This is a genomic window from Streptomyces sp. NPDC050549, from assembly GCF_040655035.1.
Classification (GTDB): domain Bacteria; phylum Actinomycetota; class Actinomycetes; order Streptomycetales; family Streptomycetaceae; genus Streptomyces.
In genome coordinates this window covers 1-112,179 of record NZ_JBFAJD010000011.1, presented here as the reverse complement: position 1 = coordinate 112,179, position 112,179 = coordinate 1, and the positions used below count along the sequence as shown (strand labels likewise).

The window sequence follows — 112,179 nt, the reverse complement described above, 5'->3', positions numbered from 1 at the left end:
CAGCGCGGCCGTCAGCGCATCCGGGGCGGCGGACGCGGCACCGCCTCCGAGGTCGACGACGGTCGCGGCACGCTCCCGGTCCGTCAACGAGCCCACGGCGAGGGCCCGTTGGTAGGCGGGATGGTGGACGAGGTCCGCCTCGGCCCGGCTGAGTTCGACGATGCGCTGCGGGGTGGGCCGCGCGGCGGGATCGCTGCGCACGCAGGCCTCGATCAGCTCGGCAACGCCGGGGTCCACACCCCGCAGGTCGATCTCCCCGTGCACCGACCGGTAGGACACGGCCGCGAACGGCCCGTCCCCGTAGGGCGGTCGGCCGGTGACGGCGAACGCCAGAGTGGCCCCGAGGGCGAACACATCCGCTTCCGGACCGGTAAGGCCGCCGGTGAAGGTCTCCGGCGCGATGAATCCGGGACTGCCCATCGCACTGCCGGCCTGCGTGAGGTTGGACGCCTCGGTGGACCTGGCGATGCCGAAGTCGATCAGTTGCGGGCCGGTGGCGGAGAGGATGACGTTGTGCGGCTTGAGGTCCCGGTGCCACACACCGCGGACATGGATGGCCTCCAGCCCCTCGGCCAGGGCGGCCAGCATGACCCGGGCCAGGTCCGCGGGGAGCGGTCCGCCGTTCACGACGGCGGCGTGCAGCGTGGGCCCCGGCACGTACTCGGTGGCCAGCCAGTACGGCGGTGTGTCCAGCTCCGCGTCGATGAGCGAGGCCGTGTACGCGCTGCGGACCGTGCCCAGGGTCTCCACCTCGCGGCGGAACCGGCTCAGGGCGTGCTCGTCGTGCCGGAGGTGGTCGTTGATCACTTTCACGGCGGCGGGACGGCCACCGGGCGACCTGGCGAGGTACACCTTCCCCATCCCGCCCTCGCCGAGTCTGCCGACCAGACGGTAGCGGCCTATGTGCGAGGGGTCGGAGCCATCGAGCGAAAGCACGGAACATGTCCTCCTTGAGCGGGCCCGACGATCACCGGGTCCACCGTGAGGTCGACCCGGCCGGGCTCCGATCCGACATACTAGGGGTGCGATCGCCGACGTCAGGCCAACTAGCCGCCATCGGCGGCCAGTTGCCCGTGGATGTCCTCGTGCAGGTGCACGACGAGCCAGTGGCCGTCGGGGCGGGCCCGCCGCAGGACCGCCGTGTTGCGAGCGAGTTCGGGCGGGGCCGCACGGAAGTCGACCCGCAGCCAGTAGCGGGCCACCGCCAAGTCCCCGAAGACGTCTACGACTTGGTCGTAGGCCGTGAGGCCGGTCTCGGCGGGGCCGCCGTCGGAGGTGGGGCGGGTGTCCCGGACGCGGTTCAACTCCGCTCTGCCGCGGATGAGTTCGCGGGTCGCCGAGTCCCAGATGGTGGCTTCGGGGTCGAGGAAGGAGTCGATGCGCTCCCGGTCGCCCGCGGTGTAGCCCTCGTACATTCCCGTGATCACCTTCCACACCTCGGCCAGTTCGGCGGGCGCGCCACCCGGGCGGGCACCGCCGTCTGCTGTGGGACGGGCGGAGGGGGGCGGTGGAGCGGGCATGGCGGATCCTTGGGGTGGGTGGCTGGTGGTGCGGGGCGGCCGGCTGGGTGCCAGGGGGCGATCAGGGGAGGACGACCAGGTCCCGCGGCCTGCGGTTGAGGCGTTCGCCGCCCGTGTCGGCGCAGATCACGATGTCCTCGATCCGCGCTCCGTACCGGCCGGGCAGATAGATGCCGGGTTCCACGGAGAAGGCCATGCCGGGCGCGAGCGGGAGCGGGTTGCCCGCCACGATGTACGGCTCCTCGTGGCTCTCCAGTCCGATGCCGTGTCCGGTGCGGTGGATGAAGTGCGGCCCGTATCCGGCGTCGGTGATGATGTCCCGTCCCACGGAGTCGAGTTGACCCGCCGTCAGACCCGGTCGTACGGCGTCGGTCTGGGCGCGCTGGGCGCGCAGCAGCACGTCGTGGAGGCGGCGGAACTCGGCGGGCGGCTCGCCGACCGCGTACACGCGCGTCGAGTCGGAGCAGTAGCCGTCCCGGGTCGTACCGCCGATGTCGACCACCACCGGATCACCGGGGCGGATCACGCGGTCGGAGAGTTCGTGGTGCGGGCTGGCGCTGTTGGGTCCGGAGCCGACGATGACGAAGTCGACCCGGACGTGCCCCTCGGCGACGATGGCGTCCGCGATGTCCCGGCCGACCTCGCGTTCGGTCCGTCCGGCCCGCAGCCACTCCCCCATGCGGGCGTGCACCCGGTCGACGGCCGCACCGGCCCGGCGCAGGGCGTCCGCCTCCCGCGGGCTCTTGCGCATCCGCAACCCGTTGAGCACCCCTCCGGCCAACTCCTGCTCCGCGCCCGGCAGTACGGCCCGGAAGGCGAGGGTCTTCTCCGCCCACATGCGGTTGTCGACGCCGACACTGGACGTCCTGTCGGGCAGCCGGGCCGCGACGAGCGCGTACGGGTCGTCGGTCTCGCGCCAGCCGGCGATCTCGACCCCCAGGCCGCCGGCCGGGGAGGCCCGCGCGGCGGGTTCCTCCAGGGCCGGGACGAGCAGGAAGGGGTCGTCGTCGGCCGGCAGGACCAGACAGGTCAGCCGCTCCAGCGGCATGGCGTCGTAGCCGGTCAGGTAGCGCAGGTCGGCGCCGGGCGAGATGAGCAGCGCGTCCAGACCGGCACGGGCCGTGGCCTCCCGGGCGCGGTGGAGGCGGTCGGCCGGGTACAGGGGCGCAAGCGCGGGGTCGGCGGGGTGGTAGTCGTCGGACATCGGTTCTCCGTGAGGTGTCGTGGGAGTCGGCGGGGGGGGGTGCCCAGCTACAGGGGACCGCCGTCCGGCGCGGCACGGCTCAGGCGGCGTACAGCCGGCAGGCCACGCCTCCGGCGATCAGCTGCGGTTCCTCTCGGTCGCAGCCGTCGAAGGCCTGGGAGCAGCGCGGGTGGAAGCGGCAGCCGGTCGGCGGTTCGGCGGGGTCGGGGACGTCGCCGGGGAGTTCGGCGGGCAGCACGCCCGCTCCGTCCGGTTTCGGTACGGCGGCCAACAGCGCCCGGGTGTAGGGGTGCCGCGGGTCGGCCCAGACCTCGGCGGTGGGGCCGGTCTCCACGATCCGCCCGAGGTACATGACCGCGATCCGGTCGGCGATCAGCCGTACGACGGACAGGTCGTGGCTGATGAACAGCAGACCGGCACCCGACTCGACGGCCAGCGACCGCATCAGCGTGGCCACTTGGAGCTGGGCGGAGGCGTCGAGCGCGGAGATCGGTTCGTCGCCGACGAGCAGTCGGGGGCGGGCGGCGAGTGCCCGGGCGATGGCGATGCGCTGCCGCTGGCCGCCGGAGAACTCCTGCGGATAGCGCTCGGCGGCCTGCGCCGGCAGCCCGACCCGGGTCAGCAGGTCCTCCGGGGTGGTCCCGTCGGCCGGTTCGCCCCGCCCGCTCGCCGTACGGATGCCGTCGGCGATCTGCGCGCCCACCCGGCGCCGGGGGTTGAGGGAGCCGTAGGGGTCCTGGAAGACCATCTGGACGCCGGTGAGGGCCGGGTCGCGGCGGCGGACACGCAGCGGGCGTACCGGCGTGCCGTCGTAGGTGATCCGGCCTTCCGCGGCCGGGGTGAGACCGCAGACCGCGCGGGCCAGGGTGGACTTGCCGCAGCCCGACTCGCCCACCAGGCCCACGACTTCACCGGCCCGCACCTGGAGGCTGACCCCGGCGACGGCGCGGGTGGGCGAGGCGCCCGGCCGGTGGTACTGGACCACGAGGTCGTCGACCGAGAGGAGAGGGGCCGTCGGGTCGGAGGTCATACGGTGCTCCTTCCGGGGAGCGCGTCCAGGAGCTGACGGGTGTACTCGTGCCGCGGCTCGGTGAGCACCCGGCCGCGCGGGCCGGTCTCCACGACGAGCCCGTGGCGCATCACGCTCACCTCGTCGGCGATCGCGGACATCACACCCAGGTCGTGGGTGACCAGCAGCACGGCGAGACCGAGTTCGTCGCACAGGCCGCGCAACAGCCGCAGCACACCGGCCTGCACGGTCACGTCGAGGGCGGTGGTCGGCTCGTCGGCGATCAGCACCTTCGGCTCGCAGGCCAGTGCGATGGCGATCGCGATCCGCTGCCGCATCCCGCCGGAGAACTGGTGCGGGTAACGCCCCAGCGCCTCAAAGGGGTTGGGGATGCGGACCTGGGTCAGCAGCTTCGCGGCCCGCGCCTTGGCCGCCTTGCGGTCCAGCTTCAGGTGGTGGCGCAGATGGTCGGTGAGCTGGTGTCCGATGCTGAGCATGGGGTGCAGGCTGGTGGACGGGTCCTGGAACACCATGCTCACGGATCGCCCGCGCAGCGCGGCGAGTTGGCGGGGCGGGAGGGTGAGCAGGTCGGTGCCCTCCAGCTCGATCCGCCCGCCGGTGCGCGAGCCGGGCGGCAGCAGGCCGAGCGCCGCGAGCCCGGTCATGGTCTTGCCCGAACCGCTCTCCCCCGCGAGCCCGTGCACCTGACCGGGCCGCACCGCGAGGTCGACACCGCCGAGGATGCGCCGGTCGCCCAGGTCGAGGGTGAGGCCGCTGATCTTCAGCACATTGCCGGCGGTCATCCGACACGCTCCTTCTCCGCGCCGATCGTGCGGGCGGTGCCGGGGTCGAGGGCGTCCCGGAGTGTGTCGCCGAGGAAGTTGAAGGCGAGCACGACGGTGAGGATGGCCAGGCCCGGGAAGACCCCGATCCACCACTTGTCGAACTGCTGGGTGCCGTCCGCCACCATCGCGCCCCACTCGGCGGTCGGCGGCTTCGCACCGAGCCCCAGGAAGGACAGCCCGGACAGCAGCAGCGTCGCGGTGCCGATGTCGAGGGTGGCCAGGACGAGCAGCGGCCCGAGCACGTTGGGCAGGATGTCCACGCGCAGCGACCGCCAGGCGGAGAAGCCCAACAGCCGTCCGCTGAGCACGAATTCACGGTTCCTGAGACCCATGACCAGGCCCCGGGTGACGCGTGCGTACGACGGCCAGGACACCACCAGGACGGCCAGTACCGCGTTCTGCAGGCTGGCGCCGAGCGCGGCTGCGACCACCATCGCCAGGATGACGGTGGGGAAGGCGAACACCAGGTCCGCGATCCGCATCACGGTCTCGTCCACCCAGCGTCCGAAGAACCCGGCGCAGGCTCCCAACACCCCGCCCACCAGCAGGGACATGGCCACCAGCAGGAGGGCGAGGGGGATGGAGACCCGGGCGCCGTACAGCACCCGGCTCAGTACGTCCCGGCCCAACTCGTCGGTGCCGAACCAGTGTCCGGCGCCGGGGGCGGCCAGCCGGGGCAGGTCCTGCGCGAGGGGATCGTGCGGGGCGAGCAGCGGGGCGGCGACCACGATCAGCAGCCAGAACACGGCGACCAGGCCGCCGGTGACGGCGAGGGGGCGGCGCCAGGCGGGCGACAGCCGTTTCGACAGGTTGAGCCTCACTGCACCCTCACCCTCGGGTCGATCACGCCGTACAGGACGTCCACGGCGAGGTTGACGGTCAGGTACACCAGGCCCACGACGAGTCCGACGCCCATGACCGCGGGCAGGTCGAGGGTGGTGGCGCTGCGGTAGGCGTAGGCGCCGAGGCCCGGCCAGGCGAAGATCGACTCGACCAGGACGGTGCCCGAGAGGAGGGCGCCGAAGGCCAGTCCGGCGACCGTGACGACGGGGACGAGGGCCGCGCGCAGGACGTACTGGACGAGGACGGTCCGGCCTGGGAGGCCCTTGGCGCGGGCCGCGCGGACGTAGTCCTGGTTCAGCACCTCCAGGACGGCGGAGCGGGTGAAGCGGGTGAGCAGGCCGACCGTGTACGCCGTCAACACCATTGCGGGCAGGGCGAGATGGCCCACCGCGTTCCAGAACACCGGCCACTGGCCCGCGAGTACCGCGTCGACCGTGTAGAGGCCGGTGACGTGCGGTGGGGCGGTCATGCCGGGGTCGAGGCGACCGCTGCCCGGGGCCCAGCCGAGGCGGTAGAAGAAGATGTAGAAGGCGAGCAGGGCCAGCCAGAACGTCGGCACCGACACGCCCAACAGGCTGATGACACGCAGGAGTTGGTCGGTGAGGCGGTCCCGGCGCAGCGCCGCCACCACCCCGAACGCCACGCCCACGATCAGCGAGACGACGATCGCGGCCCCGGCGAGTTCCAGGGTGGCGGGGACCGCGCCGGACAGGTCGGTGAGAACCGACTGATGGCTCTGCTGGGACTCGCCGAGGTCGCCGTGGAGCAGGTTGCCGAGGTAGGTGACGTACTGGACCGGCAGTGGCTTGTCGAGGCCGTAGTGGTGGCGGAACTGCGCGACGATCGCCGGGTCGCCGATGGCCCGCTGGCCGAGGTTGGCCGCCGCCGGGTCGCCCGGGACGAGGTTGGTGAGGACGAATGTCACCAGGGTCACGCCGACGGCGAGCAGAACGGCGGTGGCGGTACGGCGGAGGAGGAAGCGGGCGAGCGGGTGGCGGGCGAGGAGACGGCGGCGGACTCGAGGCCGTCCACCGTCCCCGCCGCCCGCTTCCTTACTTCGCGCCCAGCGCGGCGACATCGATCGTCCATACGGGGTTGTAGGCGACGCCGGTGACCGACGCGGCGTAGACCGTGTTGCGGCTCGGCTGCATCAGCGGGATGAAGGGGCCGCCGGCGTTCAGCTTGGTCTGTATCTGCTCGTACAGCGTCTTGCGGGTGTCGTCGCCGATCGTGGTGGCCGCCTTGTCGCCGAGCGCGGTGAGGGCGGGGTCGGCACCGGCCTTCCAGCCCGCGCGCAGGCCGACCAGGTTGCCGGGCAGGAAGGTCAGGTAGTCGCTGGGGTCCGGGTAGTCCGGGCCCCAGTACCAGAGGCCCAACTGCTCTTTGCCGTTGCGGTAGTTGTCCAGTTCCGTGGTCGTCGGCGCGGGGGCCAGCGTGACGGTGATGCCGACCTCTTTCAGCTGGGCCTGGACCCGTTCGGCGAGGGTCTGCAGGGACAGTCCGTCGACGGTCAGGTCGCTGGCGTAGCCGAGCGTCACGGACGGCTTGGCGATCCCGCTCGCCTTCAGGGCCGCCTTCGCCCCGGCGAGGTCCCGGCCGGCGGCCTCGGAGGCGGGCAGCGCGCCGAGGAACGTCGAGGGGATGATCCCGGCGGGCTGGACGGAGCCGCTGCCGGCGAGCGAGAGGAGGCTCTTGTAGTCGATGCCCTTGCGCACCGCCTCCGCGAACTTCGCGTCGGCCGTCGTGGAGCTGACCTTGGTGTTCCGGTTGAGCAGCAGGAAGATCACGTCCGAGGACGCGCCGCTGTCCACCTTGAGTCCCCCGGTGAGCCCGCCGACCTGGTCGGAGGTGAGGTCGAGGGCGATCCGACTGTCGCCGCGCTGCACGTTCAGCTTCTGGGTGGGGGCCTGGACGTTGCGGATGACGATCTTGTCGTAGGTCGGCTTGTCCGCACCCGTGTACTTGGGGTTCTTCGCGAGGACGACCTCGGTGTTGGTGTTGAACGAGGTCAGCGTGTACGGACCGGAGCCGGCCGACGTGGTGTTGAGGTACTTCTCCGCCCCGTCCGTCGAACTCGCCGAGCCGCCGTGGACCTGGACCGTCTTCGCGCTGAGGATGCCGAGCGCGGGGTTGGGGAGGATGAAGGGCAGGGCGGGGTTGGCCTTCTTCGACACCAGGGTGACCGTCGAGGCGTCCGTCTTGGTCACCGTGACGCCGTCGAGCAGGAACGACGGGTTGCCCTTGAGCGCGATCACCCGGTTCAGCGAGAACACCACGTCGTCGGCGGTGACCGCGCTGCCGTCCGCGAACTTCGCGCCCGTCCGCAGGTGCAGCGTGAGCGTCTTGCCGTCCGTGGACTGCTCGTAAGAGGAGGCCAGGCCCGGCACGGGCTTGGTGACGTCGGAACCCTTGAAGGTCAGCAGCGTCTCGTAGAGCGCCTTGTCCACGATCTGCCCGGTCGGCTCGAACTCGCGGCCCGGGTCGGCGGTCTTCAGGTTGAACGACGTGTCTACGACCAGGGTCCTGCCGGCCGACGAGCCGGTGGCGCTCGTACCGCCGGAGCAGGCGCTCAGGGCGAGCGCGGCGACCGCGACGAGGGAGAGTGCCACCGGGTACGACCCGGCACTGGATCTGGGCATGCGTGCCTCCGTGAGCAGGGCGGAGCGGAAGAAGGCCGGGCGGGAACGGACGGACACCGGGAGGGGACCTGGACGATTCGCCGTTAGGGTGGCCTGAAACTAACCAGGACTCTCGGCCGACGGGACCAGCACGAGACGAAAATCGACGGAGAGGCGCGAACATGGAAGATCAGTCCACCCTGGAGCCCTCGGGTGAACGGCGCTCTGGACGGATCGGCATCGGTCTTGGTCTGGATTCGGTGCATTTCAAAATCCTCGACGTGCTCCGCACCCAGGGCCGTATCTCCGTCGCAGCCCTGGCGGAGCGGGTCGGCGTCTCCCGTGCGAACGCCTACACCCGCCTCGAAGCGCTCCGTGCCGACGGTGTGATCAACGGCTTCAGCGCCCGCGTCGACCACACCCGGGTGGGCCTGGAGATCTGCGCCCTGATCTTCGTCACGGTCCGCCAGGAGCTGTGGAAGCAGTTCCGCACCGCGCTCGCCCAGATGCCGGAGGTGGAGTACTGCGCCGTCACCACCGGCGAACACGACGCCATGATCCAGATCCGGGTGGCCGACGTCACCGCCGTGCACCGCCTGGTCACCGACCGGCTGTCCACCATTCCCGCGGTCCGCGCGACCGAGACCGTCATCATCCTCGACGAGGTGCTCCGCCGCCCCTACGTCCTGCCGTCCGCACCCCGCTCCAGCGAGACGGCGGCCGGCACTCCCCAGGACACCGCTGCCACGAGCCAGTTCGGCATGACCCGCTTCATCCGCGCCGCCGAGGGCCGGGCCGACCTCCAGCGCACGTCCGAGCCGGAGGACTGACAGGCACCGGACTCCGTGCGCCCCGGGCCGCGCGCCCGGGGCATTGTCAGTGGTGGCAGGCAGGATGAACGTCATGACTACACCAGCTGCAGTGATCGTGGACGCCGCCGGCTACGCACAGGCGGTCGAGGACGCGGTGAAGGCTTCGGCCGCCTACTACACCGGCGGCACCTCGGTGCTGGACGACGACTCCTACGACCGGCTGGTGCGCGGCATCGCCGCGTGGGAGGCCGGCCATCCCGATCAGGTGCTGCCCGACTCCCCGTCCGGAAAGGTCGCCGGCGGCGCGGTCGAGGGCGACGTCCCGCACACGGTGGCGATGCTGAGCCTGGACAATGTGTTCTCCCCCGAGGAGTTCACCGCCTGGACCGCCTCGCTGGCCCGAAGAACCGGGCACGAGGTCACACGGTTCAGCGTCGAGCCGAAGCTCGACGGCCTGGCGATCGCCGCCCGCTACACCGACGGCCGTCTCACCCGGCTGATCACCCGCGGCGACGGGACGGCCGGGGAGGACGTGTCCCACGCGGTCGGCACCATCGAGGGCCTGCCCGCCGAGCTGACCGAGCCGGTGACCGTCGAGGTGCGCGGCGAAGTCCTGATGACCACGGCCCAGTTCGAGCACGCCAACGAGGTCCGCACCGCGCACGACGGACAGCCGTTCGCCAACCCGCGCGGCGCGTCGGCGGGCACGCTGCGCGCCAGGGAACGGGCATACACCGTGCCGATGACGTTCTTCGGCTACGGCCTGCTCCCCCTCGCCGATACGGAAGCGGGGCTCGCGGAGCGACTGGGCGAGCTCGCGCACAGCGAACTCATGGACCGGACAGCCGCGTTCGGCATCAACACCACCGCCACCACACCCGTGCCCGGCATCACCGCCGAGACGGTCGAGGAGGTGCTGACCCGGGTGCGGGAGATCGCCGCGCTGCGGGCCGGGCTGCCGTTCGGGATCGACGGGATCGTCATCAAGGCCGATCTCGCGGCCGACCAGCGCGCCGCCGGGTCGGGCTCGCGGGCCCCGCGCTGGGCGATCGCCTACAAGCTGCCCGCCGTGGAGAAGATCACCCGGCTGCTGGAGGTGGAGTGGAACGTGGGCCGCACCGGCATCATCGCCCCGCGCGCCGTCCTGGAACCGGTGGAGATCGACGGAGCCACCATCACCTACGCCACCCTCCACAACCCCGGCGACATCACCCGCCGCGACCTGCGTGTGGGCGACCACGTGATGGTCCACCGGGCCGGCGACGTCATCCCCCGAGTCGAGGCGCCCGTCGCGCATCTGCGGACCGGCGACGAACAGCCCGTCGTCTTCCCAGAGGTGTGCCCGCGCTGCGGTTCCGCCATCGACACCAGCGAGCTGCGCTGGCGCTGTGAACAGGGCCGCAACTGCCATCTGGTCGCCGCCCTCTCCTACGCTGCCGGCCGCGACCAGCTCGACATCGAGGGCCTGGGCCACACCCGCGTCGTCCAACTCGTCGAAGCCGGCCTGGTCGCCGATCTCGCGGACCTGTTCGCCCTGACCCGCGACCAACTCCTGGGTCTGGAACGGATGGGCGAGACCAGCACGGACAACCTCCTCGCCGCGATCGTCGCGGCCAAGGGGCAGCCGCTGTCACGGGTGCTGTGCGCGCTCGGGGTGCGCGGCACCGGCCGGTCCATGTCGCGCCGTATCGCCCGCTACTTCGCCACCATGGACGACATCCGTGCCGCCGACGCGGAGTCGATGCAGCGGGTCGAGGGCATCGGCACCGAGAAGGCCCCCTCGATCGTCGCCGAACTGGTCGAACTGGCCCCACTCATCGACAAGTTGACCGCCGCCGGGGTCAACATGACCGAACCCGGCGCGACCCCGCCCGCGCCCGTGACGGACGACGCCGGGGCCGACGGCGCGGAAGTCCCGGACGCGGCCGACGGGCCGCTGGCCGGGATGACCGTGGTCGTCACCGGCGCGATGACCGGCCCTCTGGAGAAGCTCAGTCGCAACCAGATGAACGAACTCGTCGAGCGCGCCGGTGGCCGCTCCTCCTCCAGCGTCTCCAAGAAGACCACCCTGGTCGTCGCCGGCGACAACGCGGGTTCCAAGCGTGCCAAGGCCGAGACCCTCGGCATCCGCCTCGCCACCCCGGACGAGTTCGCGACCCTGATCGCCGACTACCTCGACTGAGGGAACAACCCGGGCCGGTCGGCCGTTCTCCACTACGTGAGGCCCCGGCCGGTCTCCCCCGTCCGGCCGGGGCCTCTTTCACTCCCAGGAGCGACCTCCCGCACTCCGCGGCAAGGGCAGAATGGACGCCACACAGCCGCTGCGGATGGGGAGTTCATGGACACGCGTACGTTCGACGCGCTGACCGAGTCGATGAAGAGCGCGTACGTCGCGGGTCTCAGTGAAGGTGCCGTGCCCCGCCCTGTCATCATGCCGCTCGTACGCGGCGAGCTGGTCGGCCTGATCTGGCTGCGCCCGGTCGAACCCGGCCGGGACGCCCTCACCGCGATCGCGTCGCTCTCGAACATCGCCGCGGCGGCCGGCGCCGACGAGATCGTTCTCGCCTGGGAGACCGACGACGTGGCCACCGTCTGCGAACTACCCGCCGACGGCCCGTCGCCCTGCCTCAACATGGTGCACGCCACGAAGGACGGCCACACGCTCCACCAGTTCCCCTACACCGAGGACCCGGCATCGGCGACGCCGCAGTGGCAGCCGGCCCCGGCTCCCCAGCCCGACGGCAAGCTGGTGCCGCCCGTGCAGGCCGCCGTCGACTACGCCTTCACTCCCCTCGATCTGGACCACCCCTCCCCGTTCGGCGTCACGGTCGTCCTGATGGAAGAGGACGGCTACAACCTGCGTCTGACGGAGGCGTTCACCTTCTGACCACCTCGTGGCCGCCGGCATCGTCATTCGGCACACCACAAACTGCCGTTACAGACATGACACAGTTCATGGCGCAACGGCACCGCACGCCCGTCCCGGGCCTACGCTGTGCCGGTGACCAGTGTCGATGTCGCCGTCGGACCCGCCGCCGAGAACGGTCCCGAACCGCGCACCCAGTCCCTGATGCTGACCTTCTTCGGCGCCCATGTGCTGGGGCGGCCGATCGCCGTGTCGTCGGGCAGTGTGATCGCCGCGCTCGGCAGGCTGGGCAGCACCGAGGAGGCGGTGCGCACCACCCTGAACCGCATGGTCAAACGCGATCTGCTGGAGCGCAGCCGGCAGGGCCGCAAGACCTACTTCGGACTGACACCGCACGCCGTCCAGGTACTGACGGACGGCCGCGACCGCATCTGGCGCACCGGTGCGGTGAACCGGGACTGGGACGGCCGCTGGACAATGGTCGGCTTCTCGCTGCCCGAGGCTTGGAGCCGCGAGCGGCACGATCTGCGCTCCCGGCTGATCTGGGCGGGCTTCGGCCCCCTGCAGAACGGCCTCTGGGTGGCCCCGGCGCCCGTCGACGTCCGCGAGATGGTGGCGGGCCTCGGCCTGGAGCCGTATCTGCGGGTGTTCCGGGCGGAGGTGGAGTCGCCGACCGACGTCCGCGAGGTGCTTGAGCAGGCGTTCGACGTACCCGCCATCGGCGCGCGCTACCGGGCTTTCCTGGAGCGCTGGGACCGCACCGACCCGCTGCCGGCGGCAGCGTCCGGCGACGAACTCGCGGGCCAACTCCTGCTGCACACCGACTGGTTGGACCTCGTACGACGGGACCCGCACCTGCCCGCCGAGCACCTGCCCGCGGACTGGCCGGCCGCCCAGGCGGAGACCGTGTTCCGCGGCCTGGCGAGCCGCTGGGACCGCCCGGCAGCACGCGCCGCCGCACGCCTGCTGGACACCCTGACCCTGGGCTGATCCACTCCCGGCGCCCCACTGGTCCGCCTTGAGCCCCCGCATGCCCCGAGGCCCGCACCCGTCCGCCTCATTATTGGTCAGTCTATTGACGGCAATGAAAAAAGAGCCCTACATTCGCAGCGCTCTTCCAGCTCGGCCTTCCCGCCCGCCCCCTCGGTCCCCACTCGACCCGCGGAGCCGCCGTCATGCCCCGACCCCGTCTCTCGACCCTCGCCGCAGCCTGCGCGACCGCCCTCGCAACCGCCCTGATCGGCCCGGTGGCCGACGCCCACGCCGCCACCGCCGCCCACTACTCCGGCACGCTGACCGACGGCGCCACCTGGATCGCGGACACGCCCGAACACTGGAACGGCACCCTGCTCCTGTTCAGCCACGGCTTCGGCCCTACGACCGCTGCCGACACCCCCTCGCCCGCGGTGGCCCAGGCCCTGCTGGCCGCCGGTTACGCCCTCGCCGGCTCCTCCTACGATCCGAACGGCTCGATGTGGGCGCTCGACTCGGCCGAGCGGGACCAGTTCGCCGCGCTCACCGCGTTCCGCCGACAGGTCGGCACCCCGACCCGGGTCATCTCGGTGGGCCAGTCGATGGGCGGCCTGGTCAACGCGGAGATCGCCCGTGACGGCGCCGGACGCGTCGACGGTGCGCTCGGCCTGTGCGGCCTGGTCGCGGGCGGTGTCGACCTGGACAACTACCAGCTCGACGCGGAGTACACCCTGGCCACGTTCTTCGATCCCGCCGACGCCGACGCCCTGGTGAACCTGGGCAGCCAGGCCGACGGCGGCGCCCTCGCCGACCGCCTCACGAAGGCCGTGGAATCGGCGCAGCAGACTCCGGCGGGACGCGCCCGGATCGCCCTGGCCGCCGCCTACCTCAACCTGACCGACTGGGCACCCGGTCAACAGCCGCCCGCACGCGGTGACTTCGCGGGACAGGAGGAACAGCAGTACGCGTGGCTGGCTCAGGGTCTGCTGGGGTTCATCGTCCCGGCACGCTGGTCGGTGGAACAGTCGGCCGGCGGCAACACGTCCTGGAACAAGGGCGTCGACTACGCCGGACTGCTGCGCGGGTCCGCCCACAGGAAGCAGGTCGAGGCGCTCTACCGCGACGCCGGGCTCGACCTGCGCACCGATCTGAACCGGCTCACCCGTGGTGCGGACATCACGGCCGACCCGGCCGCGGTGGCCCGTCTCAAGCGGACCTCGACCGCAGGACAGGGCCTGGCCGTGCCGCTGCTGGACATCCACACCATCGCCGACCAACTGGTGCCCGTGGAACAGGAGTCGGCCTTCGCCGGGCGGGTCCACGCGGCCGGCGACTCCGCACTCCTGCGTCAGGCCCATGTGGCCCGTCAGAGCCACTGCAACTTCACCACCGCCGAAGTGGTCGCCGGGCTGCGCGCGGTGGAACACCGGCTGGACACCGGGCACTGGGACGACGCCGCCTCCACCGCCCAACTCCAGCGCAGCGCCGACGAGTCGGGCCTCGACGGCGCGGCCTTCACCGACTACCGGCCGAGCCGTCTGACCGGCACGCGCTGATCCCGAAACGCCCGCCCGCGTCTCCGTACCGTCCCCGCAACCGTCCTGCACGCATCAGGAGCCCTCCGTGTCGATGACGACCGAAACGTCCACCAGAACCGCAATCGGCCCCGGCCTCACCACCGGCACCCTGGTCGCCGGTCTCCTCGCCGTCTGCCTCGCACAGATCGGCCTGGCCATACCGGCCACCCTCAACGGGCTGTTCCAGTCCGACCTGCATCCGGTCGGCTCCCAACTCACCTGGATCTCCGACGCGTTCCTGCTCCCGGTCGCCGTACTGGAGCTGACCTTCGGCCTGCTCGGCGACCTCTTCGGCCGCAAGCGGCTGCTGGTCGGCGGCGCTGCGCTGCTGGCCGTGGGCGAGTCGGTCAGCGCCACCTCCTCCGGCGTCCACCAACTCTGGACCGGACAGGCCCTGGCGGGACTGGGCGCCGCCGCCCTGTTCCCGACCTCGCTGGCCATCCTGGCGGCCGGCACCACCTCACCCGCGCAACGGGCCCGCGTCATCGCGATGTGGGCGGCCCTGCTGTCCACCGGCGGATTCATCGCCCCGCTGCTCGGCGGCGTCACGGCCACCTACGGCTCCTGGCGCTGGTCCTTCGTCGTGGTCACCGCCGTCGCCCTGGCGAGCGTCGCGGTCAGCGCTCTGTTCGCCGTCAACTCCAGCGCCCCCGAGGGCCGTTCACTCGACATCGCGGGACAGGTCACGATCGGCCTGGGCCTGTTCGCCCTGCTCTACGCCATCATCCAGGGCCCGACGGACGGTTGGGCCTCGCCCTCGATCGTCATCGCCTTCGTCCTGGCGGCCGTGTTCCTCGCCGCCTTCGTGCTGGCGGAGAAGCAGGCCAAGTCCCCGCTCCTGCGCCTGGACCTCTTCCGCAACCGTGCCTTCGCCGTCGCCTCGGTCGTGGCGGTGGTCGGCATGTTCGCCTTCCTCGGCACCGCCTACTCCGTCAGCATCCGGCTCGGCCCGGTGCAGGACCAGGCGCCGATGCGCACCGGCCTGGCGTTCGTCCTCCTCAACGGCATCACCCTGGCGATGCTGCCGCTGACGGAACGACTGCTGCGGACCGTCGCCCCCGGTCTGCTCCTGGGCACCGGGCTGCTGTTGATCGCGGCGGGCGACTACTGGGCGGCCACGCTCCCGATCACCGACACCGCCTTCATCTCGCTGATCCTGCCGCTCGGTCTGGTCGGCCTGGGTTTCGCGATCACGGTCTCGTCGATCACTGCGACCGCCGTGAACACCGTGCCGACGCATCTGGCGGGCATGGCGAGCGCCACCACCAACCTGCTGCGCGACTTCGGCTTCACCCTCGGCCCCGCCGTCATCGGCGCGGTCGCCCTGAGCCGCGCGGCAAGCAGCTTCACCGACTCCCTCGACAACTCCGCCCTGCCCCCGGCACTGAAGGGCGCGGGCGCGGCCGTACTGGAGGAGGGCGGCCCGCTCGCGGTGAACGGCGCCTCGGCGGCGTCACCGAAACTGGCCGACCTGCACCCCCTCGCCCTGGACGCCCTCGGCCACGGCTACTCGATCGGCTTCGTCGTCTGCGGCAGCGCGGCGCTGTTCTCCGCACTGCTGGCCCTCGTCACACTCCGGGGACGCAGAGCCTCCTCCTGACCACAGGAGCGGCGCCGACAGTGACCGCGGCGGGGGACCACGGTCGTCTCAGTCAGAAGTCGTGGTGTCGAACCATGTGGGTGCGTCAGCCAGGGTCTGCTTGATCCGGAACAGTTGGTGATCGCTGAGTTCGGGCAGGGCGTCCAGCTCGAACCAGCCGACCTCCAGGGACTCGTCGTCGTTCACGGCCGCCTCGCCACCGACGGCCCGGCACTGCAGGGTGATGTCCATGAACTGGCAGGCGTCACCGTTCGGGTAGCCGATCGGTCCCCCGGCCTTGACCATGACGACCCGCTCCGCCACGCACTCGACGGCCGTCTCCTCGAACACCTCGCGCACCGCGCACACCGCGGGCTGCTCACCGGGCTCGGGGATGCCGGAGGGCAGCGCCCACTCGTGGTTGTCCGACCGCTTGCCCAGCAGCACGCGTCCCGCGTCGTCGAAGACCACGGCGCTCACCCCGGGAAGCCACAGCAGTTGGTGCCCGGCGGATTCCCGGATGGTACGAATGAAATCAGGAGTAGCCATGGTCAGACCCTAACGGGAGGATCCATGGCCACTCCACGAACTGCCGCGCGCGCGGCGGACATACGACGGGCGTATGGCTAGGCGTCGCCTGCGCGCCGTCGGCGCACACCCGCGCCGATCGCCCAGCCGAGGCCGCCCGCGGCGACGAGGACCAGGGCCATTTCGGGCAGGATCCCGAGCTTGGTGGCCGGTGTCTCCGAGGAGCGCAGCGGCACCTTCTGGACCAGGGAGTCGGCCACGAACATGCCGGTCTTCTGGGTGATCTTCCCGTCCGGCATGATGATCGCGCTGACGCCGCTGGTCACCGGAACCGTGACGGTCCGGCTGTGCTCGACCGCGCGGACCCGGGACATGGCGAGCTGCTGGTAGGTCATCTCGCTGCGGTCGAAGGTCGCGTTGTTGCTGGGCACGGAGATCAGCTGGGCGCCGTCGGTGACCTCGGAGCGCACGGCCCAGTCGAAGGCGGCCTCGTAGCAGGTGACCAGGCCGATCTTGGCGCCGCTCATGGTGAACACGCCGGGCTTGGTGCCCCGGCTGAAGTCCTGGCGGACCATGCTGGTCCAGTTCTTGTTGATCGCCCCGAGGAGCGAGCGCATCGGCAGGTACTCGCCGAACGGCTGGATCTGCCTTTTGTCGTAGGTGCTCGTCGGGCCCTTCACCGGGTCCCAGAGGATCTGCTCGTTGTACAGCTTGCCGCCGCGTTCGACCACACCGCCGACCGAGATGGGCGCGCCGATCGCCTTCGTGGCTGCGTCGATGTCGGCGTACGCCTGGGCGTCCGCGAACGGATCGACGTCGGAGGAGTTCTCCGGCCACAGCACCACGTCGGGCTTCGCGACCTTGCCGGCCTTGACCTTCGCGGCCAGCCGCAGTGTCTCCTTGACGTGGTAGTCGAGGACGGCACGCCGTTGGGCGTTGAACTCCAGCCCCGCGCGCGGGACGTTGCCCTGGATGACCGCGACGGTCGTGGTGCCGTCCTCGGCCTTGTCGCTCACCAGGGACCGTGCCGCCACCGCGCCCACCACCGGTACGGCCACGCTCAGCAGAGCCACGGCCGCGGCGGACCGCCGTACCTCATGGGTGCGCCGGGACTCCAGGGCCAGGCGCACGATCTCGTACAGGCCGAAGCCGCACAGGACGACGGCGAAGCCGAGGACCGGGGTGCCGCCCACAGCGGCGAGCGGCAGGAAGACGCCGTCCGCCTGGCCGAACGCGATCTTGCCCCAGGGGAAGCCGTGGAAGGGAGCACGCGCGCGTACCGCCTCACCCGCGATCCACAGTGCCGCCGCCCACAGCGGCCAGGCGGGCAGTCTCGACACCGCGGTGATGGCCGCGCCGACCAGGGCGACGAAGATCGCCTCGACCGCGACCAGCGCGAGCCAGGGCCCGGGGCCGACCTCGACGCCGGTCCACACCAGCAGCGGCAGCAGGAATCCGAGGCCGAAGAGGTAGCCCAGGCCGAGGCCCGCCTTCCAGCTTCGGCCTCGTAGCACCCACCCGAAACAGGCGAAGGCGGGCAGCGCCAGCCACCACAGCGTGCGGGGCGGGAAACTGACGTAGAGCAGCACTCCGGAGAGGGCGGCTACGGCGGCCGGGACCAGACGGACGAGCCGGGCGAGGCGCGCTGCGGGCGCGGCCTGGGGCTCCAGCTGGTCCGACTCGTCCACGGTAGTTGCGGTGACGGTCACTCCGGGAGTGTACGGCGGTTGACCTTGGGGCCGACAGCATGGTCCGGATGGCAGCACGGGGCGCTGGACAGGCCGGGAGCCGCATCGTTCCTGCGCAACTCGTCCACAAATCGGTCATCAGCCGTTACGGTGTGCCGGAGCCCCTGTCGTGCGGTCGGTCCAGGCCGGCGGCCGGGGTCGGTCACGGGTCGGGGGGCTCGGTTCAGGGGGCGGCGGGGTGGGTTCCACGGGGATGGCGTCGGCGACCGGTCCGGACGCCGACAGCGAGAGACGAAACGTTTCGGATGCCGTAGGTGTCGCGGTGCTCGGGGCGTGTGCCGCGTGGTCGCTGATCACCGCCGCGATGCACGACGGCCGGCCCGAGGGGGTACTGCTCGCGGTCCTGGCGGTCTCCGCCGGGTACGCGTCGGGGCGGATCTCCGGGGCGCTCGTGCCGGTCGCCGCGCCCTGTGCCGGGGCGCTGGCGGGCCTCGGTCTGGCGCTGGCCGAACCGCGCATCGCCCCGGGCCCCCAGTTCGTCGCCCCGCTCGGCCACGCCGGTGCCAGTGCGGCCCTGCTGACCCTGGCTGCCGGTTCCGCGTGCTGCGCGGCCTGGGCCACCCCGGCCCCGGCGCTACGGCTCGCGCTGCGACTGCTGGCCGCCGGGATCACGGTCACCGCGCTCGTCCTGGGCTCGGTCTCGGGGTTCGTCACGTGTACGGCGGTGCTGCTGTGCTCGTTCGCCGCCGGCCGGATGCGACACCGCGGTCTCGGTGTCGTGTGCCTCGGCCTGGCCTCGGCGCTGGCGACCGGGACGACCTGGGCCATCGCCGGGAACGTGCTGCCGAACGGGCTCACCGAGTCCCTGGAGGGTCAGCTGAGCCTTCACCGGGTCCAGCTGTGGCAGGACGCCCTGCACATGGCGCATCGGGACTCCGCCCTGGGGGTGGGCCCGGGGCGCTTCGGGGAACTGAGCGGCGCGGCGGCCGAGGCCCTGCTGCCGGACGGGAAACCGCACTCGGCACCGTTCCAGATGGCGGCCGAACAGGGGATCGTCGGCGTGCTCCTGCTGGCGGCGGCCTTCTGCTGGGTGCTCCACGCGTTGTGGCGCACCCAGCGTTCCACCCCGATCGCGCTCACCGCGGCGGCCGCGCTGACGGGGCTCGCGGTCATCGCCTCGGTGGGCAACACGCTCAGTTTCACGACGGTCACGGCCGGCGCGGGTTTCCTGGCCGGGCTGGCCACGGCCCACCCGATCACCGACGACGTCTCACGCACCGCCCCGGACGCACGCGCGCGTGGCGATCATTTCGCCCCGTGAGGGGAGTGGGTGACGTCAGTGCACCGCGCCGGGCGTGGGCGGTACCAGCCGGTCCGTGATGATCCGTACGGCCGCCTCCGCGTTGTCCACGGTGATGGTGAACGTGTGGCCGTCCCACAGCCTCAGCACGATGCCCTCACCACGCCGTACGACGACGGCGGTGCCCTTCTCGGGCCGCCAGCGGTAGCCCCAGCCGCCCCACTGGCGCGGGGTGACGTGCGGGGCGAACTCGGCGCCCGCGACGCTGGCGAGGGGGATACGGCGGCGCGGCACACCGATGTGGCCGCAGCGCACTTCGAGGGTCTCCGTGTCGACCTTGAGGGCGACGTGCACGAAGGCGAGCGTGCCGAACAGCATGAGCAGCCCGGCCGCGATGCACCCGACGACGGACATGACGAGCGGGGCGATGCCGGACGTCCAGGCGGAGTCCACGGCCAGCTCGATGCCGAGCGCCATGCAGGCGGCACCGGCGAGCGCCAGCAGCCACTGGAACCGGTTGGTGGCGCGTCCGGTCCAGATCTCGGTCTGCGGGAAGGTTTCGTCGCGGGGGTGGTCCCTCATGCCTACGAGACTACTCAGGTTTCGCTGCGCGGGTACCGCGTTGCGGAGGGTGACCGTTTTGCGCGACGACGGGGTGGACGCACAGCGTCCGCTTCTTCGCCGGTGGTCAGTGGGCGGTGGTGACGGCCCGCAGCAGCCGGCCTTCCGCGTAGGCCGCCGCCTCGACGGGCAGCGGACCCTCGCGGCCGCTCAGCAGCACCGTCAGGGTGCCGTCGGCGGGCGCCTCGGGTGCGGGCTGCGCACCGATCCGGCGCAGCGCCTGGGCGGCGACCGCGTCGGCCGAGCCGTGCAGGAGGAGCGGCGGGCGGTCGGGGCGCTGGACGGCCGCGCGGATGCGTTCGGCGACGATTTCGTAATGGGTGCAGCCCAGGACGACGGTCGTTGCATCGTCCGGGGTGAGTGCGGCGGCCGCGGCGATGGCGGCGTCGATGGCGGTCTCGTCCGCGTGTTCCACCGCCTCGGCCAGTCCCCAGCAGGGGACCTCCGTCACGGGCACACCTTCGGCGAAGTCCTCGATGAGGCCGCGCTGGTAGGGGCTGCCGGTGGTGGCGGGCGTGGCCCAGATCGCGAAGGGCGTGCCGCCGGCGGCGGCCGGCTTGATCGCCGGGACGGTGCCGATGACCGGGATGCCCGGCTCCAGGAGGTCCCGCAGTGCGGTCAGGGCGTGGACCGTCGCCGTGTTGCACCCGACGATCAGGGCATCGGGCCGGTGCGCGGCCGCGGCCTCGGCGACGGCGAGCGCGCGCCTCGTGAGGTCTTCCGGAGTCCTCGGTCCCCAGGGCATGCCGTCGGGGTCCAGGGAGAGCACGAGATCCGCGTCGGGGCGTACGCGTCGTACCGCCGCGGTGGCCGCCAGAAGGCCGATTCCGGAGTCCATGAGCGCGATCTTCACCCGGCCACGATAGACGATGGCGTCTGTGGAGCCGCTTCCTTGGGGCAAACTGCGCCCGTGAGCACCCTCGTGTGGACCGCCGCCGTATCACTCGCCGCCTGGCTGTGGCTGCTGCTCTGTCAGGGCTTCTTCTGGCGCACGGACGTCAGACTGCCGCCCCGCACCGACCCGGAGGACTGGCCGTCGGTCTGCGTGGTCGTGCCGGCCCGTGACGAGGCCGCCGTACTGCCGGGGAGTCTGCCGTCGCTGCTCGCCCAGGACTATCCGGGGCGGGCTGAGATCTTCCTTGTCGACGACGGGAGTTCGGACGGCACCGGGGAGCTGGCCCGTGAACTCGCGCGGACGCGGGGCGGGTTGCCGCTGACCGTCGACTCCCCCGGTGAACCTCCGGCGGGCTGGACGGGCAAGCTGTGGGCCGTACGGCACGGTATCGGCCTGGCACGCGCGCGTGGCCCCGAGTATCTGCTGCTGACGGACGCGGACATCGCGCACGCCCCGGACAGTCTGCGGGAGTTGGTGGCGGCGGCGCGCACCGGTGGCTTCGACGCAGTCTCGCTGATGGCCAGGCTGCGCGTGGAGAGTCTGTGGGAGCGGCTGGTGGTGCCCGCGTTCGTCTACTTCTTCGCGCAGCTGTATCCGTTCCGCCGGATCGGCCGCAAGGGGGCCCGCACCGCGGCAGCGGCGGGCGGCTGTGTCCTGTTGCGTGCCGAAACGGCCGAGCGGGCGCGGATCCCGGACGCCATCCGGCACGCGGTGATCGACGACGTGGCGCTCGCGCGTGCCGTCAAGGGCGGCGGGGGCCACATCTGGCTGGGGCTCGCCGAGCGGGTGGACAGCGTGCGCCCCTATCCGCGGATGCACGACCTGTGGCGGATGGTCTCGCGCAGCGCGTACGCGCAGCTGCGGCACAACCCGCTGCTCCTCCTGGGCACCGTCTTGGGGCTGGCGCTGGTGTATCTCGTCCCCCCGGTGGCCCTGCTCGTGGGGCTGGGCGCGGGAAGTGCGGGAGCCGCGGTTCTCGGCGGGCTCGCGTGGCTGGTGATGACGGGGACGTACGTGCCGATGCTCCGCTACTACGGGCAGCCGCTGCGGCTCGCTCCCCTGCTGCCGTTCACCGCGTTTCTGTACCTCCTGATGACGGTCGATTCCGCGGTGCAGCACTACAGGGGACGCGGTGCGGCCTGGAAGGGCCGCACCTACGCGCGTCCTGACGCCGTTGTCCGGGAGGAGAGCTGAGGGCTTATTTGCGGCCCGGGGTCCAGTTCATGCCCCACCCGTAGATACGGTCCACGGTCCGCTGCGGACTCACGCCACGGTCGGGGACGAGGTAGCGGGCCTCGCGCTGGACGACGAGGTCGCTGCCGGTGTTGGTGATCAGGGCGAGCGCGCACACCGTGGAGGGGACCGTGCACTCGTCGAGCGAGAAGTCGATCGCGGCTCCGTGCTGGGGCTGGAGGGTGACGGTGGCGTGCAGGTCGGCGAAGGAACGGGCGCCTTCGTAGATGGTCACGAAGACGAGGATGCGGCGGAAGTCCCGGATGTGGTCGAGGTTGATCGTGAGGTTCTCGCCGCTCGCGGACGCGCCGGTGCGGTCGTCGCCGTCGAGGTGGATGTACGGGGGCCCCTGCAGGGAGCCGTACGCGTTGCCGAGGGCCTGGACGACGCCCTTGCGGCCGTCGGCGAGTTCGTACAGGGCGCACAGGTCGAGGTCGAGGTCCGCGTGCATCGCGACCGCCCGGCCACGTTTGCTGCCCCAGCCCGAGAACTGCTTGCGCACCTCCCAGTTGAGGTTCACGCGCATGGCGCCCGATGTGCCGCCCTGCTTGGTCAGGGAGACCGAGGGGGCCGCCTTGGTGAGGGTCACCTTGGACAGCCGGACGGGGGCGGTGGGCGGCATCGGGGGCGGAGGAGGAGGCGGAGTCACGGTCGCTGGTGGAACCACGGTCACGGGCGGCGGGGGCAGGTGCACCGGCGGTCCCGAGGGCGGCGGCATGGTGACGGCCGGTGCCGCCTGCTGCGGTTCGTCCACGGTGATGCCGAAGTCGGTCGCCAGGCCTTCGAGCCCGCTGTCGTATCCCTGGCCGACGGCCCGGAACTTCCAGGCGCCCTGGCGGCGGTAGAACTCGCCGAGCACGAAGGCGGTCTCGACCGTGGCGCCCGTGCTGTCGAAGCGGGCGGCCACGGTGTTCTGCACGGCGTCCCGGACCTCGATGTACAGATCGGGGACCTGACCGAACGTTCCGCCGTCGGCGGAGGCGGCGAGGACGACGCGGTCCACGGCGGGCTCCACGCGCGCGAGGTCGACGAGCAGGGTGTCGGTCATCCGCCCGCCGGCGTTGTTCTTGCCCTCGTGGCTGACCGCGCCGGAGGCGTGTGTCGGCTGGTTGTAGAAGACGAAGTCGGCGTCGGTGCGGACCTTCCCGTCGACCAGGAGCAGGGCCGAGGCGTCCGCGTCGGGGACTCCGGGGCCGGGCCGCCACCCCAATTCGACGCGCAGTGCCGTCGTCGGCACCGGAACATTCGATCCCTTCGGCATTGACATGTCTGCCCCCATCACGTGTCACCGTGCCAGGACACGCCCCGGCAGCCCATTGGGTGTCTACTCGCACAACCTATTCCCCGGGGCCGCCAACGCCCATGAGGAGCGCGGCAACAGCCGCGGCCAACCGCTGGTAACCCGCCGGGAACTCGGGCTTTACACGATCCGAACACGGATCCATGCCCTTTTTTGACAAGTTCGCTCGCATTGGGGATCCCATGCCACTGCCGACACGGAAAACAACCCTCTAATCGGTCTCCCCAACCACCACATCGTGGGCTTAACTTATGTGCCATGACCTCCCCCCGCTCCACTTATGGCGGCGGCTACTACTCCGCCTCCTTCCCGGACACTCCGATCTACGACTCCCTCGTGGCCGAGCGGGGGACCCCGCAGATCGCCCCGATCCGGGTTCCCGCCGCGTACGACATGCCGGGGAGCAACCTGCCCGCGCTGCCGTCGGCGCTGCCCGCCCTCCCGGCGGGTCCCTCGCAGACCCCCTACGGCTACCCGCAGGCGCAACAGCCCTCGCCGCTGCAGCAGGCGCCCGCCGCCTACATCCCGCAGCAGGCCCCGCCGCGCGGTTACGGCCAGCAGCAACAGCAGCCGCGTCCGATGGCGGCTCCGGCCGGCTACGAGGCGATGCGTCCGGCGGCTCCCCGCCCGGCCCCCGCTCCGTACCAGCAGGACCCGTACAGCAACAACCAGCAGTACCGCGGTTACTGATCCGCACCCTGCGCTGTCGGTGCCGCCTGGCACGATGGAGTGATGGGGAATGCGGAGCTGCGGTCGATCCATGTTCATCCGGTCAAGGCACTCCGGGGCTTCTCTCCCCGGGAGGCTCAGGTGGAGCCTTGGGGGCTGGCCGGAGACCGACGCTGGGCGCTGATCGACGACGGGGGAAAGGTCGTCACGCAACGCGAGCACCCGCGTCTCGCACTGGCCGCCGCCGAGCTTCTGCCCGGCGGCGGTGTTCGTCTGTCCGCGCCCGGCCTGGACCCGCTGACCGTGCCCGTTCCGAAGCCGGTCGCCACCGTGGCGACGGAAATCTTCGGCACCAAGGTGGACGCGGTGCCGGCCTCGGACGCCGCGCAGGTGTGGTGCGGCGCATATCTGGGGTTCGGGGTCCGTCTCGTCCACATGGACGATCCCGCCACACGCCGCCCCGTCGACCCCGAGTACGGACTTCCCGGTGAGACGGTCGGCTTCGCCGACGGCTATCCACTGCTGCTGACCTCCGAGGCCTCCCTGGACGCCCTCAACTCCCTGGTCGCGCAAGGCGATCACCCCACCGAGGGGCCACTGCCCATGAACCGGTTCCGGCCCAACGCGGTCGTGGCCGGTACGGCCGCCTGGGCCGAGGACGACTGGTCGCGCGTCGCGATCGGCGATGTCGCTTTCCGGGTCGCGAAGATGTGCGGGCGCTGCGTCGTGACCACCACCGACCAGGGCACCGCCGAGCGCGGCAAGGAGCCGTTGCGCGCCCTGGCCCGGCACCGCCGTATCGGCGGCAGGCTCGTCTTCGGCCAGAACCTGGTGCCCCTGTCCACGGGCACGATCCGCGTCGGTGATCCGGTCCGGATTCTCGCGTAGGCGGAGATCCCCGATGGGGGTACGGGCCGGGAACCCTCCCCGTGGGCCCGGTCGTTGAGATCCCGTGAGAAGTTCATGAGAGACCCCGGGAGAGGTGATTTCGCTCTCTCTTCGACGCCGGTCTCGCGTGAACGGCTCTTCCAGGGGTTATCACGGAGCGGGAAGGGGGTGCGGGACGGTGGGAGCAATCAGGGGCCTGTGGCGCTGGCGGCGCAATCCTCTGCGTCGCGCGACCGATCTGGTCGAGGCCTGGCTGGCCCTCGTGGTCCTGCTGCTGGTCCTGGTCGCCGCACCCTTGATCGGTTCGCTCGTCGGTGCCGTCGCGCAGGACACCCTGCAGCGGTCGGTGCGCGAGCAGCGCGCGGACCGGCACGTCGTGACGGCCACGGTGGTCAAGAAGCTGAAGGGGGCCGAGCTGGACCCCGACCCCGACTCGGCCACCGCGCGGGACGTGCGCACCCGGGTCCTCGCCGACTGGACCGCGCCGGACGGCACCGTCCAGCACGGCGCGGTGATGGCAAGCCTCAACAGCCCTCACACGGGCGACCACTTCAAGGTCTGGACGGACGTGCACGGCCGCATGGTGGCCCGCCCGCTCGACTCGGCCACGGCGACGACGCACGCCGTGCTCGCCGGGTTCGGTGCGGCGCTGCTGACCGCCGGGCTCGTCGACAGCGGCCGACGGTTCGTGCTGTGGCGCATGGTCCGCCGCAGGTACGCGCGTTGGGACCGGGCGTGGGAGCGGGCGGGCCCGGACTGGGGCCGGACCGGCACCGGCAGCTGACAGCCTTCCGGCTCTGGTCAACCCACCGCCCGCCCGCACGCTACGGTGGACCGGCGAAGGCTTCGGCATCAACCCGCGTACCACGAGGTGGGGGCACAGCAGCGCCATGGCACAGGGCACGGTCCAGGTGACGCACACCGGCACATCGCGGTGGCGGCGCCGCACAGGTGAGTACGCGTCGCTCGCCGCCGCCCTGGAGGCCGCGGCCGAGGGCGACGTACTGACCGTCGCTCCCGGCACCTACCGGGAGAACCTCGTCGTGCAGCGGTCGGTGACCCTGCGCGGCCCCGAGGGTTCGCCCGGCTCGGTGCGCATCGCGCCCCTGGACGGCGTGCCGTTGACCGTGCGCGCCTCGGCGATCGTCCAGGACCTGCATGTCGAGGGCCAGGACTCGGCCGCGCCCGCGCTCCTTGTCGAGGACGGGACACCGGAGTTGACGGATCTGCGGATCGTCACGCGCTCGGCGTCCGGCATCGAGGTGCGCGGCGGTGCCCGCCCCACCGTGCGGCGCTGCACGGTCGACAACCCGGCCGGCATCGGGATCGCCGTACTCGACGGCGGTGGCGGGGTGTTCGAGGAGTGCGAGGTCGTCTCGGCCAGCCAGGCGGGCGTCGCGGTCCGCGCCGGCGGCCACCCGCGCCTGGAGCGCTGCCGCATCCACCACGCCTCGGGGGTGGGTCTGTCCGCGACAGGCGAGAACTCCTCGCTGGAGGCGGTGGGTTGCGAGGTCTACGAGACGCGCGGCAGCGGCGTCCAGATCACTGCCCGGGCCACCGCGCACCTCACCGACTGCGATGTGCACCGTACGGCCGCGGACGGCGTCACGCTCGACACGGACGCGGTGCTGACACTCGCCGACTGCCGTATCCACGACATCCCGGAGAACGCGGTCGACCTGCGCTCCCGTTCGGTGCTGACGCTGACGCGGACGACTGTGCGTCAGTTCGGGCGCAACGGACTGTCGGTGTGGGACCCGGGCACGCGCGTGGACGCCAACCAGTGCGAGATCTTCGACAGCACGGGCGACTATCCGGCGGTGTGGGTCAGCGACGGCGCGACCGTGGTCCTCGACTCCTGCCGCGTGCACGACGTACCGGACGCGCTGTTCGTGCTCGACCGCGGTTCGCGCGCGGACGTCGTCGACAGTGACATCTCCCAGGTGCGCAACACTGCCGTGTCGGTGAGCGACGGCGCGACCGCGCAGCTCGACGACTGCCGGATCCGGGACGCCGCCACGGGTGCCTGGTTCCGCGACCACGGCAGCGGCGGCACCCTGAACAACTGCACGGTGGACGCCACCCAGACCGGCGTGATCGTCACCAAGGGCGCCGACCCCACCATCGAGCGCTGCACGGTCGACTCCCCCGCCGAGGCCGGTTTCTACGTCTCCGCGGGCGGCCGGGGCACCTTTCAGGGCTGCCGGGTGACGGGCAGCGGCGGCTACGGCTTCCATGTCATAGACGGTTGTCGTACGACGCTCAAGAAGTGCCGTACGGAGCGATGCGCGCGTGGTGGTTACGAGTTCGCGGACGCCGGACCGGACGCGGGGCCCGGCACGGGACCCGTCGTCGAGGACTGCACCAGCGACGAGAGCGGCCTCAAGCAGCCCACCGCCCATGAGACGGCCGTGGAGACGGCGAGCCGGTCGAGCAGTGTGCTGGGCGCGATCCCCGGCCAGCGCACCGCCGAACGGGAGCCCCTGATCACCGCGCCGGAGCCGGAGAAGGAGTCCCGCACCTCCAAGGCGGTCCTCGGTGAACTCGACGGGCTGGTCGGCCTGGACAGCGTCAAGCGCGAGGTGCGTTCCCTCATCGACATGATCGAGGTGGGCCGGCGCCGCCGGCAGGCCGGCCTCAAGGCGGCCTCCGTCAAACGGCACTTGGTCTTCACCGGCTCCCCCGGCACCGGCAAGACGACGGTTGCCCGGCTCTACGGCGAGATCCTCGCCTCGCTCGGTGTCCTGGAGAAGGGGCATCTCGTCGAGGTGTCCCGGGTCGACCTGGTCGGCGAGCACATCGGCTCCACGGCGATCCGCACCCAGGAGGCCTTCGACAAGGCGCGCGGCGGGGTGCTCTTCATCGACGAGGCCTACGCGCTCTCCCCGGAGGACTCCGGCCGCGACTTCGGCAAAGAGGCCATCGACACCCTCGTGAAGCTGATGGAGGACCACCGGGACGCGGTCGTGGTGATCGTCGCGGGCTACACGGCCGAGATGGAGCGGTTCCTGTCCGTCAACCCCGGTGTGGCGTCCCGCTTCTCACGGACCATCACCTTCAGCGACTACAACCCCGAGGAACTGCTGAGGATCGTCGAGCAGCAGGCCGAGGAGCACGAGTACCGGCTGGCCGAGGGCGCCTCCGAGGGACTCACGAAGTACTTCACCGCGATCCCGAAGGGCGCCGCGTTCGGCAACGGCCGTACGGCGCGGCAGACCTTCGAGGCGATGGTGGAGCGGCATGCGAGCCGGGTCGCCCAGGTCGAGGAACCGAGCACGGACGACCTGACCCTGCTCTACGCGGACGACCTGCCCGAGCTGCCCTGAGGCGGCACCTCGGGCCGGAGCCGGGCCAGCAGCCGCTCCCGTTCCACGGCGAACGCCGGGTCGGCCTGGTAGTCGGAGTGGCCCAGGATCGGGGCAGGCAGCGGGTGTTGGGCGGTACGGCCGTACTCCAGCGGATCCTTGAGGGGGCCGTGGTCCACCTCGGCGCCGCAGTCGCCGGTCAGGCGCACCGGGCCGCCGATGGGGTCGGTGAGCCGGTACAGATTGCGCCAGCAGTCGACCTCTTGGTGCAGGCGGCTGAGCGCGGCCGGTCCGAAGTGGGCGGGGAACCAGCGGCCGTAGAGACGCTCCAGGGGTGAGCCGTAGGTCAGGAGGGCTACTCGCTTTCGCTGGGCAGGTTTGAGTTGCCAGGCCGCGGCGGCGGCCAGGACGCTGCCCTGGGAGTGGCCGGAGATGACGAGCCGGCCGCCGGTGGCGCGGGTCCAGGTGGCGATCCGCCAGGTCAGGTCCGGGACCGCGCGCTCGGCGTAGCAGGGCGGCGCGAAGGGGTGGGCGGCACGCGGCCAGAAGGTGCCGACGTCCCACAGGATGCCGATGGTGCGCCGCGCGGAGGCGTCCTTGTAGGCGCGCCTGCCCCAGGTGACGAAGAGGATGAAGCCGAGCCCGATCAGCCAGGAGCCGAGGCCCTGGCAGGTCTCGGCGGCGCCGTGCACCAGGGCCTGGCCCCCCTCCCCTGCCCGCGACGGTGTCCTGTCGGTCGTGAAGGCGCCGACCAGCGCTCCGGCGCCCAGGAGCAGGGTGGCGGTGGCGGTGACGGCGACGAGGAGGGGGCCGCGGTCGGTGAGTGTGGCCATCGCGCGCGTGCTCGCGATCCGGGCGGTGCGCGCCCGGTCCTTGCGTCCGCCCGGGTAGTCGAGCGCCACGGCGGCCAGTTCGCCGCGGCGCAGCCGCCAGGTGCGGTGGCCGAGTACGGCGCAGAGGGCCACTACGACGACCAGGAGCACCGGGATCACCGAGGCCTGCCAGGTGAGCAGGACGGGCGGGCCCGCGATGGAGGTGCCGGTGCCGTCCAGCCAGTCGGAGACCCGCTGGGACACCCCGCCGGACATCACACCGCCCAGGGCGCAGGCCAGCATCGCGACGGCCGGTCCGCCGAGGCCGCGCATCGCGGCGCGCGGGTCGGGGTGGGTGCGGTGCAGCAGGTGGGCGACGGCCGCGAGGGCGATCACCAGCAGGCCCTGGACCAGGGCGATTCCACCGAAGACGGGGTCTCCCGGCAGCCGCCCGGACGACTCCCATCCCGGACGCGACCAGCCGGCGTACAGCAGGGCGAGGGCGAGCAGCAGGAGCGCGCCGAGCGGCAGGCGTCGTACGAGGCGGCGGTCCAGGGCCTGGTCGAGGCGGTGCTCGCTGCGGCCTCGGCGGCACACGACGTAGACCACGACGAGGGCGAGTCCGGCGAGCGCGGCCTCCAGGAGCGCGCCGAGGCCGGCCAGTGAGTGGGAGCCGTCGGGTCCGCGGTCGAAGCGGGCCGCCGAGACGGTGACGGCGGCGGCGACCGTCAGGAGGCCGGCCGCCGTGTGGGCGGCGCGGAGCCGGGCTACCAGGCGGCGGCCGTACCAGAAGCCGGGGCGGCCCAGGGCACTGCTGTCGGGCTCGTCGTCGGGTTCGGCTCTGCGGGGCATCGGCTGCTGGGACTCGTACTCGCTCCAGGTGCGGCGCGAGAGGTACCAGAGGAGGACGGTCAGCGCGGTCGGCACCAGGGCGGCGAGCGCGAGGCGGCGGCCGGGGCGGCTCCACCAGCTGTCGTGCGACACGGCGGGCGACAGGAAGCCCAGCCAGGAGTGGCGCTCGGCGCACGCGCGCGTGCCCGCGCACTGCCAGGCGGCGAGATCGAGGGCGACCTCGCAGGCCGCCGCCACGAGCAGCACGGTCAGGGTGAGTCCCGCGAGCCGCACCAGCAGGCCGTAGAAGCGCACCGTCCGTTTCCGGTCGCGGGCGGTGGGGCGCATCCAGTGCGCGAGGTTGACGACCATGAACGGCAGCAGCAACAGCCACAGGGCACGGGTGCCGTTGCCGGAGGTCAGGTTGCACCAGACGTATGCCTCGCGGATCGGTCCGGCGCGGCCGTCGGCGGTTCTGGACTCGGCGTCGACGTCGGCGGTGCGCCGGAAGACGGCCGCCGTGTCGTCGCCGGTGATCCGCACCGTACGCGGATCACCGAGCATGTCCTCGGGTGTGGCGCCGCCGACTCCGTGGACCAGGAGTTCCAGGGCGGGTTCGGTCCGGTCGGGCCGTCCGGCGGGCTCGTCGGCCCCGCTCGTGACGGCATGTTCCTGCACACGCTCCACTGTTCGCACATCCCCCGTGACGTACCGTCTGACTGTGTTCGCGTGCCCACCAGGATCGCCCCTTTCGGCGCGTCGCACACGCCCTGTCACCGAATCTCCCCGATCCGTGTGACGACAGGGGGGACGGATGAGGCCCCGATGACATGTGCGCGTCGGGACAGGCGATGGCGCAGTGCTTGCGGGGGCGTGCGAGGATGGGACGTCCGCGCACCGCAGCCGGGACGAAGGTCCTGCTCCGAGCCGGTGCGCCGGACGGTCGGACGGGTTGAGGCGAAAGGACCGGAGCGTACGTGAGTGAGAATCAGAACCTCCTCGCGGAGCAGCGGCGCGCCCTGATCCTCGACGAGGTCCGGCGCCGCGGCGGCGTCCGCGTCAACGAACTGACCCGCAAGCTCGGCGTGTCGGACATGACCGTCCGCCGCGACCTCGACGCGCTGGCCCGTCAGGGAGTCCTGGAGAAGGTGCACGGCGGGGCGGTGCCGGTCGTCGAGGCGAGCACGCACGAGCCGGGCTTCGAGGCGAAGTCGGGTCTTGAACTGACCGCCAAGGAGGACATCGCGCGGGCCGCGGCGGAACTGGTCGCGCCGGGCACGGCGATCGCGCTCTCGGGCGGTACGACGACGTACGCGCTGGCGCACCACCTGCTCGAGGTTCCCGATCTCACCGTGGTCACCAACTCGGTGCGGGTGGCGGACGTCTTCCACGCGGCGCAGCGCACCTCGGGGCAGCGGCAGGGCGCGGCGACGGTCGTCCTGACCGGCGGGGTGCGGACTCCCTCCGACTCGCTGGTGGGCCCGGTGGCCGACCAGGCGATCGCGGCGCTCCACTTCGACATGCTCTTCCTCGGTGTCCACGGCATATCGGTCGAGGCCGGGCTGTCCACGCCGAACCTCGCGGAGGCCGAGACCAACCGCAGGCTCGTGCAGTCCGCGCGGCGGGTCGTGGTGGTCGCCGACCACACCAAGTGGGGGACGGTGGGCCTGAGTTCGTTCGCCGCGCTGGAGCAGGTCGACACGCTGGTGACGGACGCGGGGCTGCCGGCCGAGGCGCGCGAGGACATCGCGGAGCATCTGCGGCGGCTCGTGGTGGCGGGCGAACCCGACGACGAGGACGACATCTGACGGGACGGGGCAGACATCTGACGGATCGCCAGTTATTGTGACGTCGCTTCGGTCAACTTCCCTTCTCAGTCAAGGGGGTTCGCGTCCATGGCTAACCGTCTCCGCCCCGTCGGGCTCGACTTCATCGAAACCGCTCCGGTACGGCTGATCTTCGCGCAGGAGATGTCGGCAGCGCCGGACGCCGTCTTCCATGCCCTCAACGACGATGTGCCCGGGTGGGCCGAGTGGTTCGCGGCCGTGACCCGGGCCGAGTCGATCGACGACGGTGCCGGGCGCGACATCCGGCTCAAGGGTGGCGGCCACTTCCGGGAGACGGTGATCGCCGCGAAGGAGGCGGAGGTGTACGCGTATCGGGTCGACGTCACGAATGCGCCGGGGGCGCTGGCGTTGGCTGAGGAGTGGCGACTGGTCCCTGCGGGGGGCGGGACGCGGGTTCAGTGGACGTTTGCTGCGGATGGGAACGCCGCGTTTCGGGGAATTGCGCGGTTGGCTCGGCCTGGGTTGGGGCGGGCGTTCAAGGGGGCGGTGCTCGCATTGGATCGGCGGTTGAAGCACTAGGTTGCGTTGGCCGTCGGTCGTCTGCAGGTTCGTTGTGGCTCGTCACGCAGTTCCCCGCGCCCCTGGCGGGGCGCTTCAGTTGGGGCTGGACCATAGTCCCGTCTTCAGCAATGATCCGATCGCCTCGCTGTACGGCGTGATGTCCAGGCCCTGTTCCGTCAGCCATGTGTCCGAGTAGTACTTGTCCAGGTAGCGGTCGCCCGGGTCGCACAACAGGGTTACCACGCTGCCTTGCCGGCCCGCCGCCACCATCTCGGCGATGATCTTCAGGGCGCTCCAGAGGCCGGTGCCGGTGGAGCCGCCCGCCTTGCGGCCGATGGCTTGTTCCAGTGCTCGTACGGCGGCGACGCTGGCCGCGTCCGGGACCTTCATCATGCGGTCGACGGCCCCGGGCACGAAGCTCGGTTCCATCCGAGGGCGGCCGATGCCCTCGATACGGGAGCCGCAGTCGCAGGTGACGTCCGGATCGCCGGTGGTCCAGCCCTCGAAGAAACAGGAGTTCTCCGGGTCGGCGACACAGATCAGGGTGTCGCGCTGCGTGTAGTGGACGTAGCGCGCGAGGGTCGCCGAAGTGCCGCCGGTGCCGGCCGTGGCGACGATCCACGCGGGCTCCGGGAAACGCTCCAACTCCAGCTGGCGGAAGATGGATTCGGCGATGTTGTTGTTGCCGCGCCAGTCCGTGGCCCGCTCCGCGTAGGTGAACTGGTCCATGTAGTGGCCGCCGGTCTCCACCGCCAGGGCGGCCGACTCCTCGTACATCTTGCGTGAGTCGTCCACGAAGTGGCACCGGCCGCCGTGGAATTCGATGAGGCGGATCTTCTCGGCGCTGGTCGTGCGCGGCATGACCGCGATGAAGGGGACGCCGATCAGCTTGGCGAAGTATGCCTCGGAGACGGCGGTGGAGCCGCTGGAGGCCTCGATCACCGGGCGGGTGGGCCGGATCCAGCCATTGCACAGGCCGTAGAGGAAGAGCGAGCGGGCCAGGCGGTGTTTGAGGCTGCCCGTCGGGTGGGTCGACTCGTCCTTCAGATAAAGGTCGATGCCCCACTGTTCGGGCAGCGGGAAGCGGAGGAGATGGGTGTCGGCGGAGCGGTTGGCGTCGGCCTGGACCTTGCGGACGGCTTCTTTCAGCCAGCTCCGGTAGGCGGCGTCACTGCGGTCGACATCGAGGGTGACACCGGTCGGGGCCTGTGGGGTGGTGCTCACGGCGGGGCTCCTTACGCTTCGCGCCGACTGCGTCCCGCGCGGCCGGCACCTCGATCATATGCACCTTCCGCACGCTCCTCACCTGCATAAACAAGCCTTTGGGAAGGTCAAAGGCACCCCTGGGGAGCGATCACGGCGAATCCTGGGGGGCGCATTTATGCGAGTGCTCCGGGTACTCACCGTGACCGGGTCGTGCGTACTGGTGCTCGACGCCCGGTGCGGGCAGACTGCACCGGAGCGGGACGAACGTCCTGAACGGGGGCGCACACTGGATCACGAGATGTCCTGGACCAAGGGGGCGGGGAAGCATGGCGGAGCCGGAGTTCACGGCCACGGGCGTGCGGATCGGGAAGCGACTGCGGTCACTCACCCGGGCCGGACAGGTCCGGATCAACGACGGCAGGCTGGAGTTGCTCACCAGCTACGGCAGTGAGATCGACAGCGCGCCGGTGCAGGCGGTACGCGCGTCGAAACCCTGGTTCGCCCCGGAGGACCGGGCGCTGGCCGACCTGAACGGCAATCGGTACCTGTTGACGCTCGGCGAGCACGACCCCGCGCCGGGGCAGCCCGGTCCCCCTGCGGCACGTCGGTTCATCGAGGCCGTGCGCAAGGCGGCCGGGCGCGGGGGCGGCTGACTCACCGGTGCCGGGCGTCGCGAGCAGGCGGCGCAGGGCGGCAGCCGACCGTGGCGCGAGCAGGCGGCGAAGAGCGCCGGCCGATCGGCGCCGCGGGCGGGCGGTGATGAGCGGCGAGTTGCGGGACCGCCACCCCTGCGTCACTCTGGTCTCACGTCACTCTGGGTTTACCGGCGATAACGCTGCGAACCAGCCGCCGGGCACGACAGCAGGCGGCCTATTTCCCTCGACCAGCCTGCTGGATCCGAACTCCGTGTTCTTCCGGGCCTCTCGTCGGGGAGTCGCAGCCGTGATCACTCACCCAAGCAGGCACTGCGCGGTAGAGCTCCAAGCCCTGCCGTCGCGGATCGGCCAGGTCCGCAGAATCGTATCTGCGCAGTTGCGCTACTGGCATCTCGATCCACTCATAGACCGGGCGGCGCTCGGTGTGACAGAGCTCCTGACCAACGTCCACCGGCACGCCCAGCCCGACAAGACGTGCACCGTCGAGATCGAGCTGCTGCTCGACCACCTCGTCGTCTCCGTGCACGACCACGATCCCCGACTCCCGGTGGCCGGCGACATCTCCGACGTCGCGGCGACTGCCACGTGTGGGCGGGGGCTTGCGATGGTGGCCGCCGTCAGCGAGAGCTGGGGGGTGCGGCCGGAGGGGGAGACCGGGAAGGTTGTCTGGTTCATGCTTTCGGCCACTCCGGCGGCAGCATCTGCGGCGGCAACGGCATCAACGCCGGGAGCTGTTCGGCCGGTGCGTCGCGTGGGGGTGGGTGCGGGTGCGGATGCGGAGAAGCCTGCGCCGCGGTTCGTCAGTGACGTTGAGCTTCCGGACGAACACCGGTCCCAGCACGCTCCCGCCCGGTCGGCCGTTGCCGGTTGATCGGGCGGTGATTTGGGTTGGGGGCTAGGGGGGGCTTGGGGGCTGGCTGGGCCGGGGGTGGGTAGGTGCCGTTCGCACCTCTTTTGGTTCGGTCGGCGCGTGGGGACAGTGACGGTTGGTGGACCCTTGCCCGGGCTACTCCGTGGCGATGGCGCGCAGTAGGTCGAGATGTGCGGCTCGGCGGGCTGGGCGGAGGCCTGCGAGTGCGCCTGCTGTCACGCCTGCCAGTGCCACCAGGAGGAGTTGCAGGGGTGGGATGGAGAAGGCGAAGGTGCTGTCGCTTGCGCCGTCCGAGGCCTTCACCAGGACCCAGCCCAGGAAGGCGCCGAGGGTGAGGCCGCCCAGTGTGCCGAAGGCGGCTACCAGGACCGACTCCCAGCGGATCATGGCCCTCAGCTGGGGGCGGGTCTGGCCCACGGCCCTCAACAGGCCCAGTTCTCGGGTGCGTTCGTGGATCGCCAGGGTCAGTGTGTTGGCGATGCCGAGCAGGGCGATCAGGACGGCAAGGGCGAGTAGTGCGTAGACGAGGGTGAGCATCATGTCGATGCCGCCTGCCGAGGACTGGGCGTATTCGTGGCGGGTCTGGACCTGTGGGTTGCCGTAGCGCGCTGCGATCTTCTCGACCGCGGTCTTGCCCGTCGCCGTGCTCACGCCGTTCTTGAAGGACACGGCGACCAATGTGTCGGAGTCCTGGGTGCGGTGTGGGGCCCAGGCTGCTCGGGTGATGACGTAGTCGCCGGCGAGTTCGGACCGGCCGTAGACCGCGCGGACCGTGAAGGTCTGCTTCTTGCCGTCGGTGAAGGTGAGTTGGGCCCTGCTGCCGGTGGTGAGGTGTCGGCGGTCCGCTTCTGCGCGTGTGACGGCAATGCCGTCGGTGCCCAGGGTGCTCAGGGAGCCCTGGAGCCTGCCCAGGTCGAAGGTGCGGGCCAGGGCGTTGGGGTCCGTCACCGTCAATGCCCTTCCCCTGCCGTTGACTTCGGCCACTCCTCGGCCCAGTCCGACCGCTGTGTCCACTTCGGGCAACCTGCCGACAGCTCCTGCCAGTCGAGGGCTCAGTCCGCTGCCGCCCGCGCCGAAGGAGGGGGTGCTGACCGCTACGTCCCCGGCGAAGGAGTGCGACACGGTCTGGTTCATCGTGGCCTTCAGCGAGGCGCCGAAGACTGTGAAGAGCGATACGACGGCTACGCCGATCATCAGCGCGCTCGCGGTGGCGGCCGTGCGGCGGGGGTTGCGCAGGGCGTTGCGCCTGGCCAGGCCGCCGGTGATGCCGCGCAGTCGGTCCAGGGGGCTGCCCAGCGCGCGTACTGCCGTGGAGGAGGCGACCGGGCCCAGGACCACGAAGGCGACCAGGACCAGCAGCGCTCCAAGTCCCGCCAGCAGCAGGGACGGTGAGACCAGTACGCCGGTGAGTGTCACGGCGAGTGCCAGGGTGGCCAGGATTGTTCCGGTGAGTGCTCGGGACTGGGATGCGCCTGACTCGTCCACGGCCGTTTCGCGGAGTGCGGCCAGGGGGGCGGTGCGGCCCGCGCGGATGGCCGGCATGAGGGCGGAGGCCAGGCAGACGATCGCGCCCACCAGAAGGGGCAGGGCGAGTGAGAGCGTGTGGATCACCAGGTCGCCGTCCGGGAAAGGGAATCCGATTGCCGGGAACAGTGCCTGGAGTCCGGCCGCTATGCCGATGCCGCCCGCGAGGCCCGCTGCCGACGCGGTCACGCCTACGACGCTCGCCTCGGTGACCGTGGCCGCGGTGACCTGGCGGCGGGAGGCGCCGAGGGCCCGCAACAGGGCGTTCTCGCGGGTGCGTTGGGCGATGACGATGGCGAAGGTGTTGTGGATGGAGAAGGTCGCGACCAGCAGGGCGATGCCGGAGAAGACCAGGAGGAGCGTGGTGAAGACCGTCAGGAATTGGGAGGAGATCATGTCCGTGTTCTCCTGCGCCGACTCCTGGCCCGTGATGGCTTCAACTCCCCTGGGGAGTACAGGAGTCAAGCGGTCGACCAGTTGTCGCTGACTCAGGCCGGGGCCTGCGCGCACACTGATGCTCGATGCCTCGCCGGGCCTGGCGGTGAGGTACTTCTCGGCGTCGGCCTGGGTCATGCCGGTGAAGGTCACCTGGGCCATGCCGTCCTCGCCGCCGAAGGTCGCGAGGCCGACGATCGTCACCTTGACGGGGTCCGGAGTGCGCAGCGTCGTCGTGTCGCCGATCTTCAGGTGGCCCTTGTCGGCGGCACCCCGGTTGACGACGACCTCGCCGGAGGCGGTGGGAGTGCGGCCCTCGGCCAGACGGTACGGGTTGAGTTTCGGGTCGGTGATCCAGTTGCCGGCGAGGGTGGGCGGACCCTTGCCGCCGATCGCCTCGCCGTTGGCGCCGACGAGTTGGCCCGCGCCCTGGATGCTGGGGGCGGCGGCCGCGACGCCGGGTACCTGGGCGATGGTCTTTGCCAGGGATGTGCTCACCGGTTGCCGTACGCCCTGGCTCTCGCCGGGGGTCGTGATGGCGTCGGCGCTGCGGACCACGGCGTCCGTGCCGCTGGTGGCGTCGCCGAACATGGTGTCGAAGCCGGCGCGCAGGGTGTCGCCCATGACGAGGGTCCCGGCGAGGAAGGCGACCCCCAGGAACACGGCGAGGAACGTACCGGCGAAGCGCCTTTTGCGGGCCCGCAGGGAGGACATGCTCAGGCGTACGGACGCGTTCACGACCTCACCTCGAGGGCCTTGAGCCGGTCCAGCACCCTGTCGGCCGTGGGGGAATCCATACGGTCCACCAGTCGTCCGTCGGCGAGGAAGACGACCTCGTCGGCGTGGGCGGCGGCGACCGGGTCGTGGGTGACCATGACGACCGTGCGGTCCGTCTGACGTACGGCACGGCGGAGCAGGCCGAGGACCTCGCCGCCGGAGCGGGAGTCGAGGTTGCCGGTCGGCTCGTCGGCGAAGACGACCTCGGGGCGGCCGGCGAACGCCCTTGCCACGGCGACGCGTTGCTGCTGGCCGCCGGAGAGTTCGGACGGGCGGTGGTGGAGGCGGTCGCGCAGGCCGACGACGTCGACGAGTTCGTCGATCCAGTCGTGGTCGCCGCTGGTTCCGGAGAGGTCCAGGGGGAGGGTGATGTTCTCGGCGACGGTCAGGGTCGGGATCAGGTTGAAGGCCTGGAAGACGAAGCCGACGCGGTCGCGGCGGAGGAGGGTGAGGCGACGGTCGTCGAGCGCGCCGAGTTGCGTGTCGCCGATGCAGGCGGCGCCGGAGGTGAGCGTGTCGAGTCCGGCGGCGCAGTGCATCAGGGTGGATTTGCCGGAGCCGGAGGGGCCCATGATCGCGGTGAAGCGGCAGGCCGGGAAGTCGACGCTCACCCCGTCCAGGGCCCGAACGGCGGTGTCGCCGACGCCGTACACCTTCACGGCGTCGACGACCCGCGCGGCCGTGCGGGTGGTGGTCGCGGTGGTCATGCCGGGCCGCCGCCCTTGCCGACGCGGCCGAACTGCTCGTCCAGGACGGACAGCCGGCGCCAGTACTCGTCCTCGTCGATCTCGCCGGAGGCGAAGCGGCGGCCGAGGACGGCGAGCGGGGAGTCGCCGGTGGGGCGGGGGTCGGACATCGCGCGCCACGGGCCGACGCGACCGCGCCAGGCGGTGCGGCGGAGCAGGGTCACCACGCCGACCACCACGGCCGCCCAGATCAGCGGGAAGAACAGGATCCACGGGCCGGGGCCGCCGCCGCTCCAGTTCGCCAGAGTCTGCATGTCGATTCATCTCCTCGGAGTTGAGCCCCCGGTGGGGCTTCCGGTGATGTATCGAGACTGGCTCCGGAGAGGGGGTCGGGTCGTCGTACGGCCAGCGGCAGTGTGTGTACCTCCCGGGGAGTACGCGGGTTCGTTCCGGCTGCTCCTTAAGTTCTCGACTTTTGTAACTACTAGTATGTACAGTCCTTGTATGAGCACCCCGGAGCGGTTGATCGAGTCCACCCGCGAGTTGCTGTGGGAGCGCGGCTATGTGGGGACCAGCCCCAAGGCGATCCTGGAGCGCGCGGGCGCGGGGCAGGGCAGCATGTACCACCACTTCAAGGGCAAGCCGGATCTGGCGCTGGCCGCGATCCGTCGGACGGCCGAGGAGTTGCGGGCTGCCGCGGCGGGAGTACTCGACGGGCCGGGCACACCGTACGAGCGGATCGAGGCGTATCTGCGGCGTGAGCGCGATGTGCTGCGCGGGTGCCCGGTCGGGCGGCTGACCATGGACCCGGACGTGATCTCCAGCCCCGAGTTGCGCGAGCCGGTGGACGAGACCCTGGACTGGATCCGTGAGCGGCTCGCCGGAATCGTCGAAGAGGGCAAGGAGCAGGGGCAGTTCGGGGCGGAGCTGGACGGTGAGGAGATCGCGGCGACGATCCTCGCGACCGTGCAGGGCGGGTATGTCCTGGCCCGCGCGTCCGGTTCACCGGGCGCGTTCGACGCGGGTGTCCGGGGGCTGCTCTCCCTGCTCTCTCCCATGTCTCCTATGTCTCCCATGTCTCTCATGTCCCTCCGATAGGAGTCCAGGTACGTGCAGATCACCAGGAAGCGCCCCGACACGCGGCAGGGTCCGGCGGAGAACTTCACCGGCACGGTGTGGCTCGACGAGCTCGCCGCGCCCGGACCACCGTCCCGGATACGGATGTTCAGCGTGCACTTCACGCCCGGCGCGCACACCGCGTGGCACACCCATCCGCACGGCCAGGTGCTGTACGTGACGGAGGGCGAGGGGCTCGTGCAGCGCGAGGGTGGTGCCGTGGAGACGATCCGCGCGGGCGACACCGTGTGGATCGAACCGGGCGAGTGGCACTGGCACGGCGCCGGTCCGCGCACGTTCATGACGCATCTCGCGGTCGTCGAGGCCGCCGAGGACGGCACCACCGCCGACTGGCACGGGCACGTCGACCCGGCGGACTACCCCTCCTGAGGAGGCACTTGATGCACGCCATGCAGTACGAACTCACCCTGCCCGCCGACTACGACATGGGCATCGTCCGGGGCCGTGTCGCGCGGGTCGGGCATCTGCTCGACGACTGGGACGGCCTCGGTTTCAAGACGTATCTGTTGCGTGAGCGCGGGGTGCACGGCTCGCCGGTCAACCAGTACTCGCCGTTCTATCTGTGGAACACGGTGGAGGGCATGAACCGCTTCCTCTGGGGAGGCGCCTTCCAGCGGCTCGCCGACGACTTCGGGCGGCCGGAGGTGCTGGGGTGGACGGGCCTCGCCTACGAGGAGGGCGGCGCCGCCGGCTCGCCCGCCGCCGTCGCCGTGCGCAGCCGGCGGCGGATACCGGAGGGGGTGGAACTGGCCGCGGTCATGGCGGACGCGGTCGGTGAGACCCGGCGGCTGGCCGGGGAGGACGGCGCGGTGCTCGCCGCGGCGGCCGTCGACCCGCGCGGCTGGGAACTGGTGTACTTCTCGCTCTGGGAACTCTGGGAGCAGGACAGGCCGAAGGCCGAGGGGGACGTGTTCCAGGTGCTGCATCTTTCGGCGCCGGGGCGGGGCGCGTTGCCGCGCGGACGGCAGTGGTGAGTGGCGTCGGCGTCGTCCGTACGGTCCTGGGGGATGTCGAACCCGGGGAGCTCGGGGTGTGCGACGCGCACGACCATCTCTTTCTGCGCAGCCCTCAACTCCCCGGCCAGGAACTGGGCGATGCCTCGGCCGCACGCGCCGAGTTGACCGCGTTCCGTTCCCTCGGCGGCGACAGTGTCGTGCAGTGGACGCCGTACGGCATGGGGCGGCGGGTGGCCGATCTGCCCGTGCTGTCGCGGGCCACAGGTGTGCACGTGGTCTGTGCGACCGGGCTGCACCAAGCCGCCCAGTACAGTCCGGAGTTGCTGGAGGGCCTGCGCGGTCGGCTGGCCGAGGTGTTCGTCACCGAGCTGTCGGAGGGCGTCGGGCCGTCCGGTGTCCGTGCCGGGCTCGTCAAGGTCGCGGGCGGCTTCCACGGCCTCGACGCGCACGCCCGGTGGACGATGACCGCGGCGGCCGAGGCGCACCGGGCAACGGGTGCGCCCATCGCCGTCCACCTGGAGATGGGCACGGGCGCACTCGACGTACTGGACCTGCTGTGCGGGGAGTTGGGCGTCGAGCCGCATCGGGTGATCCTCGGTCATCTCAACCGCTCCCCCGACCCCGTGGTCCAGCGGCAGGCCGCCGGCGCGGGCGCCTACCTCACGTTCGACGGCCCGTCCCGGGCCCACCACGCCACGGACTGGCGCATGCCGGACGGAGTGCGGGCGCTGGCCGAGGCCGGTTTCGGCGACCGGCTGCTGCTCGGCGGGGACACGGTGGTCGCGGGCGCCCGCTCGGTGGACGGGGGCCCGGGGATGCCGTATCTGCTGCGGCGGGTCGCGCCACGACTCGCGGTGGAACTGGGCGAGGAGCTGGTGGGGCGCGTCCTCAGGGAGAACCCCGCGCGGGCATTCGCTGTCGACTGGCATTGAGAGCACCCAAGGCCGTCCCCCGGCAGGACTCCTTCGATCCGCTGCCGATGCCGCTCACCGACTTCACCACCCGCGTCCAGCAGGACCGCAAGGGAACCATCAAGGGCCGCACCGTCCAGATGACCGGTTTCGTCACGCCCGGCCGAGGAGGCAGCTCCTGGGACCTGACCCGCATCATGATCTCGTGCTGCGCGGCGGACGCCCAGTCCATCGAGGTGCGGGTCTACGGCATTCCGGCCCTGGCGGCCAACACCTGGGTGACGATCACGGGGACCTGGCACGCGGGCGGAACCCTGGGCACGAGTTCCGCCCCGGCCGCGCTCGACGGCGTCACCGTCGAGAAGGTCGCCAAGCCGGTGAACGCCTACCAGGACGCCCTGCCGTTCCCGACCTCGCGCTGACCCCGCCGCTAGGCCACGGAGATGTCCACGGACGGCCGCAGTTTCGCCGCCGCGGCCAGTGCCTCGTGCATGGGGTGGGTGTCGAAGGCCGTCAACAGGGCTTCGTTCGGGGGGAGTTCGGACGCCGGGTAGGCGATCTGCTCGTAGGCGGCCTGGAAGCGCGGGCCCCAGCGCCGGGTGCCAAGGCGGGCCGTGCGGGAGCAGTTGTCGACCATGTACGCCACATCGCGGGCGTGCATGTAGGGCAGCAGGGAGTCGACCGCCTCGACGACCGACTCGTTGACGATCTCGGACCAGGGGTGGCCGCGCTCGGCGAACTCGTCGACCTGAGCGGTCATCGTCGCCACGAACACCCCGGCGGTGAACGGCTCGACAGGCAGGGCGCGTTCGGCCCTGCGGGCACGGACCTCCGCTCCGGCGGCCCACATGGGTGAGCCGCCGATGCCGCTCATCTCCCGTGCGCCGAGCCGCCGGTCGGCGAGGACGACGCTGCGCAGTTCGGTGCCGTCGGCGACCTCGTCGTAGATCTCGGCGACGATCTCGCGGGCGGGGCCGTAGGTCGCCGAGTACGCGCGGTCGAAGACCTCGCGTCCGGCCGGGTCCAACTCCTCGCGGACGGCGCGGAGTCCGGCGTGCGAGATCGTGCGCGCGATCGGTCCGGTGACGTTCTCGCAGGAGCGCTCGTACGCGGTCACCGGGTCGTCGCCGGACAGGCGGTAGCGCGTGTAGAGGCTCTCGACGATGCCGTGGACGGCACCGAGCAGGATCGCACGCTCGCCGACGATGTCGGAGCGGTACTCGCTCTCCAGGGTGGTGCGGAACGTGTACGGCGAGCCGAGCGCGACCGACCAGCCGAGCGCTCGGTCGGTGGCCCTGCCGTCGGGGTCGGCATGGACGGCGTAACTGCTGTTGATTCCGGCGCCGTTGATCTCTGTGCCTTGTTCGTAGAGGCGGCGCACGGAGTCGCCCATGCCCTTGGGGCAGACCGCGATGACGCCGTGTCCGGGCGGGAACTCGCCGCCGGTGGCCCGGAGATGGCCGAGGAGGAAGCCGTGCGAGAGGCCGATGGTGGCACCGGGCCTGAGGGCCGCGAAGATCTCCTCGTGGTGGGCGGCGAGGGCGGCGTCCGCGATGAGGAGGATGACGAGGTCGCTGTCGGCGGTGACGGCGAGCCAGTCGCCGAGCGTGCCGTCCTCCTCGGTGAAACCGTGGGCGCGGGCGTCGGCGGCGGACGCCGAGCCGGGGCGCAGGCCGACGCTCACCCGGATGTCCGTACCGGCGAGGGAGTCGCGCAGGTTGCGGGCCTGGGCGCGGCCCTGTGGGCCCCAGCCGATGACGCCGATGCGGCGGACACCGGCGAAGGCCTGCGGGAGCAGCGGGAAGAGGTGCCGGCCGCCGCGCAGGATGGTCTCCGTGCCGCCGGGCACGTCCATCGTTTCGAGGGTGAAGACGGCGGAGGTGTGCGTGGTCGAGGTCATGGTCGAGTTGTAGGCTCCGGGCGAGTGTTGCGGCAAGCGCAATCCGTGCATCGGACTGTTGCGAGAAGTGAAAGGGGCAGTTCACGGGATGCGGGACAACCGGCGGGAGCTGCAACTTTTCCTGCATCTGGCGCAGACGCTGAACTTCGGGCGGACGAGTCTCGACTGTCATGTGAGTCCGGCGACTCTGACGCGGACCGTTCAGCGGCTGGAGGCCGACCTCGGGCACCGGTTGTTCGACCGTGGGGCGCGTGGGGTGTCGTTGACGGCGGAGGGGCACCGGTTCCGTGAATACGCCGTCCAGGCACTGGAGTTGTGGCGTGCCTACCGGGAGGAGCATCCCGACCCGGCCGAACTCACCGGCCGTCTCGCCCTGTTCGCCACGGTGACCGCCTGCCAGGCCCTGCTGCCCGACCTGTTGGCGCCGTTCCGGGCCGCGCATCCGCAGGTGCGGCTCGATCTGCGCACCGGTGACGCGGCGGCGGCGCTGGCCCGGCTCGACGAGGGCGAGGTGGACGTGGCGCTCGCCGGCATCCCGGTGCGGCTGCCGGAGCCGCTGGTGAGCCGGACGGTCGCGGTGACCGAGCTGGTGCTCGTCACCGCCCGCGACCGTCCCGATCCGAAGCTCGACGGCCCGTTCGTCCTGCCGCACCGGGGTCTGGTCCGGGAGGCGGCCGACCGCTGGTTCCGGGCCCGGGGCACGACACCGGACGTGGTCTGCGAACCGGACGGCCACGAGGGGCTGTTGACGCTCGTCGCGCTGGGCTTCGGGACCGGGGTGGTGCCCCGGCTGGTGCTGGAGTGCAGTGCCGTAAGGGAGCGGCTGGCGGTGGTCGCGGCGGATCCCGCGCCGGAGCCGCTCCCGATCGGGCTGTGTGTACGGCGGGCGGACCTGCGCCGCCCGCTGGTGGCGACGCTGTGGAGCCTCACGGCTCCCTGCCAGGACCGGCCCGCCCGAGCCGCCGGCAGGGCATGTCCGAACAGGTCCTAGTCGAGGTCCACCGGACCGTCGTCCTTCTTGTCGTCCTTCTTGGCCGGGAGTTGGAGCAGGTTCTTGACGTCGTCGCCGGAGCGGCGGCCGTCGTTGTCCGCGTTGCCCAGGTTGCCCCGGACCGAGTCGAGGATCGTGAGGCCCTGCGAGACCAGGCCGGCCGCGATCTCGCCGAGGCCGTCGGCGCCGTTGAGGACGTTGACGTTGGCGCCGGCGAGGCCGCCTGCCGCTTCCTTCACGATCTGCGGGAGCTGGTCGATCAGCATGCGGTCGAGCGCGACCCGGTCGTAGGAGGCCGCCGCCTCGGCCTGGATCTTCATGCGCTCGGCCTCGGCGATGGCGAGCAGCTTGATCCGCTGGGCCTCGGCCTCGGCCGGCTTGACGATCTCGGCGACGAGCTGCTGCTGGCGCAACTCGGCCTGGCGCTGGGCCAGTTCGGTCTGCGCGGCCAGCACTTCCTGCTGGGCGTGGGCCTGCGCCAGCGGTCCGGCCTGCGCGGCCTGCGCCTGGGCGCGGTCCACCTCGGCCGAGTACTCCGCCTTGACGACGGCGGTCTGCCGGGCGTACTCGGCCTGGTTGCGCGCCGCGACCTGTTCCGCCTCGACCGATGCCTGGGTGGCCTGCGCCTGGGCGATCTGGGCCTGGCGCTGGATGGCCGCCTTGTGCGGGGCGGACATGGCCTCGATGTAACCGGTGTCGCCGTCGTCGATCGACTGGATCTGCAGCGAGTCCACGATCAGGCCGATCTTCGCCATCTCGATCTTCGAGGTGTCCAGGACCTCGGCGGCGAGCTTCTGCCGCTCGGTGACGATCTCCTCGACGGTCATCGAGCCGATGATGGACCGCAGGTGACCGGCGAAGATCCGTCCGGTCAGGACCGACATCTGGTCCTGGTCGGAGAGGAAACGCTGACCCGCGTTGATGATGCTCTCGGTGTCGTTGCCGACCTTGAAGGCGATCACGGCACGGACGTGCAGCGCGATGCCCTGCCGGGTCACGCAGGTCTCGGTGACCTCGGCCTCGCACATCGACAGCGTGAGGAAACGGGTCTTGCGGAAAACCGGGAGCACGAACTTTCCGTGCCCCGTCACCACTCGGAACGGCGCGCCCCCCAGTCCCCGCCTGCCACCCGAGATCAGCATCGCCTCATCGGGAGCGGGAACGCGGTAACCGAACATTGGTACTCCTCACTCTGCGCCGGCGGAGTCCCCGCCCAGCGCGTCCAATGGATCCACCCATTCGATGACGTGGACCTCACGACCCCCACGCGACTCGATCACGAGCACGGTCGCCCCCGTGGGCAGGGGATCGTCAGACCAGGCGAGGAAGGTCTCGGAGCCGCCGCGGACGCTCACCAGGATCTCGCCGGGGCCCGCGTTTCCACGGGTTCCGATGATCACCTGCCCCGTGCATCCGATCACGGGCTCATCCTGCGGCATCACCGGCCGCCTCCATCCTCTGGCCTTAGGTTTCCGACGATAGACCTACTCTGCCCCGGCACCCAACGGACTCGTCGATTCCTTGCGTCACGTGCCGTCCGCGAGATCAGGAAAGGGCCGCCAGCGGATCGTCGAGCACCGGCTGCCACGCCAACTCGGCGGCGCCGACCAGGCTGTTGTGGTCGAGGGTGCAGGCGAGGATCGGCACGCCCCCGCTCTGCCCCCACAGGCTGCGGTCGGCGACGACCGCGCGCAGCCGGTCCGGGTCGGCGTCGAGCAGGGTGCGGTGCAGTCCCCCGAGGATGATCCGGTCGGGGTTGAGGATGTTCACCAGCCCGGCGAGACCCAGCCCCAGCCGGTCGATCAGCGTCTCGGCCGCCCTCCGGACGGACAGGTCGTCGTAGTGGTGGCGGATCAGGTCGTTGGACTGCTGGAGCAGGGACACCTCGGGGCCGGGGTCCCGGCCGGCCGCGGTGAGGAGGGCGAGGGGGTCGGCCTCGACGTCGAGACAGCCTCGGCTGCCGCAGTGGCAGGGGCGGCCCTCGGGGTTGACGGTGAGGTGTCCGACTTCGAGTGCGAGCCCCGAACTCCCCGTGTGCAGACGCCCGTCGAGGACCAGCGCGCCGCCCACACCCCGGTGCCCGGTCGCCACGCACAGCAGGTCGCGGGCGCCCCGGCCCGCACCGTGCCGGTGTTCGGCGAGCGCGGCGAGGTTGACGTCGTTGCCCGCGAACGCCGGTCCGGTGAGGCCGGCCGCGCGCACGCACTCGGCGAAGATCCGCCGTACCGGCGCGCCCGCGGGCCAGGCCAGGTGCAGGGGGTTGAGTGCCAGTCCGTCGGGCTCGGCGACGGCGGAGGGCACGGCGAGTCCGGCACCCACGCAGCGCCGGCCCGTTTCGCGCAGCAGATCCGCGCCGGCCTCGACGACCGAGCCGAGCACCTTCGCCGGGTCTGCGTCGACGGCCTCGCAGCCGGGTGCGGTGGCCACGATCTGGCCGCCGAGACCGACCAGCGCGGCCCGGAAGCCGTCGGCGTGCACCTGGGCGGCGAGCACGACGGGCCCGTCCTCGGCGAGCGCCAGCCGGTGCGAGGGCCGGCCCTGCGAACCGGCCGCCGCGCCGGGCCGGGCGTCGACCCTGATCAGCCCCAGCGCCTCCAGCTCGGCCGCGACAGCGCCGGCCGTCGCCCGGGTCACTCCGAGTTCTGCGGTGAGTACGGCGCGGGTGGGGGCGCGGCCGGTGTGCACGAGCTCCAGCGCGGGGCCGAGGGCTCCGCGTCCTCGGTCCAGCCGCGCTCTTGAGGTTGTCCCTTCGCCGCTCATGAGGGGGAGTCTCCCATGATCCGTAGAGAGCCGTTCGGCGCCGTGTTCACAGTTGCAAATCACACCTCTGCTCAGAAGCCACTGACTCTCAACGTCACGTTCAGTCTCCCCTTGAGCCCCAACTCCCCCGGCCCCGTCGCCTCGTACACCCTCGGCACCCCGTGGTACGCCAGTCTCGACGGCCCGCCGAACACGAACAGGTCCCCACTCCTCAACTCCACGTCCGTGTAAGGGTTCGTACGGGTCTCGGTGTTGCCGAAGCGGAAGACGCAGGTGTCGCCGAGGCTGAGCGACACGACCGGCGCCTGCGACTTCTCGTCGCTGTCGCGGTGCATGCCCATGCGGGCGTCGCCGTCGTAGAAATTGATCAGTGCGATGTCGTACGACGCCGTCGGCACCCCCAGTGTGTCGGCGACCGCCCGTCGGCCCAGTTCGTCCAGCCAGGCGGGGAACGGCTTCACCGGGGTGCCGTCGCCGTCGGTCGCCGTGCGGGAGTAGGCGTACGGGTACCAGTGCCAGCCCAGGCACACCTGCCGGGCGGTCATCGTGCCGCCACCGGGGGTGTGGACCGTGCGCAGTCCTGCGGGCGGCCGGGCCCACTCGCGGCAGGCCGTCAGGAGGTCGCGCTGGCGGTCCGGGGCGAGCCAGTCCGGCACGTGCACCGCGCCCGGCGCGATCTCCGTGCGGGCCCGGGGAAACAGCTCGGCGTCCATGCGCTCCATCCTGCCCCGACCGGCCGTGAGCTGGTACTCGGTTAGCCTTGGCGCACGATGGACGACCATATCGACCGAATGACGACTCCGTGGGGCGACCGCGCCCTGGCCCGCTTCCCCGAGGACCCGCGCGACCGGCTGCGCGGCTGGGACGCCTCCGACGAGTACCTGCTGCGACATCTCGCGGCACAGGACACCCCACTGTCCGGCACGGTCGTGATCGTGGGCGACCGCTGGGGCGCCCTGGCGACGGCGCTCGCGCAGCACGGCCCGGTGCAGATCACGGACTCGTTCCTCACCCAGGAGGCGACCAGGGCGAACCTCGGCCGCAACGAGGTCGCCGCGGATTCCGTACGGCTGCTCACCACCCAGGACCCGCCGCCCGAGCGCGTCGACGTGCTGCTGGTCCGGGTGCCGAAGAGTCTCGCGCTGTTGGAGGACCAGTTGCTGCGGCTGGCGCCCGCGGTGCACGCCGGCACTGTGGTCGTGGGCACCGGCATGGTGAAGGAGATCCACACTTCGACGCTGAAGCTGTTCGAGCGGATCCTCGGCCCGACCCGGACCTCGCTGGCCGAGAAGAAGGCCCGGCTGATCCACTGCTCGCCCCGGTCGTCGGGGGCGCGAGCCACCAACCCGTGGCCGCACAGCTACGCCCTGCCCGACGGCATCGGTACGGTCTCGGGGCGGACCGTGGTCAACCACGCGGGCGTGTTCTGCGCCGAGCGCCTCGACATCGGCACCCGGTTCTTTCTCCAGCACCTGCCTTCAAGTCACGGTCCCCGCCGGGTGGTTGACCTCGGGTGCGGCAACGGTGTCGTCGGTACGGCGGTGTCGCTGGCCGATCCGGAGGCCGAAGTCCTGTTCGCGGACGAGTCGTTCCAGGCGGTGGCGTCCGCGGAGGCCACGTACAAGGCCAACGGGGTGCCGGGGCACGCCGAGTTCAGGGTCGGGGACGGGCTGACCGGGGTCCCGGCCGAGAGTGTGGACCTCGTGCTGAACAATCCGCCGTTCCACTCGCACCAGGCGACGACCGACGCGACGGCGTGGAGGATGTTCTCCGACGCGCGGCGCGCGCTGCGGTCGGGCGGTGAGCTGTGGGTGGTCGGCAACCGGCATCTCGCCTATCACGTGAAGCTGAAGCGATTGTTCGGCAACAGCCAACTCGTCGCCAGTGACCCGAAGTTCGTGGTGCTGAAGGCCGTCAAGCGGTAGCCGGACCCGTTCCGGCGAGTACGCCGATGATCCGGGCCACCGCCCCTTCCATCGCCTCCCGCCCCACGCTCAGGTACTTGCGGGAGTCGACCTCCTCGGGATGCTCCGCGAGGTAGGCGCGGATCGCGCCGGTCATCGCGAGGTTGAGGGCTGTGCCCACGTTGACCTTGGTGATGCCGTCGGCGACGGCCGCGATCAGCTCGTCGTCGGGGACGCCCGAGGAGCCGTGCAGGACGAGGGGGACGTCCAGGGTGGCGGTGAGCCGCTTGAGGAGGTCGTGGTCGAGGGTGGCCGTACGGGTGGTCATGGCGTGGGAGCTGCCGATGGCGACGGCCAGGGCGTCCACGCCGGAGTCGGTGACGAAGGCGCGGGCCCGCGCGGGGTCGGTGCGGGCGCCCGGTGCGTGGGCGTCGAGCGGCGGCTCGCCGTTCTTGCCGCCGACCTCTCCCAGCTCGGCCTCGATCCACAGCCCCTGGGCGTGGGCCCAGTCGGTGGCGGCGCGGGTCGCGGTGAGGTTGTCGGCGTAGGGCAGGCGGGCCGCGTCGTACATCACGGAGCTGAATCCCGCGCCGGGCGCCTGCCGGAGCAGGTCGTCGCTCTGGACGTGGTCGAGGTGCAACGCGACGGGTACGGCGGCCCGTTCGGCGGCGGCTGCGGCCGCGCGGGCGAGCGGGAGGAGGCGGCCGTAGCGGAACTTGACGGCGTTCTCGCTGACCTGGAGGACGACCGGCGCCTCGGCGGACTCGGCGCCTGCGACGACGGCCTCGATGTGTTCCAGCGTGATGATGTTGAAGGCGGCCACGGCGGAGCGGGCCTCGGCGGCGCGGGTGACGAGTTCGCCGGTGGTGACGAGGGGCACGGTCTCTCCTGTTTCCTTTCAGGGGGCGAGGATCACCGAGCGGGTGAGGTGGCGCGGGCGGTCGGGGTCGAGGTCGCGGCGTGCGGCGACGGCGACCGCGAGGCGCTGGGCGCGGACGAGTTCGGCGAGCGGGTCGAGGCCGCCCTCGATCCACAACCCGCCGATGGCACGCACCTGTTGGGCAAGTCCCTCGGGTGCCTCGCCGAGCATCCAGGTGGCGGTGCCGTGGGTGGTGATGCTGATCGGGCCGTGTCGGTACTCCATCGCCGGGTAGGCCTCGGTCCAGGACAGTGAGGCCTCGCGCATTTTCAGGCCCGCCTCGTTGGCGAGCCCGACGGTCCAGCCGCGACCGAGGAAGGTGAACTGAGTGCAGGCGACGAGCTGTTGGGGCAGTTCGGCGGCGAGTGCGGTGCGAGCGTCGGCGACGGCGGTGTCGGTGTGCAGGCCGAGGTGGGCGCGGAGCAGGGTGACCGCGGTGGTCGCGAACCGGGTCTGCACCACGGAGCGTTCGTCGGCGAAGTCGAGCACCACGAGCTCGTCGGCGGCCGTCATGACGGGGGTGTGCGGGTCGGCGGTGATCGCGGTGGTGCGGGTGCGGTCCTTCAACTGCCCGAGGAGCTCCAGCACTTCGGTGGTGGTGCCGGAGCGGGTGAGGGCGAGGACCCGGTCGTACGGGCGGCCGTGCGGGAACTCGGAGGCGGCGAAGGCGTCGGTCTCGCCCTGGCCCGCCCCCTCGCGGAGGGCGGCGACGGCCTGGGCCATGAAGTACGAGGTCCCGCAGCCGACGATCGCGACCCGCTCCCCCGGCGCCGGAAGCACGTCCCGGTACCCCGGCGCCTCCGACGCGGCGCGTATCCAGCACTCGGGCTGGCTCTTCAGCTCGTCCTCGACATAGGTCATGGCGCACCCTTCCCGGATATGCTCGTTCCTGCAAGATATAGCGAGTTTTCGAGCACAATCAAGCAATCGAGGGGAGACGGTGTGCGCTAGGGTCGCCGGAGAATCGAGGAACGGAGAGTTCGGATGTCGCGCGACGCCCGCTGGAAGGCGCTGCTGGAGCTGCTCGTGGAGCGCGGGCGGCTCGACGTCGAGGAGGCGGCTGCCGACCTCGCGGTGTCCGCCGCCACGATCCGCCGTGACTTCGACCAGCTCGCCGAGCAGCAGATGCTGGTGCGCACCCGGGGCGGCGCCGTGGTGCACGGGGTGTCGTACGAACTGCCGTTGCGCTACAAGACCGCCCGGCACGCCTCCGAGAAGCAGCGCATCGCCAAGGCGGTCGCGGAACTCGTCGCGCCGGGCGAGGCGGTGGGCCTGACCGGTGGCACGACGACCACGGAGGTGGCCCGCGCCCTGGCCGTGCGCGGCGACCTCGGCTCCGGAGGCACCGGAGCCTCCGGCTCACCGGCGCTGACCGTCGTGACGAACGCGCTCAACATCGCCAACGAGCTCGCCGTACGGCCCCAGTTCAAGATCGTGCTGACCGGCGGGGTCGCGCGCCCGCAGTCGTACGAGCTCGTCGGGCCGCTCGCGGACGGGGTGCTCTCGCAGATCACCGTCGATGTGGCGGTGCTCGGCGTGGTCGCCTTCGACGTGACGCACGGCGCGGCCGCCCATGACGAGGCGGAGGCCGCGGTCAACCGGCTGCTGTGCGAGCGCGCCGAGCGGGTCGTCGTCGCGGCCGACTCCAGCAAGCTCGGGCAGCGGGCCTTCGCCCGGATCTGTTCGGCCGAGTCGGTGGACACGCTGGTGACGGACACGGCGGTGGAGCGTGACATGGCAAGGCGGTTCGAGGAGGCGGGGGTTCGGGTCGTCGCGGTGTGAACCCGACTCGCCGGAGCCGGAGTTGCGGGACGCCGGAGTCGACGTCCCGCACCGGTCCGCCGGTTGACGGTCCGTCAGCCGAAGACCTTGACGGCCTGGTAGTACGTCCACGCCGTGCTGTTGCAGGCGGTCGCGCCGTAGGCGGCGCAGACGCGCTTGAGGTCCTCGTAGAAGGCACTGTCGAGGCGCGACTTGTTGGCATCGAAGCTGCCTGCGGCCTTGTAGTTGCGGTAGCCGAAGTCGTGGCGGGCGCAGGACGTCGCGAAGGGGAAGCCGAAGGGGTTGTCGGGCGAGTCGGAGCAGTAGTCGGTGGACCAGTCGAACTCGTAGGCGGACCAGGCGGTTTGGTTGGCGCGGGCAGCGGCCCAGAGGTTGTAGCCCGATGCGCCGGCCTGGGTCCAGCCGGAGAGGACCTGGGGCTTGTCGGCGGGTACGGCGGTGGCGGCTGTCGCAGTGGCTGCGACGGCGACCAGGGCCAGGGACGAGGCGGCGAGACCGGTGGCGAGTCTGCGGTGCATCCAACACCTCCATGAGACCGCGATCCGCCCGTCGGATCGCAGGTTCATGACAAGATGATTTCCGGCCCGACCCCGCCTTCACACCGCATGTGCCCCACTGACCCGTCAACTCTCGGATGTGCCAGGAGATCGGGACCCACGGGAGACATCGGCGACGGGCGTCGGCGACCGGCTCCGGGGCACTGAAACCGTCGTGAAACCGCGCTGAATGCGGCCTCCCGCACGCTCTGCGGCATGACGACAACGACCTCGCACTCACCCGGCATCGCGGCCAAGGGGCTGCGCAAGGCCTACGGGGACAAGACGGTCCTCGACGGCATCGACCTTTCGGTACCGGCCGGCACGGTGTTCGCCCTGCTCGGCCCGAACGGCGCCGGCAAGACCACCGCGGTCAAGATCCTCTCCACGCTCATCGCCGCCGACGCCGGCGAACTGCGCGTCGGCGGCCACGACCTGGCCGTGGAACCGCAGGCCGTACGGGCCGCGATCGGCGTCACCGGGCAGTTCTCCGCCGTCGACGGACTGATCACCGGCGAGGAGAACATGCTCCTCATGGCCGATCTGCACCACCTGCCGAGGAAGGAGGGACGCCGGGTGGCCGCCGAACTCCTCGCCCGCTTCGACCTCACCGCGGCGGCGAAGAAGCCCGCCTCCACCTACTCCGGCGGCATGAAGCGCCGCCTCGACATCGCCATGACACTGGTCGGCAGCCCACGGATCATCTTCCTCGACGAGCCGACCACCGGCCTCGACCCGCGCTCCCGCCACACCATGTGGGGCATCATCCGTGAGCTGGTCGCCGACGGGGTCACCGTCTTCCTCACCACCCAGTACCTGGACGAGGCCGACGAACTCGCCGACCGCATCGCGGTGTTGAACGACGGCAGGATCGCCGCCGAGGGCAGCGCCGAGGAACTCAAGCGGCTCGTCCCCGGCGGACACGTCCGGCTCCGCTTCACCGACCCGGCCGCCTACCAGTCCGCGGCCGCCGCCCTGCGCGAGGTCACCCGCGACGACGAGGCACTGTCACTTCAGATCCCCAGCGACGGCAGCCAGCGCGAACTGCGGGCCGTTCTCGACTGGTTGGACGCCGCCGGCATCGAGGCCGACGAGCTGACCGTGCACACCCCCGACCTCGACGACGTGTTCTTCGCCCTCACCGGCGACAGCAAGATCCCCCACCAGGCCAAGGAGAACGTCCGATGAGCACCCTCGCCCTCGCCGTCCGCGACTCGTCCACGATGCTGCGCCGCAACCTGCTGCACGTCCGGCGCTACCCGTCGATGACCCTGAACCTGCTGCTCACTCCGATCATGCTGCTGCTGCTCTTCGTCTACGTCTTCGGCAACGTGATGAGCGCGGGCATCGGCGGCGGCGGCGCCGACCGGTCCGACTACATCGCCTATCTCGTCCCGGGCCTCCTGGTGATGACCATCGGCAGCACCGTGATCGGCGCCGCCGTCTCCGTCTCCATGGACATGAACGAGGGGCTCATGGCCCGCTTCCGCACGATGGCGGTCTACCGCGGCTCCGTACTCATCGGACACGTCGTCGGCAGTGTGCTGCAGGTGCTCGCCAGTCTGGTCCTCGTCGGTGCCGTCGCCGTGGCGATCGGTTTCCGGTCCACGGACGCCACCGTCCTGGAATGGCTCGCGGCCTTCGGACTGCTCGCGCTGTTCGCCCTGGCGCTCACCTGGATCGCGGTCGGAATGGGCATGGCCAGCCCCAACCCCGAGGCGGCCAGCAACATGGCGACACCGCTGATCCTCCTCCCGCTCATCTCCAGCGCCTTCACTCCGGCCGACACGATGCCGGGCTGGTTCCAGCCGATCGCCGAGTACCAGCCCTTCACCCCGGCCATCGAGACCCTGCGCGGCCTGCTGCTGGGCACCGGGATCGGCAACAACGGGTGGATCGCGCTCGCCTGGTGCGTCGGGCTCACCGTGCTCGGCTACCGCTGGTCGACGGCACAGTTCAACCGCGACCCGAAGTAACCGCCATGGCAGCGCGGGCCGCCTCCCGCAGCTCGTCCCGCTCCAGGGCGGCGTACTCCGACACCGCGTCGGTGTACGCCGCCCTGTCGGCGTCCTGGGCCGCCCGCCGGGCACGGTCCGCCGACATGGTGGGCTGGAAGTCGCGCAGCACCCGCAGCCGTTCGGCGAGCGCGATCAGTCGTACGGCGAAGGGGTCGCCGGAGACGATTCCGGCCATGCCGAGCGCGTGCAACCCCGTCCCGAACACGGGGAGTTCCATGGGCGAGCGGGCCGGTCCCGCGAGCAGGTCGCGCAGCCGGCGCCGCAGCCGGTCGGCCACGTCCGTGACGAGCCCCAGCCGGTCGGCGTGTGCGTGTGCCGTCACCGCCGCCGACTGGACCTGCAGCAGCCACCGGTCGTAGAAGGGGTCGTCGTTCTGCGCCGAGCCGGCCTCGGGGATCGCCTCCACGTTGCGGCGCCACAGGCCGAGCCCGACCTCCGTCAGCCCACGGGCGAGCGCGATCTCGGCACGGCCGCCGAAATCGGGGCTGTAGACGTCGTCCTTGTGCGCGGGGTTGCGCTCCTCCGCCTGCCGCAGCCAGTACTCGGCCTCGTCGGGTTCGCCGCGCTGCAGACAGGCGAGGACGAGGCCCCAGCGGACGCCGATGGAGTCGTGCTCGTCACCGAGGCGCGGCAACGCCGCGAGCGCCGCCCTGAGACTTTCGTACGCGGCCTCGCCCTGCTCCGTCTGCAGGCACAGCTCGCTCAGCCGGGCGTGCCCGAGGACCTGGAGGAAGGGGTGGTCGACCGGTGCAAGTGCCGTGATGCTGCGCCGGGCGGAGGCGAGCGAGCGGTCGATGTCGTGCTCGTACTCCCACACATAGGTGGCGACGCACTCGGCGATGCCAGCGAGCAACGGCCGCTCGCTGGCGCAGAGTTCGCGCAGTACGCCGTAGTCCGGGGGCAGCATCTCGGGGACCGCGCCCAGCACGGCCGAGATGGCGCGCAGCAGGGTGTCCGGCGGGGCCGGGGGCAGTCGCCGGAGGGTGACGAGCTGGCGTACGACCTGCGGGCCGTAGCCCATGAACAGGCTCGCCGTGCACAACACCGCGGCGGCGCGGGCGACTTCGACGTATTCGGGCTCTGGGTGGTAGTGCGACAGCGGTGGGCCGGTGTCCGCGGCGAGCGCGGTGAGTCGGGGGTAGCTGGAACCGGTCGACCACAGGGCGGCGAGGACCGCGGTGAGGGCGGCGATGGTGGGACAGTCCGTCCGGGCCAGCGCGTACCGCAGGGCCAGCACGAGGTTGTCCTGCTCACCTCTGATCCGCTCCCAGGCGGCGCGCGGCTCCGAGCCGAAGAACCAGTCGTGGTACGCGACCCCGAAGTCCCGTGCCCAGAGCAGGAATTGGTCTACGGCCGCCTCGTCCTCGCCCGCCTCGGTGCGGCGGGCCGCGCTGAACTCCCGTACGGTCTCCAGCATGCGGAACCGTACGCCTGCCGGGGTGTCGGCGACGGTGAGCAGGGACTGGTCGGCCAGTTGCTCCAGGAGGAACAGCGGGTCCTCGCCGAGGACTTGCTCCGCCGCCTCGGCGAGGAAGCCGCCGGGAAAGACGGAGAGGGTGCGCAGCGCCGCCCGGGCGTCCTCCGCGAGGAGGTTCCAGCTCCACTCCACGACCGCGTGCAGCGTGCGGTGCCGCTCGGGTGCGTCCCGTGCGCCGCCGCGCAGCAGGGCGAACCGGTCGCCGAGGCGCCGGGCGATGTCCGGCACCGACAGGACCCGCACCCGTGCCGCGGCCAGTTCCACGGCGAGCGGCAGCCCGTCGAGGTGGCGGCACAGCTCGGTCACCGCGTCCGACGGCAGCTCCACACCGGGCCGGGCGGCGCGCGCCCGCTGGGTGAACAGTTCGACGGAGGTGGCGAGGCCCAGCTCCGGGAGCGCGTACACCGCCTCGGAGGTCAGGCCCAGCGGGGCGCGGCTGGTGGCGAGCACCCGTAGGTCCTGCGAGGACGAGACGAGGGCCTGGACGAGGTCGGAGGCGCCCCGGACGATCTGCTCGCAGTTGTCGAGGACGAGCAGCGCGGGCCCGGTGCCGAGAACGCCGAGGATCGCGTTCACCGGGTCGCCGGAGGGCCCGCTCATGCCGCCCGCTCCGAGCGCCGAGGCCACCTCGGCGGCCACGTCCGCGTCGGCCGTGACACCGGCGAGCGGCACGAAGTAGACCACGCGCTGTTCGGCCCGGCGGCTCACGGCGTGCGCGAGCCGGGTCTTGCCGAGGCCGCCGGGCCCGACGACGGTGACGGCGCGGGAGGTGTGCAGCGAGCGCTCGACGGCCGCGATGTCCTCGTCCCGGCCGAGGAGGGGGTTGGGTTCGTGCGGCACGCCGTGTCGGACCACGGGTGCCTCGCCGAGCAGCAGTTCCTTGTGCACGGCCTTGAGTCCGGCGCCCGGGTCCGTGCCGAGGTCGTCTCGCAGTTCCCTGCGGTACGCCTCGTAGCGCATCAGGGCGGCGGACGGGCCCGCCGACGCGGCCTCGCCGCGCAGCAGTTCGGCGAGCACCTCCTCGTCGCGCGGATGTTCCGCGGCGGCCGCGGCGAGGGGGCCGGCCGCCTCCGCGTGGCGCCCCAGGCGGGCGAGCGCGAGGGCCCTCGCACGGACGAGCGCGGCGTGGACGGGGGCGCGCTCGGCGCGCAGTACGGCCACCGGGTCGGCGCTGTCGGGGTCCCCGTCAGGAGTGCCCTCCCACAGGGCGAGCCCGGCCTCGGCCGCGGCCAGCGCTCCCGCGTGGTCACCGGCCCGGGACCGGTCCGCGCTGAGCGTGGCGTGCAGCAGCAGGGCGGAACTGTCGACCTGGTCCTCGGTGAGGGTGAGGCGGTAGCCGGTCGGGGTGCTGGCGATGACGTCCGCGCCCAGCTGGGAGCGGGCCCGGGACACCAGGACCTGGACCGCCTTGCCCGGCCGTTCCGGCAACTCGTCCGGCCACAGCCCCGCCACCAGCCGCTCGGTGCTGCAGCCCGTGCGCAGGTCGCCGGCGAGCAGCGCGAGGAGACCGCGGAGCCGGGGCGCGGTGACTTCCTGTCCGCGGTGGGCGACGCGGGGCAGCAGGGTCAGATCGGTGGTCACCCGTGCAGGTTAACCAAGATCGGCCGTCGCGACTCCCGCTGTGGTCGTCCTCTGCCCCGACGCCCCTGTCCGCAAAGGCCGTTCGCGTCACCGGGTGGGCGTGAGGGGCAGGTCGTCCGTGAAGGCGTTGACGGGCTGGGCGATGGGCCGGGTGCCGTGGACGTCGAGGGCCGCCGCCGCGGACTTGGTGCCGAGGGCGCCCTGGGTGTGCCAGGTTCCGGTGACGGCCAGCCAGGTGTCGGCGGGCGGGGCGGGGGTGCCGTACATCCGGATCTTCACCGTCTGGGCGTCCGCCGCGCAGCAGGTGAAGATGATGCGGGTCAGGTCCCAGCCGCCGTGTGCCGGTGTCACGAAGCCCGTCATCTCGACGGTACGGCCCTTGATCGCGCGTTCCTTGTCCTGCTGGACCCGGGTGGTGAAGTCCGTGAGGGTCATCGGGAGGGGCGAGGTCGCGGGCAGTGCGGCGAACCGCTTCTGCTGCTTGACGGTCTCGCTGCCGGAGTGCGCGGCCGTGTAGGCGCCGAGGGCGGGTGGGGCGTAGAGGAGGAGGCTGAGCGCGGGGAGGAAGAGCAGCCAGGCGATGCGGGGTGCGGTGGAGTGGTCGTGCCCGTGGGCGTGGCCGTGGGCGTCCGCGTGGGGGGCGGCTCGGTCGAACGCCGCGTGGGCCAGGCCCAGGAGCAGCAGGAGGACGCCGGAGACGATCAGCAGCGGGCGCAGGCCCTCCTTGACGTAGCGCAGGTAGAGGTCGGTGAAGAGGGCGGTGTGCAGCAGGCCCAGGCCGGTCAGGACGAGGAGCGTGATCTGTGCGGTGCGCTTCACAGCAGGGCGCCTCCGATCAGGACGCTGGCGGCCACGGCCACGACGGTGGTCGCGGTGGAGAAGCGGACGGCGAACGCCCGGCCGAAGGTGCCGGCCTGGAGGGCGATCAGCTTCAGGTCCACCATCGGGCCGACCACCATGAAGGCCAGCCGGGCGGTGGGCGAGAAGCCGGTGAGCGAGGCGGCGACGAAGGCGTCGGCCTCGGAGCAGACCGCGAGGACCACGGCCAGGGCGGCCAGGAACAGCACTGACAGCCAGGGTGAGCCGGAGAAGGTGTCGAGGACGGACCGCGGGACGGTCACGTTGAAGGTGGCGGCGGCCATGGCGCCCAGGACGAGGAAGCCGCCCGCGTGCAGGAAGTCGTGCTGGAAGCCGAGCCGGAACTCGGTGAAGCGGCTGTGTCCGTGCTGGTGTCCGGTGTGCCGGACGACCGGGCGCAGCCATTGCGTACGGCCGAGCCAGAGCCAGAGCCAGCCCATGACGGCGGCGGTGGCGAGCGAGGCGAGCAGCCGGGCCAGCACCATGGCGGGGCTGCCGGGGAAGGCGACGGCGGTGGCGGTCAGCACGATCGGGTTGATCGCGGGAGCCGAGAGCAGGAACGCGAAGGCGGCGGCCGGGGTGACACCCCGGCGGATCAGGCTGTTGGCGACCGGCACGGACGCGCATTCGCAGCCCGGCAGGACGGCTCCGGCGAGGCCGGCCACGGGGACGGCGAGCACGGCGCGCCTGGGCAGCACCTTGGTGAACAGGTCGGCCGGCACGAAGGCGTTGATCGCCCCGGACAGGGCGGTGCCGAGGAGGAGGAAGGGCAGCGCCTGCACGGTGATGGCCAGGCAGACGGTGCGCCAGGCGGCCACGGCGGGGCCGTTCAGCCATGGTGTGCCCGACAGCAGGAGGGCGCAGGCCGCGAGGCCGAGTGCGGTGAGGACCGCCGTCGCGGGCGGGGGTCTGCGCGGGAGGCGGCGGCGCAGTCGCTCGGGTGGGTGGACGGCGACCGGGGCCACCGTCTCCGTCACATCAAGCAGCTCATCCGTTTTTTGCATTTTTGCTCCGAATGTCTGATGTTGCGACAGAACATAGTACGGTTCTCGCGTGATCAGCCGACTGTCCGTCACGATCGTCCGCGCGTGTCTGCGCGAGGGCGCCGGCGGAAGCCCCACCGCGGTGCTGGACGAGGCGCCGTTGAGCGACGACGAGCGGCGTCGGGTGCCGGTCGGCGCGGGGACTTCGCACGCCGTCTTCGTCTCGGTGCGCGGGTCCGAGGTGTCGCTCCGCTTCTTCACCGCCGAGGGCGAACTGCCCGCGTGCGGCCACGGTACGGTCGCCGCCCTGGCCTACCTCGCGGACCGTGCCGGAGGCGCCGAGCACCGGGCCTCCCTCGACGCCGCAGGGCGCTCCTTCGCCGGATGGACCGTACGGGAGGGGGCACGGTTCCGAGCCGTCTTCGACCCGGGTCCCGTCGAGTTGCGCGAGCCGACCGCCGACGAGCGCGCACGCGTCCTGCCCACGCTGGGCGTCACCTCGGACACACTCGCTCCAGGTGCTCGCGTGGCATCGGTGGGGCGGGCGCGCCTGCTCGTCCCGGTCGCGTCGCGCTCCGCGCTCGCCGCGCTCGCCCCGGACTTCGGACAACTCCGGTCGGCCTGCGACCGGTTCGGGCTTCTCGGCTGCTACGTCTACTCGGTACCGGAACGCTCCGGTCGGATCGCGGCACGGATGTTCGCACCGTCGATCGGCGTCCCGGAGGACATCGCGAACGCCAACAGCACCGCTTGCCTCGCCGCCGACCTGGCCGAACGGGGCATCACCGAGATCGCCGTCGACATGGGCGACTCCCTGGGCAGCCCGGCCACGATCACGGCGAGCGCGCGACCCGTGCTGCGGCTGGGAGGGATCGCGGAAGTAGCCCGTCCCGTACGGGAGTTGGCCCTCCAGCAGGGGAGTTGGCCGTCTAGCGGGCCCGGACCCGCTCCAGCACGTCACGGATCAGGTCGGCGCTGATCGTGAAGTGGCCGCGGGCGACCTCCTCGGCGCGCTCCGGCTCGCCCGCCGCGATGGCCTCGTACAGGGCCTTGTGGTCCTCGCCGCCCTGGTGGAAGTGGGTCTGTTCCCCCCTGCCCCAGGGTTCGACGGGGAAACCGAGGCTGATGCGGGCCAGCAGGTCCTGGCTGAGCATGACGATCTGGGGGTTGCCCGTGGCGGCGCGGACGGCCTGGTGGAAGGCGCTGTCCGCGGTGTGCGCGTCGCGCGGAGTGCGCGCGGAGAGGTAGGCGGACAGGGCGTCCCGCATGGGGTCGAGGTCCTTCGGGCTGCGGCGCCGGGCGGCTGTCGCGGCCACCATGCCCTCGACCAGGCCACGAAGGTCGAAGAGTTGCTCGAACTCCTCCCAGCGGGGCAGCAGGGTGTGCCGGACGGCGGCGGCCGTCGACTCGGTCCAGCTGTCGCGGACATAGGCGCCACCGTTGCGGCCGCGGCGGATCTCGACGACTCCGACGGCCTGGAGGCGGGCGACCGCCTCGCGCACGGTGGGGCGGCTGACCCGGAGCAGACCGGTGAGTTCACGCTCGGCGGGCAGCCGTTCGCCCGGCAGGAAGTCGCCTACGGCGATCGCGGTGAGCAGCCGGTCGGACACCTCGTCGACCGCCGAGGCCACCCGTACCGGGCGCAGCGCGGAGGACGGGGAGCCGCCGAGGAGGACACGGTCGAGGACGCGTGAGAACTCGTCCCCGGCCTCGGATGCCTCAGGTACGGATGTCAGCTGTCCTCCCCCTTCAATGCCGCTGCTGTAAACACGGGCGGGCCACGTGAACTCGCCGTTACGTCTTGCCCAGCCCCCGCTAAAAGGTCTTGTGCGCTGACCTTTTACCCAATCACTATCGCAGCCATCCGTCACATCCTTTTCCGTTTCCGCCGGAGGCCGGCTCACGTCCGGCCCGTCTGGAAGGCCCTCGCGTGGCGATTCCCGAACCGAATCACACCGGCACCGTCGACTTCAACGGCCATTCGACCTGGTACCGGATCACCGGCGAACCCGGCCGAACACCCCTGGTCGTCCTGCACGGTGGCCCCGGCGCCGGTCACAACTACACGCTCAGCATCGCGGGCATCGCTGAACAGGGACGCCCCGTCGTGCACTACGACCAACTGGGCACCGGGCTCTCCACCCATCTGCCCGAGGAGGGCACCGACTTCTGGACCGTCCAGCTCTTCCTCGACGAACTCGACAATCTTCTGAAGGAGTTGGGCATCTCCGACTCCTACCATCTCCTCGGCCAGTCCTGGGGCGGCATGCTCGCCGCCGAGCACGCGGTACGCCGGCCGGCCGGGCTGCGCGGTCTGGTCATCGCCAACTCCCCCGCGTCCATGGAGCTCTGGCTCGCGGCGGCGGCCGAACTGCGCAGCCAGCTGCCGCCCGAGGTCCAGCGCACCCTGCTCGCCCACGAGGCGGCCGGAACCACCGACCACCCCGACTACCTCGCCGCCGAGCAGGTCTTCAACGAGCGCCATGTGTGCCGCCTGACCCCCAACCCACCTGAGGTACAGGCCACTTGGGAGAACATCGCGGCCGACCCGACCGTCTACCACACGATGAACGGGCCGAACGAGTTCCATGTGGTCGGCACCATGAAGGACTGGTCCGTGATCGACCGGCTGCACCTCATCGAGGCACCGACCCTGCTGGTGTCCGGACGGTACGACGAGGCGACTCCCGAGACGCTCCGCCCGTTCGCCGACCACATCCCCGACGTGCGCTGGCACATGTTCGAGCACTCCAGCCACATGCCGCACGTCGAGGAGGAAGAGCTCTACCTCCGGGTCGTGGGCACCTTCCTCGACTCCACCGACTGAGCCTTCGGCCCATCCCCGGCCCACCAACAGCCATTCCCCCGACGGGAGTTCCCTGGATGTCCCGCAGCACGAGACGGACCGCGTTCGCCGCCGCCACCGTCGCCCTGACCCTGACCACCGCCGCCTGCTCGTCCTCCGGCGACAGCTCCTCCTCCGGCCCGACCACGTCCTCGTCGGCGTCCGGCACCTCCGCGTTCCAGCCGCAGCACAAGGGCGGCACTCTGAAACTCGTCGCCCACGCGGCGGCGGGCAGCCTCGATCCCCAGGTCAACTACACGCTCCAGTACTGGCAGCTGTACCAGTCGATGTACGACGGACTGCTGTCGTTCAAGAAGGTCGGCGGCCAGGAGTCGTTCACGGTCGTCCCGGACCTGGCGGCGGCGATGCCCAAGGTCACCAACGGCGGGAAGACGTACACCTTCACGCTCCGCAAGGGCATCAGCTTCTCCAACGGCAAGGCACTGACCACCGACGACGTGGTGGCGTCATTCCAGCGCATCTTCAAGGTCTCCAGCCCCACCGCCGGCACCTTCTACAACGGCATCGTCGGCGCCACCGCCTGTCTGAAGACGCCCGCGTCCTGCACCCTCAAGGGCGGTGTGAGCGGCGACGCCGCAGCGAACACGGTCACGATCAACCTCACCGCGCCGGACTCGGAGTTCCCGTACAAACTCGCCGTCCCGCACGCCAGCATCCTGCCGAAGGACTCGCCGACGAAGGACGCGGGCACGAAACCGCTGCCGACGACCGGCCCCTACATGGCGGCCTCCTACGACCCGAACCGCGAGCTGAAACTGGCGCGCAACCCGCACTTCAAGGAGTGGTCGCGGGAGGCCGAACCGCAGGGTTACCCGGACCAGATCGACTACACCTTCGGGCAGACCGTCGAGTCCGAGGTGACCGCCGTCGAGAACGGCCAGGCGGACTGGATGTACGATCCGCCGCCCGCCGACCGGCTCAACGAGATCGGCACCAAGTACACCTCCCAGGCGCATGTGAACCCGCTGACCGCGTTCTGGTACGCGACGCTGAACGTCAACATGGCCCCGTTCAACAACAAGTTGGCGCGCCAGGCCATCAACTGGGCCGTGGACCGCTCCGCCGTGGTACGGCTGTACGGCGGCACCAACCTCGCCTCCCCCGCGTGCACGATCCTGCCGCCGGGCTTCCCCGGGCACGTCGACTCCTGCGACTACACCAAGGGTGGCGGCAAGACCTGGACGGCCGCGGACCTCGCCACGGCCAAGGCCCTGGTGAAGCAGTCCGGTACGGCGGGGCAGGAGGTCGGCATCGTCGTGCAGGACGACGACGTCAACAAGTCGATCGGGCAGTACCTGCAGAGCCTGCTCACCCAGCTCGGCTACAAGGCGACGCTCAAGCCGCTGTCGGGGAACATCCAGTTCACCTACATCCAGAACACCAAGAACAAGGTCCAACTCGCCCTGACGTCCTGGTACCAGGACTATCCCGCGGCCTCGGACTTCCTCAACGTCCTGTTCTCCTGCGCCGCGTTCCACCCGGGAAGCGACTCCAGCATCAACATCTCGGGCTTCTGCGACAAGGGCGTCGACGCGAAGATGCAGACCGCGCTGAAGACCGCGCAGACCGACCCGACGGCGGCGAACACACAGTGGGGCGCGATCGACCAGGCGATCATGCGGCAGTCCCCGGTCGTCCCGCTGATCAATCCGAAGATCATCGACTTCACGTCGAAGCGGCTGGGCAACTACCAGTTCAGCAAGCAGTTCTACATGCTCGTCGGCCAGACGTGGGTCAAGTGAGCACCGCCGCTGCCGAGTTGGCCACCCCGGAGGCCCGGCGCTCGCCGGGCCCCTGGCGGACGGCCGGCGCCGACCTGCTGCGCAACAGGTCGGCGTCGGCCGCGGCCGTCGTCCTCTTCCTCGTCGTCCTGACGACCCTGTGCGCGCCGCTGTACGCGCACCACATCGCCCACACCGACCCCTTCCAGTCCCATGTCTCCGGCACCACGGTCGTCGACGGCAGGACCGTGCCGGTGCTCACCCCGAGCAGCACCGGCCTCGGCCTCGGCGTGACCCCGATCGGCCCGACCTGGGACCCCGCCCACTATTTCCTCGGCGCCGACAACCAGGGGCGCGACGTGATGGCCCGGCTGCTCTACGGCGGCCGGACCAGCCTGTTCATCGGGTTCACCGCGGCACTGCTCACCTGCGCCCTCGGTACGGTCGTCGGAGTGGTCGCCGGGTACGCGGGCGGGGTCGTGGACGCCGTCATCTCGCGTGTCCTGGACGTCATTTGGGCCTTCCCGGTGTACCTGCTGGCGATCTGCCTCTCGGTCGTCCTGCTCACCGACGGACTGCACCTGGGTCCCCTCACCGTCGAGGCGGGAAGCCTCTGGCTTCCCATTGCGATCATCGCGGCGATCTATGTCCCGTACATCGCAAGGCCGTTGCGCGGTCAGGTGCTGGTACTGCGCAACAAGGAGTACATCCAGGCGGCCGTGGGCTCGGGGGCGCCGACCGCGCGCATCCTGCGCCGCGAGGTGCTGCCGAACGTACTCCCCACGGCCATCGTGTTCGTCCCGCTGATGACCGCGCTCGCCATGCTCACCGAGTCGGCGCTGTCCTTCCTGTCCGTCGGTGTGCAGCCGCCGGACGCCAGTTGGGGCACGATCATCGAGGACGGCCTCGGGCTGCTCTACACCCGGCCCGCCGTGACGATCGCGCCCGGCCTGCTGATCGCGCTGACCACGGCGGCGCTCAACGTCCTCGGCGACGGAGTGCGGGACGCCCTCGATCCGGGCGCCCGGCTGCGCGGAGGGGTGTGACGTCCATGCTCCAGTTCATCGTCAAACGCTTCGCGTCCGCCCTGCTGGTGATGTTCGCGATCAGCGTGCTGGTGTTCCTGATCTTCTTCGCCACGCCGGGAGTCGATCCCGCCGCCCGCATCGCGGGCCGCAACGCCGACCCGGCCACCCTCGCCCAGGTCCGGCACTCCTTCGGCCTCGACCGCCCCATGCCGATCCGCTACCTGCTGATGATGCGTCACCTGCTGATCGACCGCGACCTGGAGTCGTTCGTCAACCGCGGCTCCCGCGTCATCCCGCAGATCGTGCAGGCCACCCCGGTGACACTGTCGCTCGTCATCGGCGCCGCGCTGATCTGGATGGTGGCCGGCATCGTCATGGGTACGGCGGCGGCAGCGCTGCGAGGCAAGGCCGCCGACCCGCTGATCATGCTCGTCGGCGTGGTCGGGGTCTCGCTGCCCGCCTACTGGCTCGGCGAGGTCGTCAACCTCATCACCCAGAAGCAGCTGCACAGTTCGGTGTTCTCCTGGGTGCCACCACCGGGCTACGTCGACCTGAGCCACGACCCCGGCCAGTGGGCGCTGCACCTGCTCTTCCCCTGGCTGACGCTCGCGCTGCTGTACGCCGGTATCTACGCGCGGCTGCTGCGCGGCGAGGTCGTCACCGCTCTGAACGAGGACTACGTCCGCACCGCCCGCGCCAAGGGCCTCTCCGAGCGGCGCATCCTGATCCGCCACGCCCTGCGCTGTTCCCTCATCCCCATCGTGTCGCTGTTCGGCCTGGACTTCGGCGCGCTGGTGGGCGGCGCCGCGCTGCTCACCGAGGTGGTGTTCGGCCTCCCCGGCATCGGCAAGCTCACCTTCGACGCCCTGCAGAACCTGGACCTGCCCGTGATCATGGGCACGGTGCTGTACGCGGCGTTCTTCGTGGTCCTCGCCAACGCCCTGGTGGACATCCTGTACGCCCGACTCGACCCGAGGGCCCGCCATGCCTGACCAACCGCTGCTGGACGTACGCGACTTGAGGGTGTCCTTCCGCACCCGCCGAGGCTCGGTCACGGTCGTCGACGGCCTGTCCTTCTCGGTGTCGCCCGGTGAAATCCTGGGCGTGGTGGGCGAGTCGGGCTCCGGCAAGAGTGTCTCGATGCTCGCCGTACTCCGTCTGCTGACCAGTCCGAACGTGACCGTGGAGGGCGAAGTCCTTTTCCGTGGCCGCGACTTGCTCAGCCTCCCCGACAAGGAGATGCGGGCGGTACGGGGCCGGGAGATCGCCATGGTCTTCCAGGACCCGATGACCGCGCTCACGCCCGTGTACACCGTGGGCTGGCAGATCGCCGAGCAGATCCGGGCGCACGAGATGGTGTCCCGCAAGGAGGCGCACGCGCGTGCCGTCAGCCTGCTCTCGGACGTCGGCATCCCCGACGCGGCCTCGCGCGCGAACGCCTATCCGCACGAGTTCTCCGGCGGCATGCGGCAGCGCGCGGTCATCGCGATGGCCCTCTCCTGCGGCCCCGCACTGCTGATCGCCGACGAGCCGACGACGGCGCTCGATGTCACCGTCCAGGCCCAAATACTCGACCTGATGCGGGAGTTGAACGCGGAGGGCTCGGCGGTGGTCCTCATCACGCACGACATGGGAGTCATCTCGCAGATCGCCGACCGGGTCCTGGTCATGTACGGGGGCCGGGTCGCCGAGGAGGGCCCGCGCCGGGCGGTGTTCCACGGACCGCGGCATCCGTACACGTGGGGGCTGCTCGACTCGGTGCCCCGGGTGGGCGGGCCCCGGCTGCGGCGGCTGCCCACCATCGCGGGGATGCCGGTGGCGCCGGGGAGCCTGCCGGAGGGCTGCGCGTTCGCGCCCCGGTGCCGACTGCGGCACGACCGGTGCGAGGAGCGGCCGGCCTTCAGGGACTTCGGCGACAGCGCGCACCGCGACGCCTGTTGGCTGCCCGACGACGACCGCGCCTCGCTGCGTCTGTCCTCACGGACGGCGGCGACGGACGTACCGGACATGGAACGAGAGGCCACACCGTGACCGCGCTGACGACAACGGCACAGGCGCTGCTGCGCGCCTCGGACGTCACCAAGCACTACCCCCTGCGCGCGGACGGGTTCTCCCGGCACCGCAGAGTGCTCCGTGCCGTGGACGGGGTGTCGTTGGAGGTGCGCGCCGGTGAGACGCTGGGCATCGTCGGCGAGTCGGGCTGCGGCAAGTCGACACTCGGCCGCTGTCTGGTCCGGCTGACCGAACTCACGGGCGGCCGGGTCGAGTTCGAGGGCCAGGACATCAGCACGCTGTCGACGCGCCGACTGCGTCCCGTGCGTCCGGGAATGCAGCTGGTGTTCCAGGACCCGCAGGCCTCGCTCAACCCGCGTCGTCGCGCCGGGGACATCGTGGCGGAGCCGCTGCTCGTGCACCGTTACGGCGACGGGGCCGCCGTTCGCCGTCGGGTCGCGGAGCTCTTCGACGTCGTAGGACTGGCGGCGGCCCATCTGGACCGCTATCCGCACGAGTTCTCCGGCGGTCAGCGGCAACGCATCGGCATCGCGCGGGCGTTGGCGACGAACCCGAAGCTGATCGTCGCCGACGAACCGGTGTCCGCACTCGACGTGTCGATCCAGGCACAGGTGTTGAACCTGTTCGCCGATCTGCAGGAGGAGTTCACGCTCACCTACGTCTTCATCGCGCACGACCTCGGAGTGGTCCGGCATGTGTCGGACCGGATCGCCGTCATGTATCTCGGTGAGATCGTCGAACTCGGCGAGACGGAGGCCCTGTACAAGGAGCCCGCCCACCCCTACACGCAGGCGTTGTTGTCGGCGGTCCCGGACATCGACGACGGCACCCTCGCCGACGAGGTCCCCCGGGAGCGGATCGTGCTCACCGGTGAGGTGCCCAACCCGGTGGACAAGCCCACGGGTTGTCCGTTCCGCACCCGCTGCCCGTACGCGCGGGAGCGGTGTGCCGTGGAACGTCCCCGGCTGACGGTGACCGCCAGTGGCAGGCACACGGCCTGTCACTATCCCCTGGCCGGATGATCAGGTGAAGATGATCTGGCCGCCGGCCGCCCGCTCGTAGAACTCCCCCACGGTGATGATGTCCTGGACGTGTTCGACGAGGTCGTCCTTGTCGAGTTCGAAGAGGTCGACCGACGCCTTGCAGGCGTAGATGCCGGCGCCGGTGTCGGCGATCATCTCGATGAACTCGGGGATCGGCGGGATGTCGAGCTTGTCCATCTTGCGTTCCATGTACCGGGTGACCAGGTCGGGGACGCCCGGCATGCCGCCCAGCAGGGTGGGCAGGTGGAGGCCCGGGTTGCCGACGGTGGCCAGCTTGATGTGCTCCCAGCGCTTCTTCGTGATGGCGTCGAGGCCGAAGAGGGTGAAGAACAGGTCGGCCTCGACGCCTGCGGCGCGGGCGCCGTTGGCCATGATCAGGGCCGGGTAGATCCCTTCCAGGGATCCCTTGGAGACGATGATCGAGACCTTCTCGATCGTTGCGGTGTCGGCCATGACGGCGTGCTCCTCGGTGACGGGCTCGATGACGGAGGTGTCAGATGCAGCCGCGGGGCTTGGGAATGCCCGCGATCTTCGCGGCGGTCTTCGCCGGTCCCTTGGGGAAGAGCTGGTAGAGCTCCTTGACGCTCACGCCGGACGTCTTGCCGAGGACGCGCACGGTCGGGCCCGTGCCCTTGGTCCCGTAGGCGGTGCGCATGAAACGGATGACCTGCCAGTGCCGGTCGGGGAGTGTCCCGACGCCGCTCGCGCGGGCGAGTTGGGCGGCCATGGGCTCGGTCCAGCGCGCGGGGTCGGTGAAGAAACCCTCGTCGTCGACGGGGACGGTGACGCCGTCGTAGGTGGCGGTGGGGATGGTGCGGGCCTCCTCGGCTCAGACGTGGACGGGATGCTTGCCCTGCTCGGGCATCGCCGAGCCGACGCCGGGCATCTCCCGGCCGGGCAGCAGGGTGTGCCAGTACAGCCACTCGAAGGCCAGCTTCCCCAGGTGGTTGGCGTGCGACTCCTTCAGCAGCGGCAGTCCGACGGAGCCGGGGAAGTGGCCGGGCAGCGGTTCGGTCCCGTAGTTGAAGTCGATGAGCAGGGCCTTGTGGAAGCCGGTCTCCACGAAGCAGTTGGTGTGCCCGTCGAAGGACGCGTCCAGCGGCTGTCCGGCGAGGAAGCGGCCGATGTTGCGGACCAGTACCTCGCCCTCGAAGTGGGCCACCGAACCGGCCTTGGAGGCGGGCAGACCCGCCGCGTCGCCGATGGCGAACACGTCGGGGTGGTCGGGGAGTTGGAGCGTGTGCGGGTCTACGGGCACGAAGCCGAGTTCGTCGCCCAGGCCCGGAGAGCGGTCGACGTACCCGCCGCCGCCGTGCAGCGGCACGACGACCGCCAGGTCGAACGGCACCTCCCTGTCGTCGTACGACACCAGCCGGCCGCCGGAGCCGTCGGCGTGGACGCTGCCGAGGGTGAACTCGGTGACCAGCTCGATGCCCTTGCGCTCCAGCAGTCCGCCGAGCTCCCGCGCGGCGGCCGGCTTGGTGAAGGCGGCGTCGAGAGGCGTGGCATAGGTCAGCTGCACCTTGTCGCGGATGCCGCGGCGCTGGAGGTACCAGTCGGCGAGGAAGGCGAACTCCAGTGGTGCGACCGGGCACTTGACCGGCAGATCCGCCACGTCGATCACCACTCGGCCGCCCTCGAAGCGCTCCAGCGCGTACCGCAGGTCGACGGCGCCGGGCAGGTCGTAGAAGGTGAACACCGACTCGCCCCGGCCGGGGCCGGTGAGTCCCTCGGTCTCGTCGGGCAGCAGCCGGGCGCCGGTGGCGACGACGAGGACGTCGTAGGTGACCCAGCCGCCGACGGCGAAGTGCACCACGTGCTTTTCGAGGTCGACCCGGTCGATGCGGCACCTGCGGTAGTCGATGCCGCCGTGCAGCTGGCGTGGACGTGAGCGCAGCAGGCCGTGCGGCTCGGCGAGGCCGAACGGCACGAACAGGAGCCCGGGTTGGTAGACGTGGATGTCGTCCTGGTCGACGACCGTGATCCGGAGGTCCCGCTCGTCGTACGCGCGGCGCAGCCGGTTGGCCGTCATCGTGCCGGCGGTTCCGGCGCCGAGAATCACGATGTGTTTGCCCATGCCTCCAGCGTGGCCCGGGAGCCGCGGCGAAGTCAGGGGCCGATGGTCCTCCCCCAGGTACCCACAGGGGTATGTACGCGACCCCGCACGGTGTGCGACGGCGGGTGGCGCCACCTGCTCGAAGAGCCGCGAAGGGTAGCCCATTCGCCGATCGCCCCGCCAGAGCCGAACGGGCCCTCGCCGGGCCCCGACCGCCCCTCGCCCCGTCGCCCCCGGCCGCGATCCGCTGGAAGCGGAAGCGACCGGCAGTGACGAGGAGGCAGAGCCATGGCAGGGACAGCGCCGGGGACCACCGCCCCGCATCCTCCGGAATCCACCGCGCACATCCTCGAAGTGAGCCATGTACACGGCGACGCCTTCGCCATCGACATCCGCGACCACCGTCTGCTGGTCGACCAGCCCCTGGAGGCGGGCGGCACGGACACGGCCCCGACTCCCACCGAACTCTTCGCCGCGTCCCTCGCCGGCTGCGTCGCCTTCTACGCGGGCCGCTACCTGCTCCGCCACGGTCTGAACGGCGAGGGACTGAGGGTCCGGGCCGAGTTCACCATGGCGACCGACCGGCCGCCCCGCGTCGACACCGTCCGGCTGGTCGTCGCCCCTCCTCGCGGACTGTCCGAGCAGCGCTGTGCCGCCCTGCACGCCGTCGTCTCGCACTGCACCGTCCACAACACCCTGCTGCGGCCGCCCGAGATCGTCGTCGAGGTGGCGCAGTGACCTCACAGGCCGCGCCGACGGGACCGGACGGTTCCGGCGTGCTGCGTGCCCCGACCCCAGGAGGTGCGGTTCTCGTGCCTTTTCCCCGGCTTCTGAGCCGTCTCCTGCGGGGCTCCGTCAACAGGACGACCCTCCGCTTCGCCGGCCACCTCGCCTTCGTCGACCTCGAACACGTCGGCCGCAGGACCGGCACCGTGCATCACACGCCGCTGCGCGCCTTCCGCAGGGGTGACACGGTCGTGGCCGGGATCAACTTCGGGCGCGACTCCGACTGGTTGCAGAACATCCGGGTCGCGGGTCGGTGCCGGATGCAACTGGGCGGCTCCTGGCTGGAGTTGGGTGCGCCACGGATCGTTCCCGTGGCGGAGGGCGTACGCGGTATGCCGTGGCTGTTCGGCGCCGTACTCACCCACGTCCTGCACACCACCGACTGCGTCGAGCTGCCCGTCGTCGGACCGCCGGACCGAGCGGGGACGCCGCCATGGTCGCCGTAGCCTGCCTGCTTCAACTGCTTATCCTCGTGGGCGCGTTGTACGACACGGCCCGCCTGCTGTACCCGTCCGCCGGCCGTCGTCCGGCGCGGTCCCGGCTCCGGTCCCGCCGCGCCGCCCTTGAGGCGGCCGAACAACGGCTCGTGGCGGAGCGGCTGCGCGGCCGGATCGACGCGGCCTCCTACCGGGAGAGGATGCGGTCCCTCGCCGAGAGAGACTGACGCCGGGATCGGCCACTTCACCGCGGAGCAGCTGGCCGCCACCGGTGCCGTCGTCGTACGAGGCAGCCGGGACGCCGCGAGACCGGGGACGGCCATGAGCTGCTGTTCGGTACCAACCACCTCGGTCACTTCGCGCTCACCGAGCGGCTGACGCTCCTGCTGTCCGCGGCGCCGGCGGGTCGCGCCGTGCCAGCGGGAAGCTTCACAGCGCGGTCCGAGCGAATGAAACTGGACGATCCGCAGTCGACGCGGGACCACCGGCCCAAGCGCAGCTACGGCCGGTCGAAGCCGGCGCAGATGTGCTTCGGCTTCGAACTCGACCGCCGTCTGCGTGCCGTCCTCGACCCCGCGGTGCGGGGAGGGCAGCTCTGGGGGCCGCGGGCCTTCGGCCTTCGTGGCCTGTCGTGGCGTGAGTCCGTCCCCTCCAGACATGGCCGATCCGGTCGTAGCGGCTCGTCTGTTGGCCGCGTGCCGCGTGCGGGACCGGCCGGCCGCGCGTAACCACACCGCAAGGTGCCGAACGGCCCCCCATCGGGGCCATGTGCCCCTCCTGCAACCCCCGGCACGGAACGATCATTGAATCAGGCGTGGAGGCCGGGCACGGCCACCACGAGGGGTCCCCCCGTCCCCCCGGGCCGCAACGGCTTCCGCGCCAGGGGGACGGGTCCCTGCAGGGACCGCGGTCGCACGTGGGTCGCGACCGTGTCCCGCCAGGCCGGCCCGTCCCCCGTCCCGCGCACGGGAGTTCCGCCCTGCGCGGCGTCCGTCGGCGCCGAGTGACAGACCGGTCGCGGAACGCGGCATGATGGCCGACATGCGCATCCGTATCGACGCCGTCGACCTGCCCGGCCGTACGTTCCCCGCCCCCGCCGGCAAGCCCGTCCGGGCGTACGACGACGTGCACGTCGCCGTGCAGCGCCGGGACCGGCCGGCCGAGCTGCTCGATCCGCAGGCGGGGGACGCGCCGTCCGCGAGCTGGACGCTGGAGTGCGCGGCGGAGGTCACGCCGGACGGTGTCGTGGTCACGGGCCCTTATGTGCAGCAACGGATGGGCCTGCGGTTCGTCTATCTGTCCTGGGGGACGGTCGACGGGGACGGGATCTTCACGATGTTCCGGCGCGCCAAGCTCATGCTCGACTCCGTGCCCGCCGACGTCCTGGCCGCCGCCGCGAGTGGCGGCCTGCTGGTGGGCCGTCTCGGTCTGACCGACGCGAACGGCGGCCCGTTGTGCGCGCGGGTGGATCCCCCGCGCATCACCTGGACCGCCGCCGCCTGTTAGCCGTGGGTCAGGACGCCGAGTCCTTCTTGTTCGTCGCCGCCCGGTACGCCTGGGTCGGGGTCATCGCGACGCCGTTGAGGCTGACCGTCTTGTAGGGGCTGACCTTGGCGCAGGACTTCGACTGGTCGGCGGTCGAGGCCTGGGCGTTGGAGGTGGCCGCCTTGGTGTCGGCCGGGGCCGGGGACGAGGAGCCGCCGGGGAGCGTCGTACCGCTGGGCCAGTCCGTGCCGATGACCAGGGTCAGGCCGGTGCCGGTGCCCTGCTTGAGGTGCGAGGAAGAGAGGCCGATCGCCTTGGCCACGGTCTGGGCCTCGGCCTTCTGTCCGGTGCCGTAGGTGAGAGTGGTCGTGGTCGCGCTGACGGAGGCGTTGCCGGTGGTGGTGCCCGAGCTGAAGCCGCCGTCTGTCAGGCCGGTGGCGACGGTGGAGGCCCGGCCGCTGATGCTGGTGCCGTTCTCCACCGTGACCGCGATCTGCGCGGCCGGTACGGCGGCCGCCGTGGCGGTCGCGGTGGCCGCCGCCGACTTCTTGCCGGACGAGCTGGTCAGCGACTGGTCGTTGGCGATCGTCGCGAACAGGCTCTTCGCGGCGGCGGCGGGCACGACCCGGTTGGCGTTGGCCGGGTCGGCGCCGGTCTGCATCGTGGTGAACGTCATGCGCTTCGTCGGGACCTTGTCCAGGTCCGCCGCGAGCCCGATGAGCTTCTTGACGGTGCCGAGGCCCGTGTCGACGGTGAGCGCCTTGGTGGCGGCATCGGCCAGGTTGTAGACCGCCGAGGGGTTGGTGAGGGTGCCCGCGCTCTTGAACTTGCGGATCATCGCACTGAGGAAGAGATGCTGGGAGACGGTACGGCCGAGGTCGCTGCCGTCGCCGAAGCCGTGCCGGGAGCGGACGAACTCAAGGGCCGCGGTGCCCTTGAGGGTGTGGGTGCCCTTGGCGAGCTTCAGATGCGAATAGGTGTCGTAGACGTCGGCGTCGACGCACACCGAGACACCGCCCACCGCGTCGGACATCTTCACCACACCGGAGAAGTCCATCTGCACGAAGTGGTCGATGGTGATGCCGGTGAGCGCGTGCACGGTCTTGACCTGGCATTCCTGCCCGTACTGGAGCGCGCTGTTGATCTGCCCGTAGTAGCCGGGCGTCGACTGGCCGCTCTTGGGGTCCTTGCAGGCGGGGACCTGGGTCATGGTGTCGCGGGGGATGCTCATCACGGTGGCGTTGGAACGGTCCGCCGAGATGTGCACCACCATCTCCACGTCCGCGTTGCCGTTCCCGGACTGCACACCGGTCGCCGAACAGCCGCCGCCGAGTTTGCAGTCGGTCGCGCTGGACCGGGCGTCGCTGCCCATCACCAGGAGGTTGATCGGCGTACGGCCGAAGGCGTCGGCCTTCTCCTTGCCGCCCGCGCCGTCGTCGATGGGGACGCTGTTGATGTTGCCGTTCAGGTGCTCGTAGAACCACCAGCCGGCGCCCGCGGTCACCATGATCAGCGTCGACAGGGATATCGCGGTGATCTTCAGCACCCGCCTGCCGCGCGGGGGCTGCTTGCGGCGTGAGGCGGCGCGACCGGCCGCGCGGGACCCGCCGCGAGGCGCCTGGCGGGCCGCGGCGCGGGAGGCGGCCCGGCCACCGGTGGGCAGCGGCTCGTCGGCCTCACCCGCCCGCGGTCTGGGCACCCCTCGTGTGCGGCTGCGCGTGGCGTGTCCCACGGGGCCGTCCCCGAGGTCGGTCATCTGGCACTCCCACAAAACGGTCGGGCCGTTCAGGCCGTCGGTGCTGCGGCCAGGGGCGCGCGGCCATGTCGGGTCGGACGAGGCGGGGTTCCCGTCTCGCTTGCGTGGTTGCGCAATATAACAATCTCTGATGAGAACACCGCAGGCGCTTTCTCATTTACGGACTTTCATTTTGCGTCAAGGTCGGTCAACTGGTCGGAATGCGGGCGGTGGTGATGGTCATCGGAGTACCGGTGACCGCGATGAGATAGAAGTGCGGATGCGAGCCGCCCGGCACCCGCCGGAGACCGCCGGGCGGCTTCACGACGTATGTCGCCGACGCGTGCGGGGCGAGGGACTCCGGGCCGCCGGAGGCGGTCCACCAGTCGGAGGCGCCCTGCCCGAGGCGGCTGGCGAAGTGGGGGGTGAGCCGGGTGGCGGTCGTGTTGACGACCCGGGTGACGAGCTGCGTGATGTCGCGGTGCCCGGAACGCTCCACGATGTCCGCCGTGACGCTCATGCGCAGCGGCGGCGGGCCGGCCGCGGCGATCGTCACACATACGACGGCGGGCGCGAGGAGCCCTGCGGCGAGCACGGCGCGGGCCGGGCGTGCGGTCAGGTGCGGGATGCGGGGCTGCCAGGCCGAGGCGAGCGCGGCGGCGGGGACGGTGGCGGCCGCCGCGAGCCACAGCGGGGTCATCATCAGGAAGTAGCCGTCCTGGGACCGGGTGGCGAGGTAGAAGCTCAGCCAGGGCAGCACGGTGATCGCCGGGCCGAGCCGCCGCACGAAGAGCAGCGTGGCGGCGAGCAGGCCGAACAGGAGCAGGAGACTGCCGTAGGAGTAGTAGTCGAGGTGCCTGCTGCCTGAGGTGAAGTAGTACGAGATCCCCATCAGGCCCTGGCCGTGCAGGATCGCCTTCTGGGTGATCGGGAGCAGCAGTCCGTGCAGCCAGGTGGAGAAGTCCTCGGCGGCGAAGTAGGCGTTGATCGCGGCCCAGGTCAGTGCGGCGGTGCCGGTGTAGCGGGCGACCACGCCGAGGGCGAGCCGGGGGCCGAGGTCGCCGCGCCGGACGGCGTAGAGGCCGAGGAGGAGGAACGGCGCGAGGAACCAGGCGAGTTGCTGGGTGGCGCAGGCCGCGCCGAGGCAGAGGGCCTGGAGCACTCCGGGGAGTCCGAGCCGGCCGCCGGCTCCGGTCTCGGGCCACCTGACCACCACCGGGACGAGCAGGACCAGGGCGAGGACGGCCGGGTAGCCGGAGTAGGCGTAGCCGGGAAGGAAGCCGAAGCCGAGGCACACGGCGGTGGCGGCGGACCGCCAGGGGGCCGGGAGCAGCAGCCACAGCAGGACGGCCCCCGCGAGGAGCGCGCCGGTGGTCACGAGGGTGGCGGCGGCCGTCGAGTGGACCACGGCGTGCACGGGGGCGGCGAGCAGCGCGGTCAGCGGCGGGTAGCCGTAGGTGTAGTCGGCGCCGCCGGACATGGTCTTGGTGATGCCGACGGACGAGGAGTCGAAGAGCCAGGGCCAGGGCTGGCCGTAGACGGGGTGGCCGTGCAGGATCTGGTTCGCCGCCTGCGCGGTGAGCACGCCCTCGTCGGTGCCGGCGTGGTTGAGCCAGTAGCCGCAGAGCACCAGCGCGACGGCGAGCACCAGGACGCCGGCGTCGACCCTGGTCAGCGCGCGGCGGGTGCGGGTGGTGAGGGTCAGGACTCCGGCGACGAGGATCCCGGCATAGCAGACGGAGATGATCCCGGCGACGGGCGGGTGCGAGGTCATCGCCCTGGTCCAGGCGTCGCGCGTGCCGATGAACAGGCTGATCGTGGCGATCAGCGTCATCCCCCGGTGCAGTTGCTGCGGCGCGGCGGACCCGGTGGTCGGCGGCCCGGTCCGTGGCGGCCCGGCGGTGGCGGGCGCGTCGCGGCGCCGCAGTCGCAGACCACCGCCGGCGCGGGGACCGTCATCCATGGCGTCCTTCTCCTCCTCGTTCCGCCGCCCTCGTCGGCCGGCGGTTCACACCGGGGCAACCCCTACTACATGTCGTAGAGGTGAAAGAAGCCGTCGAGGTTCACCAACGGAGGGGAAGAGCTGGGCAAGAACCACGGATCACATCGGGCCGGGTCCCGGCGCCCGGTGCCCGGTCGGCATTCCGTGCCGGGGGCGTCGCGCAGCGTGCTGTCGCGAGGATGTCCACGTCGTTCGTCACCAAACGATCTTGGACACCCTCGTTCCCGTCTCCGCAGGCACCCCATGGACCACACCACCAGGAGGAATCCGTGTCATACCCGCAACCGCTCACCCCCGAGGAGAAGCTCGCCGACACGAAGAAGCTGTTGAGCCTCCCGCGTATCGTCGTGATCTGCGGCTCCACCCGCTTCATGACCGAGATGAACGAGGCCGATCTGCGGAAGACCAAAGCCGGAAGGATCGTCGTCAAGCCGGGCTGCGACATGAAGTCGCCGCACGAACTCTGGTCCGACCCTGCCGAGGCCGAGGCGCTGAAGGTTCGACTCGACGATCTGCACCGGGCCAAGATCCGGCTCGCCGATGAGGTGCTCGTAGTCGGCGACTGCATCGGAGACAGCACTCGAGCCGAAATCGCCTACGCCCGGTCGCTGGGCAGGCCCGTGCGGTTCACGCACCCCGAAGTCGACCCTGACGCCTGACCGTCTCAGCACTGCTGTTCGTACCGGAGGCCGCCGAACCGTCCGGCGGCGATGTCCTCCCGTGCGCCCACGATCAGATTCATGGTGAAGACGTCGTAGTCGATCGCCTGCCCCGGCAGCTGCGCGAGGAGCACGGGACCGCCCGCGTCCGGCGCCATGTCCCACGGGTCGGAGAACCCGCCGAGCTGCACGCAGACTCCGGGACGGTGTCCGCCGAAGGCCCTGTCCAGGACGGCTTCCTCGAAGCTGTCCAAGGCCTCCCCGGCTCCCCCGCCGTCCAGGAACGCGTCGATCCGCGGCCCCCCTTCCCCGTCGCTGTCGAGGGTCAGTCCGGCCACGGGGTAGAGGGTGCTTGGTTCATAGACCCGGATCTGCCTCGGCTCCCCGTTCTGTTCGTACGTCGCGGCTCGCTCCGTGGTGTGGGCGTCGGCGGGGACGTGGAGCACCGCGGACGACTCCGGCGGATACTCGATCTCGGTGAAGAACAACAGGTGCCCGTCGGCGGGCAGTTCGATGTCGAGGACGTCGCGGGGCAGGGCCGCGCAGTCGACGCTCAGCACCAGCGGCTCGCGTCCTTCGGGCCAGTCCACCCCGTCCGGCAGCGCGGGAAGTCCGCCCGTCCGCGCGGCCGGCCGTGCCAACTCCCGCTGGGACACGGGCACTTCCTTGTGCCGCACCAGATACAGGCACGGCCGGACCCGCGCCGTCAACTCCCTTGCGACAGCGCCCGGAACGCCGTACTCGGCGGCTGTTTCCAGGACGATCCGCTCGTCGATCGATGTCATGCGGGCGATCGTGCCACGGGGCACTGACACGTCACGGACCGGCGGCCGGGCAAGTGGTTCGGACCGTCGTCCGGGCGAGTGGTTCGAACCCTCAACTCGTCGGCAGTTCGGACGCGACGAAGCGCTCGAAGCCCGCGTGGAAGGCCGTGCCGCGCGGGTCGGTCGCGCTGTAGTGGAAAGCGGCCACCCCGCAGCCCCGGGCGTCGAAGGCGACGCCGGTGTACGAGGCCACCCGGGTACCGTTGACGGCGAGTTCGACCTTGATCCGGCCCGCACCGGCCGAGGAACAGGTCATCGACATGTCGACCTGCTGCCGACTCCCCACCTCCAGACCCAGGTCCGCAAGGTTGACCTCGACAACCCGGTCGTGCTGGAAGACTCCCTTGAACCTGAACTCGCGCACGATCAGGGCCTCCTGATCCGTCGTCAAGTAGGTCGCCCAGCGGGAGCCCTTGCGGAAGTCCCCCGACCCGTCGCACCACAGCCCGACCCCGCCCTCGCCGCCGTACCACTCCGTCTGGGTGCTCAGCCGTACCGCGAACGACGACGGCTCGAAGGGCGCCTGCGGCCACACCTCCAGCTCGGACTTGGGATCCACGAGCATGGTCCCGCCCTTGTGCGTGATCTTCGCGAGGGCCGGATCCTTGTACGACCAGTCGCCCGAGTCGGTCAAGTCGTCGGTGTACGTGAGGGGTTGGGGGCTCGTGGAGCTCCCGGAGCCGTGCGTCTGCGGGCCGTTCTCCGTGGCCGATCCGCCCGAGGTGGTGCTGAGCACGATGGCGAGCAGCAAGGCCACCGCGGCGCTGCCGGCCGCGAAGCCCCACAGGCGTAGATGTCTGGCGCTTCCGCCGGGGGCAGGAACGGGGCCGGATGCGGGACCGGGGCGGGATGCGGGATCGGAGCCACTGCTTCCGCCGCCGTGTCCGGGTGGTGGCATACGGGTCTCGGTGCGCGCGCCGTCCGTCGCCTGCACGGATGCTGCCACTTGCTCGGCTTCCGCCACTTCCGCGAGGCGGGTGATGAGCTGGGCGGCGGTGGGGCGTTCCGCCGGGTCCTTGCGGAGGCAGTCGGCGATGACGGAACGGACGGGTTCCGGTACCGCCGTGAGGTCCGCGTCGCGGGTGGACACGGCGACCAGTACCTCGTAGTCGCTCTCTCCCTCGAAGGGATGTCTCCCCGTGGCAGCGAAGCAGAGCGTGCCGCCGAGGGAGAACACGTCGGTGGCGCTGGTGACGTGGAGCGATTTGACCTGCTCGGGTGACATGTACGCGGGTGAGCCGAGCACACTGCCCGGTGTGGTGAGCGCCGACTCCAGCAGGCGGTCGTCGCGGGCGATACCGAAGTCGATGATCCGCGGTCCGTCCGGGGAGAGCAGGATGTTGGACGGTTTGATGTCCCGGTGCACGACACCCGCCCGGTGCACCTGTGCCAGCGCGTGCGCGACGGCGAGCGCGAGGGACTGCAGCCGCCCCGAGGCCAGCGGACCGCCCGCGGTCACATGCTGGTGGATCGTGGGACCCGGGACGAACTCGCTGACGATGTAGGGATGCCGGCCGGAGAGGTCCGCGTCGAGGACCCGAGCGGTGGCCAGTTCACCGACCCGGCTCGCGGCGCCGAACTCCCGGCGCACCCGGGCGAGCGCGACCTCGTCGTACTCCTTGCCCGGCAGCAGGAACTTCACCACGACCTGCTGCCCCGCCCCGTCCCGGGCGAGCCACACCACACCTTGCCCGCCGCGGCCCAACTCGCGCTCGCAGACGTACCCGCCCACCGACAACTGCATTCGCGGATCCATGTCCACGCCCCCAGCCCCGCCCCCGGTACATGGCTGTAGCTCAGCGTATCGGCTCGCCGGCCACCGAACACCGGGGACGGACGGACACGTGCACCGTCATGACGGCCGGCGCTTCAGCTTCAGCCGATGCGTGCTCCCGCGCCGCTGACGCGGACGCGGGGGTCGCCCGCGCGCAGCGTCACGGTGAGTTCGCCGGGGCGGCCCAGGTCCTCGCCCTGGCGCAGAGTGAGGACGGAGTCCTCGGGGACCAGGCCGAGTTCACGCGCGTACGCGCCGAACGCGGCAGCCGCCGCGCCCGTCGCCGGGTCCTCGACGACGCCGCCGACGGGGAAGGGGTCACGGACGTGGAATACCGTGGCCGACTCCCGCCACACCAACTGGACCGTGGTCAGGTCCAGTTGGTGCATCAGAGCTTCGAGGCGCCCGAAGTCGTAGGCAAGATCCGCGAGTCGGGCACGGGTCGCCGCCGCGAGCACGAGATGGCGGGCACCGGCGAAGGCGATACGGGGCGGAAAGGCGGGGTCCAGATCGGCTCGCGGCCAGTCGAGCGCGGCGAGCGCCTCGTCGAGGTCGGCGTCGGCGATCTCCTCGATGTGCGGTTCGACGCTGGTGAGTGTGGCCCGGAGCGTCCCGTTCTCCTCGGTCACCTCCACCGGCACAGTGCCCGCGCGCGTCGCGAACACCAACTCCCCCGTGCCGATCCGCTCGGCCAGCGCGAGGGCGGTCGCGACGGTGGCGTGCCCGCAGAACGGCACCTCGGCCTTGGGGCTGAAGTACCGGATGCGGTACGCCCGCCCCTCCGGACCGCCGAGGCCCTCCGGGGGCGCGGTCAGGAACGCGGACTCCGAGTATCCGAGCTCGGCGGCGATGGCCAGCATGTCGCTGTCGGCCAGGGCGGTGGCGTCCAGAACGACGCCGGCGGGGTTACCGCCGGAGGGATCACTGGAGAAGGCGGTGTAACGCAACACCTCGGGCCGCGGCGAATTCGTCGTCATGTCCTGGCAACGCGGGGCGGGTTCCCGACCATTCCCGGACACCGCGCCAGTTCGTGGTGCGGATGTCCGGTACCACTGAAGTACCCTCGTCCTCAGCCGAGTTGCTCGGCCAGTCCGACGATGATGCCCTCCGGGCCGCGGACGTAGCAGAGCAGATAGCTGTCCTCGAACCGGGCGATCTCGCCGACGAGTTCGGCGCCGTGCGGGCGCAGGCGGGCCACGGTGTCCTTGATGTCGTCGACGGCGAACATGACGCGGTGGGTGCCCAGGATGTTGTGCGGCCGGTCGCGCGGACCGGCGCTGGTCGCCTCGGGGCTGCGGTACTTCGCGAGTTCGAGCCGGCTGCGGCCGTCCGGGGTCCGGACCATCGCGATCTCGCAGCGGACGCCGTCGAGTCCGGTGCACTGGTCGGCGAAGAGTCCCTCGACCTCTCCCCTGCCCTCCAGCTCCATTCCGAGCTCCACGAAGAACGCGACGGCGGCGTCCATGTCCTCGACGACGATGCCGACGTTGTCCATCCGCTGAATCGTCATGCTGGGTTCCTCCCTCTTCCTCGTACGGCCGGTGGCGACCGCTGCTGTCCCCGGGACGGAGTCGGTGGCCCATTCTCGACATGTACGGACCACCGACTCCGAAAGAGGGTTGCGACTTCTCGGATCAGGCCCGGGCGCCGGTGTCCTGCGCGGAGGCCGCGAACTCCTCGGGGCCCTGCTCCGCCGCCACCGGGTCCATCCACATGACCTGCCAGCCGTGGCCGTCGAGGTCGTAGAAGCTGCGTGAGTACATGAAGCCGTAGTCCTCGGCGCCGTCCACCTCGGTGCCGCCCGCCGCGAGTGCGGCGGCGCTGACCGCGTCGACCTCGTCACGGGAGGAGACGCTGAAGCAGTAGAGCGCCAGCGTGTGCGTGGTGGGATCGGCCAGCGGCAGTCTCGCGAACTCCGCGAACTTCTCGCGGGTGAGCAACATGACGAAGGCCTGCTCACCGACCAGCATGCAGGTGGCGGTCTCGTCGGTGAACTTCGGGTTGAAGCTGAACCCGAGCTCGGCGAAGAACGCCTTGCTGCGCTCCAGATCCACCACGGGAATGTTCAGGAACAGCATGCGGCCGGGGTGTGCGGGAGTGGTCATGATTGGGTCTCCGGTCAGTGGCTCGATGGTGTATGTCCTGACAGACCGGTCCCGTCGGCAGAACTCATCGGTGGCCCTCAATCACGGACGTGGTCCTGGCCGGGCGACAGCACACCGCAGGGTGCCCGGCCGACGCTCGTCGGTCGGGCACCCTGCGTGTCCGAACTGCTTGTCACTTCTTGACGACGGACTCCACCCAGCTGATGAAGTTCGTCGTCGCGTCACCGGTGCGCTCGGCCATGGTGTGCGCCATGGCCCACACCGTGGCGAAGTCGACGTCGCGGATCCCGTAGTTCCGCAGGGCCAACTGGAGGTTGATCTCGGTGGTGTTGCCCGTGTCGCCCTGCATGATGCCGGTGCGGATGCGCCAGTGCCGCGCCACCCGCGACTGCCGGTAGCCGGCGAAGGCGGGCGAGAGGAAGTACAGCGGGTTGTACGCGTCGGCCCGCCAGGCCATGTCCTTCCCGACGCTGTCCTTCTTCGCGAAGTCGCTGTCGTACGCCGCGGACCCGTAGGCGGAGTCCCAGTCGGAGTGGGTGGCGTACGTCGTCTCGTTCGCCTCGACGACGTCGCGGGTGAGCGGCGCGAAGTGGGACGGGGCGCCCAGCCCCATCGCGAAGACGCTGTTCTCGCCCTGCCCGCGGGAGTACCCGTCGAACGCGCCGACCGGCTTGTTCGCGTTCTTCTGGCTGTTGACGAAGCCTTCGAGGCCGGACACCGTCGCGGTGTTGGTCGTGGCGTCGTAAGTGGCCCATGTGCCGGCGGTGTTGAGGTAGGCGAAGTAGTCGGCGACGGTCTCGTACGTGGTCGAGGTCCCCGTCTGGCCCGATCCGGGCGGGCCGCCCTGGGTCGTGATGGTGTACGGGAAGGTGTTGTCCGACAGGAAGTTGTTCAGCGAGGTGGTGATCACCTCGATCAGGTGGTCGTAGTAGCTGCCGGCCAGGTACGTGCCGCTGCTGGACTCGGTCAGCTCCAGGCGCCTGCCGTGCTCGTCGCGCAGCCCCAGGCGGTTGAGGTACTTCGGCCAGGCCTTCGCGAGGTCCGCCGAGTAGGCGCTGCTCCACGTGCCGGACGCGCGCGTGCCGGTCGAGGAGAACTGGCCCATGTTCCACTCGTAGGACAGGTTGGCCTCCTGCAGGTTGGTGATGGGGCACCAGGCCATCACGCCGGCGACCGCGTCGCTGAGGGGGCGGCCGTGAGCGTCCTCCATCGCCGCGCCGATCGTGCGCAGATACGGGTGGTAGAGGGGGCTGTCACCGGACGTGCCCGCCACGGTGTCCTGGGCGCCGCCGCCGCTCATGCCGAAGAGGACGATGTCGTCCGTGCTGCCGGGCAGGACGCTCTCGTTGTAGCGGAGGAACCGGACCGCGGCCTTCAGGTCGGTCACGCCCCAGGGGGCCGCGTCGGAGCGGGTGCTGGTCGAGCTGTCCCGGCCGCGCAGGCCCGGCCACACGTAGACGAGCCCGGCCGCGAGGTACTGCGACACGCTGCTGTAGTTGTAGGACGTGGCCGGCGCCTGCTGGGCGTAGCCGGGGGTGTTGACCGGGATCACGATCGGCGCCGTGCTTCCCGAGTACTGGCCGACGGTGCCCTTCCGGTTGAGCTTCGCGGTGTACGTGGTGCCGTCGCTGTTCGCGGTGGCCGTCAGATAGGCGCCCGGCACATAGATCGACAGGTTCTCGTAGTCCGTCGAGGCCGGGGTGGCGACGTACACCTTCCCGATCTGGTAGTACACGTCGTTGGTCGCGTCGTAGGACCAGGCGGTGGAATCGAACTCCAGCGAGTGGGCCGATGACGCGGTCGACGCGCTGTTCGAGGACGAGGTAGCGGCGAACGCCGTGCCTGCCGCGCCCTCGGCGACTCCGAACGCGGTCATGGCTGCAACGCCCGTGGCGCTCCGGATCACAGTTCTGCGGTTGACGTCCACCCGTAGACCTCCTTGTACAGCGGGTTGCGTGGTCACAGCCGTACGTGCCCACCGCCGTGGCGAGTTCGCGGGCAGGTTTGGCTGTGCGGCTCGGTCGCGTCCCAGACTGTCGGTCGGGGCCCAAGATTGTTAACAATTTCGATGATAATTTTGTTAGAAGTTGATCCGCGGGACGCACGCCGGTTCGTCACGCCCCCCGAGGTGCGCCACGAAGGCGGCAGCGACGCGCGGGCGGTTTCCGCCGGGAACGGGCGTGGGCGGCAGCTCGGCCTCAAGTCCCCACTCCGTGTTGAACATGACGACAGAGTGCCGCCCGGCAGCACGTCGCCCCTGAGTCAGAGGGCGAACCGGACCACCGAGCGAGCAGCGCAGTCCAGGACCGACACTCCTTCGTCGACGCGGACGAACTCCCCGGTGTTCCGCACACGCGACCCGGCTTCCAGGCCCTCGTACGTGAGACCCCAACCCTGTCCGTCCGGTGGGACGAAGACGTACATGGTACGGAGTTCGGCGATCTCGTCCGGTTCCGTCGGGGTGCCCCTCGGCGGTCCTTGACGCAGCGGATGTCCTTGCCCGACTCACCCCTGGACCGAACTCGTTCACCGCGATCATCCCTCCTTCGGCACCGGAACAGTCGCGGTCGCGGTCGAATCAAACCGGGTCACCGAAGCCGCCACAACCTCTCTCCATGATCACCACCACGTCCACATCAAGGAAGTGCGACGGTAACGACCGGAGACAGGAACCACGCAGGCGAAGGACCCCCTCCCGGTCGCGGAGGCGGTATCGACGCCTTCCTGCCCCCGCAGGCGCATGGGCCACATCCCCCTGTCCTGCAACTGCCCCTCGCCTGACATCAATGACCACCGAAAGCCCCCGCTCCCCCACACTCGAAAGGCGCCCTTCGTGAGTGCTCCTGCCCTTCGCGGAACTCCCATGCGTCATCTCGCGACAGCCCTGACCGCCTCCGCGTCCGCGCTGGCACTCACCGCGTGCGGCGTCATGGACGGAGTCGGCGGAAGCGGCAGCTCCGCATCCCCCGAGAAGGGCGACGACATCACGGTGGGGCTGCTCCTGCCCGACAAGGACACCGCACGCTTCGAAAGCTTCGACCACCCCGTCATCGAGAAGGAGGTCGCCACCCTCACGCACGGCAAGGGCAAGGTCGTCTACGCCAACGCCGAGGCGAGCCAGGACAAGCAGAGCCGGCAGTTCCAGCAGATGGTGGAGCAGAAGGTCGACGTCATCCTGGTCGACGCGCTGGACGCCAAGGCCATCGCCCCGGACGTCCAGAAGGCCAAGAACGCCGGCATCCCCGTCATCGCCTACGACCGGCTCGCCCAGGGCCCGATCGACGCGTACGTCTCGCACGACAACGAACTCGTCGGCGAGATCCAGGCCCGCGCCATCATCGACGCGCTCGGCAGCAAGGCGGCAACCAGCAAGATCGTCATGATGAACGGCGACCCCGCGGACACGAACTACGCCAAGTTCAAGGAGGGTGCCCTCGGCGAACTGAAGGACAGGGTCCGGATCGCCAAGGAGTACGACACGGCCAAGTGGTCGCCGGCGGTCGCCAAGGCGAACATGAAGAACGCGATCAAGACCCTCGGCCTCGACAACATCGCCGCCGTCTACGCGGCCAACGACGGCCTCGCGGGCGCCGTCATCGATGCGCTGAAGGAAGCGGGCGCCACCAGGATCCCGCCGGTGACCGGCCAGGACGCCAACCTGGACGCGGTGCAGCGGATCATCACGGGTGAGCAGTACATGACCGCGTACAAACCGTTCCCGGACGAGGCCACCCGCGCCGCGGAGATCGCGGTGTACAAGGTCCAGGGCCGCGACATCCAGTTCGACGCGCTGACCCGCGACACGGTCGACAGCCCCACCAGGAAGAAGATCCCCGCGATGCTCGTACCGGTCGTCTCCCTCACGAAGGACAACATCAAGGACACCGTGATCGCGGACGGCATCTACTCCGTCAAGGACATCTGCACCTCGAAGTACGCCACGGCCTGCGCCGCGATCGGCCTGAAGTAGCGGCCTCGGAGCGACCGGCCGCCGCGAGGGACGGCCGACAAGGCAACGGCGGACGAGTTCCGCGGTTCCCTCAGGCGGTCTCTCCGCGGTCTTCGGAGCGACCCCGGTGTTCAGGCGTTCCTCCTTCAGCGGAACCGGTCTGAGCTGCGACGCTGGAGGACTTCCGGATCGGGCAGCGTCCTGCGACGGTCACCAGAACGCACCGTGCCCGGACCGGAACTCACCGCGGCAGAACGCGCCTTCGGCCGAGCCCGCACGGACCACGTCGGGCCGGCCTGTTGCCGGCCCCCGGCATCCACCGCCTCGAAGAGCAGACCGGCACCCGGACGCACCCTCGGCCTCGCCCTGCTCGTCTTCGGCGCCGCGGGCAGCGGGCAGCGGGGTCAACAACCCACAGACACAAGGTGTCTGCCGGATCTCGCACCGCGTACTGACATTTCGGCGTGCATCGGCACTTCGACCCGCGAGCGGACCAGGTCGAACTCGTACACCGCTCGCCGGAACGCGACCCCGAGCAGCACTCCGACGGAACGGAAGTGAAGGAAACCCTGACCGGACGCCGCGGCTCGGATAACCTCGTCAATCCTCGGGGCCGAACTGACGTACGGCGCACATCACTTCGGGGGATCCGTGTCAGAACAGCGGCCGCTGCCACCGGACCTGGCGACAAACGAGGCCGCCGCGCTGCGGCAGACCGGTGCCTCGCCCCTGCGCCTCGGCGATCCGGATCGCATAGGTCCCTACGCGCCGCTGGCCCTGCTCGGCAGCGGCGGAATGGGGCGGGTCTACCTCGCACGTCCCACGGACGGCAGCCCCGGTCTGGCCGCGGTGAAGGTGATCAGACCGGAGTACGCGGACGATCCCGGCTTCCGGCGCCGGTTCGAGCGCGAAGCGTCGGTGCACGAACGGGTCAGTACGTCGCACACACCGCGACTGTGTGGCACGGGCTTCCAGGACGAGTTGCTGTGGATGGCCACCGAGTACCTCCCGGGGCTCGATCTGGCGCATGCCGTGCGTGAGCACGGCGCCCTGGAGACGGCCGCGGTCTGGCGTCTGGTGGCGGAGCTGGGGCAGGCGCTGGCCGATCTCGCCGCCACGGGGATCGTGCACCGGGATCTGAAGCCGTCCAACGTGCTGTTGTCCGTCGGGGGCGCGCACGTGATCGACTTCGGCATTTCGAAGGCCATGGACGCCAGCACGATCACCGGCACGGGCGTCCGGGTGGGAACTCCGGCCTACATGTCGCCGGAACACTTGAGGACCGGCAGATCCGACACGGCGTCGGACGTGTTCTCGCTCGCCGGGACGCTGGTGTACGCGACGGTGGGACGTGCCCCGTTCGGCGACGGTACGGGGGTCGACGTGATGCACCGGGTGGCCTTCGAGGAGCCGGACCCCGAGCTGATCGCCGAGATCTCGGCGGCGGACGCGACGCTCGGATCACTGCTGACCTCCTGTCTGGCCAAGGAGCCCGAACGGCGGCCCACAGGGCGGGACTTGGTCGACACTGCCGCAGCACGAACCGAGACGACCGTGTGGCCCCAGCCGCTGGCCGGCCAGCTGCTGGCCCGGCAGCGGGCGTACGAGGTGCTGTACCGTCTCCCCGTCGCATCACCGGCCCCATTACGGTCTCCGGACGCCCGCCCGATGGCGGTGCCGCCGGCACCGGCCGGGCAGGGCGACCGGACTGGTCCGCCCGTTCTCGAACCACCGGTGGGGGCCGCAGACGCCGCCTCCGGCACACCATCGGCACGCCCCCAGGAGAGCAAAGTCCGCACCTGGGCACGGAAGAAGACGGTACGGGCCGTCGCCGCGGGCATCGCCGTCTGCGCGGTGGCCACAGGGGTCTTCGTACTCAGTCACCACGACGCCGGACCCGCCGCTTCCGCCCCGGGGTCCACTACGACGACCGGGCGCACCATGCCCGGCGGCACCACCCTCTCACCGACGCCCGGGGCCTCGGACGCGAGGGCTGCCTCCGGCAAGAGCGTCGACGGCCCCGCGAACCCCGACGGTGCGGCCACGCGTCCCGAGAACTCGGGCTCCGCCGCACCGGCGGTGGACGGCACTTCCTCCGCTCCCGATGCCGGTCCCAGCGCCTCGGCCGACGCGACTCCCTCCTCGTCCCCGAGCAGTCCGGCCACCGCCGAGCCCGCGACCCCGGCCTGGATCTCGGACTGCACGTACTACCGCGGCAACGGACGCACTCGCCTGGGAGACAGCGGCAACCGAGTGCTGCAAGTGCAGTGCATGCTGACGAAGCGCGGATACGACGTCGGGAGCACAGGCGTGGACGGCGACTTCGGTGCCGGAACCGAGTCGGCTGTGCGGAGCTTCCAGAGCGCCAAGCTGCTGGACGCCGACGGCATCGTGGGCCACGAGACCTGGCTCGCCCTGCGCAGCACGGAGTGACGCACGTGCCCCACCCGCCACGGTGCCGGACAGCGGCGGCCCGGTCGCCGGATCCGGCCCGGGTGACACGGCGTCCAAGGATCCCTGGAGCGGCACCACCGGCGCGCGGTGGCGCACCGTCCGCGACACCTGACCGGCCGGCTCCCGCTCTCCCTCTGACCCTCATGGCACACGGGCCCGTGGCAGGCCCACGACGCCCAGAACGCCGCTACCCGGCGTCGTCCGGCCGGGTAGCACCCACACCCGGCCGGCCGCGTCAGGCGGTGGTGATCGGGGCGCGTCGGCTGACGCTCGGACATGGGGTCGTACGGCACGAGGTTCCGCCCCGCCCGCGGGATCGTTCAGCGGGGTGTCCTGACGTAGGTGTACGGGGCGGAGACATACGTGCTGTGGTGATCCGCGGCACGCAGGGCGGCAGTCAGGCGCTCGCGCGGTTTGAGGCCCAGCTCGGCGGTGGCGTGCAGCGCGCCGAGAGCCAGGTCGTCCCCGGAGCCCACAGCGGCATATCCCTCAATGGGTTCACCGACTTGATAGTCGTCATGGATCGAGAAGAGACGGCCGTGGATGCCGACCAGGAAGACGCCTGCCTGTTCCTGCTCGGAGTCCTTGCGGGCCCATCCACCGTCCTTCAGGCAGGCTCGGACGGCGTTGATGAAGCGCGTGGCCATGAAACGGTCGAGGTCGCCTTCGGGGTGCGGGGCCTCGAACGCGTGGTGCAGGAGCTGGCCCATACGGAACGAAGTCGTGAATCCGAGTGCATAGGGGCCGTTGGTGAAGACCTTCGGGTCGCGGCGGATCGTGAGCTGCGAACCGCTGCTGCCTGCGGAGTCTCCGGCGAGGTGGACGCGCCCGCGGTGGACCAGGCCGACGATGACGGTCACGTCACCACCTCCAGGGACTTGTCGGGTCCTTGTCGTCTTGCACGGACCCGTTCTGCCCCCTGCCCGGGCGGAGTTACCACTTCCGCGAGGAGGCCTGAGGGAGCGCCGACGAAGGTGCGGTTCGGTGCTCGTACCCCATGGACCGACGGAACTCGGCCCGCCGACACTCAAGGTCGCCGAGTCGGCGGACACGGTCGAACGCGACGGACCTCACGTCATCGCGCGAGTCGGCTCTACGGGATTCGGCCGCCAAAGCGTCGTACAGCAGGCGCGACGACGGCAGAGGGCACTGACAGTGCGATCGGCCCGAAGACGAAGGGTCCTCCCGCCTGCCAGGCCGCTCCGGATCCGACTGCCGGCGCCCCCGAGACGGTGCACGGACAGGGTCCGCGACGCGAGCCGCACCTCGCCTCCGGCGCCCGCCGACCCCCCTTGCCCTCGGCACGGGCCACGCCTAGCCTGATTTTGTGCCGCAAATAAACAAACCCCGAACGCACAACGCCGTGCCGGGCACCCCCACCGACCCCACCCGGCTCCGAGCCGTCCTCACCGCCTTCTTCGCCCTCGACGGCTTCATCTTCGCCGGCTGGGTCGTCCGCATCCCCGCCATCAAGGAGCAGACCGGCGCCTCCGCCGGCACCCTGGGCCTCGCGCTACTCGGCGTCTCCGCCGGCGCCGTCGTCACCATGATGCTCACCGGCCGCCTCTGCCACCGCTACGGCAACCACCAAGTCACCGTCGCCTGCGCCGTGTTGCTGTCCCTCAGCGTCTCCCTCCCCCCACTCACCCACTCCGCACCCACCCTCGGCCTCGTCCTGCTGATCTTCGGCGCCGCCTACGGAGGGATCAACGTCGCGTTCAACAGCGCGGCGGTCGAGCTGGTCCGGGCCATGCAGCGGCCGATCATGCCCAGCTTCCACGCCGCGTTCAGCCTCGGCGGCATGGTCGGCGCCGGCCTCGGCGGGCTGGTCGCCGGAACACTGACGCCCACGCAGCACCTGTTCGGCCTCACGGTGCTCGGCCTCCTCGTCACCGCCCTGATCGGCCGCCCCCTGCTCCGCCTGCAGCCCCCGGCACCTCGCGACGACTCACCGAAGGAGGAGGCCGCGCCCCGCCGCCTCAACACCCGCACCCGCGGCCTCGTCGTCACCTTCGGCCTGATCGCCCTCTGCACGGCCTTCGGCGAAGGCGCCCTCGCCGACTGGAGCGCCCTGCATCTGCAGCAGGACCTCGACGCCAGCGCAGGCGCCGCCGCCATCGGCTACTCCTGCTTCGCGCTGGCCATGACCGCCGGCCGGCTCAGCGGCACCCGGCTGCTCGAACGCCTCGGAAGGACACGCACCCTCGTGGCCGGCGGCACGACCGCCGCCGTTGGCATGCTGCTCGGCGCGCTCGCGCCCACCCTGTGGGCGGCCGTCCTCGGCTTCGTGATCACCGGGCTCGGCCTCGCCAACCTCTTCCCCGTCGCCGTCGAACGCGCCGGCACCCTGGCCGGTCCCGACGGAGTCGCCATCGCCTCCACCCTCGGCTACGGCGGCATGCTCCTGGGGCCGCCCGCCATCGGCTTCATGGCGGACTGGTACTCGCTGCCCGCCGCCCTCACCAGCGTGGCCGTCCTCGCCGCCACGGCCGCTCTCATCGGATTCCTCACCCGGCACGCGGCAGAACGCTGACTCCTGTTCATCCGGGGTGGCAAACAAGCCAACGGGCGGCCGAACAAGGGTGGTTGGGACCGGCGGGGCGCATGAGTCGAGCCGTGGGGAATAACGTGGGCCTCCACGACCGGTGTTCGACGGTTTCGTGGCTCTCACCACGGTGGCTCTCACCACGTACACACAGGAGTGACCATGACGGACGAGGCAGCCGGCTCCGAGCAGGAAGCGCTCTCCAAGTTCGACACGACGGTGCCGCAGTCGGCCCGGATCTGGAACTACTGGTTAGGGGGCAAGGACAACTACGAAGTGGACCGCGTCGCCGGGGACGCCTTCCGCGAGATCTTCCCCGGGATCGAGACCGGGGCCCGCGCCGCCCGCTACTTCCTCGCCCGCGCCGTGCGTCATCTGGCCGCCGAGGAGGGCATCCGGCAGTTCCTGGACGTCGGCACCGGGCTGCCCAACGTGGACAACACCCATGAGATCGCCCAGCGGGCGGCCCCCGAGAGCCGCATCGTCTACGTCGACAACGACCCGCTGGTGCTGGCGCACGCCCGCGCCCTGCTCACCAGCACCTCGGAGGGCGTCACCAACTACGTCGACGCGGACCTCCGCGACCCGGCCACCATCGTGCGCGAGGCGGCGAAGACGCTGGACTTCGACCAGCCGGTCGCGCTCATGCTGATGGGCATCCTGGGCCACATCGAGGACTACGACGAGGCCCGGTCGATCGTGCGGCGACTGGTGGACGCCCTGCCCACCGGCAGCTATCTCGTGCAGTACGACAGCACCGACACGAGTGAGGCATACGTCGACGCCATCCGGCAGTACAACGAGGGCGGTTCGATCCCGTACATCCTCCGCAGCCCCGAGCAGATCGCGGGCTTCTTCGAGGGCCTGGAACTGCTGGAGCCGGGCGTGGCCTCGTGCTCGCGCTGGCGTCCCGACGACAGTGCCTGGGGCCTGCCCGCGGAGGTGCACCAGTACGGCGGCGTCGCCCTCAAACGCTGACCCCGCCCGGCCCGGCCCACATCCCGGCTCAGGTCTCCTGAAGGATGCGATGCAGGATCGTCGGAGTCTCCTCCGGCGATTCCGCCTCGACCACCAGGCGGTTCATGACGTCCCAGTAGCACTCGATCTCGCTGGGCCGGTCGGGATAGAGGGCGGTGACGCGCTGTTCGAGGTAGACCATGTCGGGCAGCCGGCCGCCGGGCAGCCGCAGGATGGTCACCGGACCGGCTTCCCCGGCGTGGCCGCCGGCGACGAACGGCATTATCTGCACGGTGACTTGAGGGAGCCGGCAGATCTCGATGAGATGCCTCAGCTGGGCGCGCATCGTACGGATGCCACCCACCGGGCGGCGCAGGGCGGCCTCGTCGATCACGGCCCAGAGCTGCGCCGCCGGCCGCCTGCGCAGGATCCGCTGGCGGGTCATCCGCAGCATGACCCGCCGGTCGAGCTCCTCCCCGCGGGCCTCCGTGTGGGCGAGCCGCAGGGAGGCGCGCGCGTAGTCGGGGGTCTGCAGCAACTGGGGCACGCGCTGGACCTCGAAGCAGCGGATGAGGCTCGCCGCCTGTTCGGCCCCGAGGTAGGCCTGCGCCCAGCTGGGCACGACATCGTTGAAGTACTGCCACCAGGCAGGGGCGTTGGCCTCTTCGGCCAGGGTCAGCAGAGTGGCGCGCTCGGCCTCGTCCCGGACGCCGTAGAGCGTGAGCAGGTCGGCCACGTCACGCAGTTTGAATCCGTGCCGTCCGGCCTCAAGGCGGCTGATCTTGGACCGGGAGGCGCGGATGGCCTCACCCGCCGCCGTACGGGAGATGTGCCGCGCTTCCCGCAGTTCGCGCAGCCGTGCGCCCAGGACCAGACGTGGCACCATGGGGCCGGCCGACCGGCCGTCCAGGAGCGCGCTGTCGGGCGGTGTGGTTAAGACCTCGTCGGAACCCATGGTCGATCTCCCTGCGGTGCACGCGACGTTGTGTGGGAACGAACGCTACGGCCAGTCATCTTAAGCGCTCTTTGCTGTCAACCCGCCATGCTCAAGAGATTGCTTTCCTATACGATTTTTTTGGACCACCAGGCGTTTCGAAGGCCACGGACACCTTCATCACCGCCTGAAGTTGCCGCAGGCCTTGACGCACAAGGGTTCCTGTCCCACGATCACCGCATCCATTTCCTATTTGATTTGGCGAGGGTCGGGCATGCGCTTCCCCACCAGATCCGTCCTGCCCGGAGTTGTCGCCGTCGTGCTGATCGGCGCCGGGACGACGGCCTGCACCTACCGCAATTCGGGTGTCCAGTCCGGCGGTTCGGCCTCGTCGGCCGCACGGACGGGCGGCGGCGCCGAACTCGTGGATGCCTCCGGGACCAAGGTCGCCCTCGTGCCGGGCGGTGCCCACCCCTACTTCCAGCCCTGGAAGACCGCAGGAGCCACCGCGAGGAGGACCTACGGCCTCGGCGCCGTCGCCTTCGACGAGACGGCCGAGTGGGACCAGCAGAAGCAGAACAACCTGCTGTCCACGCTGGCGGCGCGCGGCTACAACGCGTTCGGGGTGTTCGGCGTGTCCCCCACCGACATCAACTCGACCTTCGCCGACCTCAAGTCGCAGGGTGTCCCGGTGGCTTCGCTCGGTTCCTGTCCCGCCGGCGCCAAGGACGAGGCGGACTTCTGTCTCTCCACGGACGTCCAACTCGCCGCCTACAAAGCCGCGAAGGCGGCGATCGCGACCATGGGCGGCCACGGCGTCCTGGTCCACCTGACCGGCAACAACGTCGACGCCAATACCCAGTTGAGGATCAAGGGCGTCGCCCGGGCCGTGCGGGAGACGGGCGGCAGGGTGAAGCTCCTGCAGACCATCACCGACATCGACACCGACCTGCAGACCGCGCAGAAGGCGGTGTCCGACCTGATGGCGGCCAAGGGCGAGCAGATCACGGGCATCGTCGCCACCGCCTACAACCCCGCCGTCGCCGCCGCCGACGTCGTCAGGACCTCCGGTTCGAAGGCGAAGGTCGTCGCCATCGACGACGACGCCAAGATCCTGAGCGGCATCAGACAGGGCACGCTCACGGCGACCGTGGTGCAGAACCCGGTCGGCCAGGCCGAGATCGGCACCTGGGCGCTGGCCCTCCTGCAGACGAAGCAGTGCTCCGTGCGCGATCCCGGCGTACGGGTGGACTCCGGTTCGTTCGTCGTCGACAAGTCGAACGTCTCGGCCTACGACACCGCGCGGCGGGCGAAGACGGCAGAGCTCAAGCAGCAGTTCGCCGACCGGATCCTCACCTGCGGCTGACCGACCCCCATCGTCACGACAGAAATCGGAACCGCCGGATGAGCATCATCACGACCGCGACCGCCAGGCTGGTCGACATCGCCGTCGAACAGGACCGCACCGACGCCGTGCAGTCGTTCGTCAAACAGGAGACGATCCTGGTCGACGTACAGTCGTGGGACGGCGGCACGGGAACCGGCTACTCGTACACCATCGGCACCGGCGGCACCTCCGTACTGGCGCTGCTCCGCGACCACCTGCTGCCCGCCCTCGTCGGGCAGGACGCCCGCAACATCGAGGCACTGTGGCAGCGGCTGTTCGCGCTGACCCGGGCGACCACCACCGGAGCCGTCACCTCGCTCGCCCTCGCCGCCGTGGACACCGCGCTGTGGGACCTGCGCTCCAGGCGGACGGGCGAGCCCCTGTGGCGACTGGCCGGCGGCCACCGCCAGGAGGTGCCGGTCTACGACACCGAGGGCGGCTGGCTCCATCTGAGCACCGAGGAACTGGTCAAAGGCGCCGTGCGCGCCCAGGAGTCGGGCTGGGCGGGCGTCAAGATCAAGGTGGGCCGCCCGCATCCCGACGAGGACGCGGAACGGCTGCGTGCCGTACGCGAGGCCGTCGGCCCCTCGCTGCACATCATGACCGACGCCAACCAGTCGCAGACGGGATCCTCGGTCCTGCGGCTCGCGGCGGCACTGGAACCGTACGACCCGTACTGGCTGGAGGAGCCGCTGCCCGCGGACGACATCAGCGGTCATGTCCGGCTGGCGGCGGCGACCCGCATCCCCGTCGCCGTCGGCGAGTCCATGTACTCGCTGATGCAGTTCCGGTCCTATCTGGAATCCGGTGCCGCCTCCGTCGTACAGGTCGACGCCGCCCGGATCGGTGGCATCACGCCGTGGCTGAAGGTCGCGCACCTGGCGGAGAGCCACAACGTCATGGTCTGCCCGCACTTCCTGATGGAGCTGCACGTCAGCCTCGCCGCCGCGGTGCCCAACGGCCGATACGTCGAGTACATACCGCAGTTGAGGGCGGTGACCCGGACCGAGCTGACCATCCGTGACGGCATGGCGGTGGCCCCGGACGTACCGGGCATCGGTATCGACTGGGACCCGGACGCGCTGGACGACCGGAGGGTGGCGTGACGACCGCCGTCGGCCCGCCGGACACCGTCCCGCAGGAGCGGACGGCACCACGACGCCTGCCGTTCTGGGTCAACCAGCGACTCGGCCTGCTGCTCCTGGTCGTCGCGCTCAGTGTCCTGTTCGGCGCGCTGTTCGCGGGCCTCGGCTACGACCGTCTCGGCGTCCCCGTGCAGGTGGGCCTGCTGATGTGCCTGGCCGCCGGTGCCGCCGTCGGCGCGCTCACCGGCTGGCTCGTCGCCCGCACCGGAGTCAGCTCCTTCGTCGTCACCCTGGCCATGGACTTCGCCCTCCTCGGCCTCGTCCCGCTCCTCTACTCGGCCCTCACCGACGACGCCGCCTTCACCACCCACCCCTCCGGCATCGACGCCCTGCGCTCCTACTCCCTCGCCGACATCTGCGCGGGCCCGATCTGCGGCTCCCCCGCCGTACCGCAGATCGCCCAGTTCACCGTCCTCGCCATGCTCGGCCTCGGTTTCCTCTACGGCAGTACGCGCATCGGCCGCGAGCTGCTGCTCACCGGCGCGAATCCGGCCGCCGCCGAGTTGTCCGGCATCCCCACCGGGCGCCGGGTCCTGCTCGCGCACACGCTCTCCGGGCTGCTCGCCGCGCTAGCCGGGTTCATGGCGGCGGCCGGCACGGGCACGTTCCGCGCCTCCATCGGCGACGACTTCATGCTGCCCTCCTTCCTCGGCGCGGTGCTCGGCGGCACCCTGCTCACCGGCGGAGTGGTGTCGGTGCTCGGCACGCTGCTGGGCACCGCGCTGGTCGGGGTGATCCGCAAGGGGCTCGATCTGCTCGGCATCGGCCTGGAGAGCCTGAACATCTACCTCGGCTGCGTCCTGCTGCTGGCCCTGTCGGCGGACCGGATCCGCGCCGTGGTGTCCTGTCGCAAGGTGGTGCGCTCCACATGAACCGCGTGAACACGCTTATGGGTCAAGGGAGTTGGGCCGCCGGGGCGCCGCGCCGGTTCTCCCGCTCGACGGCGGCGATGCTGCTCGCCGTGGTCGTGGCCGGGTATGCGGCACTGGGCATCGCCTCGTCGGGTGCCTTCTTCGAGGGCCCCTCGGTGCGGGTCTTCCTCCAGTACCTGGCCACGCCCGTCCTCATCGGCCTGGCCCAGATGGTGGCGCTGTGCGTGGGTCAACTCAACCTCGCCGTAGGCGCCTTGGGCGGTTTCACCGCCTGCCTCATGGGTGTCCTCATGGCCGACCACGGTGTGCCCGCCGAAGTCGCCGTGCTCGTGGGCCTGTTGACCGCGACGGCCGTCGGCCTGGCGACCGGTGTCGTCATCGTCGCCACGCAGATCAACGGGTTCATCGTCACCCTCGCCACGATGACGATCCTGCTCGGAGCGCAGTACCGGCTCACCGGCACCCGTACCGTCGACGGCTACTCGCGCACCCTGCGCGATCTGGGCACGTCGGCGCCGCTGAACATACCGCTCGTCTTCGTCACCGCGCTCGTCGCGGCGGCGCTGCTGGCCGCCTTCGTGTACCGCACGGTCGCGGGCCGCCGGCTCCTCGCCGCGGGCGGCAACCCGCTCGCGGCCCGGCTGTCCGGGATCTCCACCGACCGCCAGATCGTGGTCGCGCACACCCTGTCCGGGCTGCTGGTCGGGGTGGCCTCGGTGACGGCCACGGCCTCGCTGCCCGGCGTCAACCGCAGCGTCGGCGGCGACTGGCTGCTGCCGAGCTTCGCGGCGCCGATCATCGGTGGCGTGGCGCTCACCGGCGGTTCCGTCGCGGTGTTCGGGACCGTGCTGGCGGCCTTCGTGACCCGGCTCATCGACGCGGCGCGGGCGCAGTTCTCCCTGGACCCGAACTGGGTGAACCTCCTCATCGGCCTGGTGGTGCTGGGGACGGTCGCCGGTGGCCGGCTGCACCGGACGCGCCTGGAGAAGTCCGGGCCGGCCGAGGGAGCCGTACTGCCACAGACCGGAGGTGCCCAGTGACCGGCACGGTCCTGCTCGAATGCGAAGACCTGGTCAAGGTCTTCCCCGGCGTGCGGGCGCTGGACGGTGTGGGGCTGCGGCTGACCGCCGGCACCGTGCACGCGCTGCTCGGTGAGAACGGCGCCGGCAAGTCCACCCTCATCAAGGTGCTCACCGGGCTGCACTCCCCCGACGGCGGCCGGCTCACCTGGTGCGGCCAACAGGTCCAACTGCGCTCGCCGTTGGAGGCGACCCGTACCGGAATCGGTGTCGTCCACCAGGAACGCAATCTGATCCCGGGCTTCTCGGTGGCGGAGAACATCACACTGCAGCACCCGCCCTCCTGCCGCGGCCTGATCGACCGCGAGGCCATGACCGCACCGGCCCTGGCATGCCTCGCGGAGCTGGGAGTCGAGCTCGATCCGAGGCAACCGGTAGGTGAACTGTCCGTCGCCCGGCAGCAGTTGGTGGAGATCGCCAAGGCCCTCCACTCCGAGAGCCGGGTGCTGCTGCTGGACGAGCCCACCGCTTCCCTCTCCCCGCAGGAGGCTGAGCACCTCTTCGAGGTGATCCGGCGACTGGCCGGGCGGGGTGCCTGTGTGGTCTTCGTCAGCCACAAGCTGGAGGAGGTCTTCGCGGTCTGCGACACGGTCACCGTGCTGCGCGACGGGAAGTCGGTGCTGGAGTCCGCACCGCTGGCCGAGCACACCCACGACGACATCGTCGGCCTCATGGTGGGCCGCGCCCACACGGCGACGGAGCTGCGCCCGCGCACGGTCGACCGCTCCGCCGCCCCGGCTCTCGTACTGGACGCGGTGTCCACGGCCGGCGGCCACCGCGACATCAGCCTGGAGGTCCGCCCCGGGGAGATCGTCGGCCTCTACGGCCTGGTCGGCGCCGGACGCAGCGAACTGGTCAAGGCGGTACTCGGCCTGGACCGCATCACCGGCGGCGAGGTCCGCGTGCACGGCACGCCCGCCCGCATCACCTCACCGCGCCAGGCCCTGCACGAGTTCGGCATCGGATACGTCACCGAGAACCGCAAGGAGGAGGGCGTCTTCCTGGAGCAGCCCGTCGTCCGCAACATCACGGTGACGGTGTGGCGGCGGCTCGCCAGGGCCCTCGGGTTCGTGTCGGCGCGCGAGGAACGCGACACCGCCCAGGACCTCGTCGACCGGCTCGGCATCCGGATCTCGGGACTCCAGCAGAACGCCGGTGAACTCTCGGGCGGCAACCAGCAGAAGGTCTGCCTCGCCAAGTGGCTCGCCGCGGACACCCGGTTGCTGGTCATCGACGAACCGACCGTGGGCGTGGACGTCCGTACCAGGCGGGCCTTCCACGAACTGATCTGGGACCTGGCCGCCGACGGGCTGCCCATCCTCCTCATCAGCAGCGACCTCGCGGAGATGGTCACCCTCGCCGACCGCGTCGTCGTCATGACGGACCACCGCGTGCGCGGCGAGGTCGACAACGACCGTGACTACGACCGGGTGAGCGGCCGGGTGATCCGCCTGATCCACGACCGCGACGCGGTGCGCTCATGAGGCGCGTGGCACAGGTCATCGCCGTACGCCCGGAACTGCTGGACGAATACCGGGAGTTGCACCGCGCCGTGCCCGAGCCGGTGCTCGACCGGATCCGGCGCAGCCACATCTCCAACTACTCGATCCATCTGCTGGGCGACCGCCTGTTCAGCTGCTTCGAGTACCACGGCGACGATCTCGCGGCGGACCTGGCCGCGATGGCCGAGGACGAAGCCACCCGGCGGTGGTGGCAGCTCACCGCTCCCTGCCAGCTGCCCGTGCCGGAGGCGGCGCCGGGTGAATGGTGGGCCACGGCGGAGCAGGTGTTCCTCATGGAGTAGCGGGCCCGTCGTCGCCGTCGTCGAGCTGCCGCTCCAGGCTCCGGGCGAGATGCTCCGCCATCGCCTCGGCCGCCCGCTCGGGGTTGCGGCGCAGGATCGCGCGGACGATCCGTTCGTGTTCCGCGACGGTCGGGCCCTCGGCACCGACCACCTTGCTGAGCCGGAAGATGTGGAGATGCGCGTGGAGCCGTTCCACCGCGTCCGCGAGCAGCGGCCGGTGCGTGGCCTGTCCGATCGCCTCGTGGAAACGCTGGTCGAGAGCGGCGAAGTCACGGTAGGACGCGTACCGTCCCTTGGGGCTCGGGTGGGCCTGCAGTTCCTCGACGATCCGCTCCAGGCCGTCGAGTTGCACCTCGGTGGCGTTCACCGCGGCCAGCGCGGCTGCCCTGGGTTCCAACAGCAGCCGCATCTCGAAGAGTTCCTCAAGACCACGGCGGGTCAGCAACTGCGTGGCCCGGTATCCGGAGAGCGCGCGCTTCACGACCAGGCCCTCGGACTCCAGCCGGGCCAGCGCCTCCCGGACGGGGGTCGGCGAGACCTTGAGCGTGCGGGCCAGGGAATCGATGCCGACCCGTGCGCCGGGGGCGATCTCGTGGTCCATGACCATCGCCTTGATGCTCTCGTACACACTGTCCGACAGCGCCTGCCGGACGGGCGGCACACCCAGCGTGTCGCCTTCGTCCGGAACCCCGGCCGCGGAAGGACTGTGCGGCGGCATCCCCACTCCCCCTCAAGGCTTGCTGTGTCCGCCCAGCTTAGCCAGTGCCGGGTGGGCGGAGCGGCCCGCCGTCACCCCGCCTCCGCCGGCACCGCCGCTTCCCCGCTCTTCTCGGACAGGTCGAGGCTGCTGCGCAGGCCGACCGGCTTCAGCAGGATCGCGGCGATCACCGCGAGCAGGGCGGCCCCGGCGGAGAGCAGGAAGATCTGTGCCGTGGCGTCGCCGTAGGCGACACGGACGATCTCCCGCACGGCGACGGCGTCCGATCCGGTGGCGGTGCTCCGCAGTCCCGCGTCGGCGAGATCGTGCGCGATCTGGTCCTGGACGTGCCGGGCCAGTACGGCGCCGAGCGCGGAGACACCGATCGTGCCGCCGAGCGAGCGGAAGAAGGACACCGTGGAGCTGGCCGCGCCGATGTCCTTCAGCGGCACGGTGTTCTGCACGACGAGCACGAGGTTCTGCAGCGTCATCCCGACGCCCATCCCGACGCAGAGCATCTCCACGCTCAGCAGGATGATGGGCGTCCTGGAGTCGAGGGTGCCGAGACCGGCGAATCCGACCGTGAGCAGGACGGCGCCGGTGATGATGTACGGCTTGATCTTCCCGGTCCTGCTGATCAGCCGCCCCGCGACGGTGGAGGCGACGAGGATGCCGGCCATCGTCGGAATGGTCAGCAGACCGGCCTCGGTCGGGCTGTGCCCACGGCTGAGCTGGAAGTACTGGCTGAGGAAGACGGCGGCGCCGAACATCGCCGTACCGACGGCGAGGCTCCCGACGATCGCCAGGGCCGTCGTCCGCTGCCGCACGATGCCGAGCGGTACAACGGGTTCGGCGGCCCGCGACTCCACCTTCCGGCTGACGGGCCGGAGCCGAGACCTCGCACGACTCTCCGGGTCTTCGCGGATCCGACGAGCCACGGCTCGTCGGGCCCTCCTGCACCGCACTCCCCCACCTCACCCCCGCACCGAACCACCCTGACCAGAAGGAGTACTTGGCTCGCCCCGGCCTCCGGGATCGCTCTACGTCAGGCCCTTGAGCAGCCTCGGAGTCAGCCCTCGATACGCGGCCGGGTCGACCGGGCCGAGCCAATGGGCAGCACGGATGAGCGGGTCGATGTCGAGGCCGAGGTCGCTCAGCACTTCGTCGGCGTTGTGCAGCGAGAACGGGATGATCTTGATGCCACAGCAGTGGCGCGTGTCGGTGGCGCCGTCCATGAAGGCCAGTTGCTCGACGACCGCATCCCTCACGGTGTCGGCGCCGGGTGTCTCCAGCGCGCCGGCGAGGTCGGACGCGATCCACAGCGCGGCGAGCCCGGCGTCGAGTGGGCTGAAGAAGGAGGAGTTGTAGCCGTTGAAGCACAGGCCCGGGATCCCGAGCGCAAAATCTGCCGGTAGAGCATGAAGTTGCCTCGCTCGTCGAGCAGTTGGGCACGCACTTGCTGCAGCAGGAACGGGACACCCCGGGTGAAGCCTGTGGCGCAGACCACCAGGTCCGTAGGGAGCAGGGCGCCGTCGGAACCCTGGTGCTCCAGGACCCCGAAATACGCAAGGACTTCGCCTGGGACACGGCCCGGGTCGGCGGAATCACCGCACCCACCCTGCCGCTGTGGACCGACCACGACCCGACCGGCGGACTCGACGAGGCGGCGCTGCTGCAGAGCTGACCGCCCGACGTCCGCCTGCACGTGAACGAGGGCGCAGGCCGACCGCTCGCCCCGAACAGACGAACACCCCCGGCTTGCCGGGCTCACAAAACAAGCATGCTCTCGTAATGAGAGTTAACTTGCATAACGAGAGTCGACCACCTATATTCATGAGGGCCAACTCCAATAAACACAGCGGTCTCTCTTCCCGGAGGTTCAGATGACGGATGTCTCAGTGGTCGGCCCGGACGACGGCGAGTCGATCCAGCTCGGCCCGACCCGGATGCGGATTCTCGAAGACGGCAGCACGACCGACCACCGCCTCGGGATCGGGGAGATCACGCTCGCCCCGCACACCGACGGTCCGCCGCAGCACCGGCACGCCCGGCACGACGAGGGCTTCTACGTCGTGTCCGGCGCAGCCCGGTTCACCGTCGGCGAGACCGTGCACGACGCGCCCGCCGGAACACTGGTCATGATCCCGCCCGGCGCCCCGCACACCTTCGCCAATCCGACCGACGGCACCACGGTCCTGCTCAACACGTTCACCCCGGACCTGTACGTCAACTACTTCCGGGACCTGCGCGACATGATCGCCGGCGGCCGGCAACTCACCGACGAGGCGACGGTCGAGGCGATGAGCCGGTATTCCACCGAACCGTCCACCGACTTCGCCTGAACACCCGCACCCGCACCCGCAATCAAGGAGAACGCGATGGGAATCACCACTCAGTACACCGTCACCCTCGACGAAGTCGGCCCGGTCGACGTGTCCGTGGCCGCATACGGCTCCGGGCAGCCGTTCCTGCTGCTGCACGGCGGAGCCGGCCCGCAGTCGGTGACAGGGTTCGCCGAGAAGTTCGCCGCCGCCCACGACGTGCGCGTGCTGGTTCCGACGCACCCGGGCTTCGGTGGCACCGTACGACCCGGGACACTGACCTCCGTCCCGGGCCTGGCCGCGCTCTACGGCGCGCTGCTGAACCAGCTCGACCTGACCGACGTGACCGTCGTCGGCAACTCGATAGGCGGCTGGATCACCGCGGAGATCGCGCTCCTGAAGTCGCCCCGTGTCAGCGGCATCGTCCTTGTCGATGCGGTCGGGATCGAGGTGCCCGGCCATCCGGTGGCCGACTTCTTCTCCCTGACCATGGATCAGGTCTTCGAGCTCAGCTTCCACGATCCCGAGCCCTTCCGTGTCGACCCCGCGACCCTGCCCCCGGCGGCGCAGGCGATCGCCGCGGGCAACCGGACCGCGATCTCCGTCTACGCGGGCTCCGCCATGGCCGACCCCACCCTCGTCGGACGTCTCGGGTCCCTGGAGCTCCCCACCCTCGTGCTGTGGGGCGAGAGCGACGGGATCGTCGACGTCGACTACGGGCGCGCCTACGCCGCCGCGATCCCCATGGCCCGGTTCCAACTGCTCCCCGGTACGGGCCACTCCCCGCAGTTGGAGACCCCCGACCAGGTCGACCACGCGATCTGGGACAGCGCCGACACGGACTTCTCCGCTTTCGCCCGCTGAGCCGGAACCACCTGCCGCCCCCGCCCCACGGAGACCCCGCAATGCCCAAGACCGCGGTCACCCGCCACATGGCCGACGACATCGCCACCGCCGTGAAGCCCCAGCTGATCCTCGCCCCCGCCCCGGTCGCGGACGGCGACGGCCGGGAGGTCACCTACGACTTCGTGCTCGACAAGGCGTGACGCACCGTGCTGTTCGCCGTTCACATGCGCGTCGCCCTCCCGCGTGACCTGGCCCGCGGGATCCGCGACGACCTGGTGGCCCGCGAGAAGGCCTACTGCCAGGAGCTGCAGAAGTCGGGGCGGTGGGTGCACATCCGGCGGTGCGTCGGCCAGTACTCCAACATCAGCGTCTTCGACGTCGCCGACAACGAGGCGCTGCACCAACTCCTTTGGGATCTCCCGCTGTTCCCCTACATGACGATCGAAGTGACACCGCCGGCACGGCGCCCCTCCGACCTCGCGGCGGGCGAGAGGACGGTGTGACAGACGAGGTCCCCCGATGCGGGCCTACGACCGTACCGCCGGTTCGAGCAACGACAACGTCCGCTGCCCGGCGTCCAGTTGGGCACGGACACCGACCGGCATCGGCAGATTCGGCCCGGCGTGCCCGAACTCGACGTCGCCCAGGACCGGGATGTCACGGTCGCCAAGGACATCGAGAACCATGTCCCGGAGAGTGGGGGATTCGTCGCCCGGCGTCCCGAGCCCGTCGATCTCGTGCGGGACGCCCACGACCATGCCGGAGATCCGATCGAGGATGCCGCAGTGCCGCAGCACCTGCAGATAGCTCCACACATACGCTGCCTGGCCGCCCGTCTCCTCCCAGAACAGCACCGCGCCGTCGAACCGTTCGAGCGGCAGCGCGTACGGCGTCGCCTGCGCCAGCACGATGCGATTGATCACCCCGCCGATCAGCGGGCCTTCGGCGCGACCGGCACGCCAGCACTCCCAGGACGGCGTGGCCGGCAGCGCACCGATCGCCTCGCCACCGGTCAGCAGCCTCAAGTAGAGCTGTTCAAGGGTTACTTGGCGTGCCGTGGACGCTCTCTGCCAGTGGCCGCCAAGTCCGGGGGTGGCCAGGTCGGCGTGAAATCCCACCAGTCCGGTGCGCGCGTAGAGCACCAGATGCAGCAGCGAGATGTCGCTGTATCCGAGGATCGGCTTGGGGTCGGCGGCGACCGCCTCGAAGTCGATCAGGTCGAGGTAACCAAGCGCGGTCTGGCCGCCGTCGTGCGCGACGATCGCACGCACCTCGGGATCACGCAGCAGACCGTTGAACTCCTCGGCGATCTCCACCGGCCGGGCCGCACTCCACCAACGCTGCCGCCCTGCCTGCAGAAGCGGCGCCCGCCGCACCCGGAACCCCATCCGCTCCAGCACGGCCACCGCCCGCTCGAGGTCGGGTTCGTAGACGGCGTGCAACGGCCCGGAGAGCGAGGCGATGACGACGAGGTCTCCGGGCATCAGGGCCCGGGGCCGAAGCAGTTGAGGCAGGACACCAGGGGTCACCGAGGCAGTCTCCGGGCACCCGCATGACCACGCCACTCATTTACCGCCCGCTCTCCCGGGCACCCGCGTAACCCCAAAAACATATCGATCGTTGCGCAAGCGCACATCACAACCGCCGCAAGAGACAAGAGGACCCGTTCAATGCCTCACGGCAGCGCACTGCGCAGCGCGATCACCGCTTCCGGCACGACACCTCTGATCGGCGTGTACGACATGTACTCGGCGTCGATCGCCGCCCAGCACTACGACGGCCTCTTCGTCTCCGGGTTCGGATTCGCGGCGTCCTTCTACGGCCTGCCGGACATCGGTTTCATCGCCTGGCCGGACATCGTGGCCTTCACCGAACGGCTCCGCTGGGCCTTTCCCCGCCATCACCTGCTCGTGGACATCGACGACGGCTACGGCGACCCGGAGGTGGCCTGTCATGTCGTACGGCGGCTGGAGCGGGCCGGTGCCTCGGGGGTGATCCTGGAGGACCAGAAGCGCCCCCGCCGGTGCGGTCATGTGGCGGGCAAGCAACTCCTCCCGCTCGACGAGTACCTCGACAAGCTCGAACGCGTACTGGCCTGCCGGACCGGCGACTTGACCGTGGTCGCGAGGACCGACGCGACCGACGAGGCCGAGATCCTCACGCGCGCCAAGGCGCTCGCCGCCACCGACGCCGACGTGGTGCTGGTGGACGGGGTGCGCGACGTCGACGCGATCCGCCGGATCCGCGACTCCATCGGCGACAAGCCGCTGCTGTTCAACCAGATCGCCGGTGGCCGTTCCCCCCGTCTGTCACTGGGCGAGTTGGCAGAACTCGGCGTGGATGTCGCGATCTACAGCACCCCCTGTCTCTTCGCCGCGCACGAGGCGATGGACAAGGCTCTGACCGACCTCGCGGTGACGGGCGGACGGCTCCCGGAGACGGGGGACGACGGAGTCGGCGTACCCCAGTCCGTCGAACTGCTCACCCGCAACCTCCGGGGAACACAGGGCACTCAACACGGCTGATCCGACGGAGCCCTCTATCTCCGGTTGGACTCGTTGATCGTCCCGCGGCACGAGGACGGCGCCGCGCCCCCGCCATAGCCTCGATCACATCGAGAAAGCGCGCGGCCCTCGACGGAGCCGGCCGCCCGCTCTCCGGTACGCGGCGGTGCCGGCAGCACGGCACGCCGCGGCGATCCCGTCCCGCGAGAGCGCGGAGGCGTCGTGCCCCTTTTCGGATTGCCCAGCGCCCCGGCCGACGGTCGCGAAATCTCCGTACCGCCACGGCGGTTGTGGTCACCTCGGCCGCCGCGTTCACACTGAGCGCGCCGACAGCGACCCCGGTCTCGACCGTGTCTGCGTCCACGTCCGCGGAGACCTCAGTGGTCAGCACGGGCGGCGGATCCCCCTACGTCGCGCTCGGCGATTCCTACGCCTCGGGCGCCGGGCCGGCCGGTGTGAAGGACACGGAGTGCGACCGCACCAGCGGCAGTCACCCGAGTCCGATCGCCAAGTTCTTCACCGTCGCCGGGCCTCGCCACACCTTCAAGGACGTCACCTGCAGCGGTGCCACCACCCGCGACTTCCGGAACGCCCGGGGCAGCGGGCCTCGGCAGATCAACGCCCTCAACCCCGACACGGGACTCGTCACCCCGCCTCTGGGCGGCAATGGCGTCGGCTTCTCCAGTGTGCTCGCCGCCTGCGCGCGCCTCGCCTCCCCCGACCGGGACGGCAGCCCCTGCGAGCGGTACTTCACGGCGGACGGCAAGGACGTGCTGGAGGAGCGCGTCGCCACCATGGAGGGGCGCGTCCGCGGCGTGCTCGCCGACATCAGGCGGCGCAGCCCGCACGCGAAGGTGATCGTCGTCGGATATCCCGCACTCTTCCCCGACGACGGCGCGGCCTGCCCCGAAGTCCCCTTCGCCAAGGGCGACTTCGCCCATCTGCGGGACACGACGAAGAAGGCCGACCGCGCACTGGCGCGGCAGGCGGTGGCCGCCGGGGCGGGTACGTCCTTCGCCGACACCTACACCCGACGATCGGCCACGACATGTGACGACCCCGCGACGAACGGTGGATCGAGTCCCTGAGTCCTGCTGTGAACACCATGGCCGCGCACCCCGACTCCCTCGGCCAGTCGGTCATGGCGGCGTCGGCGCTCCGGCAGATCTACAGGCCGTTCCGCAAACCGTAGGAGTGGGGGCGGGACACCCTGTCCTTGACATGCCCACTCCCCATTATTGGACTGGACCAACTCTGCCGGACGGCCCGACCACGGGTACCGCGATGGCACTCCACCCGATCCGGCCCGGCCCAGAGCGCTCCTGACCAGAACGCTCGAACAGGACCGCCGATCGCGGTCCTGCGGAGGGGAGATCGTATGCGCACAGGCGCACATCGCTTAGCCGGCACACTCGCCGTCACCCTGCTCACCGCGGCCCTGTCCGTCGCCGTCCCACCGGCGCACGCCGATCAGGCCCGCGCACACCAACAGCCCGACCGCATCGCGCAACAGATCACCGACGGGCTCCGGGCCGCACGGAACAGCGCGGGCGGGCCGACCTTCGATCCGTCGCTCGCCCTGCTGTCGGCCGAGGCCCGGGGGAAGGTCAACTTCCTTCAGGCCGACGTGGATCGGGGAGCCCGGGGCAAGCTCAGGGCCGAGCAACGGAACACGACCCGGCTCGCCGCCGCGACGCCGTACGCGGAGAAGGAGGCCGCGGGCACCCTCGGCACCAACGACACCGAGCCGACCGCCGAACGCATCGCGGGCTTCGGCACCGGCACCCATCAGAACTCGGCGGTCGGTATCACCGGCGACCTGGCCGACGACCCCAACATCCCTACGCTGCCCGCCGGTTCGGAGGACAACGGCTCCATCCCCCTGGCCGTCGACACCGGTGTCTCCGGCGCGCGGCAGGCCGTCAGAACCACCGGCGTCATCGGTGACGGACCGCACGGGAGCGCCGGCGACGGTCACGGCGACTTCGGCTTCCACAAGGTCTCCGGAGTGCCGGCCGGGGTGCTCCTCGGCATCGACGTGGGCACCCAAGGCGACTTCAACGCGATCGCGCGGCTCCACGACGCGAACGGGGGCACGCTGTTCCGGGCCGACGACCCGTCGAGTGGAAACGTTTCCTTAGATCTGTCATTGCCCACCACCGGGGACTACTACCTGATGGTGTCCGGTTCCGGGCCGAACCTCGGCCCGCCCGCCGACCCGAAGGACTCCGGCAGCGGGGCCGGCGTGGGCTCCGAAGGCGCGTACAGCCTCAAGCTCTCCACCCAGCAGGGCGGTGACCAGGACGTCTACGGGGTCTATCTGAAGGCCGGCGATGTCGTCGGGGCCACGGTCACCGGCAGCGGACACCATCTGTCCCTCTACGACGCCGCCGGCACCGAACTCATGGGCTCGACCCGGGACGCGAGCGGGAGTTACGCCCCGGCGTCACCGCTGCCCGGCGGCGGCAACGCCACGGTCGACCTGGTGGCGCCGCGCGCCGGCCGCCACTTCCTCGCCGTGAGCAACGGAGTCGGCGCCTACCACGCCGAGTTGGAGGCCTATCGGCCGGGAACCGAGGTGGAGAAGAAGGGCACGGTCCAGGCGCTCTTCCTCGACTTCGACGGCGCCCGGGTCAACATCTCGATCTTCGGCAGCGGCGGCGCGCAGCGCGATCTGTCGCCGCTGTCGTCGTTCCTGCCGGGCTGGGGACTCACCACCGCCGACGAGAACAAGGTCATCGACGCCGTGGTCACCTCGGTGAAGGAGAACATCGCCACCGACCTGGCGAAGAAGGGCTCCAACCCGCACTTCGCCGTCAGGGTCCTCAACAGCCGTGACGATCCCGACCCGTTCGGCCGGCCCGATGTCAGCCGGGTTGTCGTCGGCGGCACCATCGCCGAGTCCGGCATCCCGACCATCGGCATATCCTCCTCGATCGACCCGGGCAACTACGGCCACGAGGACACCGCGCTCGTCCTGCTGGACCTGCTGAGCGCCGCCGCGCCGAACCCCGACTCGCTCAACACGTGTCTGGGAGCACAGAGCGACAAGATCGGCTTCATCGGCCGGGCACTCGGGAACATCATCACCCACGAGATCGGTCACTACTCGGGCAACTGGCACACCAACCAGTACGACGACACCGCGAACCTGATGGACCAGGGCGGCGACCCCGCCCAGATGCTCGGAGTCGGCACGGACGGGATCGGCGGTACGGCGGCCGACGTGGACGTCGACTTCACCACCGACACCTACACCCCGCAGGAACCCTTCACCGGGTACGAGGACACCCTCGGCACGACGGCCTGGGCCTACAGCCGCGGCCTCGGCTGACCGACGATCCTACCCTGACCCGGAAAACGCCAGGTCAGGGCAGCATCCATCAACGGACCGCGCCCCACCCGCCGTACAGTCGCGTCATGCAAGAGACTGGGCGGATGGAGCCGACGCCCCGCAGGAACCTGCGCGAAGAGCAGAAGATCCTCACCCATCGCCGACTGCTCGAAGCGGCCGTCACGGTGTTCACCGAGAAGCCCTTCCTCGAAGCACGCATGGAGGACATCGCCCAGGCCGCGGGGGTGACCCGGGTGACGGTCTACGCCCACTTCCCCGGCAAGGCCGAGATCGTGGACGCACTGGTGGAGCGACTGTACGGCCTGATGGGCGAGGCCTACGCCGACCTGGCCGCGCTCCCCCGGTGGACGCCGGCGGACATCCGGGCGTGGCTGGAGGAGGCGGCGGACCGCTGGCGGGAGATGGCGCCGATCCGCCGTGTCGCCAACGCGGCGGCCCCGACGGCCCTGCGCAGCCTGGGCGACGGCCGGACGCAGTACGTCGAGGCGCACGAGCGGTATGTCGGCCTGCTGGTGGGTGACTACGGGCGCTGGCGGGGTGTGGACCCTGCGGAGGCCCGGCAGCGTGCGCTGATGGCCGTGCTGCAGACCGAGTCGTTCTTCTCCGCCTGGATCGCCGTCGAGTGGCCCTTGGAAACCGCGGACCCGCTGCGCCTGTTGGCCGACTCGCTCTGTCATCTCCTCGCCCCCGCGCTGGAGAAGGACAGCACCTCCGCCTGAACGGACCGCATGGCAGGGGTGGTTGGCCGTCGGTGTCGTGGCCGAGGGCCAACCACCCCTGCAACAGCGGTCGTTGGTCAGCCGGCCTCGCCAACGGCCCTCGCACCGGCGGCCGGGTGCGTCGCCGCGGCGGCCTCCGCCGGTGTCTCGGCGTGCGGGGCGCGGGCGCGGACGCCGATCGTGACGAGGGCCACGGCGGCTGCCACGAGCATGCCGACTCCACCGACGAGGGCGCAGGTGTGCAGCGCGTCGGTGAAGCTCGCGCCGTAGGCGGTCAGGGCCCGCCCGGTCGCCTCGCCGGAGTCGAGGTGCAGGAAGGCGCCCGCCTGGATGCCGACGCCGTTCACCGTGCCGATGACCTGGCCCTGGTCGGCGGGGCTCAGGCCGGACGCGGCGACGTGGCCGGGCAGGGTGTCCAGGGTGCGGTTGGTGAGGACGACACCGAAGATGGCCGGGCCCAGGGCGCTGCCGATCTGGCGGAGCGCGCTGTTGGCGGAGCCTGCGGTGCTGCCGAGGCGGCGCGGCAGGCTGTTCATGGCGATCGTGGTGATCGGGGCCATCGCCAGCCCGATGCCGATGCCGAACACCGCGATGACCAGGGCCGCTTCGCCGGTTCCGGTGGTGGCGTCGAAGAGGTTCACCAGGAGCGCTCCGATGCCGCCGACGAGCAGGCCGGTCGCCAGCACGAGGCCGGGCGAGAAGCGGTGCATCAGCTGGCCGACGACCGGGCCGAGGACGACGGTGAAGCCGTTGAGGGCGATCAGGCGCACGCCGATGTCCCAGGTCGAGGCGTGGTGGACGAGGCCGAAGTACTCGCTGAGCGAGAAGACCAGGCCGACCTGGGCGAACAGGGTGAGCGCCATGACGAACGCGGCCCCGGAGAACGCCGTGGACTTGAACAGGCGCATGTCCAGCATCGGGCAGCGGGAGCGCAGTTCGACGACCACGAAGGCCGGCAGTGCGAGGGCGGCCAAGACGAACGCGGTCACGACCTCCGCCGAGCCCCAGCCCGGAGCGCCGCCGCCCTCGATGACGCCGTAGACGATGCCGGTGATGGCGACGATCGCGAGGAGTTGGCCGGGGATGTCGAGGTGGCGTTCGCGGTCGGAGCGGGAGTCGACCAGGACGACGGCGCCGGCCAGGACCGTGAGGGCGCCGATGGCCAGGGTGGGCAGGAAGATCCAGCGCCAGCTGGTGTGTTCGACGATCAGGCCGTTGAAGAGGGGGCCCAGCGTCAGGCCGAGGCCGAGGGCGGCCGTCCACAGGGCTATCGCGCCGGCCCGCTTGCGGTGGTCGGGGCAGACGTGGCTGATCAGGCCGAGGGTGGCGGGGAGCAGTGCGGCGGTGCCGACTCCGGAGAGCGCCTGGCCGACGCAGACCTGGACGACGCTGTGCGCGGTGAGGGCGACGAGACAGCCGACGCAGGACAGCGCCAGGCCGATCAGGTACATCTTCTTGCGGCCGAAGAGGTCACCGATGACACCGCAGGTCAGGAGCAGGGCGGCGGTCGGGAGGATGAACGCGTCGGTGATCCACTGCAGCCCGGTGGTGGAGGCGTCCAGCGCCTGCTGGATCACCGGGAGCGCCACCGACACACCGACGACCGGCAGATAGGAGACGAAGACTCCCAGGCAGGCCAGCAGGATGGTGGCGGTGACGTGACGGGACGGGGAGTCCGGCTGGGGGGACGAAGGCGAGACTTCGGAGACCAGGGTCGGCATGGCACCTCTTCGACGTCGTACGGAGCGGATTGACCGGGTGTGAACTGCGCGTGGCGTTCCGTGGGCGGCTACGACGGGGGTGACGGTGCCGACTCCGTCAGTCGTGTCCCGGGGCCCGGAGGCTGACGTGGTTGTTCGGCTTGAATCTCCATTGACGTAAGCCATTTCGTTTCGGGAAATCGCTTCGGACCGTATACCGGTGACCCGGTCCTGGAGATGCCGTTGGACCTGCAAACTAAGCTGAACAGCGGCGACGACACACTGCTCCGCAGGGCATGAACGCGCAGGTGGGAGGGCGGTCAGCCGACGGCGACGTTGGCCGTGATCAGCCGGAGGAGCTGCTTCGCCAGGGCGTCCTGGTCGGGGGTCAGACCCATCGCGTCGCCGATCGCGAGGGGTACGGCGGCGGCCCGCTCCCGCATCCGCGCTCCGGTGTCGGTGAGCCGGATGGCGACCGAGCGCTCGTCGTCGCGCCGGCGTTCACGGCGCAGCAGTCCGTTCGCCTCCAGCCGCTTCAGCAGCGGGGAGAGCGTGCTGGATTCCAGCTGGAGCGCGACACCCAGCTCCCGTACGGAGATCGAGTCCTGTTCCCAGAGGACGAGCATGACGAGGTACTGCGGGTAGGTCAGGCCGAGTTCGTCGAGCAGCGGCCGGTAGCGGGCGGTCACCGCGCGGGAGGCCGCGTACAGCGCGAAGCACAGCTGGTCGTCGAGGAGCAGCGACGCCTCGGCCGGTTCCGCGGCGGCTGGGCTCATGGTGCGACTCCTCGCTCCGGTGCTCTTCAGGGCAATCACCACCTTATCGTTCGGGTTCGGTCGATCCTATCGAGCACGCTTTAGTTGTGCACGACTTAATCGCGCGCTACTCTCGCTCTCGTACCGCACCACCGGCCCGGACCCCACCGGAGCCGTCCGCGGCACCCGTTCGGAGGAGAGATCGCCATGACCGACAACACCGCACCCCGCCCGGTCCTCGAACCCGCGGCCCAGGCCTTCGCCGAGGCGACAGCGAACCCGCCCTATCTCTTCGACCTCGCCCCGGCGGAGGGCCGCAAGGCCGTCGACGAGGTCCAGTCCGGCGACATCGCGAAGCCCGTCGTCGACGAGGAGTGGATCACCGTCCCCGGCGGCCCGACGGGCAGTGTCCGGGCCCGGATCGTGAAGCCCGAGGGTGCCTCCGGGCCCCTGCCGGTGATCGTCTACATCCACGGCGCCGGCTGGGTCTT

Annotated in this window: 106 protein-coding genes and 4 pseudogenes (1 of these 110 only partly in view); 59 read left to right on the top strand and 51 right to left on the bottom strand. The window is 70.9% G+C overall.

The annotated features are described in order from the left end of the window. The 8 genes from AB0I51_RS18425 to AB0I51_RS18390 all read right to left on the bottom strand — a co-directional run. On the bottom strand, positions 1 to 936 hold the 5' portion of the coding sequence (locus tag AB0I51_RS18425) for a protein kinase (RefSeq protein ID WP_362976260.1). Its footprint begins 687 nt before the window's first position; only the first 936 of its 1,623 coding nucleotides appear in the window; the start codon lies at positions 934 to 936; its stop codon lies beyond the left edge, outside the window. A gap of 110 nt (positions 937 to 1,046) precedes the next feature. Further along, the gene (locus AB0I51_RS18420; protein ID WP_362976258.1) at positions 1,047 to 1,520 is read right to left on the bottom strand and encodes a DUF4440 domain-containing protein; all 474 of its coding nucleotides are present in this window, start codon (positions 1,518 to 1,520) and stop codon (positions 1,047 to 1,049) included. A 61-nt stretch (positions 1,521 to 1,581) separates the two neighbouring features. Further along, positions 1,582 to 2,724: a Xaa-Pro peptidase family protein gene (locus tag AB0I51_RS18415; protein ID WP_362976256.1), complete on the bottom strand. Its 1,143-nt coding sequence runs from the start codon at positions 2,722 to 2,724 to the stop codon at positions 1,582 to 1,584. A gap of 79 nt (positions 2,725 to 2,803) precedes the next feature. After that, positions 2,804 to 3,754, bottom strand: coding sequence for an ABC transporter ATP-binding protein (locus AB0I51_RS18410; protein WP_362976254.1), 951 nt, complete (start codon positions 3,752 to 3,754; stop codon positions 2,804 to 2,806). Continuing rightward, positions 3,751 to 4,536, bottom strand: a complete 786-nt coding sequence (locus AB0I51_RS18405) for an ABC transporter ATP-binding protein (RefSeq protein WP_362976252.1) — start codon at positions 4,534 to 4,536, stop codon at positions 3,751 to 3,753. Before AB0I51_RS18405 ends, AB0I51_RS18410 begins: the two co-directional genes overlap by 4 nt. Continuing rightward, on the bottom strand, positions 4,533 to 5,399 hold the full coding sequence (locus tag AB0I51_RS18400; RefSeq protein ID WP_362976250.1) for an ABC transporter permease: 867 nt from the start codon (positions 5,397 to 5,399) through the stop codon (positions 4,533 to 4,535). Before AB0I51_RS18400 ends, AB0I51_RS18405 begins: the two co-directional genes overlap by 4 nt. Beyond that, entirely contained in the window at positions 5,396 to 6,499 is a 1,104-nt protein-coding gene (locus AB0I51_RS18395) for an ABC transporter permease (RefSeq protein WP_362976248.1), read from the bottom strand. The genes AB0I51_RS18400 and AB0I51_RS18395 overlap by 4 nt, the downstream gene beginning before the upstream one ends. Next, positions 6,474 to 8,060: an ABC transporter substrate-binding protein gene (locus tag AB0I51_RS18390; RefSeq protein WP_362976246.1), complete on the bottom strand. Its 1,587-nt coding sequence runs from the start codon at positions 8,058 to 8,060 to the stop codon at positions 6,474 to 6,476. Before AB0I51_RS18390 ends, AB0I51_RS18395 begins: the two co-directional genes overlap by 26 nt. Positions 8,061 to 8,221: 161 nt before the next feature. Here AB0I51_RS18390 and AB0I51_RS18385 point away from each other — a divergent pair, with 161 nt between their 5' ends. The 6 genes from AB0I51_RS18385 (at position 8,222) to AB0I51_RS18360 (ending at position 15,866) form a co-directional block, all read left to right on the top strand. After that, on the top strand, positions 8,222 to 8,869 hold the full coding sequence (locus AB0I51_RS18385) for an Lrp/AsnC family transcriptional regulator (protein WP_362976244.1): 648 nt from the start codon (positions 8,222 to 8,224) through the stop codon (positions 8,867 to 8,869). Between the two features lie 73 nt (positions 8,870 to 8,942). Further along, the gene (gene ligA, locus AB0I51_RS18380; RefSeq protein ID WP_362976242.1) at positions 8,943 to 11,033 is read left to right on the top strand and encodes an NAD-dependent DNA ligase LigA; all 2,091 of its coding nucleotides are present in this window, start codon (positions 8,943 to 8,945) and stop codon (positions 11,031 to 11,033) included. A 156-nt stretch (positions 11,034 to 11,189) separates the two neighbouring features. After that, positions 11,190 to 11,738: a hypothetical protein gene (locus AB0I51_RS18375; RefSeq protein ID WP_362976240.1), complete on the top strand. Its 549-nt coding sequence runs from the start codon at positions 11,190 to 11,192 to the stop codon at positions 11,736 to 11,738. Positions 11,739 to 11,846: 108 nt separating this feature from the next. After that, complete coding sequence (locus AB0I51_RS18370; protein WP_362976238.1) at positions 11,847 to 12,707, top strand: PaaX family transcriptional regulator C-terminal domain-containing protein; 861 nt, start codon at positions 11,847 to 11,849, stop codon at positions 12,705 to 12,707. Between the two features lie 185 nt (positions 12,708 to 12,892). Beyond that, positions 12,893 to 14,245, top strand: a complete 1,353-nt coding sequence (locus AB0I51_RS18365; RefSeq protein ID WP_362976236.1) for an alpha/beta hydrolase — start codon at positions 12,893 to 12,895, stop codon at positions 14,243 to 14,245. Positions 14,246 to 14,318: 73 nt separating this feature from the next. After that, a complete protein-coding gene (locus tag AB0I51_RS18360) occupies positions 14,319 to 15,866 on the top strand; it encodes an MFS transporter (RefSeq protein ID WP_362976234.1) in 1,548 nt (515 codons plus the stop codon). Between the two features lie 48 nt (positions 15,867 to 15,914). Here AB0I51_RS18360 and AB0I51_RS18355 read toward each other — a convergent pair whose 3' ends face one another. Together AB0I51_RS18355 and lnt are read right to left on the bottom strand one after the other, a co-directional pair. Continuing rightward, the gene (locus AB0I51_RS18355; RefSeq protein ID WP_362976232.1) at positions 15,915 to 16,394 is read right to left on the bottom strand and encodes an NUDIX domain-containing protein; all 480 of its coding nucleotides are present in this window, start codon (positions 16,392 to 16,394) and stop codon (positions 15,915 to 15,917) included. 77 nt (positions 16,395 to 16,471) lie between these two features. Beyond that, the gene (lnt, locus tag AB0I51_RS18350; RefSeq protein ID WP_362976230.1) at positions 16,472 to 18,082 is read right to left on the bottom strand and encodes an apolipoprotein N-acyltransferase; all 1,611 of its coding nucleotides are present in this window, start codon (positions 18,080 to 18,082) and stop codon (positions 16,472 to 16,474) included. A 232-nt stretch (positions 18,083 to 18,314) separates the two neighbouring features. Between lnt and AB0I51_RS18345 the strand changes: the two genes are divergently transcribed. After that, entirely contained in the window at positions 18,315 to 19,382 is a 1,068-nt protein-coding gene (locus AB0I51_RS18345; RefSeq protein ID WP_362976518.1) for an O-antigen ligase family protein, read from the top strand. 15 nt (positions 19,383 to 19,397) lie between these two features. On the opposite strand, the gene AB0I51_RS18340 is transcribed toward AB0I51_RS18345, so the two are convergent. Both AB0I51_RS18340 and AB0I51_RS18335 read right to left on the bottom strand, forming a co-directional pair. Further along, positions 19,398 to 19,943 (bottom strand): hypothetical protein, encoded by a 546-nt coding sequence (locus tag AB0I51_RS18340; protein WP_362976228.1) that lies wholly within the window; start codon positions 19,941 to 19,943, stop codon positions 19,398 to 19,400. A gap of 106 nt (positions 19,944 to 20,049) precedes the next feature. Further along, on the bottom strand, positions 20,050 to 20,835 hold the full coding sequence (locus tag AB0I51_RS18335) for an aspartate/glutamate racemase family protein (protein WP_362976226.1): 786 nt from the start codon (positions 20,833 to 20,835) through the stop codon (positions 20,050 to 20,052). Between the two features lie 57 nt (positions 20,836 to 20,892). On the opposite strand from AB0I51_RS18335, the gene AB0I51_RS18330 reads away from it, so the two are divergent. Then, positions 20,893 to 22,071 carry a glycosyltransferase gene (locus AB0I51_RS18330; RefSeq protein ID WP_362976224.1) on the top strand — a complete coding sequence of 393 codons (1,179 nt, stop codon included), beginning with the start codon at positions 20,893 to 20,895 and terminating at the stop codon, positions 22,069 to 22,071. A gap of 4 nt (positions 22,072 to 22,075) precedes the next feature. Here AB0I51_RS18330 and AB0I51_RS18325 read toward each other — a convergent pair whose 3' ends face one another. After that, a complete protein-coding gene (locus AB0I51_RS18325) occupies positions 22,076 to 23,371 on the bottom strand; it encodes a TerD family protein (RefSeq protein ID WP_362976516.1) in 1,296 nt (431 codons plus the stop codon). A 297-nt stretch (positions 23,372 to 23,668) separates the two neighbouring features. Between AB0I51_RS18325 and AB0I51_RS18320 the strand changes: the two genes are divergently transcribed. The 4 genes from AB0I51_RS18320 (at position 23,669) to AB0I51_RS18305 (ending at position 28,293) form a co-directional block, all read left to right on the top strand. Beyond that, the gene (locus AB0I51_RS18320; RefSeq protein ID WP_019075119.1) at positions 23,669 to 24,100 is read left to right on the top strand and encodes a DUF6643 family protein; all 432 of its coding nucleotides are present in this window, start codon (positions 23,669 to 23,671) and stop codon (positions 24,098 to 24,100) included. Between the two features lie 42 nt (positions 24,101 to 24,142). Then, complete coding sequence (locus tag AB0I51_RS18315) at positions 24,143 to 24,967, top strand: MOSC N-terminal beta barrel domain-containing protein (RefSeq protein ID WP_362976222.1); 825 nt, start codon at positions 24,143 to 24,145, stop codon at positions 24,965 to 24,967. A 178-nt stretch (positions 24,968 to 25,145) separates the two neighbouring features. Further along, positions 25,146 to 25,751 carry a hypothetical protein gene (locus AB0I51_RS18310; RefSeq protein ID WP_362976220.1) on the top strand — a complete coding sequence of 202 codons (606 nt, stop codon included), beginning with the start codon at positions 25,146 to 25,148 and terminating at the stop codon, positions 25,749 to 25,751. Between the two features lie 106 nt (positions 25,752 to 25,857). Then, positions 25,858 to 28,293, top strand: coding sequence for a right-handed parallel beta-helix repeat-containing protein (locus AB0I51_RS18305; protein WP_362976218.1), 2,436 nt, complete (start codon positions 25,858 to 25,860; stop codon positions 28,291 to 28,293). Here the strand turns inward: AB0I51_RS18305 and AB0I51_RS18300 are convergent. After that, positions 28,263 to 30,602, bottom strand: a complete 2,340-nt coding sequence (locus AB0I51_RS18300) for a hypothetical protein (RefSeq protein ID WP_362976216.1) — start codon at positions 30,600 to 30,602, stop codon at positions 28,263 to 28,265. The genes AB0I51_RS18305 and AB0I51_RS18300 overlap by 31 nt on opposite strands. A 290-nt stretch (positions 30,603 to 30,892) precedes the next feature. On the opposite strand from AB0I51_RS18300, the gene AB0I51_RS18295 reads away from it, so the two are divergent. Then, on the top strand, positions 30,893 to 31,723 hold the full coding sequence (locus AB0I51_RS18295) for a DeoR/GlpR family DNA-binding transcription regulator (RefSeq protein WP_362976214.1): 831 nt from the start codon (positions 30,893 to 30,895) through the stop codon (positions 31,721 to 31,723). 87 nt (positions 31,724 to 31,810) lie between these two features. Continuing rightward, the gene (locus AB0I51_RS18290; protein ID WP_362976212.1) at positions 31,811 to 32,281 is read left to right on the top strand and encodes an SRPBCC family protein; all 471 of its coding nucleotides are present in this window, start codon (positions 31,811 to 31,813) and stop codon (positions 32,279 to 32,281) included. Between the two features lie 75 nt (positions 32,282 to 32,356). Here the strand turns inward: AB0I51_RS18290 and AB0I51_RS18285 are convergent, their stop codons facing one another. After that, positions 32,357 to 33,487 (bottom strand): PLP-dependent cysteine synthase family protein, encoded by a 1,131-nt coding sequence (locus AB0I51_RS18285; RefSeq protein ID WP_362976210.1) that lies wholly within the window; start codon positions 33,485 to 33,487, stop codon positions 32,357 to 32,359. A 308-nt stretch (positions 33,488 to 33,795) separates the two neighbouring features. Here AB0I51_RS18285 and AB0I51_RS18280 point away from each other — a divergent pair, with 308 nt between their 5' ends. Next, the gene (locus AB0I51_RS18280) at positions 33,796 to 34,122 is read left to right on the top strand and encodes a hypothetical protein (protein ID WP_019075127.1); all 327 of its coding nucleotides are present in this window, start codon (positions 33,796 to 33,798) and stop codon (positions 34,120 to 34,122) included. Positions 34,123 to 34,411: 289 nt separating this feature from the next. Then, positions 34,412 to 34,996 (top strand): ATP-binding protein, encoded by a 585-nt coding sequence (locus tag AB0I51_RS18275; RefSeq protein ID WP_362976208.1) that lies wholly within the window; start codon positions 34,412 to 34,414, stop codon positions 34,994 to 34,996. Between the two features lie 135 nt (positions 34,997 to 35,131). Here AB0I51_RS18275 and AB0I51_RS18270 read toward each other — a convergent pair whose 3' ends face one another. The 3 genes from AB0I51_RS18270 to AB0I51_RS18260 are packed head-to-tail and all read right to left on the bottom strand — an operon-like array spanning position 35,132 to position 38,732. After that, complete coding sequence (locus AB0I51_RS18270; RefSeq protein ID WP_362976206.1) at positions 35,132 to 37,693, bottom strand: FtsX-like permease family protein; 2,562 nt, start codon at positions 37,691 to 37,693, stop codon at positions 35,132 to 35,134. Beyond that, positions 37,690 to 38,439: an ABC transporter ATP-binding protein gene (locus AB0I51_RS18265; protein WP_362976204.1), complete on the bottom strand. Its 750-nt coding sequence runs from the start codon at positions 38,437 to 38,439 to the stop codon at positions 37,690 to 37,692. The genes AB0I51_RS18270 and AB0I51_RS18265 overlap by 4 nt, the downstream gene beginning before the upstream one ends. Continuing rightward, a complete protein-coding gene (locus AB0I51_RS18260) occupies positions 38,436 to 38,732 on the bottom strand; it encodes an SHOCT domain-containing protein (protein WP_362976202.1) in 297 nt (98 codons plus the stop codon). Before AB0I51_RS18260 ends, AB0I51_RS18265 begins: the two co-directional genes overlap by 4 nt. Before the next feature lie 190 nt (positions 38,733 to 38,922). Between AB0I51_RS18260 and AB0I51_RS18255 the strand changes: the two genes are divergently transcribed. From AB0I51_RS18255 to AB0I51_RS18235, 5 genes and pseudogenes are all read left to right on the top strand, one after another. After that, the gene (locus AB0I51_RS18255) at positions 38,923 to 39,516 is read left to right on the top strand and encodes a TetR/AcrR family transcriptional regulator (protein WP_362976200.1); all 594 of its coding nucleotides are present in this window, start codon (positions 38,923 to 38,925) and stop codon (positions 39,514 to 39,516) included. A 12-nt stretch (positions 39,517 to 39,528) separates the two neighbouring features. Beyond that, on the top strand, positions 39,529 to 39,924 hold the full coding sequence (locus AB0I51_RS18250) for a cupin domain-containing protein (RefSeq protein ID WP_362976198.1): 396 nt from the start codon (positions 39,529 to 39,531) through the stop codon (positions 39,922 to 39,924). 11 nt (positions 39,925 to 39,935) lie between these two features. After that, positions 39,936 to 40,529 carry a DUF4865 family protein gene (locus tag AB0I51_RS18245; RefSeq protein ID WP_362976196.1) on the top strand — a complete coding sequence of 198 codons (594 nt, stop codon included), beginning with the start codon at positions 39,936 to 39,938 and terminating at the stop codon, positions 40,527 to 40,529. After that, positions 40,523 to 41,443, top strand: a complete 921-nt coding sequence (locus AB0I51_RS18240) for a phosphotriesterase (protein ID WP_362976194.1) — start codon at positions 40,523 to 40,525, stop codon at positions 41,441 to 41,443. The genes AB0I51_RS18245 and AB0I51_RS18240 overlap by 7 nt, the downstream gene beginning before the upstream one ends. 32 nt (positions 41,444 to 41,475) lie before the next feature. Then, positions 41,476 to 41,844 (top strand): annotated as a pseudogene (locus tag AB0I51_RS18235) (TIGR03943 family protein); the annotation flags it as partial. 8 nt (positions 41,845 to 41,852) lie between these two features. Here the strand turns inward: AB0I51_RS18235 and AB0I51_RS18230 are convergent. After that, positions 41,853 to 43,322, bottom strand: coding sequence for a ketol-acid reductoisomerase (locus tag AB0I51_RS18230; protein WP_362976192.1), 1,470 nt, complete (start codon positions 43,320 to 43,322; stop codon positions 41,853 to 41,855). 88 nt (positions 43,323 to 43,410) lie between these two features. Here AB0I51_RS18230 and ilvY point away from each other — a divergent pair, with 88 nt between their 5' ends. Further along, positions 43,411 to 44,313 (top strand): HTH-type transcriptional activator IlvY, encoded by a 903-nt coding sequence (gene ilvY / locus AB0I51_RS18225; protein WP_362976190.1) that lies wholly within the window; start codon positions 43,411 to 43,413, stop codon positions 44,311 to 44,313. On the opposite strand, the gene AB0I51_RS18220 is transcribed toward ilvY, so the two are convergent. The 4 genes from AB0I51_RS18220 to AB0I51_RS18205 all read right to left on the bottom strand — a co-directional run bounded on the left by AB0I51_RS18220 (position 44,310) and on the right by AB0I51_RS18205 (position 47,786). Continuing rightward, entirely contained in the window at positions 44,310 to 45,491 is a 1,182-nt protein-coding gene (locus tag AB0I51_RS18220; protein WP_362976188.1) for an SPFH domain-containing protein, read from the bottom strand. The genes ilvY and AB0I51_RS18220 overlap by 4 nt on opposite strands. Before the next feature lie 9 nt (positions 45,492 to 45,500). Then, entirely contained in the window at positions 45,501 to 45,752 is a 252-nt protein-coding gene (locus AB0I51_RS18215; protein WP_362976186.1) for a hypothetical protein, read from the bottom strand. A 106-nt stretch (positions 45,753 to 45,858) separates the two neighbouring features. Beyond that, a complete protein-coding gene (locus AB0I51_RS18210; RefSeq protein WP_362976184.1) occupies positions 45,859 to 47,073 on the bottom strand; it encodes an ROK family protein in 1,215 nt (404 codons plus the stop codon). A gap of 71 nt (positions 47,074 to 47,144) precedes the next feature. Beyond that, positions 47,145 to 47,786: an alpha-ketoglutarate-dependent dioxygenase AlkB gene (locus AB0I51_RS18205; RefSeq protein ID WP_362976182.1), complete on the bottom strand. Its 642-nt coding sequence runs from the start codon at positions 47,784 to 47,786 to the stop codon at positions 47,145 to 47,147. A gap of 78 nt (positions 47,787 to 47,864) precedes the next feature. Here AB0I51_RS18205 and AB0I51_RS18200 point away from each other — a divergent pair, with 78 nt between their 5' ends. Next, complete coding sequence (locus tag AB0I51_RS18200) at positions 47,865 to 48,998, top strand: methyltransferase (RefSeq protein ID WP_362976180.1); 1,134 nt, start codon at positions 47,865 to 47,867, stop codon at positions 48,996 to 48,998. On the opposite strand, the gene AB0I51_RS18195 is transcribed toward AB0I51_RS18200, so the two are convergent. After that, on the bottom strand, positions 48,988 to 49,857 hold the full coding sequence (locus tag AB0I51_RS18195; RefSeq protein WP_362976178.1) for a class II fructose-bisphosphate aldolase: 870 nt from the start codon (positions 49,855 to 49,857) through the stop codon (positions 48,988 to 48,990). The two genes, AB0I51_RS18200 and AB0I51_RS18195, sit on opposite strands and share 11 nt — an antisense overlap. Positions 49,858 to 49,875: 18 nt before the next feature. Then, the gene (locus AB0I51_RS18190; RefSeq protein WP_362976176.1) at positions 49,876 to 50,757 is read right to left on the bottom strand and encodes an SIS domain-containing protein; all 882 of its coding nucleotides are present in this window, start codon (positions 50,755 to 50,757) and stop codon (positions 49,876 to 49,878) included. Between the two features lie 123 nt (positions 50,758 to 50,880). On the opposite strand from AB0I51_RS18190, the gene AB0I51_RS18185 reads away from it, so the two are divergent. Next, entirely contained in the window at positions 50,881 to 51,678 is a 798-nt protein-coding gene (locus AB0I51_RS18185; RefSeq protein ID WP_362976174.1) for a DeoR/GlpR family DNA-binding transcription regulator, read from the top strand. Between the two features lie 74 nt (positions 51,679 to 51,752). Here the strand turns inward: AB0I51_RS18185 and AB0I51_RS18180 are convergent, their stop codons facing one another. Beyond that, positions 51,753 to 52,196, bottom strand: a complete 444-nt coding sequence (locus tag AB0I51_RS18180) for a phospholipase (RefSeq protein ID WP_362976172.1) — start codon at positions 52,194 to 52,196, stop codon at positions 51,753 to 51,755. A 234-nt stretch (positions 52,197 to 52,430) separates the two neighbouring features. Between AB0I51_RS18180 and AB0I51_RS18175 the strand changes: the two genes are divergently transcribed. After that, positions 52,431 to 53,402 (top strand): ATP-binding cassette domain-containing protein, encoded by a 972-nt coding sequence (locus tag AB0I51_RS18175; RefSeq protein WP_362976170.1) that lies wholly within the window; start codon positions 52,431 to 52,433, stop codon positions 53,400 to 53,402. Further along, positions 53,399 to 54,190, top strand: a complete 792-nt coding sequence (locus AB0I51_RS18170) for an ABC transporter permease (RefSeq protein ID WP_019069567.1) — start codon at positions 53,399 to 53,401, stop codon at positions 54,188 to 54,190. Before AB0I51_RS18175 ends, AB0I51_RS18170 begins: the two co-directional genes overlap by 4 nt. Here the strand turns inward: AB0I51_RS18170 and AB0I51_RS18165 are convergent. From AB0I51_RS18165 to AB0I51_RS18155, 3 genes are all read right to left on the bottom strand, one after another. Further along, entirely contained in the window at positions 54,171 to 57,290 is a 3,120-nt protein-coding gene (locus AB0I51_RS18165) for a BTAD domain-containing putative transcriptional regulator (protein WP_362976168.1), read from the bottom strand. The two genes, AB0I51_RS18170 and AB0I51_RS18165, sit on opposite strands and share 20 nt — an antisense overlap. A gap of 87 nt (positions 57,291 to 57,377) precedes the next feature. Further along, the gene (locus AB0I51_RS18160) at positions 57,378 to 58,109 is read right to left on the bottom strand and encodes a TIGR03943 family protein (protein WP_362976166.1); all 732 of its coding nucleotides are present in this window, start codon (positions 58,107 to 58,109) and stop codon (positions 57,378 to 57,380) included. Next, positions 58,106 to 59,152: a permease gene (locus AB0I51_RS18155; protein ID WP_362976164.1), complete on the bottom strand. Its 1,047-nt coding sequence runs from the start codon at positions 59,150 to 59,152 to the stop codon at positions 58,106 to 58,108. The genes AB0I51_RS18160 and AB0I51_RS18155 overlap by 4 nt, the downstream gene beginning before the upstream one ends. 49 nt (positions 59,153 to 59,201) lie before the next feature. Here AB0I51_RS18155 and AB0I51_RS18150 point away from each other — a divergent pair, with 49 nt between their 5' ends. After that, complete coding sequence (locus AB0I51_RS18150; protein WP_362976162.1) at positions 59,202 to 60,110, top strand: PhzF family phenazine biosynthesis isomerase; 909 nt, start codon at positions 59,202 to 59,204, stop codon at positions 60,108 to 60,110. Here AB0I51_RS18150 and AB0I51_RS18145 read toward each other — a convergent pair. After that, positions 60,061 to 60,762, bottom strand: a complete 702-nt coding sequence (locus AB0I51_RS18145; RefSeq protein ID WP_362976160.1) for an FCD domain-containing protein — start codon at positions 60,760 to 60,762, stop codon at positions 60,061 to 60,063. The two genes, AB0I51_RS18150 and AB0I51_RS18145, sit on opposite strands and share 50 nt — an antisense overlap. A 299-nt stretch (positions 60,763 to 61,061) precedes the next feature. Between AB0I51_RS18145 and AB0I51_RS18140 the strand changes: the two genes are divergently transcribed. Genes AB0I51_RS18140 through AB0I51_RS18115 form a run of 6 tightly spaced genes read left to right on the top strand, consistent with a single transcriptional unit; the run spans position 61,062 to position 67,781 of the window. Continuing rightward, on the top strand, positions 61,062 to 61,958 hold the full coding sequence (locus AB0I51_RS18140; RefSeq protein WP_362976158.1) for a proline iminopeptidase-family hydrolase: 897 nt from the start codon (positions 61,062 to 61,064) through the stop codon (positions 61,956 to 61,958). 56 nt (positions 61,959 to 62,014) lie between these two features. Then, on the top strand, positions 62,015 to 63,739 hold the full coding sequence (locus tag AB0I51_RS18135) for an ABC transporter substrate-binding protein (protein WP_362976156.1): 1,725 nt from the start codon (positions 62,015 to 62,017) through the stop codon (positions 63,737 to 63,739). After that, entirely contained in the window at positions 63,736 to 64,764 is a 1,029-nt protein-coding gene (locus AB0I51_RS18130; RefSeq protein WP_362976154.1) for an ABC transporter permease, read from the top strand. The genes AB0I51_RS18135 and AB0I51_RS18130 overlap by 4 nt, the downstream gene beginning before the upstream one ends. Before the next feature lie 5 nt (positions 64,765 to 64,769). Next, complete coding sequence (locus tag AB0I51_RS18125; protein ID WP_362976152.1) at positions 64,770 to 65,738, top strand: ABC transporter permease; 969 nt, start codon at positions 64,770 to 64,772, stop codon at positions 65,736 to 65,738. Beyond that, the gene (locus tag AB0I51_RS18120) at positions 65,731 to 66,777 is read left to right on the top strand and encodes an ABC transporter ATP-binding protein (RefSeq protein ID WP_362976150.1); all 1,047 of its coding nucleotides are present in this window, start codon (positions 65,731 to 65,733) and stop codon (positions 66,775 to 66,777) included. Before AB0I51_RS18125 ends, AB0I51_RS18120 begins: the two co-directional genes overlap by 8 nt. Continuing rightward, positions 66,774 to 67,781, top strand: coding sequence for an oligopeptide/dipeptide ABC transporter ATP-binding protein (locus AB0I51_RS18115; RefSeq protein ID WP_362976148.1), 1,008 nt, complete (start codon positions 66,774 to 66,776; stop codon positions 67,779 to 67,781). The genes AB0I51_RS18120 and AB0I51_RS18115 overlap by 4 nt, the downstream gene beginning before the upstream one ends. Here AB0I51_RS18115 and AB0I51_RS18110 read toward each other — a convergent pair whose 3' ends face one another. The 3 genes from AB0I51_RS18110 to AB0I51_RS18100 are packed head-to-tail and all read right to left on the bottom strand — an operon-like array spanning position 67,782 to position 69,879. Continuing rightward, positions 67,782 to 68,255, bottom strand: coding sequence for a DsrE/DsrF/DrsH-like family protein (locus AB0I51_RS18110; protein WP_362976146.1), 474 nt, complete (start codon positions 68,253 to 68,255; stop codon positions 67,782 to 67,784). It lies immediately after the preceding gene. Between the two features lie 40 nt (positions 68,256 to 68,295). Continuing rightward, positions 68,296 to 68,613 (bottom strand): TusE/DsrC/DsvC family sulfur relay protein, encoded by a 318-nt coding sequence (locus tag AB0I51_RS18105; protein WP_362976514.1) that lies wholly within the window; start codon positions 68,611 to 68,613, stop codon positions 68,296 to 68,298. An 18-nt stretch (positions 68,614 to 68,631) separates the two neighbouring features. Next, positions 68,632 to 69,879, bottom strand: coding sequence for an FAD/NAD(P)-binding oxidoreductase (locus tag AB0I51_RS18100; RefSeq protein WP_362976144.1), 1,248 nt, complete (start codon positions 69,877 to 69,879; stop codon positions 68,632 to 68,634). A gap of 267 nt (positions 69,880 to 70,146) precedes the next feature. Between AB0I51_RS18100 and AB0I51_RS18095 the strand changes: the two genes are divergently transcribed. The 5 genes and pseudogenes from AB0I51_RS18095 (at position 70,147) to AB0I51_RS18075 (ending at position 72,587) form a co-directional block, all read left to right on the top strand. Then, the gene (locus AB0I51_RS18095; protein WP_362976142.1) at positions 70,147 to 70,596 is read left to right on the top strand and encodes an OsmC family protein; all 450 of its coding nucleotides are present in this window, start codon (positions 70,147 to 70,149) and stop codon (positions 70,594 to 70,596) included. Between the two features lie 74 nt (positions 70,597 to 70,670). After that, positions 70,671 to 71,090, top strand: coding sequence for a nitroreductase family deazaflavin-dependent oxidoreductase (locus AB0I51_RS18090; RefSeq protein ID WP_362976140.1), 420 nt, complete (start codon positions 70,671 to 70,673; stop codon positions 71,088 to 71,090). After that, the gene (locus AB0I51_RS18085) at positions 71,078 to 71,308 is read left to right on the top strand and encodes a hypothetical protein (protein WP_362976138.1); all 231 of its coding nucleotides are present in this window, start codon (positions 71,078 to 71,080) and stop codon (positions 71,306 to 71,308) included. The genes AB0I51_RS18090 and AB0I51_RS18085 overlap by 13 nt, the downstream gene beginning before the upstream one ends. Positions 71,309 to 71,374: 66 nt before the next feature. Next, positions 71,375 to 71,888, top strand: a pseudogene (locus tag AB0I51_RS18080) (hypothetical protein); the annotation flags it as partial. A gap of 234 nt (positions 71,889 to 72,122) precedes the next feature. After that, positions 72,123 to 72,587 (top strand): DUF5990 family protein, encoded by a 465-nt coding sequence (locus AB0I51_RS18075; protein WP_362976136.1) that lies wholly within the window; start codon positions 72,123 to 72,125, stop codon positions 72,585 to 72,587. 7 nt (positions 72,588 to 72,594) lie between these two features. Here AB0I51_RS18075 and AB0I51_RS18070 read toward each other — a convergent pair whose 3' ends face one another. Next, a complete protein-coding gene (locus AB0I51_RS18070) occupies positions 72,595 to 74,322 on the bottom strand; it encodes an LCP family protein (RefSeq protein ID WP_362976134.1) in 1,728 nt (575 codons plus the stop codon). A 187-nt stretch (positions 74,323 to 74,509) separates the two neighbouring features. After that, a complete protein-coding gene (locus AB0I51_RS18065) occupies positions 74,510 to 76,264 on the bottom strand; it encodes a hypothetical protein (protein WP_362976132.1) in 1,755 nt (584 codons plus the stop codon). Between the two features lie 308 nt (positions 76,265 to 76,572). Here AB0I51_RS18065 and AB0I51_RS18060 point away from each other — a divergent pair, with 308 nt between their 5' ends. Then, positions 76,573 to 76,962, top strand: a complete 390-nt coding sequence (locus tag AB0I51_RS18060; protein WP_362976130.1) for a hypothetical protein — start codon at positions 76,573 to 76,575, stop codon at positions 76,960 to 76,962. Positions 76,963 to 76,967: 5 nt separating this feature from the next. Here AB0I51_RS18060 and AB0I51_RS18055 read toward each other — a convergent pair whose 3' ends face one another. The 8 genes from AB0I51_RS18055 to AB0I51_RS18020 all read right to left on the bottom strand — a co-directional run bounded on the left by AB0I51_RS18055 (position 76,968) and on the right by AB0I51_RS18020 (position 84,089). After that, positions 76,968 to 77,747, bottom strand: a complete 780-nt coding sequence (locus tag AB0I51_RS18055; protein ID WP_362976128.1) for a DUF1963 domain-containing protein — start codon at positions 77,745 to 77,747, stop codon at positions 76,968 to 76,970. 91 nt (positions 77,748 to 77,838) lie between these two features. Continuing rightward, positions 77,839 to 79,530 carry a serine/threonine-protein kinase gene (locus AB0I51_RS18050; RefSeq protein ID WP_362976126.1) on the bottom strand — a complete coding sequence of 564 codons (1,692 nt, stop codon included), beginning with the start codon at positions 79,528 to 79,530 and terminating at the stop codon, positions 77,839 to 77,841. 131 nt (positions 79,531 to 79,661) lie between these two features. After that, a complete protein-coding gene (locus tag AB0I51_RS18045; protein ID WP_362976124.1) occupies positions 79,662 to 80,537 on the bottom strand; it encodes a PhzF family phenazine biosynthesis isomerase in 876 nt (291 codons plus the stop codon). A 92-nt stretch (positions 80,538 to 80,629) separates the two neighbouring features. After that, positions 80,630 to 81,070, bottom strand: coding sequence for a VOC family protein (locus AB0I51_RS18040; RefSeq protein WP_362976122.1), 441 nt, complete (start codon positions 81,068 to 81,070; stop codon positions 80,630 to 80,632). A gap of 124 nt (positions 81,071 to 81,194) precedes the next feature. Beyond that, entirely contained in the window at positions 81,195 to 81,665 is a 471-nt protein-coding gene (locus AB0I51_RS18035) for a VOC family protein (RefSeq protein ID WP_362976120.1), read from the bottom strand. Positions 81,666 to 81,837: 172 nt separating this feature from the next. Further along, positions 81,838 to 83,541, bottom strand: a complete 1,704-nt coding sequence (locus AB0I51_RS18030; RefSeq protein WP_362976118.1) for an esterase — start codon at positions 83,539 to 83,541, stop codon at positions 81,838 to 81,840. A 204-nt stretch (positions 83,542 to 83,745) separates the two neighbouring features. Beyond that, positions 83,746 to 83,889: a hypothetical protein gene (locus AB0I51_RS18025; protein ID WP_362976116.1), complete on the bottom strand. Its 144-nt coding sequence runs from the start codon at positions 83,887 to 83,889 to the stop codon at positions 83,746 to 83,748. Between the two features lie 38 nt (positions 83,890 to 83,927). Beyond that, positions 83,928 to 84,089 carry a hypothetical protein gene (locus AB0I51_RS18020; RefSeq protein ID WP_362976114.1) on the bottom strand — a complete coding sequence of 54 codons (162 nt, stop codon included), beginning with the start codon at positions 84,087 to 84,089 and terminating at the stop codon, positions 83,928 to 83,930. Between the two features lie 439 nt (positions 84,090 to 84,528). On the opposite strand from AB0I51_RS18020, the gene AB0I51_RS18015 reads away from it, so the two are divergent. Then, positions 84,529 to 85,635, top strand: a complete 1,107-nt coding sequence (locus tag AB0I51_RS18015) for a substrate-binding domain-containing protein (RefSeq protein ID WP_362976112.1) — start codon at positions 84,529 to 84,531, stop codon at positions 85,633 to 85,635. 630 nt (positions 85,636 to 86,265) lie between these two features. Next, a complete protein-coding gene (locus AB0I51_RS18010; RefSeq protein ID WP_362976110.1) occupies positions 86,266 to 88,047 on the top strand; it encodes a protein kinase in 1,782 nt (593 codons plus the stop codon). 341 nt (positions 88,048 to 88,388) lie between these two features. Here AB0I51_RS18010 and AB0I51_RS18005 read toward each other — a convergent pair whose 3' ends face one another. Continuing rightward, positions 88,389 to 88,928 (bottom strand): hypothetical protein, encoded by a 540-nt coding sequence (locus AB0I51_RS18005; RefSeq protein ID WP_362976108.1) that lies wholly within the window; start codon positions 88,926 to 88,928, stop codon positions 88,389 to 88,391. 503 nt (positions 88,929 to 89,431) lie between these two features. Between AB0I51_RS18005 and AB0I51_RS18000 the strand changes: the two genes are divergently transcribed. After that, a complete protein-coding gene (locus AB0I51_RS18000) occupies positions 89,432 to 90,601 on the top strand; it encodes an MFS transporter (protein ID WP_362976106.1) in 1,170 nt (389 codons plus the stop codon). Between the two features lie 174 nt (positions 90,602 to 90,775). Further along, entirely contained in the window at positions 90,776 to 91,591 is an 816-nt protein-coding gene (locus AB0I51_RS17995; protein ID WP_362976104.1) for an SAM-dependent methyltransferase, read from the top strand. A gap of 28 nt (positions 91,592 to 91,619) precedes the next feature. Here AB0I51_RS17995 and AB0I51_RS17990 read toward each other — a convergent pair whose 3' ends face one another. Beyond that, positions 91,620 to 92,525: a helix-turn-helix transcriptional regulator gene (locus AB0I51_RS17990; RefSeq protein ID WP_362976102.1), complete on the bottom strand. Its 906-nt coding sequence runs from the start codon at positions 92,523 to 92,525 to the stop codon at positions 91,620 to 91,622. A gap of 253 nt (positions 92,526 to 92,778) precedes the next feature. Between AB0I51_RS17990 and AB0I51_RS17985 the strand changes: the two genes are divergently transcribed. From AB0I51_RS17985 to AB0I51_RS17960, 6 genes are read left to right on the top strand one after another with little or no spacing between them, the layout of a single operon-like run. Further along, the gene (locus AB0I51_RS17985; protein ID WP_362976100.1) at positions 92,779 to 93,870 is read left to right on the top strand and encodes a substrate-binding domain-containing protein; all 1,092 of its coding nucleotides are present in this window, start codon (positions 92,779 to 92,781) and stop codon (positions 93,868 to 93,870) included. A gap of 38 nt (positions 93,871 to 93,908) precedes the next feature. Further along, complete coding sequence (locus AB0I51_RS17980; protein ID WP_362976098.1) at positions 93,909 to 94,997, top strand: mandelate racemase/muconate lactonizing enzyme family protein; 1,089 nt, start codon at positions 93,909 to 93,911, stop codon at positions 94,995 to 94,997. Continuing rightward, entirely contained in the window at positions 94,994 to 95,908 is a 915-nt protein-coding gene (locus AB0I51_RS17975; protein ID WP_362976096.1) for an ABC transporter permease, read from the top strand. Before AB0I51_RS17980 ends, AB0I51_RS17975 begins: the two co-directional genes overlap by 4 nt. Further along, entirely contained in the window at positions 95,905 to 96,948 is a 1,044-nt protein-coding gene (locus AB0I51_RS17970) for an ABC transporter permease (protein WP_362976094.1), read from the top strand. Before AB0I51_RS17975 ends, AB0I51_RS17970 begins: the two co-directional genes overlap by 4 nt. Continuing rightward, entirely contained in the window at positions 96,945 to 98,471 is a 1,527-nt protein-coding gene (locus tag AB0I51_RS17965; protein WP_362976092.1) for a sugar ABC transporter ATP-binding protein, read from the top strand. The genes AB0I51_RS17970 and AB0I51_RS17965 overlap by 4 nt, the downstream gene beginning before the upstream one ends. Continuing rightward, positions 98,468 to 98,791, top strand: a complete 324-nt coding sequence (locus tag AB0I51_RS17960) for an L-rhamnose mutarotase (protein ID WP_362976090.1) — start codon at positions 98,468 to 98,470, stop codon at positions 98,789 to 98,791. The genes AB0I51_RS17965 and AB0I51_RS17960 overlap by 4 nt, the downstream gene beginning before the upstream one ends. Here the strand turns inward: AB0I51_RS17960 and AB0I51_RS17955 are convergent. From AB0I51_RS17955 to AB0I51_RS17945, 3 genes and pseudogenes are all read right to left on the bottom strand, one after another. Continuing rightward, the gene (locus tag AB0I51_RS17955; protein ID WP_362976088.1) at positions 98,781 to 99,509 is read right to left on the bottom strand and encodes a GntR family transcriptional regulator; all 729 of its coding nucleotides are present in this window, start codon (positions 99,507 to 99,509) and stop codon (positions 98,781 to 98,783) included. The genes AB0I51_RS17960 and AB0I51_RS17955 overlap by 11 nt on opposite strands. Positions 99,510 to 99,580: 71 nt before the next feature. Then, a pseudogene (locus AB0I51_RS17950) lies at positions 99,581 to 100,357 on the bottom strand (MFS transporter); the annotation flags it as partial. 171 nt (positions 100,358 to 100,528) lie between these two features. Then, positions 100,529 to 100,756: a hypothetical protein gene (locus tag AB0I51_RS17945; protein WP_362976086.1), complete on the bottom strand. Its 228-nt coding sequence runs from the start codon at positions 100,754 to 100,756 to the stop codon at positions 100,529 to 100,531. A 176-nt stretch (positions 100,757 to 100,932) separates the two neighbouring features. On the opposite strand from AB0I51_RS17945, the gene AB0I51_RS17940 reads away from it, so the two are divergent. From AB0I51_RS17940 to AB0I51_RS17920, 5 genes are all read left to right on the top strand, one after another. Then, the gene (locus AB0I51_RS17940; protein ID WP_362976084.1) at positions 100,933 to 101,172 is read left to right on the top strand and encodes a hypothetical protein; all 240 of its coding nucleotides are present in this window, start codon (positions 100,933 to 100,935) and stop codon (positions 101,170 to 101,172) included. Between the two features lie 199 nt (positions 101,173 to 101,371). Continuing rightward, on the top strand, positions 101,372 to 101,830 hold the full coding sequence (locus AB0I51_RS17935; RefSeq protein ID WP_362976082.1) for a cupin domain-containing protein: 459 nt from the start codon (positions 101,372 to 101,374) through the stop codon (positions 101,828 to 101,830). A 36-nt stretch (positions 101,831 to 101,866) separates the two neighbouring features. Then, entirely contained in the window at positions 101,867 to 102,673 is an 807-nt protein-coding gene (locus AB0I51_RS17930; protein ID WP_362976080.1) for an alpha/beta hydrolase, read from the top strand. A 41-nt stretch (positions 102,674 to 102,714) separates the two neighbouring features. Continuing rightward, positions 102,715 to 102,855: a hypothetical protein gene (locus tag AB0I51_RS17925; RefSeq protein WP_362976078.1), complete on the top strand. Its 141-nt coding sequence runs from the start codon at positions 102,715 to 102,717 to the stop codon at positions 102,853 to 102,855. Between the two features lie 6 nt (positions 102,856 to 102,861). Beyond that, complete coding sequence (locus tag AB0I51_RS17920) at positions 102,862 to 103,158, top strand: muconolactone Delta-isomerase family protein (protein ID WP_362976076.1); 297 nt, start codon at positions 102,862 to 102,864, stop codon at positions 103,156 to 103,158. A 24-nt stretch (positions 103,159 to 103,182) separates the two neighbouring features. On the opposite strand, the gene AB0I51_RS17915 is transcribed toward AB0I51_RS17920, so the two are convergent. Beyond that, positions 103,183 to 104,184 carry a S66 peptidase family protein gene (locus AB0I51_RS17915; RefSeq protein WP_362976074.1) on the bottom strand — a complete coding sequence of 334 codons (1,002 nt, stop codon included), beginning with the start codon at positions 104,182 to 104,184 and terminating at the stop codon, positions 103,183 to 103,185. Positions 104,185 to 104,325: 141 nt separating this feature from the next. On the opposite strand from AB0I51_RS17915, the gene AB0I51_RS17910 reads away from it, so the two are divergent. The 4 genes from AB0I51_RS17910 to AB0I51_RS17895 all read left to right on the top strand — a co-directional run bounded on the left by AB0I51_RS17910 (position 104,326) and on the right by AB0I51_RS17895 (position 109,233). Continuing rightward, entirely contained in the window at positions 104,326 to 105,180 is an 855-nt protein-coding gene (locus AB0I51_RS17910; RefSeq protein ID WP_362976072.1) for an isocitrate lyase/PEP mutase family protein, read from the top strand. A 329-nt stretch (positions 105,181 to 105,509) separates the two neighbouring features. Then, complete coding sequence (locus tag AB0I51_RS17905) at positions 105,510 to 106,247, top strand: SGNH/GDSL hydrolase family protein (RefSeq protein WP_362976070.1); 738 nt, start codon at positions 105,510 to 105,512, stop codon at positions 106,245 to 106,247. Positions 106,248 to 106,537: 290 nt separating this feature from the next. Further along, the gene (locus tag AB0I51_RS17900; RefSeq protein WP_362976068.1) at positions 106,538 to 108,493 is read left to right on the top strand and encodes a hypothetical protein; all 1,956 of its coding nucleotides are present in this window, start codon (positions 106,538 to 106,540) and stop codon (positions 108,491 to 108,493) included. A gap of 86 nt (positions 108,494 to 108,579) precedes the next feature. Beyond that, the gene (locus tag AB0I51_RS17895) at positions 108,580 to 109,233 is read left to right on the top strand and encodes a helix-turn-helix domain-containing protein (RefSeq protein ID WP_362976066.1); all 654 of its coding nucleotides are present in this window, start codon (positions 108,580 to 108,582) and stop codon (positions 109,231 to 109,233) included. 77 nt (positions 109,234 to 109,310) lie between these two features. On the opposite strand, the gene AB0I51_RS17890 is transcribed toward AB0I51_RS17895, so the two are convergent. Next, positions 109,311 to 110,954 (bottom strand): MFS transporter, encoded by a 1,644-nt coding sequence (locus AB0I51_RS17890; RefSeq protein WP_362976064.1) that lies wholly within the window; start codon positions 110,952 to 110,954, stop codon positions 109,311 to 109,313. A 299-nt stretch (positions 110,955 to 111,253) separates the two neighbouring features. Then, positions 111,254 to 111,709: a MarR family transcriptional regulator gene (locus AB0I51_RS17885; protein ID WP_362976062.1), complete on the bottom strand. Its 456-nt coding sequence runs from the start codon at positions 111,707 to 111,709 to the stop codon at positions 111,254 to 111,256. Between the two features lie 186 nt (positions 111,710 to 111,895). On the opposite strand from AB0I51_RS17885, the pseudogene AB0I51_RS17880 reads away from it, so the two are divergent. Next, positions 111,896 to 112,179: pseudogene (locus tag AB0I51_RS17880) on the top strand (esterase); the annotation flags it as partial.

Coding starts and splice junctions, on each gene's coding strand:
- AB0I51_RS18420 (WP_362976258.1), bottom strand. CDS start 1,520: ATGCCCGCTCCACCGCCCCCCTCCGCCCGTCCCACAGCAGACGGCGGT.
- AB0I51_RS18415 (WP_362976256.1), bottom strand. CDS start 2,724: ATGTCCGACGACTACCACCCCGCCGACCCCGCGCTTGCGCCCCTGTAC.
- AB0I51_RS18410 (WP_362976254.1), bottom strand. CDS start 3,754: ATGACCTCCGACCCGACGGCCCCTCTCCTCTCGGTCGACGACCTCGTG.
- AB0I51_RS18405 (WP_362976252.1), bottom strand. CDS start 4,536: ATGACCGCCGGCAATGTGCTGAAGATCAGCGGCCTCACCCTCGACCTG.
- AB0I51_RS18395 (WP_362976248.1), bottom strand. CDS start 6,499: ATGTCGCCGCGCTGGGCGCGAAGTAAGGAAGCGGGCGGCGGGGACGGT.
- AB0I51_RS18390 (WP_362976246.1), bottom strand. CDS start 8,060: ATGCCCAGATCCAGTGCCGGGTCGTACCCGGTGGCACTCTCCCTCGTC.
- AB0I51_RS18385 (WP_362976244.1), top strand. CDS start 8,222: ATGGAAGATCAGTCCACCCTGGAGCCCTCGGGTGAACGGCGCTCTGGA.
- ligA (WP_362976242.1), top strand. CDS start 8,943: ATGACTACACCAGCTGCAGTGATCGTGGACGCCGCCGGCTACGCACAG.
- AB0I51_RS18375 (WP_362976240.1), top strand. CDS start 11,190: ATGGACACGCGTACGTTCGACGCGCTGACCGAGTCGATGAAGAGCGCG.
- AB0I51_RS18365 (WP_362976236.1), top strand. CDS start 12,893: ATGCCCCGACCCCGTCTCTCGACCCTCGCCGCAGCCTGCGCGACCGCC.
- AB0I51_RS18360 (WP_362976234.1), top strand. CDS start 14,319: ATGACGACCGAAACGTCCACCAGAACCGCAATCGGCCCCGGCCTCACC.
- AB0I51_RS18355 (WP_362976232.1), bottom strand. CDS start 16,394: ATGGCTACTCCTGATTTCATTCGTACCATCCGGGAATCCGCCGGGCAC.
- AB0I51_RS18345 (WP_362976518.1), top strand. CDS start 18,315: ATGGCGTCGGCGACCGGTCCGGACGCCGACAGCGAGAGACGAAACGTT.
- AB0I51_RS18340 (WP_362976228.1), bottom strand. CDS start 19,943: ATGAGGGACCACCCCCGCGACGAAACCTTCCCGCAGACCGAGATCTGG.
- AB0I51_RS18325 (WP_362976516.1), bottom strand. CDS start 23,371: ATGCCGAAGGGATCGAATGTTCCGGTGCCGACGACGGCACTGCGCGTC.
- AB0I51_RS18320 (WP_019075119.1), top strand. CDS start 23,669: ATGACCTCCCCCCGCTCCACTTATGGCGGCGGCTACTACTCCGCCTCC.
- AB0I51_RS18315 (WP_362976222.1), top strand. CDS start 24,143: ATGGGGAATGCGGAGCTGCGGTCGATCCATGTTCATCCGGTCAAGGCA.
- AB0I51_RS18305 (WP_362976218.1), top strand. CDS start 25,858: ATGGCACAGGGCACGGTCCAGGTGACGCACACCGGCACATCGCGGTGG.
- AB0I51_RS18290 (WP_362976212.1), top strand. CDS start 31,811: ATGGCTAACCGTCTCCGCCCCGTCGGGCTCGACTTCATCGAAACCGCT.
- AB0I51_RS18280 (WP_019075127.1), top strand. CDS start 33,796: ATGGCGGAGCCGGAGTTCACGGCCACGGGCGTGCGGATCGGGAAGCGA.
- AB0I51_RS18265 (WP_362976204.1), bottom strand. CDS start 38,439: ATGACCACCGCGACCACCACCCGCACGGCCGCGCGGGTCGTCGACGCC.
- AB0I51_RS18260 (WP_362976202.1), bottom strand. CDS start 38,732: ATGCAGACTCTGGCGAACTGGAGCGGCGGCGGCCCCGGCCCGTGGATC.
- AB0I51_RS18255 (WP_362976200.1), top strand. CDS start 38,923: ATGAGCACCCCGGAGCGGTTGATCGAGTCCACCCGCGAGTTGCTGTGG.
- AB0I51_RS18245 (WP_362976196.1), top strand. CDS start 39,936: ATGCACGCCATGCAGTACGAACTCACCCTGCCCGCCGACTACGACATG.
- AB0I51_RS18230 (WP_362976192.1), bottom strand. CDS start 43,322: ATGACCTCGACCACGCACACCTCCGCCGTCTTCACCCTCGAAACGATG.
- ilvY (WP_362976190.1), top strand. CDS start 43,411: ATGCGGGACAACCGGCGGGAGCTGCAACTTTTCCTGCATCTGGCGCAG.
- AB0I51_RS18220 (WP_362976188.1), bottom strand. CDS start 45,491: ATGTTCGGTTACCGCGTTCCCGCTCCCGATGAGGCGATGCTGATCTCG.
- AB0I51_RS18215 (WP_362976186.1), bottom strand. CDS start 45,752: ATGCCGCAGGATGAGCCCGTGATCGGATGCACGGGGCAGGTGATCATC.
- AB0I51_RS18210 (WP_362976184.1), bottom strand. CDS start 47,073: ATGAGCGGCGAAGGGACAACCTCAAGAGCGCGGCTGGACCGAGGACGC.
- AB0I51_RS18205 (WP_362976182.1), bottom strand. CDS start 47,786: ATGGACGCCGAGCTGTTTCCCCGGGCCCGCACGGAGATCGCGCCGGGC.
- AB0I51_RS18200 (WP_362976180.1), top strand. CDS start 47,865: ATGACGACTCCGTGGGGCGACCGCGCCCTGGCCCGCTTCCCCGAGGAC.
- AB0I51_RS18190 (WP_362976176.1), bottom strand. CDS start 50,757: ATGACCTATGTCGAGGACGAGCTGAAGAGCCAGCCCGAGTGCTGGATA.
- AB0I51_RS18185 (WP_362976174.1), top strand. CDS start 50,881: ATGTCGCGCGACGCCCGCTGGAAGGCGCTGCTGGAGCTGCTCGTGGAG.
- AB0I51_RS18180 (WP_362976172.1), bottom strand. CDS start 52,196: ATGCACCGCAGACTCGCCACCGGTCTCGCCGCCTCGTCCCTGGCCCTG.
- AB0I51_RS18175 (WP_362976170.1), top strand. CDS start 52,431: ATGACGACAACGACCTCGCACTCACCCGGCATCGCGGCCAAGGGGCTG.
- AB0I51_RS18170 (WP_019069567.1), top strand. CDS start 53,399: ATGAGCACCCTCGCCCTCGCCGTCCGCGACTCGTCCACGATGCTGCGC.
- AB0I51_RS18155 (WP_362976164.1), bottom strand. CDS start 59,152: ATGCAAAAAACGGATGAGCTGCTTGATGTGACGGAGACGGTGGCCCCG.
- AB0I51_RS18135 (WP_362976156.1), top strand. CDS start 62,015: ATGTCCCGCAGCACGAGACGGACCGCGTTCGCCGCCGCCACCGTCGCC.
- AB0I51_RS18125 (WP_362976152.1), top strand. CDS start 64,770: ATGCTCCAGTTCATCGTCAAACGCTTCGCGTCCGCCCTGCTGGTGATG.
- AB0I51_RS18120 (WP_362976150.1), top strand. CDS start 65,731: ATGCCTGACCAACCGCTGCTGGACGTACGCGACTTGAGGGTGTCCTTC.
- AB0I51_RS18110 (WP_362976146.1), bottom strand. CDS start 68,255: ATGGCCGACACCGCAACGATCGAGAAGGTCTCGATCATCGTCTCCAAG.
- AB0I51_RS18100 (WP_362976144.1), bottom strand. CDS start 69,879: ATGGGCAAACACATCGTGATTCTCGGCGCCGGAACCGCCGGCACGATG.
- AB0I51_RS18095 (WP_362976142.1), top strand. CDS start 70,147: ATGGCAGGGACAGCGCCGGGGACCACCGCCCCGCATCCTCCGGAATCC.
- AB0I51_RS18085 (WP_362976138.1), top strand. CDS start 71,078: ATGGTCGCCGTAGCCTGCCTGCTTCAACTGCTTATCCTCGTGGGCGCG.
- AB0I51_RS18075 (WP_362976136.1), top strand. CDS start 72,123: ATGCGCATCCGTATCGACGCCGTCGACCTGCCCGGCCGTACGTTCCCC.
- AB0I51_RS18070 (WP_362976134.1), bottom strand. CDS start 74,322: ATGACCGACCTCGGGGACGGCCCCGTGGGACACGCCACGCGCAGCCGC.
- AB0I51_RS18065 (WP_362976132.1), bottom strand. CDS start 76,264: ATGGATGACGGTCCCCGCGCCGGCGGTGGTCTGCGACTGCGGCGCCGC.
- AB0I51_RS18055 (WP_362976128.1), bottom strand. CDS start 77,747: ATGACATCGATCGACGAGCGGATCGTCCTGGAAACAGCCGCCGAGTAC.
- AB0I51_RS18050 (WP_362976126.1), bottom strand. CDS start 79,530: ATGCAGTTGTCGGTGGGCGGGTACGTCTGCGAGCGCGAGTTGGGCCGC.
- AB0I51_RS18045 (WP_362976124.1), bottom strand. CDS start 80,537: ATGACGACGAATTCGCCGCGGCCCGAGGTGTTGCGTTACACCGCCTTC.
- AB0I51_RS18040 (WP_362976122.1), bottom strand. CDS start 81,070: ATGACGATTCAGCGGATGGACAACGTCGGCATCGTCGTCGAGGACATG.
- AB0I51_RS18035 (WP_362976120.1), bottom strand. CDS start 81,665: ATGACCACTCCCGCACACCCCGGCCGCATGCTGTTCCTGAACATTCCC.
- AB0I51_RS18030 (WP_362976118.1), bottom strand. CDS start 83,541: ATGACCGCGTTCGGAGTCGCCGAGGGCGCGGCAGGCACGGCGTTCGCC.
- AB0I51_RS18025 (WP_362976116.1), bottom strand. CDS start 83,889: ATGTTCAACACGGAGTGGGGACTTGAGGCCGAGCTGCCGCCCACGCCC.
- AB0I51_RS18020 (WP_362976114.1), bottom strand. CDS start 84,089: ATGTACGTCTTCGTCCCACCGGACGGACAGGGTTGGGGTCTCACGTAC.
- AB0I51_RS18015 (WP_362976112.1), top strand. CDS start 84,529: ATGCGTCATCTCGCGACAGCCCTGACCGCCTCCGCGTCCGCGCTGGCA.
- AB0I51_RS17995 (WP_362976104.1), top strand. CDS start 90,776: ATGACGGACGAGGCAGCCGGCTCCGAGCAGGAAGCGCTCTCCAAGTTC.
- AB0I51_RS17990 (WP_362976102.1), bottom strand. CDS start 92,525: ATGGGTTCCGACGAGGTCTTAACCACACCGCCCGACAGCGCGCTCCTG.
- AB0I51_RS17985 (WP_362976100.1), top strand. CDS start 92,779: ATGCGCTTCCCCACCAGATCCGTCCTGCCCGGAGTTGTCGCCGTCGTG.
- AB0I51_RS17980 (WP_362976098.1), top strand. CDS start 93,909: ATGAGCATCATCACGACCGCGACCGCCAGGCTGGTCGACATCGCCGTC.
- AB0I51_RS17970 (WP_362976094.1), top strand. CDS start 95,905: ATGAACCGCGTGAACACGCTTATGGGTCAAGGGAGTTGGGCCGCCGGG.
- AB0I51_RS17960 (WP_362976090.1), top strand. CDS start 98,468: ATGAGGCGCGTGGCACAGGTCATCGCCGTACGCCCGGAACTGCTGGAC.
- AB0I51_RS17955 (WP_362976088.1), bottom strand. CDS start 99,509: ATGCCGCCGCACAGTCCTTCCGCGGCCGGGGTTCCGGACGAAGGCGAC.
- AB0I51_RS17935 (WP_362976082.1), top strand. CDS start 101,372: ATGACGGATGTCTCAGTGGTCGGCCCGGACGACGGCGAGTCGATCCAG.
- AB0I51_RS17930 (WP_362976080.1), top strand. CDS start 101,867: ATGGGAATCACCACTCAGTACACCGTCACCCTCGACGAAGTCGGCCCG.
- AB0I51_RS17925 (WP_362976078.1), top strand. CDS start 102,715: ATGCCCAAGACCGCGGTCACCCGCCACATGGCCGACGACATCGCCACC.
- AB0I51_RS17910 (WP_362976072.1), top strand. CDS start 104,326: ATGCCTCACGGCAGCGCACTGCGCAGCGCGATCACCGCTTCCGGCACG.
- AB0I51_RS17900 (WP_362976068.1), top strand. CDS start 106,538: ATGCGCACAGGCGCACATCGCTTAGCCGGCACACTCGCCGTCACCCTG.
- AB0I51_RS17895 (WP_362976066.1), top strand. CDS start 108,580: ATGCAAGAGACTGGGCGGATGGAGCCGACGCCCCGCAGGAACCTGCGC.
- AB0I51_RS17890 (WP_362976064.1), bottom strand. CDS start 110,954: ATGCCGACCCTGGTCTCCGAAGTCTCGCCTTCGTCCCCCCAGCCGGAC.
- AB0I51_RS17885 (WP_362976062.1), bottom strand. CDS start 111,709: ATGAGCCCAGCCGCCGCGGAACCGGCCGAGGCGTCGCTGCTCCTCGAC.